Raw genomic sequence first — 109082 nt, 5'->3', positions numbered from 1 at the left:
GTCGCGGCCGGACGGAGGCTGTGGAACCGGCCGGCAACGACGAGGTGGAAAACCGCGGCGGTTCCCGGATCGCGAACCGCCCGGGCGTGAGAGCCGAGACTGTGCCCGGACGCCGGGTTCAGGGGAGCAGGACGATCGATCCGGTGGTCTTGCGGCTTTCCAAGTCGCGGTGGGCCTGTGCGGCCTCGGCGAGCGGATAGGTGGCACCGATACGGACGGTGAGCGAACCGTCGGCGACTGCTTCGAAGATATCGTTCGCGCGCCAATCCAGTTCCGCGCGATCTCGCGTGTAGTGGGCGATATTGGGCCGGGTCACGAACACCGAACCGGCCGCATTCAATCGCTGCAGATCGACCGGCGGTACCGGACCGCTGGCCGCGCCGAACAGGGCCAGCATGCCACGGACGCGCAGCGAGGCGAGGCCGGCGTCGAACGTGGCCGCGCCGACGCCGTCGTAGACCGCCGCCACACCCGTGCCGCCGGTCAGGTCGCGGACCCGGTCGGCGAGGTCGTCGCCGTAGCGCAGGACCTCCCAGGCCCCGGCGCCGCGGGACAGGGTCTCTTTCTCGTCCGAGGACACCGTGGTGATCACCCGGATATCGCGGGCCGCCGCCAGTTGGGTGAGCAGCAATCCGACCCCGCCGGCACCCGCATGAACCAGCACGGTCTCGCCCGGTTCCGGCCGGTAGACCGATTCGATCAGGTAGTGCGCGGTCATACCCTGCAACAGTGCCGAGGCGGCCACCGGTGGGTCCACTCCTTCGGGAACCGCCACGGCCACAGCCTCGTCGACGACCGTGCGGGGTGCGTAACTGTTCGGCCCGGCGGCCCAGGCCACCCGGTCACCGACGGCGAAGTTGCCGACCTGTGAACCGATTTCGGCCACCACGCCGGTGCCCTCGGAACCCGGGATATAGGGCACCGGCCGCGGATACGTGCCGGTCCGGAAATAGGTGTCGATGTAGTTCACACCGACGGCGTCGACCTCGACCAGTAGCTGATTCGGCCCGGGCGACGGGTCGGCAACATCGGTGAGGGTCAGTACCTCCGGACCGCCGTGCCGGTCCACCTGGATGGCGCGCATGGTCCAGTTCTACACGTGCGCCCGGGCGTGCAATACGCGGGTCCGGTGGGTGCGGCTGCCACGGCCCCGGATGGGCGGTACTACTCGCCGGTAAACTCCGGGATATGAGTGCAGATACCGCAACCGCCACCGTCCGCGCGCCGAAGGAGATCGTCGGATCGGTGCGTAAGTTCGTCGCCGCGCACGGCGGTTCGGCCGAGGCCGTTCCGCAGCCGGTGGGTCGCCGCGGCGTCCGGATCACGCTGGTCGGCGCCGACGGTGTCCTGGGGGACCGGATGGTCGCCGATGCGGCCACGGCGCAGGCCGTGATCGGCGCCGTCGACGGACTGACGGCCGCCGACGGCTGGGAGCGTGATCTGGTGGCCAAGACGACGCCACGTACCGGGCACTGGGAGAAGATGGCCGGCTGGGTCGCGAAGCAGGCACGATTCCCCAAGGCGCGTAACGAGAACTGAGTTTTTGCGGCGGCGGTCCTGTGTGTACTCACAGGCCGCCGGTCCGGGCAACAGGTAGCTCGGACAGTTTCCCGGCCAAAACCTACTGACGAGTAACCGCTTCACGCTACCGTTAAGGCTTCGTCAGCCCGGGGTAGAAGGAGCCGATATGACGGTCAGTAGTCCGACCCGTTCCCGACTTACGGTGTCCGGCCGTCCGATTTCGAACCATCTACGCGATGTGTCGACTCTCTCGCGTCAGATGGTCGGGCATTTCGTCGAGAATGTGGCGCCCTGCGGCACCTTGCCCGGCGATGCGCTACAGGGCGATGTCACCGCGGTGACCCGCTTATGCCTCGAACTCACCCTCGGCCGCCTCGACGGCCGCGAACTCCCGCACGAGATCGAACTCGTGCGCGATGCCGCCGCCGAGTGGGCGCGCGAGGGGATCCCGGTCGACACCATCAACCACGCCATCCACGAGGGCTTCAAACTCGGTTTCGACCACATCATGTCCACTGCCGGCCCGGCCGATTCGGCAACCCTGGTCGCCACCGCCCGCCGGATGCTGGAAATCCTCGACACGATCACCTCGGAAGTCGCGCTGGCCTATGTGAGCGAATATCGAGGGGTGGTCGCCGAACATCACACCGCGGTGCACACGCTGATCTCCGCACTGCTCGGCGGGCACAGCACCGCGACCATGGCGCGGGAATGCGGGATCGAGATCGCGCAGTCGTATCAGGTGCTGGCTCTGGGATTGCCGCCCCATCCGGACGAATCCGCGCCGCGGGTGGACGGCCGTATCGTCGCGCGCCGGAAATTGCGCCGGGTACAGGCCGAACTCGCCCGCAGTTGCGGTGAACGCGCACTGTCGTTGCTCAGTATCGACGGCGGAACGGTACTGCTGCCGGCGCATATGTTCCCCGATGAAGCACTCGACGAACTGATCGCCGGGCTGTCGCAGGCCGCTCAGGTACCGGTCACCGCCACCATCGTCACCGCGGAGACCGCCGATATCCCCGATGCGGCCGATCGCGCCCACGAACTTCTCGATATCGTCTCGCGGATCACCGCCGGTGGTGGGCTGCACCGGTTCTCGGATCTGGCACTGGAATTCCAGATCACCCGGCCCGGCCCGGCCCGGGAGCATCTCAGCGCCATCCTGGACCCGCTGGACGAGCATCCCGAGCTATTGGAAACGCTGCGCCGGCACATCGCCAACAATTTCAACCGCCAGCGCACCGCCCGGCTCATGCATATGCACACCAACACCCTCGATTACCGTCTCAAACGGGTCCGGCTGCTCACCGGTTACGACCCGGCGATTCCCAACGGCTTGTGGTACCTGACCTCGGCGCTGGTCGCGCGCAGCTATCAGAAGCGCCCCAGCGAATGACCAGACGACCCCCGTTGTCCGGCAGTTGAGTGCGCTGGAAAGCAGGCGGGTGCACCGTGCGCCGGCCGTTACGCGTCGGCCGACGGGCGATCGCCGGTCACCGGTGCGACCGGAACCGCCCGGCTAACAGCGCCGCGGTGTAAATGAGCTCCCGGCTCGGGACCGGTCCGCACTGGGGCGGTATCCGACCGGTCTGATGCTTCCTCGATATCCAGCCATGTGCTTACCGGTTGCGGGGCTGACCGAAGTCGTTGATCCGCACCGCTACAGCAGGGCATCGTGTGCCTCGCCGTAGGTTCAGGCGGGTTGAGTGTCGGGTTCGGGTGCGCCGACGGGGAGGCGCTCACGGGTGTGCAGTGAGGCCCACAGGGCTGCGGTGGCCGCGGTGCACAGCGCCGCGCCGCCCACGTGGATCGCCACGAGGGCCGCGGGAACGTCGGTGAAGTACTGCACGACCCCGACCAGCGATTGCGCCAGGACCAACCCGATCAGTACGAAGAAGCGATTGCGGACCGGTGTGGTGATACCGGTGGCGTACAGACCGAAGCCGAGGCCGATCAGCAGGGCGAGATAGCCGATGAGCAGTTGCGAGTGCAGATGTACCAAGGTGGTGATCTCGATTTCGAGCCTGGCCACCGGGCGTTCGATGCTCTTGTCGCCGGCATGCGGTCCGGCGGCAGTGACCAGGGTGCCCGCGAGGAGCACTCCGGCCAGGGTGATCCCACTGAGCACTGTGAGCCAGCGCAGCGGCGCCGGCGCCCGGACCGTATCGACCCCGTCGTCGGGAGCGGCGACCTTGGCGTACATCACGGCGGCCACCCACACCATGAGCATCGAGGCGAGCAGATGCAGGGCGACCGTCCACCACAGCAACCCGGACAGCACGGTGATACCGCCGATGATCGCCTGCAGTACCGTGCCGGCGGGCATCAGCCACGCATAGATCAGGACCTCCCGGCGCCGCCGGGCCCGGGTGACCGCCAGCACGATGAGCGCGGCGCACAGCGTCACGACGAAGGTGAGCAGCCGGTTGCCGAACTCCACCGCCTGATGGAGCACGGGCACCTCGGAAACCCCGACCGGGGTGAAACTGCCGGGGAAGCATTGCGGCCAGGTGGGGCAGCCGAGCCCCGAGGCGGTGACCCGCACGATCGCGCCGGTCACCGCGATCCCGGCCTGGGTACCGAGTACCGAGAGGGCGATCAGCAGCTGGGCGCGCCGGGAGGGCAGTGGGAGCCGGTCCACGACTCGCAGGAATGCGCGATAGAGCACGTCACGATGGTAGCGGGCGTGGCTGCGACCTCCGCAGCCGGACTACTACAAGTTGTCGTGGTCACTCTATTCGAAGCGGAACCAACGTGCGGCCAGCAGCCCGGCGACGGTTCCCCAGACGAGCAGCACCACCACGCCGAACCAGTCGATACCGCCGCTGAGCGCGTGTTCCAGGGCGACTGCCAGCGCCCCCGACGGCACCAGCCGGACCAGGGTGTGCACGATTTCGGGCAGCTCTTCGGAGGCGAAGACCACGCTGGCGATACCCAGCATGACGAACCAGAGGATATTGGCCAGTGCGAGCACGATCTCGGCTTTGAGCGTGCCGCCGAGCAGCAGCCCCATGGCCGCGAAGGTCGCGGTTCCCAGGGCGATCAGCACCGCGCCGAGTGCCAGCCCCGCGAGGCCCGGCCGCCAACCCAGGGCGACCCCGATCGACCCGAGCAGGACGGCCTGCAGGATCACCACCAGCAGGACGGCGCCGCTCTTACCGGCGACGATGCCCCAGCGCGGCAGGGGAGTGGCGCCGAGCCGTTTGAGCGCCCCGTAGCGCCGGTCGAATCCGACGGCGATGGCCTGGCCGGTGAAGGCGGTCGACATCACGGCCACCATCATCACCGCAGGCACGATCTTGTCGATCTTGTCCGGGCCCATATCGCCGAACGGCAGCAGCGCGAGCCCCACCAGCAGCGTGATCGGGATGAACATGGTGAGCAGCAGTTGCTCGCCGTTGCGCAGCAACAGCACCAGGTCGAGACGGGTCTGCGCGAACAACATGGCCACCCGTGGCGCCGGCTGGGGCGCGGGGGCGAAAATACCCGGTTCGAACCGGTTGGCCGAGAGATCCGGTTTGGTCACCAGGCCTCCTTTGACGGTTGTACATGTGGTTCGCGGAGGCCGAAGCTGAGGCGGAGGTATCGCATCACCATGCCTCCTCCGAAGCTGCCCGATGCGGTCGACGGAGATGGAGATTCAACCGCATCATGCGCGCAGATCCCGTCCGGTGAGTTCCAGGAAAACATCCTCCAGCCGGCGCTGGTCGATGCGGATATCGGTGGCGAGGACGTTCACCCGGGCGCACCAGGCGGTCACCGTCGCCAGCACCTGTGGGTTGATCTCGCCCTCCACCAGATAGGAGCCGGGACTGGTTTCGGTGGGCGCGAAACCCTCCGGCAGCGCACGCTGCAACAGTTCCAGGTCCAGCCGGGGCGGGGCGGCGAATCGCAACTGCCCGGCCGCGCCGTGCGCGGTGACCTCCGCGGGCGTGCCGGAGGCGACGATCCGCCCGTGGTCGATGATCACCAGATGGTCGGCCAATTCTTCGGCCTCATCCATCAGGTGGGTGGTGAGCAGCACGCTGACCCCGTCGCGGCGGAGTGCGTCGATCAACTCCCACACCATGATCCGGGCCTGGGCGTCCATACCCGCGGTCGGCTCGTCCAGGAAGACGATCTCGGGCCGGCCCACGAGCGCACAGGCGAGTGAGAGCCGCTGCTGCTGACCGCCGGACAGCCTCCGGTAGGGGGTACGCCGGCTGTCGGACAGCCCCAGCACACCCAGCAGCCAATCGGGATCCAGCGGATTCGCCGAATACGAGGCGACCAGGTCCAGCATCTCGCCGGCGCGGGCCCCCGGATACGCGCCGCCGCCCTGCAACATCACCCCGATCCGCGGTCGCAGCCGTTCGGAGTCGGTACGCGGGTCGAGCCCCAATACGCGGACTGTGCCCGCATCCGGGCGTACGAATCCCTCGCACATCTCCACCGTGGTGGTCTTACCGGCCCCGTTCGGCCCGAGCAGGGCGAATACCTGCGCCGGTTCGACGGTGAAACCGATACCGTCCACCGCGACGGTTTCGCCGTAGTGTTTGGCGACGTGGTCCACCTGGACGGCGGGTACCCGGGAAGCGGTCGTCACGAGGTCACACCGTATGCCCCGGCCGGCTGTGACGGGGCCGACACCCCCTGCTGAGCGCGCCACGGCAGGGCGTTACGCGTGACCACGATGAACAGCACGGACACGATCACCGTCGCGACCGCGGACCCGACGATCTGGAAAACCTCGAGGTCGGCGCCGCGTGGCATGAGAATCACGCTGACCAGCGCGGAGATCCCGATGGCCGGGACCCGGAACACCGGCCGGGTGGCCCAGGCCGCCAGGGGCACGATCGCCCACAGCAGATACCACGGATGCACCACCGGGAACAGGAGAACGATCGCGCCCAGCGATACTCCCAGTGCACCGACCGGGTGGATGCGGCCGGTCCAGGTCGCGAAAAGCATACGCACGGTGATGAAGCCCGCCACGACCCCGGCGATGGGCCGGGTGATACTCAGCAGTGCCGTCGTGTGGTCGCCCAATCCGAGCAGAACACCGCCGAAACCGGTGGCGATGCCCAGTGCCGTCGGCAACGACATCCAGCTGCGCACCGCGTTGGCCCCGCTGACCGTATCGAGCCAGCCGAACCCCAGACCGCTGGCCGTGCTGATCACCAGGGTCGTCAGTGCGGCGACGAGACCGAGCAGTGCCGCGGCTTTGACGACCGAACGTACGCCGGGGCCCCAGCGCCGCGCCAAGGCCATGCCCGCGAAACCGAGCACGATGATCGAAGTGATTTTGACCGACGAGGACAAGCTGACGGCGACAGCGCCGCCGATCAGCAACGCCCAGCCGCGGGTATCCAGCGGCGGCTTCCCCGTGTCCCCCGGCAGGCCGTGGATGGCGCGCAGCATGAGTTCCAGCCCCGCCAGCATCAGGCCGAGCATGAGCGCATCGTTGTGCACACCACCGATGAGATGGAAGAGCACCAGCGGATTGGCCACTCCCAGCCAGAGGGCGCTCACCGGCGCCACTCCGCAGCGCGCCGACAGACGTGGTAGTGCCCAGACGATCAGCGCCACTCCCGCCAGCGCCAGCAGCCGGTGAACCCAGACACCGGCGAGGATGTTGTCACCGGTGATCTCGGCGATTCCCTCGCCTATCCACAGGAACAGTGGTCCGTACGGTGCCGGGGTCTCGCGCCAGATGGTCGGAACATTGTTGGTGAGGACATTATCGATGCCGAGAGCTGCGACCGGCCCTTCCGCATAAGGATCGATCCCGCGTGCCGTGATCTCGCTCTGCGCGAGATACGAGTACACATCGTTGCTGAACATCGGCGGTGCGACGCAGAGCGGGATGATCCATACGAGCAGCGTGCGGTCCAGTTGACGGCGGGTGATCCGGCGCAGCGGTGAGCCGCCGAGGCCGCCGATGGCGAACCGGCCCAGCAGCAGCCAGGCCAGTACGACCGTGACCGTGCCGACCATGCACATCGCCAGCGACCCGGTGTGCGCCCGCGCGAAGATACCCAGTACCCGCATCCCGGACGTGGGGTTCTGGTGCACCGGTTGTGCGCCGATACCGAGGGCGCTGATCGCCATCAGTACGGTGCCGGTGGTGCCCATCAACCGGATCCGGTCCAGTTGCCGCATTTCCCGGCGATCGAGCCCGGGTGCTTCGGAAGATTCGTCGCTGTGCAGGACGGCGATGGTGTGATCCGAAGCTTTGACATCCAGTCCGAGGGCGCGTCGCATCAGGTGCAGCCCGCGCTGCCGGAGCGGTGCCGATGCGCCCGGGGCGCCTGCCTGTCCTGCCACGGCCATCGAGACTAGTTCGCCGGCGTCTCCGGTGGACCCCGGGCCGCGGCACACGGTGTGCCGAATCGAGGGGGTCGCATCGCCGGGGCGGCCGCGGGCGCATTCGGTGCTGCTTCCGGACACCGCTCAGTTATCGGCCGCGGGGCGCCGGCCGCTGCGGGTGATGCCGCGATCGGCACCCGGGGTGGGACACCGAGTCGTACCGGTGCACGAACACGGGGGCTCCGGCTTTTCGTGGCCGAGTGCACGCCGTGTGCAGCCCGGCAGCAAACTATCTCGCGACGATCCGGTATCCGGCCGCGCTGTCACCGAAGTGAAGCAGATCACTCCAGGTATTCGTGTCGGCCGAGGTGGACCGGACTTTCTCGGTGGAACAGGGGTTTCCGGTTTCCGGCCGGGACGGGTGGCGCTATGACACCCCTCCTGGTCAGGGCACCCTTATTAGATTTCGGGAACGAATTCCGCCACACTGATGTTGTGAAAACTGTGGGTTTGCCGAATGTGGACGAAAGGGCTGGTCACCGGGCCGGTACCGGGTCCGTCGGCGCGCCCGTGATCGGTGGCGAGGGCCAGACCCGGGCGGCGATCATCCAACTGCTGCTCGAGGACGGCCCGATCACCGCGACCGCGGTCGGTGCCGCGCTGGGGCTGGCTCCGGCCGGTGTGCGGCGCCATCTGGACGCGCTTATCGAATCCGGTCATGCGCGGGCGGGCCGATCCGCGCCGTGGCAGCAGAAGGGGCGTGGACGTCCGGCCAAGCAGTACCAGCTCACCGCCGCCGGACGCAGCATGCTCGGGCACGCGTACGACGATCTCGCCGGCGCGGCCATCCGGCAGCTGCGTGAGATCGGCGGCGAGGATGCCGTAACGGCCTTCGCCCGGAAACGGGCACGCACCCTGGTCGACGGCATCGACCCGTTGCCCGCCCAGACGAAGGGGCAGGCGGCTGATCCGGGCGCGACCGGGGACGATACCGTTCGGTCCGAAACGGTGGCCAAGGCCGACGAGATCGCTACGGCGCTGTCGGATGCCGGGTTCGCCGCGAGTACCCGGCGAGTGGGTGCGGGTGTGCAGATCTGCCAGCACCACTGCCCGGTCTCGCATGTGGCCGAGGAATTCCCCGAGCTCTGCGAGGCCGAGCTCGAGGCCTTCCGGGAAGTGCTCGGCACGCATGTGCAGCGGCTGGCGACCATCGCCAACGGCGACTGCGCCTGCACAACGCATGTCCCGCTCACCGTCCTGCCGGACCGGGCGGGCGGCCACCAACCGAACAACGCTTCACCATCAACCGTTGCACAGCCCGCAGCGGACGTAACGAACGACTCCGGAAGGAGTGCCGAATGACGACCACCACCGACCAGGTGCCGCAGCTGACCCAGGAGGAGGCCATCGCCTCACTGGGTAACTACGGATACGGCTGGGCCGATTCGGACGTGGCGGGCGCCAGTGCGCAGCGTGGTCTGTCCGAAGAGGTCGTACGCGATATCTCGGACAAGAAGAGCGAGTCCTCCTGGATGCTGGAGAACCGGCTCAAGGCGCTGCGTATCTTCGATCGCAAGCCGATGCCGCACTGGGGGTCCAACCTCGACGGTATCGACTTCGACAACATCAAGTACTTCGTGCGCTCGACCGAAAAACAGGCCGAGAACTGGGAAGATCTTCCCGAGGACATCAAGAACACCTACGACAAGCTGGGCATCCCGGAAGCGGAGAAGCAGCGGCTGGTCTCGGGTGTCGCCGCGCAGTACGAGAGCGAAGTCGTCTACCACCAGATCCGCGAGGACCTGGAACAGCAGGGCGTTATCTTCCTCGACACCGATACGGCTCTGAAGGAGCACCCGGAGATCTTCCGCGAGTACTTCGGCACCGTCATTCCGGCCGGTGACAACAAGTTCTCCGCGTTGAACACCGCGGTGTGGTCGGGTGGTTCGTTCATCTACGTCCCGCCGGGCGTGCATGTCGATATCCCGCTGCAGGCCTACTTCCGGATCAACACCGAGAACATGGGCCAGTTCGAGCGCACCTTGATCATCGTCGACGAAGGCGCCTATGTGCACTACGTCGAGGGCTGCACCGCGCCGATCTACAAGTCGGATTCGCTGCATTCGGCGGTGGTCGAGATCATCGTGAAAAAGGGCGGCCGCTGCCGTTACACGACCATCCAGAACTGGTCGAACAACGTCTACAACCTGGTCACCAAGCGGGCCAAGGCCGAGGCGGGCGCGACCATGGAGTGGGTCGACGGCAATATCGGTTCCAAGGTCACCATGAAGTACCCGGCCGTGTGGATGACCGGCGAGCACGCCAAGGGCGAGGTGCTCTCGGTCGCGTTCGCCGGTCCGGGCCAGCACCAGGACACCGGTTCCAAGATGGTGCACTTGGCCCCGAACACCTCCTCGAACATCATCTCCAAGTCGGTAGCTCGTGGCGGTGGCCGAGCCTCCTACCGTGGTCTGGTCCAGGTCAACAAGGGTGCGTACGGGTCCAAGTCGACGGTGAAATGTGATGCGCTGCTCGTGGACACCATCAGCCGGTCCGATACCTATCCCTACGTCGATATCCGCGAGGACGACGTGACCATGGGTCACGAGGCGACCGTGTCGAAGGTGTCCGAGGATCAGCTGTTCTACCTGATGAGCCGCGGTATGACCGAGGACGAGGCGATGGCGATGGTGGTGCGCGGATTCGTCGAGCCGATCGCCAAGGAACTCCCGATGGAGTACGCACTCGAACTCAACCGCCTGATCGAACTGCAGATGGAAGGAGCCGTCGGCTGATGGCAGTGGAGAATATTGCCGAGGCCGCTGAGGCTCGTAAGCCGGCGATCAACAAGGGCGAGGTTTTCACCTCGTTCGATGTGAACGCCTTCGAGGTTCCCTCCAGCAAGGACGAGGCCTGGCGGTTCACGCCGCTGCGCCGGTTGCGCGGCCTGCACAACGGCACGGCCATCCGGGACGGGAAGGCCGAGGTCGAGGTGACCGAGGTCGCGGGAGTCACCGTGGAGACGGTGGGCCGCGATGATGCCCGGCTGGGCACCGGCGGTATCCCGTCGGATCGGGTCGCCGCCCAAGCGTATTCCGGATTCGAGCAGGCGACGATCGTTTCGGTGGGCAAGGAGACCGAGGTCGCCGAACCTGTCGTCGTGCGCGTGACCGGTCCGGGTGAGGGAAAGACCGCCTACGGCCATCTCCAGGTGCGGCTGGCCGAATTCGCCGTCGTGACCGTCGTCATCGACCAGCGGGGCAGCGGCACATACGCCGAGAACATCGAATTCGTGCTCGGGGACAGTTCCCGGCTGACCGTCGTCGCCGTCCAGGACTGGGCCGACGACGCGGTTCATGCCACCGCGCACCACGCCATCCTGGGCCGTGACGCCGTCCTGCGGCATACCGCGGTCACCCTGGGCGGGGATCTGGTACGGCTCACCGGCAACGTCCGCTACGCCGGCCCCGGCGGCGATGCCGAACTCCTCGGCCTCTACTTCGCCGACGCCGGACAGCATTTCGAACAGCGGCTGCTGGTCGATCACGCCGTCCCGCATTGCAAGTCGAATGTGCTGTACAAGGGCGCGCTGCAGGGCGATCCCGATTCGCGCAAGGGCGATGCCCGCACGGTGTGGGTCGGCGATGTGTTGATCCGCGCCGCCGCCGAGGGAACCGATACCTTCGAGATCAACCGCAATCTCGTGCTCACCGACGGCGCCCGCGCCGATTCTGTGCCCAACCTGGAGATCGAGACCGGTGAGATCGTCGGCGCCGGCCATGCGTCGGCCACCGGCCGGTTCGATGACGAGCAGCTGTTCTATCTGCGGGCCCGCGGTATTCCGGAGGATGTCGCGCGCCGTCTCGTGGTGCGCGGTTTCTTCCACGAGATCATCCAGAAGATCGGGGTCCCGGAGGTCGCCGAACGGCTGGCGGCGGCCATCGAGGCCGAACTCGCCGCCGTCGGCGTCTGACCACCCAGCCACAGCCCACCGAAGGAATTCAGCAACCCATGACCACTCTGGAAATCAAGGACCTGCACGCCGAGGTCAACACGCCGGACGGAGATACCGTCAAGATCCTCAATGGTGTGAACCTCACCGTGAAATCCGGTGAAACGCACGCCATCATGGGTCCGAACGGCTCCGGTAAGTCGACATTGTCCTACGCCATCGTCGGCCATCCCAAATACACCGTCACGTCCGGCTCGATCACGCTCGACGGCGAGGACGTGCTGGAGATGTCGGTGGACGAGCGGGCGCGCGCGGGTCTTTTCCTGGCCATGCAGTACCCCGTCGAGGTTCCCGGCGTGTCCACGTCCAACTTCCTGCGTACCGCGGCGACGGCCGTGCGCGGTGAGGCCCCGAAGCTGCGGCACTGGGTCAAGGAGGTGAAGGAGTCGATGAACGAGCTCGAGATCGACGCCGCCTTCGCCGATCGCAGTGTGAACGAGGGCTTCTCCGGTGGCGAGAAGAAGCGGCACGAGATTCTGCAGCTGGGCCTGCTCGCACCCAAGATCGCCATCTTGGACGAAACCGACTCCGGGCTGGACGTGGATGCCCTGCGCATCGTCTCCGAGGGTGTCAACCGCTACCGGGAGCGGGAGAACGGCGGCGTTCTGCTGATCACCCACTACACCCGCATCCTGCGCTATATCCAGCCGGAGTTCGTGCACGTCTTCGTGGGCGGCCGCATCGTCGCCGAGGGCGGCGCGGAACTTGCCGAAGAACTGGACGCCAACGGCTACGTGAAATTCCAGACCGCCACTGCCGGAGCGTGATATGACAGCGACCCTCCCCGCCTTCGATGTCGCCCGGATCCGGGCCGACTTCCCGATCCTGAACCGTACGGTCCGGGACGGGAAGCCGCTGGTGTACCTGGATTCCGGTGCTACCTCGCAGCGGCCGCTGGCGGTGCTGGACGCCGAGCGCGATTTCCTGCTCGAAAGCAATTCGGCGGTGCACCGGGGCGCACATCAGCTGTCCGAAGAGGCCACCGACGCCTACGAGGCGGCCCGCGCCGAGATCGCCGGTTTCGTCGGCGCCGAGGCCGACGAGATCGTGTTCACCAAGAACGCCACCGAATCGCTGAATCTGGTGACGTACTCCTTCGCCGACGCGCGGTTCCCGTACCACGTGGGCCCCGGCGACGAGATCGTGATCACCGAACTCGAACACCACGCGAACCTGGTGCCGTGGCAGGAGCTGGCGCGGCGGACCGGCGCGACCCTGCGCTGGTACGGCGTGACCGAGGACGGCCGGATCGATCTGTCCTCGCTGGAGCTCTCGCCGGCCACCAAGGTCGTAGCCTTCACCCACCAGTCGAATGTCACCGGGGCGGTGGCGCCGGTCGCCGAACTCGTGCGCCGGGCCCGTGCCGTCGGTGCGCTGGTGGTGCTGGACGCCTGCCAGTCGGTACCGCACGCGCCGGTCGACTTCCGCGCCCTGGATGTGGATTTCGCCGCGTTCTCGGGCCACAAGATGCTCGGACCGTCGGGTGTGGGTGTGCTGTACGGCAAACGGGACCTGCTCACCGAGACCCCGCCGTTCATCACCGGCGGCTCCATGATCGAAACGGTCACCATGGAGGAGACCACCTACGCGCCGCCGCCGCAACGGTTCGAGGCCGGGGTGCCGATGACCTCGCAGGTGGTCGGGCTCGGTGCCGCGGTGCGCTACCTGCGGGTCATCGGTATGGACGCGGTGGCCGCACACGAGCACACCCTGGTCGATGCGGCACTGGAAGGCCTGAGCGGCGTGCCGGGTATCCGGATCGTCGGGCCGGCCGAGAACGTCGATCGCGGTGGGGCGGTGGCCTTCGTCGCCGACGGTATCCACGCCCACGATCTGGGCCAGATCCTGGACGACGAGGGTGTGGCCATCCGGGTCGGCCATCACTGTGCCTGGCCGCTGCACCGGCGCTTCGGTATCGCGGCGACAGCCCGTGCCTCGTTCGCGCTGTACAACACCGTGGACGAGGTGGAGAAACTGGTCGCCGCGGTGCGGAAGGCCCAGAGCTTCTTCGGGGTTGCCTAGAACATGCGTATGGAACAGATGTACCAGGAAGTGATCCTGGATCACTACAAGCACCCGCACAATCGCGGGTTGCGGGAGCCGTACGGCGCCGAGGTGCACCATGTGAACCCGACCTGCGGCGACGAAGTGACCCTGCGGGTGCATCTCGGCGACGCCGGGGATGTCGCCGATGTGTCCTACGACGGGCAGGGCTGTTCGATCAGCCAGGCGTCGATCTCGGTGCTCACCGATCAGGTGATCGGGTTGCCGGTGGGTGAGGCGCTGGGTGTCGTCGACTCGTTCAACGAGATGATCGGCAGCCGGGGTACCGTCGAGGGCGACGAGGACATCATCGGTGACGGCATTGCCTTCGCCGGTGTCGCCAAGTATCCGGCCCGCGTGAAATGTGCTCTTCTGGGCTGGATGGCGTTCAAGGATGCGGTGCTCCGGATCGACGGTGCCGCCGATGCCGTCGCCTCGGCCGCCGTGACGCCGGAGACCGACCGAGTACGGAACGGGGAAACATCATGACCGAAACAGCCGCCACCGAATCCACCGCGGATTCCGCACCCGCCGAGGCCGAACTGTCGGCCGAGGATCTCGCGCAGCTCGCCGATCTCGAGGAGGCGATGCGCGATGTGGTCGATCCCGAACTCGGTATCAATGTCGTGGATCTGGGCCTGGTGTACGGCCTGCGGGTCGAGGAGAGCACCGCGGTACTCGATATGACCCTGACCTCCGCGGCCTGCCCGCTCACCGATGTCATCGAGGATCAGTCGCGTAATGCGCTGGTGCGCAGCGGACTGGTCGACGATCTGAAGATCAACTGGGTGTGGATGCCGCCGTGGGGTCCCGACAAGATCACCGAGGACGGCCGGGAACAATTGCGGGCGCTGGGTTTCACCGTCTAGGTGGGCTCGGCGACAACTTCAGCGACGTCGAATTCGGGCGGCGGCCGAGCGGCCGCCGCCCGAATTGGTCTATACCAGAATCGGTCCGGACTGGCAGCCGGAAGCCGTCCACTGGTATGGGCCGCTGCGGAGTTGATCGGAAACGGTCGTATTTCCTCGCGTTAATGCCGGTGTGGTAGCGGTTCCCGGGCATATTGGCGGCGGCCGAGTTCTGTGAACGGGCGGGATTGTGTAGCGCGGCATTATTGTTTTCTGTGCGGACGGTCTCCGGTGTCGGCTGTACGGCCGGGGATTCGGTCGAGACCCTGATATCAATTTTCGGCGCGTGTTGCCAATCGCCGACCGGCCGGTCCGGTTTCCGCTCCGTCGCTGGTGATAGGGGACAGTCGTGCGATGTGGGCTGTGGCACGCGTGAGATCACGGGGGTCTCGGGGGAGGAATCGAGTTCGTGATCTTCACCCGCGCAATGCCTTTCCGCATTCTACGAGGTCCCGGCACTATCACGGATCGGTGACAATCGATTATCGACCGTTATTGAGAGAGTTCACGTCAATGCTGCTACTGTGAGCGAGTCGTCGGGTTCCGGGCCATCGAGGATGTGCTCCGATGGTCAGCGAACGGCCGAATGACTTGTCCCTTAGTTACTTTCGAGTAGCCGAAAGTGTCTAAGGGATATGTCACCGACCGGACCGCTGGTGCCCGGCGCGGACCTCATCCGGCCAGGGGCGAACATGGTCGGCGTCGCGAGGAAGGCGAGACGAAGCGCCGTGGCATCCACGGCACCGCGTGGCGCACCTCGAGCCCCGTCAACGACGAGAAAGCTGATGAATCTGAATACCGCCGTGCTGCTTCCCTGGATCCTCGCCACCTTACTGGTGCTCGGCGTGGCGTGGTACGCCGTTCGGGCCGTGCGCGAACAACAGAAGCGTCTCTCCGTACTCGAGCGGGAGCTGGCCGTTCGCGAAGATGCCCTCGAACATCTCGCCGCGAGCACACTGCCCGCGCTATCGGAATCCGTACGCCGGTTCGAACAGACCGCCGTCGGTCCCGAAGTCCCGCCGGGACTCGAGAACTCGCGCTTCGCGCAGTGCCTGCGCTGGATCCTCGATCGGGTTTCCGAAGATCTGCGCACCGTCCAGAGCGAAACCCGTGAAACCGTCACCCGCGAAACCGAAGAACAAACCCGCGCCGCGGTCGCCGCGGCCGAGCAGAGCGTGCGCACCGAGGCCGACAGCGGCCGCGAACGCTCCGAATCGCTTGCCCGCGAAGCGACCAGCGCGGCGGTGCGTTCCTTCGGGACTTCGGTGGTGAGCCTCGGCGCCGACGTCAGTCAGGTGGTGAGCGCCGCGCTGCGTGAACACCGTGACGACCGCGTGTACGAGACCCTCATCCGTATCGACCACACCGTGCAGCAGATGATCCGCCAGGCCCAGTCCTATGTGATCGTCTGTGGTGGCCTGCCCGGCCGCCGGTGGCCCGCCCAGTCGCTCACCGATGTGGTGGGCGGCGCGACCGGTCGTGTGCGCGACTACCTGCGCGTACGGCCCGCCCAGCTCGACCGCGTCGTTATCAGCCGCGCGGTGGAACCGCTGGTGCACACCCTGGCCTCGCTCATCGACAACGCCCTGCGTTATTCGCCGCCCACTTCGTTCGTCGACGTCACCTTCCAGGAAGGCCATCACGGTGTGACCGTGATCGTCGACGACGCCGGCGTGCGGATGAACGCCGAGCAGATGGAGGAGTCGCGCCAGGTTCTGGCCAACGAACGCACGGTCGATATCCACCAGCTGGGCCCGGCCCCCAAGGTCGGTTTCCCCGGCATCGCCGCCCTCGCTCGCCGCTACGGGTTCACCGTCTACATCGACGGCCCGAACGCCTACGGCGGTATGCGCGCCATGGTCTACATTCCGGAGGCACTGCTGGTCGCTCCAAAGGCCGATAACGACAACGACGCTCTCTCCAACGGCGGCCCGGCCCCCCGGGAACTCGCTGCGGTACCCGGTGGCCAGGCCTCCGCGGTATCGAGTGGTAACGGTAATGCCCTGGCCGGCAACACGATGTCGGCTCGGGGTGGTGCGCATGCCGCCACCGAGACCGGCGCCCATGCCGCGGTACCCGCCGCGGCCGAAGCGCCGGCGCCCGGCGAATGGTCCTCGGCGGAATCCGCCGAGGACACCGGCACCGAACAGCGGACAACCGTGCACGACATCACCAGCGGTGGTCTGCCCAGGCGGCGCCGCCGTGCCGCGGCCGTACCCGCGGATATCAACGATCGTCTGTCCGGGCAATCCAGGACCGAACAGGGGCAGGCTCGCCCCGATATCGCCGCCGCCTGGCAGAGCGGCTCCAAGAGCGGCCGAGCCGCCGCATCCGAAAACACCGAAGGGATGACATCCTGATGGGTTCACCGAGGACAGTGGTATCAGACAGCACCAATAAACTGGGCTGGTTACTGGACGATCTCGAGGTTCCCGGCGTCCGATTCGCCGTTCTGCTCTCCGAGGACGGGCTGCGTATCGCGCATTCTGCCGGTATCGCCAAAGACGATGCCGAACGGTTCGCGGCCGCGGCCTCGGGTCTGCGCTCGCTGGGCAAGGCGCTCGGAGAGTTCTGTGGCAGCACCGGAAACGATGTACGGCAGAACATGACCGAATACGACCAGGGCATGATCATGATCACCGCCGCCGGCGAGGGCGCGCTGCTCGGCGTGGCGACCATGACCGATATCGATGTGGGTCTCATCGCACATCGCATGAACGAGCTGGCCGGCCGGGTGGGCCACGAGCTCGGTAGTGAGCCCCGCAGAGGCGCACACGGCGGCGATCTGCAATGAGCCGGTCGCGGCGTGACCCAGACCTGGTCCGTGCCTACGTGCGGACCGGCGGGCGCTCGCGTCCGACCCGCGAGCTGGGTCTGGTGACGCTTGTCGTCGCCGTATCGGACCCGGCGCCGGGCGCCACTCCGGACGCGCGCCGAGTGGTCGATGTATGCGCTCGTGGTGCCCTGTCGATCGCGGAGGTCGCCGCGTATCTCGACCTGCCGCCGTCGGTGGTGACGATCGTCGTCTCCGATCTGCTGGACAGCGGACACCTGAATATCCCGACCCCGGCGGAGATCATGCCGGAGATCGCCCTGCTCGAGGAGGTACTCAATGGGCTCCGTGCTCTCCCGGCCTGATCGGTCCGCGGATTACGGCCGCGCGGTCGACTACGTTGCGGAGACGGTGACCCGGTCGGTGAAATTGCTGGTCGCCGGTAATTTCGGCGTCGGTAAAACCACCTTCGTGAGCAGTGTTTCGGAGATCAAACCGCTGCGTACCGAGGAAACCATCACCGAGGCCAGCGTCGGGATCGACGATCTGGGCGGACTGGGATCGAAGACAACGACGACGGTCGCGATGGACTTCGGGCGCATCACACTCAATCCCGAGTTGGCGCTGTATCTCTTCGGCACGCCGGGGCAGCAGCGGTTCATCCCGCTGTGGGAGGAACTGGCCAAGGGCGCCCTGGGCGCCCTGGTGCTGGTCGATACCCGGCGGATCGAGAAGGCCGACGAGGTGCTCGCTACGCTGGAGGAGCGTGGGGTGCCCTACGCGGTCGGGGTCAACGAGTTCGAGGGATCGAATCGCTATCCGCTGTCGGAGATTCGTGAAGCGCTCGACCTGACCGAGGACACTCCGCTCGTCGCGCTCGACGCCCGGGATCGGCGTACCTGCTTGCAGGGGCTGATCACGCTCGTCGAATATCTGTTCCATCGATTGGAGTCTCGTCTTTGACCACGCAGCATTCTCCGGTTCCGCAGCAACAACCTCCGTTCGCCGGTAGTCCGGTGGTCCACGGAGAACCCACCGGAGGCGTTGGCCCACGATTCAGTCTCTACACCGAGGAATTCGCCGGCGACCCGCATCGCGCCTATGCCGCGATGCGTAGCCGGTACGGGTCGCTGGTTCCCATCGACCTGGCTCCGGGTGTTCCGGCCACCTTGGTGATCGGGTATGAGGCGGCGGTCCGGATTCTCAACGATCCCGACCGTTTCCCGGCCGATCCGCGGACCTGGCAGGGCAGTATCCCGCCCGATTCGCCGATCCGGCCGATGATGGAGTGGTATCCGAACGCGCTGCGCAACAGCGGTGATCTGCATCTGCGCTATCGCCAGGCGTATGTGCACGCGATCGACGGGATCGATCTGCACGAGTTGCACCGGACGGTGGAGCGGATCGCCGTTCCGCTGATCAACTCGTTCTGCGAAACCGGGAAAGCCGATCTCGTCACGCAGTACGCCTTCCCGCTGGTTTTCGAGGTGCTCAACCGGATGGTCGGGTGCACGCCGGAACTGGGGGAACGGGTCGCCAACGGGATGGCCGCGCTGTTCGATACGGTCAACGCCGAATGGGGGATGAACCATCTGAGCGAAGCGTTGATGGAGCTGATCTTCCAGAAGCGTTCCGATCCCGGGAGCGATGTCACCTCGCGGCTGGTCCATCATCCGGCGAAACTGGATGACGAAGAGCTGCTGTCGAATCTGATCAGCTTCTACGGCGCCGGGGTGGAACCGCAGCAGAACCTGATCAACAACACCTTGCTGCTGATGATGACCGATGAGCGGTTCGGCGGAAGTATGCTCGGCGGCAGTCTGTCCACCCGGGACGCGCTCGACGAGGTGTTGTTCAACGACCCGCCGATGGCGAATTTCTGCACCACCTATCCGCGTCAGCCGATTCTCGTGGAGAACACCTGGCTACCGGCTCACCAGCCGGTACTGATCAGCCTGGCCGCGTGTAACAACGATCCGGCCGTCCGGGGCGGCGACCATATCGGTAACCGGTCACATCTGGCCTGGAGTATCGGACCACATACCTGCCCGGCGCAGTCCCCGGCGCTCGTGGTGGTCCAGGGGGCGATCGACCTGCTGCTCGACGCGCTCCCGGAGCTGGAACTGGCGGTGCCGTCCGAGGAACTCGGCTGGCGCCCAGGGCCTTTCCACCGGGCCCTGGCGTCGTTGCCGGTCGTCTTCCCGCCGTCGCCGCCCCTGAATACCGTTTAAGGAGAACGTTCGTTGGAACGCGAAACCATCGTCCTGGATATGGCCGGTGCCGATGTCGTCGGTGAATCCGCCCGGTTGCGTGCCCAGGGCCCGGCGGCGCTGGTGGAACTGCCCGGCGAGGTTCCGGCCTGGGCGGTTACCGACGCCGCGGTACTGAAGAGTTTGCTGGCGGATCCCCGGGTGTCGAAGGATCCGCGGCAGCACTGGACGGCGTTCGCCAACGGTGAGATCACCGCGGACTGGCCGTTGCTGCCGTGGATCGCGGTGGAGAATATGTTCACCGCCTACGGTGCCGACCATCGGCGGCTGCGCAAACTGGTATCGCCCGCGTTCACCCATCGCCGGACCGTGGGCCTGCGGCCCCGGGTCGAGGCATTGGTTGCCGAACTTCTCGGCAACCTGGCCGCTGTCCCGGCCGGTGAGGTTGTCGATCTGCGGGAGTACTACGCCTATCCGGTGCCGATCCAGGTGATCACCGAATTGCTCGGGGTTCCGGATACGCTGGGCCCCGGCCTGCGGGTCTGTGTCGACCGGTATTTCGATACCACCATCGGGCAGGAAGAGGCCCAGGCCAACTATGTCGAGATGTACGGTCTGGTCACCGAACTCGTCGCCTACCGGCGGGCGAATCCCGGTGACGACATCACCAGCGTGATGATCACGAACCGGGACGAGGACGGTTCGCAGCTCGCCGAGAATCAGATCATCGATACGCTGATGCTGGTCATCAACGCGGGGCACGAGACGACGGTCAACCTGCTGGATCAGGCCATCGTCGCGCTGCTCACCCATCCGCAGCAGCGTGCTGCCGCGCTGGCCGGCGAGATCGGCTGGGCGGATGTGGTGGAGGAGACACTGCGCTACCAGGCCCCCGTCGCGCATCTGCCGCTGCGCTTCGCGGTCGAGGATATCGAGATCGAGGGCCTGCGTATCGGTAAGGGTGAAGCCATCCTCGCGTCGTACGCGGCCGCCAGTCGTGACCCGAAAGTGCACGGCGCCACCACCGATACCTTCGATGCGGCGCGTGCGGTCAAAGACCATATCGCCTTCGGGCACGGCGCCCACCATTGCATCGGCGCGCCGCTGGCCCGGATGGAAGGCGAACTGGCGCTGCCGGCGCTGTTCCGCCGCTTCCCGAACATGCGGTTGGCGGTGGAACCGGGCGAGCTGAAACCGGTGGTGAGTTTCGTTTCCAACGGACATCAGGAATTGCCTGTGTACTTGTCCTGATACCGGTACCGTGCTCAGGGCGGATTCCTACAACTTCATGCCGATGGCTCGTCGCGCAGGGTCGCCGAACGAGGTGTAGGGTCGGCGGATTTGTCTGCGAAACAGCTGTTCGCTCAGCGCGTTCGGGGAACTTGCCCAGCAGGGCCCGGATCGTGCGGTGAACGGCTGTTCCCTCGATTGGAGTCCTGTCCTTGCCCGTGCACTACGCCCCGGTGTCGTTACCGCAACCGACAGCGAATGCCCGATGATCCACGGCGAACCCACCGGAGGGGTGGTCCCGCGGTACAGCATCTATTCGGCGGAATTCGCTGACGATCCGCATCGGGCCTATGCCGCGATGCGGGATCGTCACGGTGCGCTGGTTCCCATCGAGCTCGCCCCGGGAGTGCCCGCCACCCTGGTGATCGGATATGAAACGGCGCTGCGGATTCTCAACGATCCCGAGCGGTTTCCCGCGGATCCACGCGCCTGGCAGAACAGCATCCCGGCGGACTCACCGGTCCGGCCGATGATGGAATGGAACCCGACCGTGCTGCGCAGCAGCGGTGAGCTGCACAGGCGCTATCGACAGGCCCATGTCCATGCGCTCGACGGTATCGACCTGCACGAGTTGCACCAGGACGTGGAACGGATCGCGGTCCCGCTGATCAACTCGTTCTGTGAATCGGGGAAAGCCGAACTCGTCACCCAGTACGCCTTTCCATTGGTCTTCGAGGTGCTCAACCGGCTGGTCGGTTGTACACCGGAGCTGGGGCAGCGGGTGTCGGCGGGGGTGGCGGCGCTGTTCGAGGGCGTCGAGGCGGAATGGGGGATGAAACATCTCGCCGAGGCGCTGATGGAACTCATCATCGAGAAACGAGCGGCTCCGGGCGACGATGTCTCCTCACGGTTGATCCACCATCCGGCGAAACTCGACGACGAGGAAGCGCTGTACAACCTGAGCACCATCTACGGTTCGGGTGTCGAACCGCAGCGCAATCTCATCGTCAACACCTTGCTGTTGATGATGACCGACGAGCGTTTCGGCGGAAGTATGCTCGGCGGCAGTCTGTCCACGCGCGATGCCCTGGACGAGGTGCTGTTCAACGATCCGCCGCTGGCCAACTTCTGCACCACCTATCCGCGGCAGCCGGTCCTCGTGGACGATACGTGGTTACCCGCGAATCAGCCGGTGCTCATCGGTCTGGCCGCGTGCAACAACGATCCGGCCATCCGTGGCGGTGATTTCGCCGGCAACCGATCCCATCTGGCCTGGAGTATCGGACCGCACGCCTGTCCGGCGCGGTCGCCCGCGTACGTGGTGGTAGAAGCGGCGATCGACCAATTGCTCGATGCGCTTCCGGAACTCGAGCTGGCGGTACCGGCCGACAGACTCACCTGGCGTCAGGGGCCGTTCCACCGCGCCCTGGCGGCCTTGCCTGTTGTGTTTCCACCGTCGCCGCCACTGAACCCGGTGTAGGGAGCCGATAGCGCGGCGAACTTCTTCGATGAGCACCGGCAATCGCCTGTGCTGCAGCGTTTCGGCCGGTAGCGTACGACGCACAACTTCATTGCTGATGGCTCGTCGCGGACGTCGCTGAACGGGAGGTTTGAGTCGGCGGATAGGTCTGCGAACCCGCACTGTTCACCGATTCGCCCGAACCTCGGAGTGTGATGTCTTGACCACAGCGAAAACTGATCGGTACGACGCGGTCGACAGCGTCCCGTTGACCCACGGATCTCCCGTGGATACCGCCGGCCCGCGAATCCCCCTGTACACCGAGGAATTTGCGGCCGATCCGCACAAGGTCTACCGGGAGATGCGCGAACGCTTCGGCTCGCTCGCTCCGGTGGAACTGGCGCCGGGCGTTCCGGCCACCCTGGTGATCGGCTACCACACCGCGGTGCGGATCATGCACGATCCCGAGCATTTCCCCGCCGACCCGCGCGTCTGGCAGCGGGGTGTACGCGCGGACTGTCCGGTGCTGCCGATGATGGAGTACCGCCCGAACCCGCTGCGCACCGTGGGACACGACCGGGCGCGCTATCGATCGGCCGCGGTCGCGGCGATCGACGGTGTCGATATGCACGAACTACGCGCGACCATCGAGGAGATCTCGATTTCGCTGATCAATTCGTTCTGCGCGGACGGACATTGCGATGTGGTCGGCCAATACGCTTCCCCGCTCATCTTCGCCACCCTCAACGCGATACTCGGCTGCCCGCCCGAACTCGGGCATCGGGCGGCACAGGGACTGGCGGCCATGTTCGACACCGTGGACGCCGAAGCGGGGAATGCGACGCAGGCCGATGCGCTGCTCGAGCTGGCCCGGCTCAAGCGCATGCGGCCCGGCGACGATATCACCAGCCGCCTGGTGCAGCATCCGGTTCACCTCAGCGACGAGGAGACCCGCCAGCAGCTGGCTGTGATGTACGGCGCCGGTACCGAACCGCCGCAGAGCCTCATCTCGAACACCTTGCTACTGATGCTCACCGACGAGCGTTTCGCCGCCACGGTTCTCGACGGCAGCCTGTCCACCCGCGATGCCCTCGACGAGGTGCTGTTCAACGATCCGCCGCTGGCGAACTACTGCATCAGTTATCCGCGTCAGCCCATCCTGATCGACGGTATCTGGCTACCGGCGCATCAACCGGTGCTGATCGGTATGAGCGCCTGTAACAACGACCCCGCGATCAATACCGGCGGGCTCGCCCACAACCGGTCGCATCTGGCGTTCAGTATCGGCCCGCACAGCTGTCCCGCCCAATCGGTGGCGCTGATGATCGTGCGCGATGCCATCGACCAGCTCTTGGACGCGATCCCGGAAATGCAGCTCGCCGTACCGCGGACGGAACTGCGCTGGCGGCCGGGCCCGTTCCATCGAGCCCTGGTCTCGCTACCGGTCACCTTCCCCGCGAGCCCGCCGATACTCACCGGCGGTCACTGAAGTCCCCGGACCGGGGCCCGCCCTTCGGTGGGCCGCACGCCGGGCAACCCGGCCGCCGCCCAGGACACCGTCGGCGCGGCTGCCGGGACTGCCACCGGCGACTCACCGCCCATATCGAGGGACCCAACGCGGAGCACGTGTAGGTGAGCTGTCGCCGCTGCCGAATTCGACCGGTCGCGGGCGGTCGAGGCGGACCTCGTCTTCAGTGGGTTTCGAGGTCGCGGCGGCGGAAGCCGAACACGCCTGCCGCGCAAAGAATCAGGGCCACCGCCAGGGTGATCAGAACCGGGGCGAGGTCGAACGGCTGGGCCGGGACCAGTGGGATGTTGTCGAACGGTGACAGGCTCATCAGCCGGCCGGGGAATTTCAAAGTCGCGCCGAACATCAGCACGACCACGCAGAAGGCCATCGCCAGCCAGGCGGCGGCCGTGGCCTGCGGTGCGAAACCGAACAGGAACAGGGTGATCCCGCCGAGCACCCACACCGCCGGGAGGTAGGTCAGCGCGGCGCCGGTCAGCGTGATCGCCTGCGACAGATCACCGGCCAGGATGCCGTAGGTGAGGCCCATCCCGAACCCGGTGAGCGCGAGGACGATCGCCGATCCTGCCAGCATGATCACCGCATGCCCGGCCAGCCAGCGCAGCCGGGAAAGCTGCGTGGAGAGCAACGGTTCGACATGTCCGGCTGTCTCCTCGCCGCGGGGGCGCAAACCGGCGGAGATCGTGTACGCCGAACCGATGATCGTCAGGATCGCCACTGCCATCGCATAGAAGGCGTCGACCATGCTGCCCATGTTCTGGCCGAGTACCTGATTCAGGTCGATTTCGCCCAGCAGATCCTCGACATCGTCGCCGATCGTGCCGAAGGCCAGGCCGCCGAAGAACATACCCAGCGACCAGCCGATCAGGCCGCCGCGCTGCAGCCGCCAGGCCAGACCGAATGTGCCGTGCAGGGTTTCGGGCGCCCGCGCCGGTCCAGGCCGGGGCGGCAGCAATCCGGCGCCGAAATCCCGCCGGTCCAGCACCCGTGCCGCCGCCACCCCGATTCCGGTCGCGACCACCACCGACAGCAGTGCCGGCCACCAGATCTCATTGTCGTAGGGTCGCATCGCCTGACCCCAGCCCAGCGGCGAGAACCAGGACAGGACGCCGTTGCCGACATCGCCCACCGCCCGCAGCAGATAGGAGATGCCCAGGACAGCGCCGGTGATCGCGTAGGCGGTGCGGGTACTCGCGCTGAGCTGGGCCGCGAGCAGGGCGACCGCGCCGAACACCAGCCCGGCGCAGGTGGCGCCGACCCCCAGCGCGATCGAGCCTGCGACAGGGAGCCCGTAACCGATCAGGCTGAGAGCGATCGCCGCACCCAGCACGATATTCGCGACCACCGTCACCACCGCCGCCGCGCAGGACGGGGCGTAGCGGCCCACCACACCCGACCGGATGAGTTCGTCGCGGCCGGATTCCTCGTTGGATCGGGTATGCCGGCCGATGAGGAACATGCTCATCAGCCCGGCCACCAGCATGCCGAATGCCGCGGACTGGAAGGCGACCTGGCCTTCGACCGTGTTCAGTACCCGGGGTGGTCCCGCCATTGCGATCATCGCGGCGTTACTGCCCAAACTCTCGGCGAGCGCATCGAGTTCGGCCTGCTCCGGGTAGGCAGCGTCCAGCGCGACCGCCTGCGACCAGTAGATCAGGGTGCCGCCCACGATCCAGGCCACCAGCGGCAGGCGTTCCCGGCGCAGCGCAAACCGGGTGAGGACACCGGTACCGGTGAATGTGCCCGCATACCGGGCCGAATCCCGAACGGTCACGATTCCGGCACCCCCGCCGCCGCCAGTTCGTCGCCGTAGTGGCGGAGGAACAGTTCTTCGAGAGTCGGGGGTTGACTGGTCAGTGTGCGGATCCCGAAGGGCGTCAGATGTTCCATGACCGCGCCCAGGTCGGCAGTGTCCACCTGGAAGCGGACCCGGGTGCCGTCGGCGATCAGATCGTGGACGCCGGGTAGTTCGTCCAGTCCGGTCGCCGGACGCTGGGTTTCGGCGTCGATGGAGGTCCGGGTGAGGTGACGCAGCTGGGTCAGCGTCCCGGATTCCACTGCCCGGCCGTGCCGGATGATGGTCACCCGGTCGCACAGCGCCTCGACCTGCGCCAGGATATGGCTGGACAGCAGTACTGTCCGGCCCGCCCGACGCACCTCCTCCACACATTCCTGGAATACGGCCTCCATCAAGGGATCGAGGCCTGCCGTGGGTTCGTCGAGCAGTAGTAGTTCCACATCGGAGGCGAGCGCCGCGACCAAAGCGACTTTCTGCCGGTTCCCCTTGGAGTAGGTGCGGCCTTTCTTGGTCGGGTCCAGGTCGAAACGTTCCAGCAGATCCTTGCGTCTGCTCTCGTCCAGGCCGCCGCGGAGCCGCCCGAGCAGATCGATCACCTCGCCGCCGGTGAGGCCGGGCCACAGGTTCACATCGCCCGGAACGTAGGCGAGCCGGCGATGCAGTTCGGCGGCCTGCGACCACGGATCGCCACCGAGTAACCGCGCCGATCCGCCGTCGCCGCGCAGCAGGCCGAGCAGTACGCGGATGGTGGTGGATTTACCGGCCCCGTTGGGACCGAGGAATCCGTGAACCTCACCAGCGGAGACCTGCAGGTCCAGGCCGTCCAGGGCGCGAGTGCGGCCGAATTTCTTCACCAGACCGGAGATATCGATCGCGGCTGTCATGGATGCACCCTATTCCGGTGCCGCCGGGATTCGCGGGTTTTCCGCGCCGGGACATCGAAGGGTCCCGAAGGGGGGACGGTGCTCGGGTCAGCGTGTCACCAGTTCCGGTCGCGGAGCACGATCGCCGGTGGACTTCCTGGCCCGGAGTGCTTCGTCGATGGATTCTGTCCGCCAGTGCCGCAGCAGTTCGTGGAAGGCGTAGGCGCCGTGCGGATAAGCGCCCGCTCCGTTGGTACGCCCACGTCCCTCCTGGTTGTAGTAACCGGGGGTGCACTCGGCGTGGAACCACTCGTGGTCCGGCGCGTCCTGCGCGAGGGTTTCGAGCCAGGCGCCCTCGGCGGCGCGGGACGGTTCGACGAGGGCGTGCGCCGTCTCCGCAGCCGCGATGAGGGCGGCGGCATGGCAGGCCTGTTCATCCAGGATATGAGTGAAATTGACGCTACTGGCGTTCTGCTGGGGACCCATATGGATCAGGTTCGGGAACCCGTTGCTGGTGAATCCGTGCAGTGTCCGGGTGCCGTGCTGCTTCCACTCGTCCATCAGCAGGGTGCCGCGCCGGCCCCGCACCGGGAGCTTGCCGGAGCGGATACCGGAGATACCGACGGAGAATCCGGTGGCGAAGACCAGGCAGTCGAGTTCGTATTCGATACCGTCGACGACGACGCCGTTCTCGGTGACCCGCTCGATCCCGTGCGAATCCGCCGTATCGACCAGGGTGACGTTGCTGCGGTTGAACGCCGGATAGTAGTTGTCGGAGAACGTGGGGCGTTTACAGGCGTACCGATACCAGGGCGCGAGTATTTCCGCCGTCGCCGGATCCGTGACCGTCTGCCGGACGCGCTCGCGGACAGCGTTCATCTTGACGGCGTCGGCCACTTCGTAGGCGGCTTCGAAAGTTTCGCGGTCGCCGCGCCGCCGGAAGCTCGGCAACAGCTTCTCCAGCAGTTCTGCCGATGCCGTCCACCCGTCGGCCACGAGATCCTCCTCGGCCGTTTCACCGGAGACGATGCGCAGGAAGTTGTCCCGGCGTTCCCGGGCCCATCCTGCGCGGTCCGCGCCGACGTCGGCGGCCGTCGTCCGGCGGTTGGCGCGGACGTCGACGGTGGTGGGGGTGCGTTGAAAGACGTAGAGGTGTGCGGTATCCGCGGCCAGCATGGGAACGACCTGTACCCCGGTCGCGCCGGTGCCCACGATGCCCACGCGTTTATCCCGGAGTCCGGTCATCCCACCGTCCGGAGTGCCACCGGTGTAGCTGTAATCCCAGCGGGAGGTGTGGAAGGTATGGCCCCGGAAATCCTGGATACCGGGGATGCCCGGCAGTTTCGGTTCGGTCAGGGTGCCGGTGGCGGTGATGACGTACCGGGCCGAGAAGACGTCCCCGCGGTCGGTTGTCACGAGCCAGTGCTCGGTGTCGTCGTCCCAGGTCAGATCGGTGACGGTGGTGGAGAGCAGGGCGTCCGCGTACAGGTCGTACTTCTCCGCGATCCGGATGGCGTGGCGCCGAATCTCCTCGCCGGGGGAGTACTTCCATTCCGGCACGTACCCGGTCTCGTCGAGCATGGGCAGGTAGACATGCGATTCGATATCGCAGTGGATGCCCGGGTAGCGGTTCCAGTACCAGGTGCCGCCGAAATCGCCCGCCGTATCGATGATCCGGATTCGTTCCACGCCATGATCGCGTAGGTGCGCGCCCGCCAGTATGCCGCCGAATCCGCCGCCGACGACGGCAACGTCCACGGTGTCGTGGAACGGCGCACGCTCCGCCGTCTCACCCACGTAGGGGTCGGCGGCGTAGTAGCCGAATTCGGCATCGGTGGTGAGGTATTGGCCGGCGCCGTCGGGCCGTACGCGTCGTTCCCGTTCGTGCTGATAGCGGCGCCGTAGTGCGGCGAGGTCATCCGGGGACGGTGCCGGCGCGGACGGTGTCATGGGCGGGGGGCTCGATTCTTTCGGCTGTCGGGGGTCCGGCCGTATCTCCGGCTTCCGGCGAACTGCTCTCGGCGGGAGCGGCCTCGGCCTACGGTAACAAGTACCGGACAACAGTGTCCGGATAGGGTTGGCGTGACGACAGCCCACGGAAGAAAAGGTGATTCCTCCATGCGACGACCTCGACCCCGATTACTGATGGCTTCGGCCACCCTCACAACGCTGGTCCTGACCGGATGCGGTACCGCCGGCTCCGTCGGCGAACCGGCCCGCAACAGTGCGGGCCGGACCCTCGCCGCCGAGGAGTTCATGCGCCTGAAAACGGCACCGGCAAAGAACGGAATGACCCTGCTGGAGGGCCCGACATTCGACCAGAACGGTGAATTGATCGTCGTCGACGTCCCCGCACCCGGCGGCGAACCGAAGGTGATGCGGGTCGATATCGAACAGAAGACCTCACATTCGCTGTTCACCGACGACCGTGGCGCCTATACATCGGCCCAGTTCAGCCCGCACGACGGCCGGCTCTACCTGACCGATTTCGCGCACGGCGAGATCGTCTCGCTGGCTCCCGGCGGCACCGATCGCCGGACATTCTTCACCGGTCCCGTCGACGGTGCCCGGATGCAGCCCGACGATATCGCCTTCGACCGCGACGGCACCCTCTACATCAGCGACTCCCGCGGCCTCTCCGACGGCGCCGCGATCGGGCGGGTGGTGCGGATCGACCGAACCGGCAAGAACGCCACCGTCCTGGCCGACGACCTGGCCGCGCCGAACGGGATCTCGTTCGACCTGGACTATCGCGGGCTGTGGGTCAGCGAGCTGATCGAGAACCGGATCTCCTACCTGCACCTCGGCGAGAAGGGCGGAACCGGCCCCCGGCACACCGCCATCCGCGTCGACGGAGGTATCGCCCAGACCGACTCGATCGCCGTGGACGCGGCGGGCAATATCTACCAGGCCCTGCACGGCCGGGCCGCAATGGCGGTGTACAGCCCGAACGGCGAACGGCTCGCGACAGTCGAGCTACCGGATGGCACCGAAGGCCTGGAATCGGCAACCAATGTGGCGATCACACCGGGCGCGACCACGGCGTACCTGACCGTCAGCGGCCCCGCCGGCGGCTACCTGTACACGTTCGAGGCACTCGCGGAGGGGATCCGCCAGTCGAACGGCGGGTGACACCGGACGCTTCACTCGTCCTCGAACGGGCGCACCGGTCCCACCGTGATGCCGAGCAGACGCCAGGCCGCCACCGCGCGGCGCTCACGTTCCTGCGGAGTGGGGCCGGTGGCGGCGCCGGAAACCATGGCAATGGCCAGCATGAGATCGTCCGCACTCAGCCGATGATCCGCCGGCAGGCAGTTGCGCAGGGCGATCTCGACCCGCTCGGACAGTTTCCGGGACCACGCACGGGTATCGGCGCGGTCGTTCATCCCGTTGGCGTGCAACAGGCCGATGAACGCGGCCGACTGCGTCTGGTGCCAGGTCACCACCCCGAGCACCGCGGCGAGAGAGGTGCCGTCGACCGCTGCCGCACCCTCGATCTCACGCACGTTCTTCTCCAGGACCGCGGCCGCGATGGCCTCCCGGTCGGGAAAGTGCCGATACAGCACGCCCTGCCCGACCCCCGCCCGGCGGGCGATCGCCGAGAGTGGGGCGTCCAAGCCCTGTACCGCGAAGATTTCCCGGGCCGCGGTGATCAGGGCCGCCCGGTTGTGAGCGGCAGCCTTCGGTCCGCGGTTCGCGGGCCGCCGCTCCTCCGGAGCGGGCTGCTGGGTCGTCATCACGACAGAGTAACGGGTGGCCGGGCGAGACAATCGGGCTTCGCGGCCCGATGTTCCCGCGCCGTGGAACGGTCGGACAGCGCGTCAGCCGAACCGGTGCAGATCCAGGAAATCGCCGACCGGCCGGCGTGGTGTCGGCGGCTGCGCGGCCGTGGTGGGTGCCGTACCGACCCGGACGACCACCTGCGGTTCCACCCGTCCGGGGACCAGGTTGGCGATGGCGCGGCGGCTCGTCGGGACCTCGGTGATATGGGTCAGCGGACAGGTGGCCAGCCCCGCGGCCGTACATTCGAGCAGCACCGCGGACAGGGCCTCGCCGGCCCGCAACCACTGGGCGGGTGTATCCGCGGCCGATCCGAGTACCAGCAGTTGCGACGCATCGGTGAGTTCGCCGCGCCGCAGCGACGGCGGTGCGGCCGGGAAGGCCCGGCCGACTCCCACCTGGGCGAGTTCCGCGGCCGAGACCAGTGCCGAGATCGGGACACCGTCGGCGGGGGAGTCGTTACCGGCCCACCAGTGCAGTTCGTTCAGGTACTGCGGATCGTAGGCCCGCAGGGCCGCCGACTGCGCGGACGCGGCGGCCAGTCGGAGCCGGGCCGACGCCTCCAGCACGGTCACGGTGACCTCGTAGGCTGCGGCCACTGCCCGTAACGCGGGCTCCACCCGCTCCCAATCGCGCGGTGGCAGCATCGGCAGCCGGTCGGTATAGCGGCGATCGATGGCCGCCGCGCGCGCCCGGACGGTATCGGAGACATCCTGGGCGGGGTCGAAGTCGATCTCGGCGAGATGGTCCGCGGCGGTATCGGGCAGCCGGGTCACGCGCGTGGACCAGCCCGCCGCCCCGAACGCGGTGCGGATATGGTCCAGCAGGGCGCCGCAACTGATGATCAACTGCCGGCCCTGTGGATCGGCCGAGGACAACCGCCGGTAGGTATCGCCGTACAACTGCAGCCGGTGGCCGTCGAAGACCAGCCGCCAGGGTTGGGTGTTGTGGACCGAGGGGGCGCGGCGAGCGAGGGAGAGAGCGGCCTGCACCGTCGGATGGTCGGGGACCCGAGCCGTACCGATAGCGTCCATCTTCCGAGTCTGCCCGGCTGCGAGGCCGCCGACCACCACCTGCGGAGATCCGGACCGAATCGTGCCGGTCAGGGCATGGGGCCGATACCGGTGATCAAGGTTCGGTCACCGATTCGCATCGTCGTCACCAGTTGCGGGTTGTATCCCAGCGGCGCGGATCCGGGCCGGTGTTCGGTGACGACAACGGTGTACTGGCCGACGAACGCCCCCGGTGTGATCTGGATACAGTGCGTCGTACCGGCCGGGATCGTATCGATACCGTGCTGGATATCGGCGGCAACCGGAACCGCCGCGTCCGGAGCCACCACGGCTCGCGCCTGCTCACCGGATCGGGTCACGTAATAGGCGTGCTGGAAACCGAAAATGGCGTCGGTTCCGGAACCGGTGCCGCCGGGACCGTTGCCCTGCACCGTGTTGCCGATGCGCTCGGCCGGGCAGTTCGGGTCCGCTGCCGGTGGGATGTCCTGTGCCGGGGCTGCGGGTGGATTCGCGGCGGTGGGCGCCGCGGTCGGTTCTCCGGCTCCCACCACCGCGAATTGCACATAGGCGGCCGCCCCGAGCGCCGCGACCCCCGCTACACCCAGCAGCACCGGGAGGAGCCGTTTCCGGCCCGGAGCGCCGGCGGTGCGGGCGGATACCGGTACCGGCGCGGGCACCTCGCGGGGTGCCAGCCGGGCCCGGAGCCGTTCCCGCGCGGTGGTCGGCGCGGTACCGGCATCCGAATCCGGTGTGTCCGCCACGGACACCTCCGGGGTTTTCGCCGGTACGTCATCGACCGGTGGTTCGTCGTCCCACGAAGCCGATCCGGTGCCGGGGGCGACCGGTTGCGTGTCCTCGACACCGGGTCGTGGTGGATAGCCGTCCGAAGACGTCATCCAGTCCGCCCAACTGCCCTCGTATCCGGCGTAGGCGGGCTGCTCGGCGGAGTGGGACGAGAAACGACCGGGTGCGCCGGAATCCGGCGGTGGCGTCGAGTAACCGGCCGGGTCCGGTGGTCGATACTGCGGTTCGGTCACGGCCGGTGGCAGGAGTTCGGGGTCCGTCACGCTCCCGGGGGGCTCGACGGGAGGTGCCGGGTGGCCACTGCCCACGTCCGGTAGCCGCGGGATGGGCACTGTGGGCATGGGGTCGGCCTGGTCGATGGGCGTGGACCCGGGGGCCGGGCCTGGAGAGGCGGGGGACACGGGGCCGAATGCGGCACGGGGTTCCGGCCGTTGATCGCCGTAGTCGGGGAACGGGTCTTCCGGGGGCCGCGTCCGGTCCGGGTCGCCGGCGTAGTGGCCCGGCCGGATGGGCGGGTTCTCTCCGCCGGTGCCGGGAGTGCCGGGACCCGGCGGTGGTCGGTCCATCACGCGGGCCCCCTTCATCGACTCATTGCACGCGCTCGCTGCCCATTGTTCTAGTGGATCCGCGGGCGCGGCGCAGCACAGGGGCCGCGGCGGGCTCACCAGTGGATGTTCACCGGATCGCCGATACCGACATTCTCGTAGTACCAGGCCGCGTCACCGGGCGCCAGATTGATACACCCGTGGCTGACATTGGAATTCCCCTGTTGACCCACCGACCACGGTGCGGAATGGACGAAGACACCGCCCCAGGTGAGCCGTACCGCCCATTCGCCGTCGATCAGGTAGCCCTCCGGCGAATCCAGCGGGATCCCGATGGTGCGGGAATCGAAGATGAGGTTGCGGAACTTCTCCAGTACCGGGTAGGTGCCGGTCGGGGTTTCGAACCCGGGCTTACCCATGGACGCCGGCATGGTCCGCACCACATGGCCGCCGATGGAGACGGTGAAGGTATGGGTGGACATGTTCGCGTCGGCGACTACTCCGCCGTTGGTCTGGAACTGGGTGCGCTGATCACCGAAATTCACGGTGAATGTGGTGTTCGCCGGGAGGAATCCGCTGGGTGTCCAGGTCAGTTCCCGGTCGCCGTGCCAGGAGTAGGTACCGGGCAGCGGCCGGTCGGCGGTCACCGACAGCGTTTTCTCGGCGCGGGCCCGGTCGGTGACCGGATCGGAAAACCGGACGGTAACCGGGTGGGCGATTCCGACGACTGCGCCGTCGGCCGGAGCCACCGAGGTGACCGCGGCGGAGCCGGCAACGCCGGCGGTCGCGGCGTTCGCCCCAGCCGGGACGACGATCAGTGACAGTGCGACAGCGAGAGCCAGAAACAGGTGCCGGGCAACAATATTCATGGTTCCACCCCTTACGGAGGACTGGTGGACAGACGTCCATCCTAAGGGGCCATGATCAACTAAACCAGCAAGGATATCGTCCCGGCACCTGTTTGCGATGTAGACACACCGAGCGATTGCTATTCGGTGACAAGTTTCCAGTCATCGGGTAGCCCGTGCACATGCATGGTCGAGCCTTCGGCGTGAATGCTCACCGTGGCCGGACCCAAGCGCAGGTCGGTCAGTCCGACCTTGCCCCATTCCCGTGGAAGTTGCGGGGTCACCCGCAGGGTGCGTGTCGGCGCGCACGGGGACAGCCCGAGGAAAGAGCGCACCAGCAGCAGCGGGGCGGCGCTCGCCCAGGCCTGCGGAGAGCAGGAGGTGGGGTAGGGGACCGGTGAACGGAAATCGGTGCGGGCGAATCCGCAGAACAATTCGGGTAGCCGCCCGCCGAACTCGCCGGCCGCGTCGAGCAGGCCGGTGGTGAGCCGTTCGGCCAGTTCGCTCGCACCCGGAATATGCCGATACCGCAACAGTCCGGCCACGGCGATGGCGGTGTCGTGCGGCCACACCGAGCCGTTGTGATAGCTCATCGGATTGAAGGCGCCCATCGAGGAGGCCAGGGTGCGCAGCCCGAAGCCGCTGTCCATGGCCGCATCGGCGAGCCGTTCGATCAGCTCGGCGGCGCGTTCGTCGGAGACGATACCCGTCCACAGGCATTGCGCGGCGTTACTGGTCAGGGCGTCGACCTGGTTCTTCTGGCCGTCCAGGGCGACCGCGTACCAGCCGTTCTTGGCGACCCAGAAGGCCTCGTCGAACTGTGCCTTGAGCGTTTCGGCCTGTTCGCGCAGGCGTTCGGCGGTGCCCGTATCGCCGAAATATTCGGCGAGCTGGGCGCGGGCGCGGCGCGCCGCGTACACATAGCCCTGGACCTCGCACAGCGCGATGGACGGTTCGGCCAGATGTCCGGTTGCGTCGTTGATCGCGTCGAAGCTGTCCTTCCAGCCCTGATTGCTCAGTCCGCGATCGGTTTTGCGACGGTATTCGACGAACCCGTCGCCGTCGCTGTCACCGTATTCGTCGATCCAGGCCAGCGCCGCGTCCGCTGCCGGGAGCAGTTCGCGGACCACCGCGTCTCCGGCGCCCCAGCGCCAGCATTCGGCCAGCAGCATGACGAACAGCGGTGTGGCATCGACCGACCCGTAGTACACGGTGCCGCCGAGGACCTGGCCGCTGGCAGGGCCGTGCCGCATCTCGTGCATGATGCGTCCCGGCTCTTCCTCGGTGATCGGATTGACTTTCGTGCCCTGTAGATCCGCCAGTCGGCGCAGGGTGCCGACCGCGAGTGCCGAATCCAGGGGGAGCGCCATCCAGGAGGTGAGCAGACTGTCCCGGCCGAACAGCGCCATGAACCAGGGTGCGCCCGCGGCCACGTAAGCCGGGGCGCCGTCGGTACTGCCGTCGATACGCAGGGCGCCCAGATCGCTCTCGGTGCGTTGCAGGACGTCGGACAGCGACGGATCGGTGGCGGTCAGATCGGTGGCGGTGGCCCGCCACGCCTTCAACCGGCTGATCGGGCTGTCCTCGTCGTCACCGAAAGCCATCTGCACCCTGCGGTGCGAGACCACGGGCTGAGCCAGGATTTCGGTATCCCAGCGCCCCCGCGCCGGCACCACCACCTGCCAGGTGATGGTGCCGGGCAGCATGACCGCCCCGCCGGTGGCGGTGACGGTCAGGCCGCGGCCCGGTTCGTTGTGGTCGGTCAGATGCAGATCGCCGTCGACGGCGTTGTGTTCGGCACCGCCGCCGTGGTTACGACCCTCCTTCACCGCGAACAGGTCGGCGAAATCGGAGTCGACGAACAGGGTGATGGTCATCGCCGTGTCCTCGTGCCCGAGGTTGTGCACGGAGATGGCCTCTTTGAGCCCGTTGCCGATGAGCCGGCGGCGGACCACCAGCACGGTGCTGTCGGCGACCCCGGCCCGCGGGGGTTTACGCAGGATGAACCGGCCTTTGAACGCCTCCGGCGTGAGTACCGTCAGATGTTCGGCGGGCTGGCCGTCCAGGCGTAGTTCCCAGCGCGAGATCACCCGCGCATCGCGATAGAACAGTCCTTGCGAAGTGCCGGAATGGATATCGCCGAGTGGGTCGGAAAGGCAGAACGTGCTTGCCTCGACCAGGGTGACCGTCCCCCCGCCGCCATTGATGGCGGCGGGCTGGCCGGAGTTGAGAATACTCGGCGTTGCATTCATGCCCTACTCCATACCGGTGTCGTGCCGGCGTCGGCGCGGATCGCGGGTACCGCGGTGCGGCGCATACCGACGGCGGACAGTGCCTGGCCCCTGCTGTGGGCCTCGTCCCATGCATCGAGTATGCGGTAGTAGGCGGCCTCGTAGCCCGCACCGAGCTGATCCACGCCGAAATAATCTTCGACGCGGCGGCGGCAGGCATGCGGGTCGAGTTCACTCGCTTTCGCGATGGCGGCGGGCAATTCGTCCGGATGATCGCAGATGATGCCGGTGACACCGTCTTCGATCACCTCCTCCACCGCACCGCCACGCAACGCCACCACCGGGGTACCGCAGGCCATCGCCTCGATCATCACGATGCCGAAGGGCTCTTCCCAGCGGATCGGGAACAGCAGGCAGCGCGCACCGGCCAGTAGTTCGCGTTTGGCGACCGCATCGGCTTCCCCGAAGATGTGGTCGGTATCGGTGAGCAGCGGTTCGATCTCCTTGGCGAAGAACGCCTTCTCCGGCGGCTCGTTGCATTTACCGGCCAGGATGAGTTTGATCCCGGCCTCGTGCGCGGCCCGCAGGGCCAGCTGCGGTCCCTTGTACGGGGCGTAACGGCCGAGGAACAGTGCATAGTCCTGCTTCTCGGTGCGGAAGGGCCATTCGCTCGGGCGCAATGCGTTGTGCACCCGGCCGATCCAGTTGAAACTCGGCGCGAGCTCCCGCTGCCGGTCACTGATCGCGACCAGGCGGGTGTGCTCGTCGAGAGATCCGTAGTACTCCCACATATCGTTGTCGACCGGCCCGTGCACGGTGACCGCGGTGGGGATGCCCAGGTTCTCGTAGGCCGGGGCGTTCAGCGGGCCGGCGAACGTGTGGTCGTGAATGATGTCGATATGGCGGGAGCGGGCCAGTTTCTCCACCATGCGCCGCACCTTCAGGGCATTGACGACCTCGGGGAACGGGTCGCCCAGCCGATCGGCCTGAGTGGTCTCCCAGACCGGCACGAATTCCGCTTCCGTACCGGGCTTTCCGGCGCCCAGCAGCGTCACCCGGTGCCCGCGCGCGACCAGCGTGTCGGCGAGTTCGGCCACCACGGCCTCGACGCCGCCGTAACCGGCCGGGGGCACATCGAAATACGGGGGCGCGACCAGCACGATGTTCAGCGGGTGGTTACGCCCGGCTCCGCCGAAGCGGGCGCGCCGGGGTTTTCGCGCCGGAGTATCCGGTTCGGATTCCGCATTCGTGAATATGGTGCTCAACTTTCCTCCTCGTTTTGTGGCCGCACGACAGTTGTCGAGCGCCGCCCGGCCAATGGGTGGAGCTGATCACGAACCATTCGTTGGGAGCGCGTGGAGCTATCGAAAGCACGCCGGAATATTCCGGCGGGCAGAATGAAGCGCGGCGTGCGGGGCTGTTCGCCTCCGCCGCGCGGGAATATCAATCGCCGTAACGGGCCGAACGGCCGGGCGAAATACCGAAAGCAGGCCGGTCCGGTGGTGCGGCGATGGCCAGGGTGAGGCCTGCGCGTCTACGGACCAGACATTCGGGAGAACAGAGTCTGTGGATATCGTGGGCGCGCCGGGCCTGGCCCGGTGTCAAAGTGCCCGGATCTGCCGAGCAGTCGGCGATATTGGATACGACTCCGTGTTCGGTGATGACATCGATTCCCGGCTCAGAGACTTCCGCCGCTTCCGGCGTCGATGTGTACCCGATCCTCACCGTTACCTCCTGCACTCGTCGAGCTGGAGCAAACAGTTCCCGGCCACCGGAACTCCGCCGGCCGGTCTAGCCGATGGTGCCTGGGTCGAGCGGTGGAGCACTGTGAATATCTCCGAACGCCGCCCATTCTACCCGTGCCGTCTTCTTACTGATATCCCGAATAATCCCAGTTCGGCATATACCTGGTTAATTCGCGCGTGCAGATATGTGCACGCGTTTCAGGTACGGACCGCATGGAGCACTTCCTGGTGTAGCGAATCCGCGCGTGCGGTGATTTCCGAAATCCGGCCGAGGACCTCGGTGAATGCCGCGGCGCGCGCATCCGGAAGTGACCCCAGATTGATCTCGATATTCAGTTGTGAGGTCACCGCGGCGGCCCGTGCGGCTGCGCCGGCAGCGCCGATATCGGTGACTACATTCGTGTTTCCGATCGGCAGCAATTCGGCTGCGAGGGCCAGCACGCCGTCGGCCGCGTCGACCACGGCCGCCGGAACCCGGGCGGCCTCGAGCAGTGCTGCCTCGATTGCGGCGCCCCGCTCGGCCTTCTCGCTCTCGGATTCCTTGGGCAGCTTGTAGGCCGCTCCTACCGCGGTGAAGGCAGCGGCGTCGGCGTCGGCGAGGGCGAGCGCGCGCTCACGCGCCGCGTCGGCCGCCTCGATGATCCGGTCGACGACCGGTCGGTGCTCGGCGTCCTTGGCCCGGGTGGTGTACCGCGCGACCATGGCGACCAGTGCCGCCCCCTGGGCCGCATGCAGTGCGGCGACCGCGCCGCCGCCCGGTGCGGGCACCTTCGCCGCGAGTTCGCCCAGGTAGTCGCCGATCGGCGACCCGCCGAAACCGGCTTCGGTGGGTTGGGGCGATTGGGTGGGCTGCGACACGATCAGGCCTTTCTCGACACGGTAGCTCGAAGTTAGCTGCACTGCGCACGGGGTTACTGCCCTCAACCTACCGCGTCTCCCGGCGTGGCCGGTGCCGGGCCACCCCGTAGCCGGGTTTATGTTGAGGGCATGCGGATCGGATTGAGCATCAATTATTCGGGCGGTTTCACGGAAGCCGCGGCTGAAGTGGCCGATTTGGAACGGGCCGGCCTGGATATCGTGTTCGTCCCCGAGGCGTACTCGTTCGACGCGGTGAGCGCCCTGGGCTACCTGGCGGCCAAAACCTCCCGGCTGCAACTGGCCTCGGGAATCATGCAGCTCTACACCCGCACACCCACGCTGACCGCGATGACCGCGGCCGGGCTCGATTTCGTCTCCGACGGTCGTTTCGTGCTCGGCCTGGGCGCTTCCGGACCGCAGGTCATCGAGGGCTTCCACGGCGTTCCCTACGATGCGCCGATCGGGCGTACCCGCGAGCTCATCGAGATCTGCCGCAAGGTGTGGCGCCGGGAACGGCTCACCTACCAGGGCAAGTACTATCAGATCCCGCTTCCCGAAGGTGCCGGTACCGGGCTCGGCAAGCCGTTGAAGCTGATCAATCACCCTGTCCGCGAACGTATCCCGGTGCTACTGGCCGCACTCGGCCCGAAGAACGTCGCCCTGGCCGCGGAAGTCGCCGAAGGCTGGCAGCCGATTTTCTTCTTGCCCGAACGCGCCGACGCCGTCTTCGGTGACGCCCTGCGTGCGGGCGCACAGAAGCGTGCCCCCGAACTCGGCCCGCTCGACGTCTACGCCGGGCCGGCGCTGGCAATCGGTGAGAACGTCGAGCCGCTCCTGGACTTCGTCAAACCCATGCTCGCGCTCTACATCGGCGGTATGGGCGCCAAGGGCAAGAACTTCTACCACACCCTCGCCACCAAGTACGGCTACGGCGCCGAGGCCGACCGCATCCAGGAGCTGTACCTCGCGGGGAAGAAGGACGAGGCGACCCAGGTCGTCCCCGACCAGCTGGTCCGGGATGTCTCGCTCATCGGCCCGGCGGGATACGTCAAGGAACGGATCGCCGCCTTCGCCGAAGCCGGCGTCACCGTCCTCAATGTCGCGCCACTGGCGGCCACCCCGGCCGAACGGGTCGCGCTGATCGAACAACTCCGCACCCTCTGCGACTGACCTGAGCCCCAGCCGGGTGCGCGAGGCAAGCGACGGCCTCCCGTGCCCGGCTGGAATGCCCGGCCTCGAACTCCAGGAATCCTGCCGTATCGCCGGTTGACGCGACGATAAACCTCATCGGCCGCAGATCGGCATCATGGTCGGGGTCCATTCGACCTCGCCGGGCCGATCCAAGGCACCATGGCCGACTGGGGCCGCAGATGTGAACTGAGCCGGTACCGCGGTCCCGGAATGGGCGGTCAACGGCAGACCGACGAGCCCATGAGTTCCGCCGTATCGCCGACTTCGGCCGCCGGGAGAGTCCCCGGGGCCGCCGCCCGCTCGATTCGGGGTTGGGCGGACTCCGCCTCTGCGAACGACCGGCCGACCCGGTCGGATTGCCGGCGAGCAGGGCGGTCCGGCGTGCCGGGCGTGGCCGCGAAGCCGTGGGCAGAAAAGGGCAAGTTCGGAGGGACTGTTCGCGGGCAGGGCCTCCGTAGCCGTGGCTGTGCAGGTTTCGCCCGAATGCCGTCCAGGTTTTCGCCCGAATTCGGAATGCTGTGGCCCGCGTATCCCGGGATGCGCGGGCCCTGTCCTCTCGTGGGCAGTGTGCGAAGCCCGACGAGATTCGAATCGCCGGTTACGGGAATCGTGCGGTGCCGCAGTCCCCGGCGACCGCCGGTCGAGCCGGGCGGATCGCCGGGGCAGCGGTGAGGTCAGGCGCCCCGGGCGCTCGCCAGTGCACCGTCGAGAGTGGAATGCAGGTCGAAGACCTGGTCCAGTGCCGTCATCTTCAACTGACGGCTGGTGGCCGGCCCCTCGGCGACCAGGGCGATGGTGGTTTTGTCCCCGGCGCGCTGATGTGCGGCGACCAATGCAGCCATCCCGGCCGAGGCCAGGAAGCTCACGGCCGCGAGGTCGATGACCAAATGGCCAGTGCCGGCGTCGAGCGCCGTGTCGATCGCGGTCTCCAGGGCGGGTGCCGTGGCGAGATCGACCTCGCCGGTCACCGTGAGCACGGTGACGCCGTCGTGGTCGGCGACCGAAGTCGTCATCGTATCCGTCAGTGGGTTCGCGTCCGGGGAAGAGTTCGTCACATCATCACAATCTGCCATGGGCCTCTCGATCTCGCTGCATCGTACCCCCGCGGGAGCGGTTGTTCGTTCCGCGCAGGGCGCTGGCCACCGGGAACGTGATCGCCGGCAGAGTCACCGACATCCGCACGCGGGTGCCGGCGCCCGGATGGTCGATCGCGAGTTCCTCGGTGAGTGCCCGCATCATATCGATTCCCCGGCCCCGCGGACCGGGATCCGCCGGGCGGGGCCGCCATGTCCCGGTATCGGTGGTTTCGATGACCACCCGGTCGCCATCGCATTCGGCCGTGATCACCACCCGTTCGGTATCCGCGGCGCCGTCTTGGTAGGCGTGTTCGATGCTGTTGCTGCACGCCTCGTTGGTCGCGGCGACCAGATCGGCGGTCAGGTTGTGCGGAACCCCCGCCGCGGACAGCCAGGCCGTAAGGGTGCGGCGCAGCATGGTCAGCCGGTCGGGCCGGGCGGGTAGGTCCAGTTTCAGCGGTTCCGGGGGCTGGCGGTAGACCACCATGGCGATATCGTCGTCGTATCCGCCGTCCGGCCGCAGCGCCGAAAGTACCGAATCGGCCACCTCGCGCGGCAGTTTCTCGGCGGTACCGGCCAGAGTTTCGGCGATCTTCGTGAAACCCTCGTCGATATCCTCGCCGCGGCGTTCCACCAGCCCGTCGGTGAACAACACCAGGGTCGATCCCGGTGGCAGGGGAGTGGTGGCCTCGGGGCGGCGCAGCGTTTCGAAGGTCGCCAGCGGAACGGATCGGCCGCCTTCGAGCAGCCGGCCGGTTTTGTCCACATCGGCCAGGATGGGCGGCATATGCCCGGCATTGCTGTAGCGGACCAGCCCGCGCACCGGGTCGAGGACCGCCGCGCAGACGGTAGTGCACAGGGCGCCGGGGATACGCGCGGCCACCGGATCCAGTTCGGTGAGCAGCTGCGCCGGTCCGGCGCCGCGTAGGAGCAGCGCGCGGGCGGCGGTGCGTAGCTGCCCCATCACCACGGCCGCGGACAATCCACGACCCACACAGTCACCGACCACGACCCCGATGGTCCCGTCCGGTAGCGGCACCACGTCGTACCAGTCGCCGCCGATCTCGAGCGGCGGCAGCGCGGGCTCGTAATGCACCGAGAAGCGGGGTGGGAGTTCGATCGGGCCGAGCATGGCCCGCTGCAGGGTCAGCGAGGTCGAGCGGGCCTGGTCGAAGTTGCGTGCCCGCTGCACGGCGAGACTGAGGTGCCCGATGAGCAGCGAGAACAGTGTCCAATCGGCGGCGTCGACCACCCGCGGTACGGCGAACCGCAGCCAGAGGGCGGCATCCCCTGTTTCGCCGAGCGGTGCCACGATCCCCTCCGCGCTGCCCGCGCCCTCGGGGACGGCGATGAGGGTGCGGCCCGGGCGCAGTCGCGCGCGTTTGAGAATGGCCTCGGTGGCGGGTTCGAGGCCGGTGGCGCTCGTCTCCGTGGACCCGGTGGGCGGTGTCCCGGAGACGTACACCTCCGGCGCCTGATGTGCGGCCCAGACTGCCACCACCGCGGTTTCCGCGCCGACCGTACGCCGCAGTTCGTCGAGCCCCACCTCGAGCACCTCGGCCACCGTGGTCGCCGCGGCGAGAGCGGTGGCGAGGCGGTTGGCGGCCTGATCGCGGGCCTGGGCGTCGTGCTCGGCGGTGACATCGCGGACGGTGCCGACGAAAATGTGTTCCTCGCCGTCCGGTTTCACCAGTGCGCTGGTACTCACTCCGATCCAACGGCGCCGGCCGTCCCGATGCTGGATCGGCACCACGAACCGGGATGCCTCGGTTCCCAGGTCGGGGTAGCGCGGTCCCTCCGGTATCGACCACGGATGCGGTATCGGATAGGGGACGCCCCACGCGCCGTATCCGGTGAGCTCACCGAACGCCTTGTTGACCTCGATGATCGTGCCGCGGGCGTCGGCGACGAAGAAACCGTCCTGCAGCGATTCCACCAGGGCCGTACGGAATTCGTCACGTCCGGCGAGATCGTCGGCGCGGGAACGCTGCTGTTCGTAGCGGCGGGTGCCGTCGAGGTAGCCGCGGGTGGCCACATCGAGGGTGATCAAGGTCTGCAACAGGAATTCGAGGGCGTTCTCGGCGAGCGGGCTGTCGGCGCGGGCGGCCCCGGTGGCAGCGGTTTCCTGCGCGTCCGCTTCGAGCTGCACCTGTTTCGCCACCCGGAAGTGGTGCTCGGTGAGGTCGAGCAGGCTGATCCCCTCCACGAGCGCGCGCCGGCCGAGTTCGTGGGCCTCGGCCAGCCCGTCGCGTTCGGGCGCGGCGAGATGACGCCGCAGGGCGTCGGCATAGGTGTCGAGGAACGCCGTCAGGATCTCGCTCATATCCTGCCCCGGCGGGTCATGACGCTTCGTGTCCGGGCGCGGGGTCGTGGGCGACACCGCGGGCCCGGGCGGCGAGCACCAGGGCGTCGTCGGTGTCCTTGGCATGCCGGTCCACGAGCTCGCGGGCGATATCCGCCGTCGATGCAGCCAGGTCGATACCCGCGGCCGGTTCGACCACCACCCCATCGGTGGACATGAGCAGGAGATCGCCCGGGCGTACCGGAACCGTATGCGGCTGCAGGTTCGACGGCAGCCGGTAGCCCACGATCCCGCCGCTCTGCAAAACGGTGGCGCTGACCTGCGGCCCGGTGGGTCCGACGGTCACCACCTGGGAATCCACATTTCCGACACCGAGCCACTGCGCTTCCTGCGCGCTGAACAACGCCAGCGTCACTGCCGCGCCGCGGGTATCCGACATCGCCCGATGGCACAGCGCCATCAGGACATCCAAGGGTTCGGCACGGTGCTCGCCGAGGACCCGGGCGGCGCGGTCGACCGCGGCCGCCGCCGCGCTGCCGTGGCCGAGGCCGTCGAGTACCGCGAAAAGTACGGAGCCGGTACCGGTGTCCAGGACCACGCAGCGGTCCCCGGAAACATCCTGTCCGGGGAGAGCGCGGCCGGCCACGGCCCATTCGATCCGGCCGATGAAACCGTCCTCATGCACCCTGGGGTACCCACTTCCACATCTCCACCAACGTGCCCTGATTGGGTGCGGATTCGATGGACATCCCGTCCATCAGTCGTTTGGCGCCCGGCAGGCCCAAACCGAGGCCCCGGCCCGTGGAGTACCCGTCTTCCATGGCGCGCGGGATATCGATGATGCCCGGCCCCTGGTCCTTGGCCTGAACCACAAGAGCGCGACGTCCGTCGCGCTCGGCCACCTGCAGCCGGATCTCACCGCTGCCGGCGTAACTGGTGATATTCCGGGCGACCTCGGAGATCGCCGTGGAGATCATGGTCCGGTCGGTGAGCGTGAAGCCGAGTTCCTCGGCCAGCTCACGCCCGGCCTGACGTGCGGTCACGATGTCGTTCGACATCTTCACCGCGATTACCACCCGATCAGCGGCCACTGTCACGACCATCTCGATGCTGGTGCCGGGCCGAGGATTTCCGGTTCAGCCAAGCCAAGCCCTCCTCGAGGTCCAGCGCAGTGTGCATATCCTCGAAGGTGAGGCCGAGTTGCACCATGGCGAAGGCGACCTCGGGCTGGAGACCGACGATCACGGTCTCGGCGCCGCGTAACTGCGTCATATGCGCGATGGTGCGCAGTGATCGGGCGGCGAAGGAATCCATCACGTCGATCGCGGTGACGTCGACGATGATGCCCTGCGCGCGGTACTTGCTGACCTGCTTCATCAGGTCGTCCTGTAGTCGCTCGGTATCGGCATCGGTCAGCGCGGACTGGACGGATGCGATCAGATATGTGCCCTGTTTGAGGATAGGTACCGGCATATCGATTCCGTCAGCGCGAATCGCGTTCGCTGCGTTCGGTCACTCTCGACACTTCGTAGCCCAGTAACCGTTCCGCTTCTTCGATACCGCCCTGCAGATCGCCGACCGCGTTCATCTTCGACAGATCCAATCCGATGGTCACCAGGGTCAGCGCGATCTCCGACGACAGGCCGGTCATGATGACGCTGGCGCCCATGAGCCCGGAGGCGTCCACGGTCTGCACCAGGTGGTTGGCCACCGTGGAGTCGATATCGGGCACACCGGTGATATCGATGACGACCACCTTGGCTCGGTTGTCCCGGATCGCCCGCAGCAGCTGTTCGGTGAGCTGGCGGGCGCGCTGACTGTCGAGCACGCCGATTATCGGCAGGATCAGCAGCTGTTCGCGAACCTGCAACACCGGGGTGGACAGCTCGCGGATGGCCTCCTGCTGCTGCCGGATAACACGCTCGCGTTCCTGGACGAACGAGATGGCCACGGTGTTCGCGATGCGATTCGCGGCCGGTTCGTAGGCGTCGAGGACGGCGTTGAGCAGGTCGAAGTTCGATTGGTACTTTTCGAACAGGGAGCGCGCGAGGACATCGCGCAGCAGCAGCACCATACCGAGGACTTCGTCGGTTTCGACTCCTCTGGGGATGATGCGTTCGGACAGATCACGCGCGTAGGCCTGCAACGCTTCGACACTGCCGGTTTCCAGCACCTCGACATAGTTGTCGTACACCGACGTCGCCTCGGAGAAAACCTCGTCGGGCGTCATGGCGGTGAGCAACCGTGCCTCGGTGATACGCCGCGCCCATTCCTCGCGTAGTGCGGTGCGGTTCTGGCGCAGATGTTCGACCAACTGCGGCAGCAGTTTGTCGACGGAAACCTCGGCCAATGAGTCCGCCGAAAGGCCCATGGACACCTCGGACATGTAACTTGTGCCCCTTTCGACGGCGGTCCGGTACATCGTAATGACTTCGGCGGTCTTGCCGATACCGAGCCTAGTCATACCCGTGCTCCTATGCCGGTGAAACCTGCCGGTCCGGTTTACTCGCCGGTTGTGACCGGGAACGCGTCCGCTACGGCGAAACCTTTCTCCAAGGCCACCAGTGCGCGATCGAGATAAACGGTCAGGTCGGCATCGGCGCCGGCGACCCACGCGTCGAAGGCAGCGCGGGCCGCGGCGAGGGTGGTGCGGCCGACCGCCATGGGAATCAGGGAATCCGCCGGTTCGCCCAGCCGGGACGCCGCGAACTCGCCCACCGCGCGTTCCCATGCGTCGTAGTGAGCGCCGGCCGTGGCGGCCAGGGCGGGGACCTCGGCCACCAGTTTCATCCGGGTCCGCAGTTCCGCGACATCCTCGGCGCGGTAGCGGTTGGCGTTCACCACCACCCGCCGGACCGCCGCCATCATCGGCTCGTCCGGTGTGACGGTGGCGAAGGCGGCGCGTAACCCGGCGACCTCGTCGTCGAACGAGTACCACAGCACTTCGGCCTTGCCCGGGAAGTAGCGGAAGAAGGTGCGCCCACTGATTCCTGCGGCCGCCGCGATCTGCTCGACCGTCGTCTCGTCGAATCCCTGTTCGCTGAACAGTCGCATGGCGATCAGTTCGAGTTCGCGTTTGGTGGTACCCCGGGGGCGCCCCCGCGGATGCTGTGCCGTCACAGGAAGATTCTGAACGATGGACCGCGGTCGCCGGGGCACCATGCACCCGAAATGCGGCCCTATTGATTTTGTCAGTGGCTGACGTTAATGTCGGCGGCATGTTGGTGGCGGACCTCACATGGCCGGAGGCGGGTGACCTCGGCAACAGCCGGGCGCTGCTGGTGGTGCCCGTGGGATCCACCGAGCAGCACGGCCCGCACCTGCCCCTGTCCACCGATACCGACCTGGCCGGCGCGCTGTGCACGGGACTGGCCGGCCGCCGCCGTGATGTGGTGATCGCCCCGGCCGTCGCGTACGGCGCCAGCGGCGAGCACAGCGGTTTTCCGGGCACGCTCTCCATCGGGCAGGCCGCGCTGGAACTGCTGATCGTCGAACTGTGCCGGTCGGCCACCGATACCTTCGAGCGGATCGTGCTGGTCAACGGGCACGGCGGAAATGTGGAACCGCTGCGCCGGGCGGTAACGCTGTTGCGCAGCGAATCCCGCGATATCCGGCTGTTCCTGCCCCGCTACTCCGGTGACGCCCACGCCGGCCGCACCGAGACCTCACTGCAGCTCGCTCTTTCACCGGACCGTGTCCGCGCCGATCGCGCCCGGCCCGGTGACACCCGCCCCCTGTCGGAGGTGCTGCCACAGTTGCGCGCCGGTGGGGTGCGTGCCGTCAGCGCCAACGGGGTCCTCGGTGATCCCGCCGGCGCCGGCGCCGCCGAGGGCGAGCGGTTGCTCACCCAGCTCGTCAACCAGTTGTTCGATCAGGTCCGGCAATGGTGGCCGGAACCAGTGGAAAGGATCCGACCATGAACCCGTGGTTCGAAACCGTCGCCGAGGCCCATCGCCGGGCCAAGAAACGGCTGCCGAAATCCGTGTACGGCGCCCTTGTTGCCGGTTCGGAGCGCGGCCAGACCATCGACGACAACCAGGCCGCATTCACCGAGCTCGGTTTCGCCCCGCATGTCGCCGGCCCGATCGGCGAACGCGACCAGTCCACGACCGTGATGGGCCAGCAGGTCTCGATGCCGGTCATGATCTCGCCGACCGGCGTGCAGGCCGTCCACCCCGACGGTGAGGTCGCTGTGGCGCGGGCCGCGGCCGCCCGGGGTACCGCCATGGGGCTGTCGTCCTTCGCCAGCAAACCCGTGGAGGAGGTCGTCGCCGCGAACCCGATGACCTTTTTCCAGCTCTACTGGTGCGGTAGCAAGGACGATATCGCCGCGCGGATGGCGCGGGCCAAGGCCGCAGGCGCGGTCGGACTGATCCTCACTCTCGACTGGTCGTTCTCGATGGGCCGCGACTGGGGCTCGCCGGTCATCCCGGAGAAACTGGACTTGCGCACCATGGCGAGTTTCGCGCCGCAGGTGATCGTCAAACCACGCTGGCTGACCACCTACCTGCGTTCAGGCGCCCTGCCCGACCTCACCGCCCCCAATATGGCGCTCGGCGATGCCCCCGCCCCCGGTTTCTTCGGTGCCTACGGCGAATGGATGGGCACCACCGCCCCGGACTGGTCCGATGTGGCCTGGGTCTGCGAACAGTGGGACGGGCCGGTGATGCTCAAGGGCGTGATGCGGGTGGACGACGCCCGGCGCGCCGTCGATGCCGGTGTCGCGGCCATCTCGGTGTCCAATCACGGCGGTAACAACCTGGACGGCACCCCGGCGTCCATTCGTGCGCTGCCGGTGGTGGCCGATGCAGTGGGCCATGAGATCGAGGTCCTGCTCGACGGCGGTATCCGGCGCGGTAGCGATGTCGTCAAGGCCGTTGCGCTCGGTGCCCGGGCGGTCATGATCGGCCGCGCCTACCTGTGGGGCCTGGCGGCCAACGGGCAGGCCGGCGTCGAGAACGTACTGGACCTGCTGCGCGGCGGTATCGATTCCGCGCTGCTGGGGCTGCGCAAGACCAACGTCACCGAGCTGGACCGGTCGGACATCGTGATCCCGGAGGGGTTCGAACGCCGGCTGGGCGTCGATACGCCGGCGCAGTTGCGGGTTCCGGACTCGGCTGCAGAAGCCGTATAACCGGCAGCCGGGAGGTCGTGGCACGACACTGGACGCGTGAGCATCAGAACCGTGACGTCCAGGGTCGTGTACGAGAATCCGTGGTTGACGCTGCGCGAGGACCGGATCGAGCGCGGGGACGGGTCACCCGGCCTGTACTCGGTCATCGAGAAACCGGACTTCGCGCTCGTCATCCCCATGGACGACGAAGGCTTCCATCTCGTGGAGCAATATCGGTACCCGGTACGCGCCCGGACCTGGGAGTTCCCGTCGGGCGCGTTTCCGGCCGGGGTTACGGGGACTCCGGAGGAACTGGCCGCGGCCGAACTCGCCGAGGAAACCGGTTTCACTGCAGGCAGGTTGGAGTGGCTCGGCCGGGTTCAGGTCGCGAATGCCATGACCGCCGAGGGCTGCCATGTCTTCCTTGCCACCGAGTTGTCGCCTGGTGAGCCGAATCGGGAACACACCGAGCAGGACATGCGGCAGAAATGGTTTTCGAGGTCCGATGTGGAGGGCATGCTGCGCGACGGGGTGATCGCCGACGGTCCGTCGCTGGCCGCTTACCTGTTGCTGAAACTTCATCGGCAGTAGCGGCCGCGGACTCGCTCCCGAGGTTACAATTTAGGATTGCCTTACTTCGGGCTGGGTGGGGGTCGGTCGCTAAGCTCGCTGTGCTCGACCCCCGGTACAGCGGCGTCCACCGTGGCTGTGCCCTGTTCCACCCGCAGCCCACTTCCGAAGGAGTGCGATCGGTGACCGCTCCCGAGTTCCGCTATTCAGACCTGCTCCCGATCGGCGCCGACGACACCCCGTACCGGCTGCTCACCACCGAAGGTGTCCGCACCTTCGAATCCGGCGGCCGGACCTTCCTGCAGGTCGATCCGGACGTGCTGCGCATGCTCACCGCCGAGGCGATGCACGACATCAGCCACTATCTGCGGCCCGCGCATCTGGCGCAGCTGCGCCGGATCATCGACGACCCCGAGGCCAGCGGTAACGACCGGTTCGTCGCACTCGACCTGCTCAAGAACGTCAATATCTCCGCCGGCGGCATCCTGCCCATGTGCCAGGACACCGGCACCGCCATCGTGATGGGTAAGAAGTCCGAGGGTGTGCTCACCGGCGTGGACGACGCCGAATGGATCAGTCGCGGCGTTTTCGACGCCTATACGAAACTGAACCTGCGGTATTCCCAGCTGGCGCCGGTGACCATGTGGGACGAGAAGAACACCGGCTCGAATCTGCCCGCGCAGGTCGAGCTGTACTCCGCGCCCGGCGATCCCGCGCAGCCGTCCTACAAATTCCTGTACATGGCCAAGGGCGGCGGTTCGGCGAACAAATCCTTCCTCTACCAGGAAACCAAGGCCATCCTGAACCCCACCCGGATGCTGGAATTCCTGGACGAGAAGATCCGTTCGCTGGGCACCGCGGCCTGCCCGCCGTACCACCTCGCCGTGGTCATCGGCGGTACCAGCGCCGAATTCGCGCTGAAAACCGCCAAATACGCCTCCGCGCACTATCTGGACAACCTGCCCACCGAAGGGTCGATGACCGGGCACGCCTTCCGGGATCTCGAACTCGAGCAGGAAGTATTCAAACTGACCCAGTCGTTCGGTATCGGCGCCCAGTTCGGTGGTAAGTACTTCTGCCACGATGTGCGTGTGGTGCGGTTGCCCCGGCACGGCGCGAGCTGCCCGGTCGCACTGGCGGTCTCCTGTTCCGCCGACCGGCAGGCGCTCGCCAAGATCACGCCCGAAGGTGTGTTCCTGGAACAGCTCGAACGCGAACCCGCGCAGTACCTGCCGGAGCAGACCGACGAGATCCTCGGCGGCGATGTGGTGAAGGTCGACCTGAACCGGCCGATGGACGAAATCCGCGCGGAACTGTCGAAATACCCGGTCAAGACCCGGCTCTCGCTGTCCGGCCCGCTGGTGGTCGCGCGCGATATCGCGCACGCCAAAATCAAGGAGCGACTGGACGCGGGCGAGGAGATGCCGCAGTACCTGCGGGATATGGCCGTCTACTACGCCGGCCCCGCGAAAACCCCCGACGGTTACGCCTCCGGTTCCTTCGGCCCCACCACTGCGGGCCGCATGGACTCCTACGTCGACCAATTCCAGGCGGCCGGCGGTTCCTTCGTGATGCTCGCCAAGGGCAACCGCTCCGCACAGGTCACCAAGGCATGCAAGGAACACGGCGGTTTCTACCTCGGCTCCATCGGCGGCCCCGCCGCCCGCCTCGCCCTGGACTGCATCAAATCGGTGGAGGTCCTCGAATACCCCGAACTGGGTATGGAAGCGGTCTGGAAAATCGAGGTCGAGGATTTCCCGGCGTTCATCGTGGTCGACGACAAGGGCAACGATTTCTTCGCCGAAACCCAGAAGCCGATCGCGCTGCGTGTGCGCACCCGGTCGAAAGAACGCGTCTGAACCCTCCGCTCGCGCCGGGTATGCAGTATCGGTGACATGACCCGGGCGGACCGGGCCGCAACCGCAACATCAGCACAGAAAACGAGTCGCCGTCGGCGTCTGCTGCCCGCACGTCTTATCGTGTGCGAGCGTTGGTCGCTCATGCAAGCGGTTCTCCGGCAGCCGGCTACGGGTGCCGGAGGAATCCGGGAACGAGGAGAGCCTTGGTGGAAACAGTGTCGGATACGGCCGGTCTGGTGGGGTACCGCTACCGCGTGCCCGACTACTACGAGGTGGGGCGGGAGAAGATCCGCGAATACGCGCGGGCTGTCCAGGATTTCCATCCGGCACATTGGAGCGAGGACGCGGCGTGGGCGCTCGGGCACAGTGAACTGGTCGCGCCGACCACGTTCGTCTCGATCGCCGCGATGCTCGCCAACCGCAGGCTCTTCCAGGAGATCATCACCGGCTACGACGTATTCGTACAGACCGATCAGGTCTTCGAACTGTACAAACCGTTGCTCACCGGCGACCGGTTGGTCGGCGATGTCGAACTCTCCTCGGTGCGCACCATCGCGGGCAAAGATCTGCTCACCGTCACCAACACCTTCACCGATCAATCCGGCGACGTGGTGCACATCATGCATACGACGGTGGTCGGCGTCACCGGTGAAGAAGTCGACGCAGGTGTCGGTGACGCGATCGATCGCGTACTCATGCACGGTCTCGAGATGTCACCGTCCGCATCGGCAACGTCCGAGGGTGTGGACGGTTCACCGGCGGTGGCTGCGGAGCCGGAGGACGGCCCGCAACTCTCCATGGTCTCCCGGACACGTCCGCTGCGCACCACCTTCCGATTCGAGGATGTCGCGGCCGGTGCCGAACTCCCGCCGCGAACCGTGCGGCTGACGCGGGGAGACCTGGTGAATTACGCCGGAGTGTCGGGTGATGCGAACCCGATTCATTGGCACGCCGATGTCGCCGCGCTCGCGGGCCTGCCGGATGTGATCGCCCACGGCATGCTCACGATGGGGCTGGGGGCCGGGTTCGTCTCCGAGTGGCTCGGCGACCCGGGCGCCATCACCAGGTACAAGGTGCGGCTGTCGAATTACACGGTCGTCGAATCCGGTTCTGCGGGCCTCGAGCTCACCGGCCGAATCAAATCGGTCGACCCCGCGACCAGGAGCGCCGTGGTCGTCGTCACCGCGAAATCCGCGGGCCGCAAGGTCTTCGGCCTCGCCACCGTGGACGTCCGCTTCGCGTAGTCTGCCGGTCTGCCGACCCGAACCCGGGGCGGACCGTGGGTGGATCGGCCGCTGGAAGCGCTGCTGCGCGACCGGTGGTTGCGGTAACCTCGTTCCAGTTAGCGCAGGCTAACCTTGTATCGGGCTGGATGAGGTCGAGCTGTGGAATTGAACAGGCGTCATATCTTCAAGGCCGGCCTGGGGCTGGGTGCGGTATTGCTGATTGCCGGTTGCGGTGACGGTTCCTCATCATCCGAAAGTTCGGACGGCCCCCCGCAGCCCGGTGGAACCCTTCGGGTCGGCGCGCTCGGGAAATCGTCGAAGATCGAGCGTGACCCGCATCAGACATTGAGCAACGAGAGTGATTTCCTCATCGCCTCGCTCGTCTACGACGCCCTCACCGTTCCCGGCGCGGATCCGAATGTTGCTCCGCGGCTGGCCTCGGCATGGGAAGCCGATGCGCAGCAGCAGAAATGGACCTTCACGATCGCGGAGGGGGCACGGTTCCACGACGGCCGTCCGGTGACCTCCGACGATGTCGTCTGGTCGCTGCGCCGGCTACGCGAGATCGCGGGTGAAACCAAGGTCCCCGTCCCGTCCACCGGCGATATCCGGCCGGCCGGGCCGAACGCGGTGGTGCTGACCTGCGCGGCACCGAACAGCCAGCTACCGTTGCTCCTGCGGATGATGACGTTCGTGGTGCCCGCGGGCACCACCGATTTCACCGCGGCGGTCGGTACCGGGCCGTTCCGGCTGGAGTCCTACGACAACGGCAACGCTCGCCTGGTGCGCAACGAGAACTGGTACCGGGAAGCCCCGCTGCTGGACGCCATCGAGGTCACGCTGTTCGAAAGTCCCGAATCGATGGCCAACGCGATCATGGCCGGCCAGATCGATCTCGCGTCGAGCGTGGGCGCGGTGGCCGGACGGACAGCGGAAACCCGGGACGAACTGGAGGTCATCCGCCGTCCCGACGACGTCTCGGTGGCGATCGCCATGCGCACCTCCGACGGGCCGTTCGCCGACCCCCGGGTGCGGGAGGCAATGCGGCTCGCTGTGGACCGCGAAGCGATGGTGGCGCAGGTGCTGTCGGGGTACGGCACCGTCGCCAACGATATTCTCGGCACCGCCGACCCGGAATACGATACGACGATCCCGCAACGCGGACGCGACCTCGACCGCGCCCGGCAACTGCTCAACGCCGCGCAATTCGATACCGGGAAGACCTATCGCCTGCTGACGAAACAAGAGGCCGTGGGTGAGGTCGAATCGGCGAAGGTTTTCGCGAGCCAGGCCGCCGAGATCGGACTGAAGATCGAGGTCGTCGTGCAGGAATCGAACGCCTTCTACGACGAGACCTGGCTGTCGGCGCCGTTGTACACCGTGAACTGGGGCACCAACGATTCGGTGGTCTTCTTCGCCAGCAAGGTCATGTATTCGCGCACGAAATGGAACGAAACCGGCTTCCGTGACGCCGCGTTCGACAAGGCCTACACCGAGGCCCTCGCCGCACCGCCCGGCGCGGAATACAGCGCGGCCTGCCAGGAGATCCAGCGGATCCAGCACGATCACGGCGGATACATCGTGTGGGGGATGGCCGACGGTATCGATATCGCCTCCCGGTCCGTGCACGGCCTGCCGACACTGGGCGGATACGGTCGTGTGCAACTCGAGCGGGCGTGGTTATCGCGTTGATCGGATTCGCCGCGACGGTGGCGCGTCGCATCGGACTGCTGATCGCACTGCTCGCAGTGGTGTTCGTGGTCGTCGACCTGCTGCCCGGGAACGCGGCCCGGGCCGTGCTGGGCCGGGATGCGAGCGCGGAACGGATCGCGGCCAAGGAACACGAACTCGGTTTGGACCGGCCGCTGCCCGCCCGTTTCTGGGAGTGGTTCAGCGGTGCGGTCACGGGTGATTTCGGGACCACCGCGCGCGGGCAGTCGGTGAACGAGCTGCTGGCGGACAAGTTCCCGCAGACACTGCTGCTGGCTTCCAGCGCCCTGCTCGTCACGGTGACGGCCGCATTGCTGCTGGGATTGTGGTGGGCGGCCCGGCCCGCCGGTCGCGCCGCACGCGTATTCCAGCCCGGTTCGGCCTTCGTGATCGCGGTCCCCGAATTCGTCGTGGCGACCTTGCTGGTTCTCGTCTTCTCCCTCTGGCTGGGCTGGTTGCCCGCAGTGACCTTCACCGACCGGTCCGGATACCCGGCCGGTGCAGATATGCTGATCCTGCCGGTGCTGGCCCTGGCGATACCGCAGGTGGGCTGGAACGTCCGGGTCGTCCGGGGTGCGGTGACCGATGCCGCGACCGCGCCGCATGTGGAAAGCGCGGTCCTCAACGGTCTTCCGGAGCGGACGGTGCTGCTGCGCCATATCCTGCCGTTCGCGTGGCCGACCATCGCGATGTCGTTCGCCACCTCCGTCGGGACCCTGTTCGGCGGGGCACTGGTCGTGGAGACGATCTTCAACTATCCAGGTATGGGTGCCATGGTCGCCGGTTCCGTATCGGATCGCGATACGGCTTTGGTCGCGGCCGTTGTCGCCGTCACCGGGACGACGATCATGGGCATTCTGCTGGTGGCCGATGCCGTCCGGGCCTGGTCGAACCGAGGCCGGCCATGACCCTGCCGATCACCACGCGCCGGCTCCGGCCCGCCACCGCCTCGCTCCGGCTCTGGCTGCCCGCGCTGACCGCCGTCGTGGTGGTGGTTATCGCGATAGCCGGGCCGATGTTCGCTCCCCGCGCCGTCGACCATCCCGTCGGCATAACCTTTGCGGAACCGAGCGGGGAGGCCTGGCTGGGCGGTGATCGGCTCGGCCACGACGTGTTCAGCCAGTTACTGCACGGTGGATGGGGACTGTTGCTGGTCGCGGTGATCATCGCGGTGCTGGTGACCGGATGCGCGGCGGTGCTCGGTTCCGTCGCCGCGCTGTATCCGCGGGTGGGCGGGTGGATCGAACGAGCCGCCGACCTGGGCATGCTGTTGCCTCCGGTACTCGCGATGCTGCTGTTCATGCTCTCGTGGCCGGAATCCGGCGCAGTAGGGCTCGTGATCATCTGCGTTGTCGCCGGGACGCCGTACACAGCGCGTGTTTTCGCCGCCGCGGCCGCAGGCGTGGCGGCCTCCGGTTTCATCGAGGCGGCCCGGGGGCGCGGGGAGGGCGCGGCGTATCTCGTGGCCCGGGAGTTGCTGCCGAACCTGCGGGAAACACTGCTCACCCAGCTGGGCCTGCGTTTCGTGGAGGCGATGTATCTGGTGAGCACTGCCGCGTTCCTGCAGTTGCCGACCACGCTCGGCGATGCGAACTGGGCGGTCATGGTCCGCGAGAACGCCTCCGGAATCCTGCTCAATCCGGCCGCCGTATTGGCCCCGAGTCTGGCCATCGGATTGCTCGCGGTGAGTGTGAACAGTGCCGTAGCGGCTTTCGGACGAGGGAGGCGCAGCGTATGACCACGGGGGTTGTGGTCGAAGAACTCTCGATCCGGGCACGTACCGGCGCCGAACTGCTGGCGTCCACATCGTTGCGGGTGCCGCCGGGCACGATCACGGCGATCACCGGACCGTCCGGCGCGGGCAAGACGACCCTGATGCGGGCGGTACTCGGTCATCTGGCCGCGGGCACCACACGTGTGAGCGGTTCGGTTCAGATCCGTGGACAAGACATCTTTGTCCTCGATCGTGCGGCATTGCAGACTTTCCGTCGCGAGCATCTGGCCTATGTCGGCCAGGATCCGGGCGCCGCGCTGAATCCGGCCGTGCGGATCCGTTCAGTCCTCGCCGAGGCGGCGCCGCGGTCCGCTCCCGCCGAACACATTTCGGCGCTCCAGCGGGTCGGGCTGGCGGGACATATGCTGCGCAGCCGGCCCGGCGAATTGTCCGGTGGCGAACAGCGCCGTGTGGCACTCGCAGCGGCGCTGGTCCGCAGAGCCGGTGTGCTCGTCGTCGACGAACCGCTCGCCGGACTGCACGGACAACTGCGCAGCGAGATCGCGGATCTGCTGCGCTCGCTGGCCGCCGAGGAGAAGGTCGCCGTGCTGGTGTCCGGCCACGACACCGCAACCCTGCATCGACTGGCCGACGAGGTGGTCTGTCTGGGTGAGCCCCGGGCTGAGTTGCTCGGCCGGTTGTCCTCACCCGCCCACCCGGTCGTGAACGAGGTCGCGCTGCGCGCGGAGGCGATATCCGCGCGCGCGGGCAGCCGTATCCTGCTGGAATCGGTCGACCTCACCGTCGGTGCAGGTGAATCGGTCGCGCTGGTCGGGCCATCCGGAGCCGGGAAGACCACGGCGGCGCGGGTACTCGCGGGCCTTCATGGCCAGGCGTCGGGGCACCTCGAGGTGAACGGCCGCCGCCTGGGGGTCGGCGACGCGCGCCGTTCCCGCCGCGACCGCCGGCGAATCCAGCTCATTCCCCAGAACCCGCTGTCCACTCTCAACCCGAAACACACTGTTTTACAGACTCTTTGCCGTCCATTGCGGCTGAGCGGAACCCGGTCGCGTGAAGTGACCGGGCGCGCCGCGGACCTGGTGCGGCAGGTCGAACTCGACGCCGCCATGCTGCACCGCTACCCGGACGAACTATCGGGCGGCCAGCGACAGCGGGTGGCAATCGCCCGGGCACTGGCCGCCGCGCCGGAGGTACTGATCTGCGACGAGATCACCTCCGCCCTCGACGCCGAAACAGCCGCCGCGATCATGGGGGTGATCGACCGTACCCGCACAGAACGCGGAATCAGCGTTCTCGTGATCAGCCACGATATGTCGGTGGTGGCCGGGTACTGCCACCGGATACTCGTCCTCGCCGATGGCCGGGTGGTGGAGGCGGGGAACACCGCCGCTGTTCTCGCCGAGCCCAACGCCCCACAGACGAGAGCCCTGCTCGCTTGAGCCCGCCATACCGGAAACGAAGGCTCGGAGCCTGTTTCATGTCATCGCGTTCCTCGGCGGTCTACGCGTTCCGGCCGGGATCGTGCCTGCTCAGCGTGCTCCGGAGCCAGGAATACCCTCGGTGCCGGGAAAGCGTACGAACGCCACCGGGTTCGGTGCGTCCTGCCCTGTACCGGCTACGGCCGGTGGCCGGGTGGCTTCGGTGAAGAACTCCAGACCCCGGTAGAGTTCCGGCCCCACCCGGGCCCGGCGGTCCTCGATATAGTCCCGGCAGATCAGGAAACACCGGGACATGGTGCCGCCGCGCAGATTACGGACCAGCGGCACGTCGATCATGCCCTGCTCGGCCAGTACCGCGAGGAACTCGTAGTAGTCGAGCATCGCGATGACCCGGGGCTCGTCGGCGAGGCAGACATCCGCCGTGACCGGCAGATCGTTGGCTATCTGGTTGGCCATCCACGTATCGGCCGCAGCCAGATGGTCTGTCGTCTGGAATGCGGCGATGAGCTCCACGGTGTACTGCCGGCGTTGCGCCTGCCGGTGCTGGAGCACGGTGGCACTCCCGAAAACCACCGCTACCAGTAGAGAAGCAGCCGTCGCGTCGATAGCGTCGGTGGTCTGCAGGATGGCAAAGATCGCGAACCCGGCGGCGGTGACCGCCGCGGTCTGGATCGCCAGCCGCACCGGCAGACCGAGGAGACGCCACCGGACGCGGATACGGCGCAGGCGGCTTTCGTGCGAAACGGTCATGGCGGTGCCCCATAACGTAGCTCGAGCAGACGGCCCAGTTCCGTCAGTGGAAAGTCGTGGTCATCCACCCGGAGATCGATCTCGATATCCGTGCCCAGGATATAGTCCGAACCGCGCCGGGCGACCAGGATTGCGGCGGACTGCCTCCCGCGCCGATCCCCGCCGGCCGCCTCTCCCGCCTGTAAGGACTCGCAGAGGCGTTGCGCCAGTGGTTTTTCCGGGTCCCCGTCGGTCCACGCATCCGACATGGCGGTGATGACTTCCGGGCCGGCCAACAGGTTACCCATAACCACATAGCCCTCTCCTCGGATGCCGCCCGCATAGGGACTGCAGTCACCACCGGTCCATAGGGCCGATCCGCCACGGTTGTCGACAATGCCCACCTGCCGTGCAGCGCGACCGGAATCCTGGGACAGCAGAACGTCGAGCGTTTCGCCGGCGCTGCGCCCGCCGCGTAAAGACGACAGCCCCAGCGGCCGGAACGATGCGTTGGTGTAGGCCTGCGTGGCGAGGGCGCCGGCGTCCGCCTGGGCGGCCGGCACCATCGATCCGACAGCGAGGTATTTCGAGGCCACTCCCACACCCCAGGCGCCGGTTTCCGGATCGCCGGCGACGATGGAGAATGTCATCGCGCTACGCGAGGCGGTCGAGTAGCGAGGCCAGTTCGCGTGCGCGCAGGACCACACCGCCGTGGCCGGCATCCAAGGTGTGCACATCGAACGGGTTGCCGGGAGTGAGACGGTCGGCGTCGGTGATCATCTTCGTGACCAGGGCGGGGGAGAGGACATTGTCCCGGGTCAGCCGGATGTAGCTGCGGGGTACGCGGCCCCAGGTCTCGGGCTGGACGCGGGTATCGGCGAACTGGGTGCGGGCGCCGTCCTCGTGCTGCATACCGAAATTCAAGACGGCCAGTGTCTGTTCCAAGGTGGCCTCGGGCATGTTGAGCATCCGGAAATCTTCGAGGGCTTCGATATCGGCGGAACGCATGTTGAACCGGATGATGCCCGGGGGAACCGCCTCCAACCCGAGGAACAGCGAATGGTCCGGGTTCGCGGCCGGGATGTCCTGGGCTGCTTCGGGAGTCTGTGCCAAAGCCATGGCACTGGGGGCCTCGGGTGTGGAAGGGCAGAACGCGGAGAGGTAGACCAGCCGGTGGATCGCCTCGGGGATCTTGTTGGCGACCATGCCGATGGTGACCCCGCCGAGGCTGTGCCCGATCAGGACGACCGGGCCGTGCTGTTGTACCCGCTGCACCGTATCGACGACGTGGGCGACGTTGTCCTCCACTGTTATTTCGGCCAGTGGCGAGTCTGCGGCGGTGAATGCGGCGAGGTCCTGCGGTGCTTGATACGACAGCGGAAACGGTGCGTCCAAGCCGTGGCCGGGTAGATCGATCGCCAGACTCCGGTGGCCGAGCAGGGCCAGTTCGCGGACCACGGGTGTCCAGTAGAAGCTGTTGCAGGTCAGGCCGTGCACGAACACGAATGTCGGTGCGCCGGTGCTGATTGTCGAAGACTGTGCGGTCTCGGGCACGTATCCCCCTGGGTGCGGAAGCGTTGAACAACGGGTTTTTACCCGTCCAGAACCTCTGTCAACCTTCACCGTTTCGGGACCATCGCGAGTATGCGCCGCAAGGGTGCGGACTGGGATACCTGCCGATCACACGTGCACTGGGCTGTTGCTGTCCTGTTCGGCGTCTGCCGTCCGGCGGTCACAACGTGCGGATCTATTCACAGGTATAGCGTCCACATACTTCTAAATGTAGTATGTATGCTACGAACAGCAATAGTGGTTCGTAGGTTGAGAGGGGATAACCATGCCGAAGATCGGGCGATTCACCAACGACGAGGCGAAGGCCGAATACCTGCGCGTCTACGACGCATGGGCGCAGCGGTGGCCGGTGCCCTCGACGGTCCTCGACGTCGAAACGTCGTTCGGGACGACGCGTGTGCGCAAATCCGGAGCCGGCGAGGGCGAACCGGTATTTCTGCTTCCCGGCATCATGGGCAACGGTTTGGTCTGGCACCGGTTCATCGGAGATTTCGCCCGGGACCGCGTGGTGTACACCCCGGATGTCATCGGCTGGCCGGGGCGGTGTGTGCAGACCGCGCCTGTGCGAGACGGTGCCGACGTGGCGAAGTGGGTGGTAGAAACTCTCGACGGGCTCGGCGAGGACCGAATCCACCTGGCCGGGAATTCTCTCGGCGCGTGGCTTGCAGCCATGGTCGGCATCCACTACTCCGACCGCTTGTCGAGCCTCACCATGTTCGAGCCGGGCGGCGCCACCTTCGCCAAGCCGAAGTGGAGTTTGTTGTTCAAGTTCCTGATCGCCGGTATGCGTCCCACTCCCGAACGTATGCGCAAGCTCAATGCCTGGTTGACACCCCGTGTGGAGCACACCGACGAGGAGTTCGCGATGGTGATGGCGAGCTTGAAGTTCAAGACCGGAATGCCCTGGGACCGGTTGCTCACCGACGAGGAACTGGCGGCAATCACCGTCCCGGTGCTGGTGCTGTTCGGCGCCGAAACGGTGGTCAACGACCCCGAAATCGGAGCGGCCCGCGCCCGGAAACATATTCCGTCGGTCGATGTGCAGACCTATCCGCATATCGGGCACGACCTGCTGTGGGCGAACCAGGAAGTGGTGATCCCTCGCTTCCTGGACTTCGCCGACGAGCACGACCGAATCCGGAAGTGACAGTCACCTGATTCGCGGCCCGGGCCTCCGGTGGGTGGAATTCGCCCGGCAGGCTGTGGTCCGAGGCGGCAGGCCGCGGCCGGGCGACACATCCGAGCCCCGGGCTGCGATATAGGAGATGGGTCGGGAAAAACGCACGAGATCGATCCGCTGGAAGGAGGTGGGAGCGATGGGTTCCTTCGGCCTCGATGTCGGTGTGGGTATCGACCTGTTCCTCAGGTGGCTCGCCGTGATGTTCGGGCTCGATATCGGCATCAGCTGACATCCGAGTTCCGTGTCACACCGGCCGCGGCTGTCCTTTTCCGGATAGTTGCCTCTGCGAGAGCGCAACCGCGGTGACCGCCGGGTCGCCACCGCTCGTCCGCTCTCAGTCCTTGTTCCATGAAGACGGTGCTCTCGCGCCGGGCACCTGGTTGCTCGGGCGGGCGCATCGTGCATGCCGGCCACACCGCGGAATATCGGTGTGGATGTGGGGTCTTTGCAGCCCGGTTTGCGGTGACGCCGCATCGTCCTGTGATCCCGATGGTTCCTGTACTTGACCTTCTCACTGTGACAAGGTCTTGACTGGCTGTCGGAGGTGGTACCCATCAATACGACACACAGGAACTCTGGACATACGCGACTGCTCGGCGCATTGGCCGCGGCGGATTCGTCGACGCGGCTGCAGGCGGCGCTGGCCGCGGGTACGCATCCCGCGCCGGAACTCGTCGACGCGCTGGTGCAGCGGTGCGCGGTGGAACCCGACTTCTTCGTGCGTGACATGCTCACCTGGGCCCTGACCCGGCTTCCGGCGCAGGTCACGCTTCCGAAACTCCGCGCGGAACTGGATTCGGAACGTGCGCAGGCGCGCAGTCAGGCGCTGCATACGTTGTCGAAGATCGGTGACCGCACCGCCTGGCCCGCGATCACGCGATCATTACTGCGTGACCCCGACGACGAGGTCGCGCGCAGCGCCTGGCGTGCCGCCGTCGTGCTGGTGCCGGACGCGGAGGCGGCGGCGCTGGCCGCGGAACTGGCCACCCAATTGGGCCGGGGTGACCGAGAAGTGCAGCTCAGTCTCAGCCGGGCGTTCGTGGCGCTCGGTGAGCCGGCCGAGGCGGTACTCGACGCAGCGGCGGCCGGTCCGAACCCGGCGGTGCGGGCACATGCGAACGCCACACAGCGTCTCCTGCGTGACCCGGACGCCGGTTTCGACCTCGCCGTCGACGCGGCCCGGCGGGTGGTGGCGCTCGGACCGGACGGCGAGGAGGCCGCATGCTGATCGGTGAGGTCGCGCGACGCTCGGGGGTGAGCACCCGGATGCTTCGTCACTACGACTCCCTCGGGCTCGTGCGACCGACCGGCCGCACCGTGGGCGGCTACCGGGAATACTCGCCCGAGGACATCCGGCGGATCTTCCACGTGGAGGGTTTGCGATCGCTGGGATTATCGCTGCGAGAGATCGGGCGGGCCCTCGACGATCCCGGATTCACCCCGTCCGCACTGGTCGGCGACCTCATCCGGAAGACCGGCGAACGACTGAACCGGGAACAGGAGCTCCTCGACCGGCTGCGCAGTGTCGATGCCGCCGGTCCCACCGGCTGGCAGGACGTCCTGCATATCGTCGAGCTCTTGCACGGGCTCGGTTCGCCGTATGCCGCCCGGCGCCAGCAGGCGATCCTGGCCCCGGCCGAGGATGTGCCGCCGCCCGCAGAACTGCTGGCGGCTGCGGTTCTGGCCGAATCCGATCCGAATGTCGCCGGTTCGTTGCGCTGGGCCCTCTCCCGGGCCGAGGGAGATGCGGTGGACGGACTCGCGTCGGGTCTGCGTTCGGACGATGGCGATATCCGCCGCCGCGCGATCCGCGCGCTGGCCGAATTACCCGAGGCCACCGAGGTACTGGCCGGGGCGCTCACGGATCCGGATGCGGCGGTTCGCCGGTACGCGGCGCTCGCGCTGGGGGCGCGCGGTGTGACCACGGCCGTGCCGGAGCTCATCCGCACAGTCGTCGAGGGCCCGAACGATGTCGAGGCGGCCGAACTCCTGGGCGGTGTGGCCGAGGACGCGATATGGGCCGACCGGATCATGACCGCGCTAACCACCGAATTCGCCGCGCACCCGGACGATTCCGCGGTACGGACCCGATTGACCCAGGCACTCGCCGAGATGCCGGGAACTCTCGCTCTGGACCTCCTCCGGGAACTGTCCCACGACGACGAACGGGCTGTCGCTCTGCTCGCTTCGGCACTCGTGCAGGCGGTCGAGGAACGGTCTGCCGCGGATACGTGACGCGGCCGAGCGTTGTTATCTTCACGAAGAGCTGTCGGCCCCGAAAACGTTGTCGCGCAGGAATACACCGGTCAACCGCATCGCTTCGCGGCTTTCGGGCAGTAATGCGTCGAGAACCGGAAAGGCGTGTACCTGGCCGCGCCAGATATGTGTTTCGACGGTACGTCCGGTCTCGGCGAGGAGCCGGGTGAAATCCAGGATATCGGCTTCGAACATCTCCCGTCGTGCCGCGGTGAGGAAGGCCGGGGGAAACACTGCGGGGTCGGCCTCCAGCATCGAGCGTGCACCGCGCGGGGCCACCGGGCCGCGGGCCCACTTCCGTTTCGCGCGCCGATAGGCGGAGACTGGCATGAGGGCGTCGTGGCCGATGATTTCGTGGTCCCGGCGATCGGCGTCGAGGTCTATGTGCGGCGAGTATCCGATCATGGCGGCGGGCGCGGGCAGCCCGTCGGCCGCGGCGAGTTCGCAGGTCTTGGCGGCGAGGAAACCGCCCGACGAATCACCCGCGAGGACGACTTTGCCGGGGTTCGGGCAGCGATCGAGCAGGGCGCGATAGGCGGTGTAGGCATCGTGTACCGCGGACCCGACCCCGCCGTGGGGTAGCTGCCGGTAGAGCACGGAGTACACCGGTATGCCCAGGGTTTGCGCCATTCTGCTCGCCACGCGGCGGTGCGTGCCGGCGCCGCAGAAGGTGAAACCACCGCCGTGCAGGTACAGCACGGTCGCGCCGGTCAAACCGTCCTGTGCGGGTATTGCGGGCCGGTATTCCTCGACGGGCACCGCGCCGAGTTCGGTGATCGAACAGGTGACCCCGGGCAGCCGCGGTAGTCGGCCGATCGCGGTATCGAGCAGTGCGAGTGCGCGGATACCGGGATCGTTCAGCGGCCAGATCCGATAGCCCTGCTTGGCGATCAGGCGTGCCAGCACATAGGTCACCCGCGTGCCGAGGCCGGCTTGGTCGTGCAGGTTCACCGCGGGCTCCGATATCTGCGGTGGGGGAGCGGCGGGTGTGGTTTCACTGGTCACGACGTGTCCCTCGGGTCGACGGCCTTATCTGACATGTACACTTGTCAGATACTGTCGGCCAGTATTGCACGACAACACCGCGAATCGGAAGGAGCGACGATGGCCGCCGCGCGAGACCGGGGTGCCGGCCGCCGCTATTCCGGTATGGACGCCGCCGAGCGCACCCGGACCCGGCGGGTCGCGATAATCGGTGCGGCGCTGGAACTTTTCGGTACGGCCGGGTTTGCCGCGACCTCGGTCAAACAGATCTGCGGTACGGCCGGTCTGACCGAACGATATTTCTACGAATCCTTCCGTGACCGTCATGCCGCCCTGGCCGGTGTGTACGGCGAACTCGTCGCCGAGCTCCGTGTCTCCACGCAGGCCGCCATCGACGCGGCGGACGGCGATATCGGCACCGCCGCGCACGACGGGCTGGCCGCATTCGTCGGATACCTCACCGCGGACCCGCGTCGTGCCCGGATCGTGCTGATCGAGGTCGTGGGCGTATCGCCCGAGATCGAGGAATTACGCCACGGGGTGCTCCGTGCCTTCGCCGATCTGATCGCCTCCGTATGGTCGGCGGATCAGGGTATCGATTCGGCCGACGAACGGTCGCGGCTGACCGCGATCGCGCTTTCGGGGGCGGTCAACAACCTGCTGGTGGACTGGATGATGACGGGTACGCGCCAATCGCCCGAAATGCTCGTCGAGGTTTGTACAACACTTTTCCTCGCCGCACTGGAGGGTCTGAAGCGCTAGCTCGGATATTCCGGCTCGGCGAGAGATTTCCTTGCTTCACCGCCGTGCCGTACTGCACACTTCATCTGACACGATTACATGTCAAAATTACCGGAAGGAGCTGCTCGTGCGCTCGACGAAAGAGCTGAGAGGCCGAGTGATCGCGGTGACCGGCGCCGCCCGGGGGATCGGCCTGGCCATCGCCGCCGAGCTCGCCGCGGCGGGCGCGCGCGTAGCGATCGGCGATCTGGACGGACAGGGCGCCGCGACCGCTGCCGGCCGCATCTCCGGCCAAGCCGCCGGGTTCGCGGTGGACGTCGGCAACGAAGCGTCCTTCACCCAATTCCTCGACGCGGTCGAACAGCGCTGGCAGCGGATAGACGTGCTGGTCAACAACGCGGGCGTGATGTGGGCCGGCCGGTTCGACGAGGAACCCGAACGCGCGACCCAGCGACAGCTCGAGGTCAACCTCCACGGCGTGATCCGCGGTGTCCGCCTGGCCGCGCCCCGGATGCGCGCCCGCGGCCACGGGCATATCGTCACCGTCGCTTCCGCGGCCTCCAAACTCGCCCCCGCCGGAGAAGCGACCTACGCGGCGACCAAACACGGTGTGTACGGCTATCTGAGCGCGGTCCGCACCGAACTCCGCGGCAGCGGCGTCGAACTGTCGGTGGTGATGCCGACCGTGGTCGATACCGAGCTGGCGGCCGGTACCTCGCCGGGGCCGGTCGCGATGCTCACCCCGCACGATGTCGCCCGCGCGGTCGCCGGTGTCATCGCCCGCCCCCGCTTCGAGGTGACCGTCCCGCGGTATGTAGGCCCGCTGGTCCGCGCCGTGGCGATTCTGCCCGACGTGTTGCGGGCGGCGGTGTTCCGGCGGATGGTCCCGAACCAGGTGGCGGCGCTGGGCGCGGACCGTTCCTCGCGTGCGAAATACGAGCGCGGCGCACTCACTCCCACCGAAACCCCAGGAGCAGAACAATGACCACCGGAACCGGCAACCGCGGGATCGATCGGGTGCGCCCGATTCCCGAATTCGACGGCGTGCACGATACCTGGCCCCGCGGCGAACGCCTCGCCGCGATCCGGGAGGCCGCCACCTGCTACCGCGACCGCTTCCTCGGCCAAGGACAGGTGCGTGCGGTGAAAAGCATCGATATCGCCGCGGCACCGTATCCGGCACGGTTCGCCTTCCAGGGCTATTCGCTGAATCTGAACCCGATGATCTCGATCGTGAACCGCATGTTCGTGATCCAGTTCGAAGGTTTCGACGGCGCCCTGAAAACCCTCGTCTGGGAGCCCACGGTGGCGGCCGGTTCGGCGGAGGCGCCGTTCTACGCCAAGTTGCAGCGCTTCTCCCAGCGTTTCGGCGCCGACAAATTCTTCGTCAAGTACTACAACGACCCCGATACGGTGCTGCCCCGGCTCGGCCTGCGCAACGACGACGTCGACTACCTCAGCTTCGACCACCTCCACGTCCAGGATCTCCGCATGATCATGGGCAGCACCGAGGTGATCGAGGGCGAAACCGCGCCGCGGCAACCGCTGTTCCCGAATGCCGAACTGCTCGTGCACCGCAAAGAGCTCGGCACCTTCGAATCCATGCATCCGATGCAATGGGCCTGGTACGTCGACGGCGGGATGAACGGTGTTCCCCGCGACCGGCTGCTCACCTTCGACGGCGATATCGAACTCGGCGTCGGAGTGAGCCTGCTGTGGACGCCGGGGCACACCGACGGCAACCACTCACTGGTCCTCAACACCCCCGACGGCGTCTGGGTCTCCTCGGAAAACGGGATGGCCGCAGACAGTTGGCAGCCCGAACTGTCCGCCATCCCCGGTGTGAAACGGCAAGCGGCGTTCTACGGCCGCGAAGTCGTCCTCAACGGCAACACCCTGGAAGATTCGCTCGACCAGTACGATTCGATGGTCAAGGAGAAAACCTTGGCCTCACCCTCGCCGCGCGACCCACGCTGGCTGCAGATCATCCCGTCCTCGGAATGCGCGCCGTGGAAACGCCAATGGCCCGTCGTGCCCACCTACAGTCACGGTGGGCTCGACTACGGGACCATCGTCACCCCGGACAGGATGTCCGCGTAAACCCGGATTCAGTCCGCGCGCAGGGAGTCGATAGCAGCACGGAGTTTCGTCGCCGCCTCGGCGGCGACGGGATTCAGTGCGGGTTCACCGGTGACCTCGACCATGATGTCGGGATTCATCGCCTCGACGATGACGGTCTCGGCGGCGGTGGGGTCGCGGCGGACCACCACATTGCACGGCAACAGCAGCCCGATTTGCCGGTTCACGCCCACGGCTCGATGCGCCAGCGGCGGGTTGCAGGCGCCGAGGATCAGGTACTCCTCCATATCCTCGCCGAGTTTGGCCTTCAATGTGGCCTGCATATCGATCTCGGTGAGCACCCCGAAGCCCTGTTCGGACAGTGCGGTGCGGGTCCTTTCGACGGCCTCGTCGAAGCCGGTGTGCAAGGTGGTCGACAGTGCGATGTCCACGGTATGTCCTTTCTGTTCGTTTTCCGGGCGAGGGGGTGTTCCGGCGGCGCACCGTTCAGGCGAGGGCGAGAAAGAGCTTCTCCAATTCGGCCTCGGTCATCGGCTCGGAACCGTTCTCGGAATCCTCGGTCATACATTCGCGCAGGCCGGTAGCGATGATCTTGAACCCGGCGCGGTCCAGCGCCCGCGAGACGGCCGCGAGTTGCGTGACGACGTCCTTGCAGTCGCGACCCTGTTCGATCATGGAGATCACCCCGGTGAGCTGCCCGTTTGCCCGGCGCAACCGGTTGAGCACCTGGGCGATCGTCTCTTCGTTGCCGACCATCGCATTGTCCTTTCGTAGAGCTCACCACCGATGATACCCCCGGGGGTATTACACCGGGGTGAGCTGTGGCGTATCACCGGTGGGCGAAGCTGATCTCCGGTAATGCCCTACGCAGCCATTCCGGTGACCACCAGGCCGCGTGCCCGGTCAGTCGGAGCAGCGCCGGTAGGAGTACCAGGCGCACCACCACCGCGTCGAGCAGGACCGCGACGCCGAGAATGATGCCCATCTCCTTGGGCGGTAGCGGTTCGGCCAGTGCAAAGGTGAAGAACACCGCCACCATCACCGCGGCCGCGGCGAAGATCACCCGGCCCGAATGCGCCAGCCCGTCGATCTGGGCCGTCGCCGGGTCGCCGGACCGCTCGTAGTGCTCCTTCGCGGTCGCCAGCAGGAATACGGTGTAGTCCATTGCGATGGCGAAGATCATGGCGAAGAAGAACACCGGCCCCCAGCCGTCGAGAAATCCCTGCGGGGTGAAACCGAGCAGACCGGCGCCGTGTCCGTCCTGGAAGATCAGTTTCGCCACCCCGAACGCCGCGGCGGTCGACAACAGGCTGACCAGGGTGCCGAGGGCGGCGATCAGCGGCGCCCGCAGCGCGACCAGCAGCAGGACGAAGCCGAGTACCAGGATCGCCCCGACGATGACCGGGAAATAATCGTTCAACGCCTGCTGCAGATCCAGATTCTCCGCGGGCGCACCACCGACCAGCGCCTCGCCGGGCAGGGCGCTGCGCAGATCGGCCAGGATCGCGCCCATGCGCGGATCGGAAGGATCGACCTCCGGTACGGCCTGCATGAGCATCGACCCGCTGCCGTCTCCGGCGGCCTGCGGTGGAGTGATCATGGCGACCCCGTCGACACCCGCCGCGATCCGGGCCACCTGCTCGGCATCCCCGGCCGGGGTGACGATCTGCAGCATGCCCGGCGCGCCCTCGCCCATCTGGGCCTGGACCAGCTCATACCCTTGCCGGACCGGTGCGTCGGAGGGAACGACTTCGATCGACGGCATGGCGACCTTCAGTCCGAACACCGGAACCGACAGCGCCACGAGTACCGCGGCCGCCCCGATCGCGAACGGCCACGGGCGGGCGTGCAGTATCCGCCCCCAGGCGGCGAATCGCGGTGAGCGATGCTGCTGACGTGCGGCATAGGGCAGCGCACCGGCGTTGACCCGGCCGCCCAGGGCACCCAGCGCTGCCGGGAGCAGTGTCATCGTGGCCGCGAGAACGAAGACCACGGCGAACATGATGCCGACCGCCATGGTCCGCACCGCCGGTGCCGGCACGATCAGCACCGCCGACAGGCTGACCAGAACGGTGATCCCGGACAGCAGTACTGCTTTGCCCGCGGTGTCCATGGTCTCGGCGACCGCCGCCTTCGCGTCGCCCGCCCCGCGGAGTGCATCACGGAAGCGTGCGACCAGGAACAAGGCGTAGTCGATGCCCAGGGCCAGGGCGAACATCATCGCGAAGTTCATCGCCCACACCGAGATGGGCGTGACCTCGTTGAGCAGCACCAGTCCGCCGGCCGAAGCCACCAGGCCGACCATGGTGAGCAGCAGCGGCAGTCCCGCGGCGACCAGCGACCCGAACGCCAGCACCATGATCGCCAAAGTAACCGGCCACGAGAACATTTCGGCCTTGATCATCGCCGTGTGATTGGCCTCGTTGAAATCGCTCCACAATGCCGAAGCGCCCGTCGGGTACACCTGCACACCGTCGCCCGACAGGGCGGTCAGCGCGTCCTTGTGGTCGTCGACGGCCCGGACCATCTCGTCGGTGGAAGCGTTCGCGCCCGCGATGAGGATGCCGGTATGCCCGTCCGGGCTGATCGACCGACCTGGTTGTGGCGGCACCACCGTCCCGAATCGGTCGTCACCCGCGAAGACCGCGGTGATCTCGCCGAGCACCGCCTGGACCGGCGGGCTTTCCACCGGCCCATCCTCGGAATGGACTACGACCTGCACCGCAGCCGAGGAGTTTCCACCGAAATGCTCCTGGGCCAGCTCGCGCACCTGCACCGACTCCGAGCCGTCGGCCTGCCAGCCTGCTCCGGCCAATGCGGTGAACACGCTCGGAGCGGCGGCGCCCAGCACTACCGCCACAACCAGCCATACGCCGAACACGATGCGCACATGTCCCGCCATCAGTGCTCCGAACCTGCCGAGCACGCCCCCGTGTGTGCCCGTGTGCGTGGCGTCCGTCTCCGGTGGACGCACGGCTGAACTGGCCATCTTCTCCTCCTCTATATACCCCCAGGGGTATTGGACTCGAAGCCCGACAATACCCCTGGGGGTATGGTCCGAAAAGGTGTCTCCGAGCACATCGGCCGATGCCGCGGCACTGGACTCGGATTTCCTGAGGCCGGTGGCGGTGCAGATTTCTGTGGCCGGAGGGCGCGGACGCATTGCACTGAGTCCGCTGTCGCCGGGGTGAAAGCCGTGTCAGCGGACCCGTGCGGTGGCGTCGATGCGGATGCCGTGGAACGGGAAGGTCACGCCGCATGAGGCGCGCCGCGTGCCGCAATCGCACGGTTGTGGTCAATTCAGGACAGAAACTGGCCTGAATATGCGGCACACTTGAACCATGAGCGAAACCGAAGCGACTGTGGGACAGCCGGATCAGGCCGAAATCACCGACTACAACGATCCGAACGCGCCGTGGAACCAGTCCTGGGACGAAGAGGGCAGCATCGCCAACTGGAACGACGATGTGATCAAGGAGTTCCGGGAGAACTCGGGCAAGGTGGGCGGTGCGTACGCGGGCGGCGACCTCATCCTGCTCACCACCACGGGAGCCAAGAGCGGCAAGCGGCACACAACTCCCCTCGGGCCGCTGTACCGGGGCGACACCATGTACGTGAGCTCGTTCATCGAAGACAAGTACCCGGCCTGGTGGTACAACATCAAGGCGAATCCGCAGGTCACCGTCGAGCTCCGGGACAAGACCTACCAGGCGACCGGGAAGGTGCTCGAAGGCGCGGACTACGACGAGTTCGCGGCCTGGGTCCTGGCCGACAACGCCCTGCTCGCGGACTTCCAGTCCAAGATCGACCGGCCCATGCCCCTGGTCGTGCTGACCCTCGACGGGGAAAACTGAGCGCTCCCAGGAGCCTCCCGGTCCGGTGCGTCGGAGAGTACGCACCGGACCGGGAGGCAGGACCGTGACGTTGCCGGTGGTCGCATTCGGTCGTGCATTGCGCACGTCCCGCATTTCGTTACCTCGGTCTCGAGGCACCGAACCGGACGGTCCCGCCGGCAGGCCTGACAGGGATATCGCGCAATTCTGTCTCGATACCGGTGTGCTGTGCCGGGTATCGGGGGATACTTACCCTGATATACAGCTGGGCCGAGAAGGCAAGGCCCGCAATGGAACACGGGGACGGGGTCATATGGCGGAGGCGTACGAACCGGAGGGAATTGCCACCACACGGGCCGGACAGCCTTGGCTGGCAGCGGAGTGCCGCCGCCTGGTGGAACAGGTGCGCGTGGGAAAATCCGTAACGGAGCTGGCGGCTGAATTCGGCCGCACCGACGGCGCGATCCGAGCCCGGTGTCACATGCTGTTGCCGCCCGACCGTCGGGCCGAAGCCAACAGCAAGCGGTTGGCGGTGCAACTCCTGGGCATCGAGCTACACAACGACCCCGACTACGACTGGGAAGAGCACCTGCGCGCTCACGCCGCTGCCGCGCACAGGTTGTACTGGAGTGAGGCCATGGATTCCGCGCTGCTGGAAGGATGGCAGCAGCGGGCGAGCTGGGAGGAGCTGACCGCCGCCACCGGCGCGGAAGACCGCGAAGTGGCGCAGCGGCTGAAACGACGCGGCGTCGTCGCGAGCCAACAGGAGATTTTCGACCGTATCGGCCCCATGGGATACAACCGCCCCCGCACCGAACCGGCCGATCTCGAGCCGAGTCCGCTGTGGGTGCTCGTGATCTCGGGCCTGCGCGGCCGGCCACGTCACGTATCGCTACACACTCGCCGAGCCGGCGCGGACACAACTCTGGCCGATGTGACCACCCAGCATCTGGCCGAGGGCGGCCGAGCCGAAGAACTGAACATCAGCATCGTCAGCCGAGCTCCGAATACAGCATGAGTGGAACTGCGGATCGAAAAGGGGAGCTGGATTCCGGCCGTCCCCCGCCGGCTCCGGCCCAGCCGCTTTCGGCCCAGGACGGCTGAGTAGTCACCCTGGCACCCACGATGTCTAGGCTCCGCTCATGACCGTGCTGCGTTCCATCCTGGTGTTCGTCCTGGCTGCCGTCGCGGAAATCGGCGGGGCGTGGCTGGTTTGGCAGGGCGTGCGCGAACATCGCGGCTGGGCCTGGATCGGGGCCGGTGTCATCGCGCTCGGCCTCTACGGTTTCGTCGCCACGCTCCAGCCCGACGCCCACTTCGGGCGCATCCTCGCCGCCTACGGTGGAGTATTCGTCGCCGGATCGCTGCTGTGGGGTATGGCTCTCGACGGTTTCCGTCCCGACCGCTGGGATGTCGCCGGGGCCACCATCTGCCTCATCGGGGTCGCCGTGATCATGTACGCACCCCGGCCGGCCTGAGCGGGATCACTCCCGGTGTGGGGCGCGCCGCCGCACCCTGGACCCGACCACGAATCCGCACATGGTTACCAGGTCAGCCTCCACGTCCGTACCCCGAAGGCCGGTGAAGGAATCAGTCCACCGGTGTTCCGGCGCCGAGTTTCGTGGCGCGTTCGCGTGGGTCGTACTCGGGGCCGACGCCCTCGATCAGCAGGAGGTCGCCATCGATGTGATCGGCACGCAGGGACAGGATCTCCTGATATGCGGCCGAGTGGTACCAGTCACGTGCGTGGTTCATATCCGGGAACTCGATCAACACCATGCTTCCCGGCCAGTCGCCTTCCAGGATTTCGGCCGGGGGGCCGTGGATGACGAATCGGCCACCGAACGGGTCCAGCGTCGCCTGGATGCGCTCCAGATATTCGATTATGTCGGGGTGGGGTCTGCGGTTACGCAGATGGGCAAAGCCGTAGGCGGACATGGTGTGACGGTAGGTTCGGGCTGTGCCGGGCGGCAATTACCGCCGAGGTAAAGGCGTGGTCGGCCGGTCAATGCGTATCGGTGGTGGAGCCGGAGAGACGTGAGCGGGCCAGTTCGGTGGCGCCGTGTTCCAGGGTCATCCACAGTGCGGTGATGTCGGCTACGAGGCGGTCGCGGGTGAGTGTGAGATCCCCGTTTGCCCAGGACAGGATCGCTTGGGCGGTGCCGCCGATGACGAAGGCGGGGGCGGTGGCGGCCAGGGAGTCCTGTTCGAGGGACACATCGTGGGTCGTACGAGCGTGGGCGATCAACGCGGCGGTGAGTCCGGTGATGACAGCGGTGCGTTTTTCGTGCGCGACCGGGGTGGTGGGGACGCCGCCGAGAAGTACGAGGGCTTTGCGTGGATCGTCGCCGAGGACGTCGACGACAGCGGTGATCGCACCGCGGGCCTGTTCCTCCACGGGCTGGTCGAGGAGGGGAAGGTAGCCGGCGACGGCCGCCTCGGCCACTTCGGTGGCAATCGTTTCGATCACCGCGTCGGCAAGGTCGTCCAGGCCGCCGAAGCTTTCGTAGAAGTAGCGCTTGTTGAGTTTGGCCGAACGGCACAGCGCCTCGACTGTCGCCGTGCGCCAGCGGTTTCCGGCCATTTCGGTGAGCGCGACACCGATCAACGCCGCGCGCCGCCGGAGAAGCCGCGTGCGGGCGGTATCTCCGGCGTACTTGCGTTCGGTGGTCGGCACCCGATCATCCTCGCATCTCCCACGCCGGGGGATTGACACGCGTTTCGGATATCTGGCACAGTTCCGTACCAAATAAACTGGTACGAGAACGTACCAGAATGGAGAAGGTGATGACGGTACATCTGGAACCACAGAAGTCGGCACCGCGCGCGATGTGCGCGGAGCTGCGGGACCGGGCAGCGACACATCCGGTGTCGGCTCGTGCGCAGACGTGGGATTACCTCACCGGTCTGGGTGAGCGGGACGATCACACCGCCCTGGCCGAACTGTTTGCCGCCGGTGTTGCACCCGAAGGGCCGGACGGGAAGCTGGAGGGCCTGATCGTCGGCAAACTCTTCGGGATCCCCGAAGCCCGGCTGGCGAATCCGCTGATGCGAATCGACCCGACCTGGCGCGGCAAGACATTCGACCTGCCAGGCGGGGTCGGCTGGAACAGGCTGTCGCCCATCGCCGGTGTGGTGATGCCGATCATCACCGCGGGTTACTTCGGCCTGCGCCGTGCCGGGCGGGAAATGGAAGGTTTCGACTTCGCACACGCACTCGCGCCGAGCTGGCTCGAATCCGCCAAGACCGTGCGCGCCCTCGACTATTCGGTGCCCGAGTACCGCAATCCGACCGTCCGGACCTTCCCCATCGGACGGACCCGCGACGAAATCGTGGAGGTGATCCCCGGCGTCTACCTCGGCCGGGCACTGCTGCGGATGAATGACGGTGCGATCAGGCTTATCGCCTACTTCGCATTGCGCGAGCCGATCGGTAGCCCGCTGTGATCGAGGTGCGGGGCGCCCGGGTGTGCATCACCGGCGGGGCGCGCGGGATCGGGCGGGCCACTGCCGAGGAATTCGTCGCCCGCGGTGCCCGGGTATGGATCGGCGACCGCGATCTACCGGCCGCCGAACAGGCCGCTGCCGAAATCGGCGCCAACGCCCATGCTCTCGACGTCACCGACGAGGACAGCTTCCGCGCCTTCGTGGCCGCTGCGGAAGCCGACGGCCCGATAGATGTCCTCGTCAACAATGCCGGTGTCCAGTTCATGGGCGGTTTTGCCGATCAGGATCTCGCGGCGATGCAGCGCGAACTCGCCGTGAATCTCGGCGCGGTACTCACCGGCGTGCATCTGGTACTGCCCGGGATGCGCCTGCGGCGGCGCGGTCATATTGTCAACGTCGCTTCCATGGCAGGCAAGATCACCACACCCGGGATCGCAACCTACTGCGCGTCGAAGTTCGGTGTCGTGGCGTTCTCTCGCGCTCTCCGTGCTGAACTGGCGGGCTCGGGCGTCACCGTGACGGCCGTGCTGCCCGCCGCAACCCACACCGACCTCACCTCCGGTGTGCGATTACGGCTGCAACCCACGCTGACACCGCAGCAGGTCGCGACCGCGATCGCCGACAGTGCGAGCCACGGCCGCGGTGAGGTGACCGTGCCCCGCTGGCTCGCGCCGATAGGTGTGGTCGAAGAACTGGTCCCGGCGCCGATTCTGTGGTGGCTCAAACGTTTCGTCGGTGGTGCCGAGTACGGCGGATACGACGTGACGCAGCGGAAGGACTATTTGGATCGCATCCAGCAACGGTGAACCCGCAACGGCGCAAGCGGGGCACTCAGGGCTCGGTCGAAGAAGGAGCGCTTCGCAGGTTCTGACCGGCGGCGTGGAGTGCAGCCAGATAGCCGAAGACGATGGCCGGGCCGATGGTGGCTCCGGGGCCGGCATAGGTGTGACCCATGACGGGTGCGCTGGTGTTTCCGGCGGCGTAGAGGCCGGGGATGACAGTGCCGTCGTCCCGTTGAACACGGGCGTCGATATCGGTGACCAGACCACCTTTGGTGCCCAGGTCGCCGGGGACGAGTCGCGCGGCGTAGAAGGGGCCGGTTTCCAAGGCGCCCAGGTTCGGGTTCGGGCGTTGGCGTGGGTCTCCGTAGTAGCGGTCGTAGGCACTGGTGCCGCGGCCGAAATCCTCATCGGCACCGGTGCGGGCGAAGGTATTGAACCGGGCGACCGTGGCGGCGAGCTGGTCCGCCGGCACCGAGATCTTCTCCGCGAGTTCGCTGACCGTGTCTGCGCGGGAGAGTACGCCGGTGTCGAACCATCGCCGCGGTAACGGTTGCCGGGGTGGCAGGCCGGCGAAGAGGTAACGGTTGCGGTAGCGCTGGTCGAAGATCAGCCAGGCCGGGATGTTGGTACCGGGGCCGTCGCCCTGCCCGTATTCCCCGCCGTACATGCGGTGGGTGGCCTCGACATAGGGCAGTGATTCGTTCATGAACCGCATACCACGGTCGTTCACGATGAGACTGCCGGGCAGGTTTCGTTCGGCAAGGCAGAACCATGGCATGCGGGGGAGTGGGATCGAGGGGCCCCACCAGGCGTCGTCCATGAATGCGGTGGCCGCACCGATGGCCCGGCCCGCGCGGATACCGTCGCCGGTGTTGGCCGCCGCCCCGACGGTCCACTCGGTGCCGATCGGTTCGCGCTGATACCGCTTGCGCATGGCGTCGTTTTTCTCGAAACCGCCGCAGGCCAGGATCACGCCCCGTCGTGCGGTAATTGCGTGGTCGGTGTCCCCGTTGCGGATCACGACCCCGGTGACCCGTTCGCCGGTCGTCCGGAGTTCCACCAGCGCGCTGTCCAGCAGCAGCGGAACATCGGAATCGCGCATGCCGACGCGCAGCATGGCGCTCAAGGCCTGACCGCGCGCGAGCAGATGCCGCCCACGTAGGCGGCCTGCGGCCCAGCGTGCCCCGATCCGGACCGCGCGGAACGGTGCCCGTGGATTGCGCAGCCCTAGATGGATCTGCCGGAAATCGGCCTGGGTCAGCACGAAATTACGTGGGGCCTTCGAGTAGTCGGGTTCCATGGTGGCGAGTTCGGCGCCGAGTGTGCGGGCGTCGAAGGGTTCCGGTTCGACCGATCGGCCGTGCGCCCGACCGCCCGGAGCTTCGGGGTAGTAGTCGCTGTATCCGGGCACCCAGCGCATTGCCAGCGGTGTGTGCCGGGCGAGGAACTCGAATGCCTCGGCACCGCGGTCGATATAGGTGTCGATCATCTCCGGTGCGACCCTGTCGCCGATGATGGCGGTGAGGTAGGCGCGGGCGGCGTCGATATCGTCGGCGGGCGCCTCGCGACGGAGTACCGGATTACCGGGAATCCAGACGCCGCCGCCGGAGCGGGCGGTGGAACCACCCCATCGGCTCGCTTTCTCCACCACTACCGCGGACAGGCCGTGCCGTGCCGCGGTGATCGCCGCGGTCATACCCGCCGCTCCCGACCCGACGATCACGACGTCGACAGAATCCGGAATCACGCTGTTCTGCTTCATGGGAGCCTTCTCTGCTTCGAATCGTGGGCGATGGACGTCAGCGACGTTTCCGCCACCGGTCGTCGAGGACCGCGGCGACCGCCGCCTCGACACAGACCGGTAGCGATGCCGATTGATTTCGGGCGCTGCGCAACCACTGCAGGTACCCGAACTCGGCGGCCGCGAGCATGAGGTGCACCAGCAGGCCGGAACTGCTGTCGGTCACCGGATCGGTGCCCATCCGCCGGGCTGCCAACTCCACCAGTCGCTTTCGATGGTCTGCCGGGACCAGGGCGACTCGGTCGAGCAGGTGTGGTGCGGTGGCGAAGGCTGCCCGCCACTGTTCGACTTCGGCTGTTTCGAGGGCGCTGGAACGGGCCAGGATGGATTGTGCGAGTGCGATATCGGCGGGCTCGTCCTCCGGCCGGCCTTCGAGCAGGCCCGCGATTCCCGCGCCGCCTTCCCGCACGGGGTCGAGGAGGAGGTCCTCTTTGCTGCGCACATGCCGGAAGTACGTGCTGGGGGATACCCCTGCCGCCGCGGCGATCTGTTCTGTGGTCACCGCATCGAATCCGGAGCGCGCGAACAACGTGAATGCCGCGCTCTGGATCTCCGCACGGACCTGCCGCCGCTGCCGCTCCCGCAAGGACACCGCGCACCTCCTGTTGATCAGTCCGCCGGTGGAACTGCCTGACGGAAGTCTCTACCGTTATGACAGCAACTGTCAAGAAGGGAGATTCTTTCTACGGAGTGCGCGACGCCGGAGCCACCACGCCGCTGCGCCGATTCCCAGGCACAGGGCCAGCACGAAGATGTTCGACACCTGCCCGCCGAGTTCGGCCACCCCCGTCTCGATCCGGTACTGGTCGGCGATGGAGAGGATGCCGCCGGCTTCCGGGTCGCGGGCCACGAACAGCAGGAGAACGCCGAGGGCAGTGGACAGTAGGCCGGAGATGATTGCGTGCCAGCTGTTCGTCCAGCGGCCGACGGTGAGTTCCCGTGGGGTCAGCGCGGCGCGGATTCCGGTCGACCATCGTTTCCACACGAGGGCGAGCACCAGCAGCGGTAGAGCCATTCCGGCCGCGTAGACCGCGAGCAGGATCGCCCCGTAAGCGGGGCTCGCGCCGACCGCGGCGATCATCAGCACGGACCCGAGGATCGGGCCGGTGCAGACTCCCGCGACCCCGTATGCCGTGCCGAGAACGTAGACGGTCCAGGCACGCCCGGCGTCGCCGCCCGGCCGGGAAGTCCGGGACAAACCCGGAATCGGGATCCCCGCCAGCTGGATGACACCGAACAGGATCACCACGCAGGCGACGAGGGTGAGCAACAGACTGCGGTTCTCGTTGAGGAAGGCCCCGACGGTGCCGGCGAAGACGCCCAGCGGTACGAGGGTGGTGATCAGTCCGAGGTAGAAGACCCCGGTGCGGGCGACCAGCGTGGCGGGGTCGGCGAACGCATAGGCGAAGAATGCGGGCAGCAGCATGACCGAACACGGCGAGAGGAGGCTGAGTATGCCGCCGAGGAAGGCGCCGGCGTAGCCGATATCCATCAGCCCACTTCCTCGAGCTGCGCGTCGATGACCTGCCGGAAAGCGTCGACGGGCTGCGCGCCTTGGAGTATCTGGTCGCCCACGACGAAGGTGGGCGTCCCCGAAACCCCGAGGTTGCGGGAGTCGTCGGCCTCCTGGTCCACGGCTGCCGCCAGTGCGGGATCGTCCAATGCGGCGGTGAACGCCGCGGTATCGAGACCCTCGACCTTGCCTGCGATGCCGATCAGGGTTTCGCGCTGATAGTCCTTGGATCCGGAATAGGTGTGCGCGAACATCTCTCGTGAGAATTCCCAGAACAGGTCCTGTTCCGCCGCTGCTCGTCCGGCGATCGCCGTTTCGACCGAGTAGTCGGTGAGGATGGGGGTATCGCGCCATTCGATACGAACGTGACCGGCCTCGACGTACTCCTCGAGGAGCGTCGGGAGGGTGTTGACCGCGAAGGCGCTGCAGTACGGGCACGTGAAATCGGCGTATTCGATGACGACGATCGGGGCGTCGACGGCGCCGATGGCGAACGGGTCGTTGTCGTCGCGGCGCGCCAGGTCCAGCAGGGCGCTGTTTCCTTCGGTTGCCGGCGACGCGGCCGGGGATCGATCGTTGCCGGTGCTCATGCTGATCGCGGCGCCGATGGACAGTAGGGCGACGGCTATCGCGCCGAGCGCAATGGCCTTCCACGGAAGCGAGCGAGTGGGAGTGTCCTGTGAGGAAATCGTCGTGCTCCTTACTGGTCGGGAGGGTGCTGTCGCCCGGCGCGCTCCACCGGCATCGGGTGCCGGGCGGTGGGGGCGACTATCTCGGATAGTCGACTATGCAAGATAGTCGACTATCCGGCATAGTAAAACCGTGAGTCGGATCGAACAGTGGATGAGTCGCCGGAAAACGTCGCTGGGTCTCGCGGCGCAGGCGTTGTATGCGTGGAGTCCTCGGCAGCTGGGCCTGGCCGCGACGGCGGCCGTGCTGGTCGGTGTGGTGGTCGGTCTCGTCACCGTCCTGATTCCGAACCCGATCTTCGGGCGGGAGATACCGCCCGAGCCGTGGAACTACCCGGTGTGGATCGTCACGTCCGTACTCACCGGCATCTTGTTCGCCACCTATGTGCGCCCGGGCGCCGCAGAGACTCCCCGATCCGACGAACCGGCGGGAGCCGGCGACGGTTCGGACCGGCGCAGTGCCCGGCTCGGCGGATTCGCCGCGGTGCTGGCCTGGTTCGCGGTCGGCTGCCCGGTCTGCAACAAGATCGCGCTACTCGCTCTCGGCTACACCGGGGCCCTGACCTGGTTCGCGCCCGCCCAGCCGGTTCTGGCCGCGACCGCGCTCGTGCTGTCCGCGGTCGCCGTCGTGCGGCGACTCCAGGGCCAGGTCGTATGCCCGGTGCCTGCAGTACGGTAGGGAGGTCATGGTGTCCGGGAAGAAGCGCGATCAGCAGTCCGAGCCGGTGCGGCTGGGTGCCCTCGAACAACAGGTGATGGACGTGCTGTGGGATCACGGGGCCGCCACGATCCGGCAGGTGATCACCCGGCTCGGCGGTGACCTCGCCTACACCACCATCGCCACCGTGTTCACCAACCTCGAACGCAAACAACTCGTCACCCCCGAACGGGAGGGCCGGTCCGTGCGCTACGCGCCGCGCCACACCCGGGAGAAGCACGCCGCCCAGCTCATGAAACAGGCGCTGTCCACCAGCAACGACCCGATGGCGTCGATCCTGCATTTCATCGACGATATCGATCAGCGTGACCTGCAGCTGCTCCGCGACTACCTCGGCAAGAGCGGGCGCAGCGGATGAGCGCACTGGTCGTCCCGGCCGTTCTGGCGCTCGTACTGGCCGCGTCCTCGGTGGGCGGGCCCGGGCTTGTCCGTGCCGCCGCACCGGCGCTGACGCGGGTACCCCGGACGGCGGTACTCGTCCTCACCGGCAGCCTGCTGCTGTGGGTCCTCGCCGTCGCGTCACTGAGCCTGATGGCGGCGTGGATGGTCACCGGTCCGAGTGTGCTTCCTGCGCCGTTCGCCGAAGCCTGCCGGCAGTGCCTAAATGCCGCCAGCCCGTTCGCCCCGACCACCGTGGACACGGCGATTCCCGTCGTGATGCTTCTGCTGCTACCGGCGTTCGCGTTGGTCGCCCTGCTGGGGATGGGGATACCGCGGTGGCTGTGCCGCCACCGCGCCACCCGGTCGGCCGCGCAGGTGCTTGCGGACCGAGCCCGCACGGCGCGCATCGGCGGGCATCGCGTCCTGGTGATCGATGATCCACGACCGGTGGCGTTCTCCCTGCCGCGCCGGTACGGCGGGATCGTCGTCTCCGACGGACTGTATGCCTCGCTGGAGCCCGATGAGCTCGCGGCGGTCCTCGAGCACGAAAGCGCTCACCTGCGCCAGCACCACCATGTGATCCTGACGCTGCTCGGTGCGTCGACCTGGCCGCTGCGCTGGGTGCCGTTGGTATCGGCGATCGCCGATGCGATCCCGCACTATCTCGAGATCGCGGCGGACAACGCGGCCCGCGATCACGCAGGCACACCGGCATTGGCGAGCGCGCTGCTCAAACTCGGTACGCCCGGAAGCCACCTCACCGCAGCTCCGGGTACACCTCTTACGGGCCTACTGCTCCATGCCGCGGGGCCCGACCGGATCGGCCATCTGGTATCGCCCACCCGAGCCCGTTCGGCAGTGCTCCCGGCGTCGACACTGGGCATACAGCTGCTCGCTTTCGCCACGGTGGTGGTGGCCGTCCATGGGCCCTACCTGTATGTCGTGCTGTCCGGGTGTGCCACGGGGATTTGAGAATGGCAGGCATGACCGACACCACCCACGCCGACGGTCTGACCGTCGGTCAGGCCGCGACGCGTCTGGGTGTGACGGTCCGCGCGCTGCACCACTGGGATGGGATCGGCCTGGCGCGGCCCTCGCTGCGTACGGCCGCCGGATACCGGCTGTACACCGCGCGCGACCTCGAACGCCTGCACCGCATCGTCGTGTACCGCGAACTCGGTCTCGGTTTGGACCGGATCCAGCGCATCATGGACGACCCGGACGCCGACGTGGCCGAAGCTCTGCGCGCCCAGCGTGCCCAGGTCGCCGAACGCATCGACCGCCTCGAACAGCTCGGCGCCGGCCTGGACCGGATGATAGAAGCCCACGAGCGCGGCCCACTCCTCACCGCCGGCCAGCAGGCCGAGGTCTTCGGGCCCCGATGGAACCCGGACTGGCCGGCCCGAGCCCGGGAACGCTACGGCGATACCGCGCAATGGCAGCAGTACGCCGAACGCTCGGCGGCCCGGAATCCGCAACAATGGCAGGCCGTCGCCGACAGCGTCACCGCCGTCGACCGCGCGCTCGCCGACGCGATGGACGCCGGTGTCGACCCCGGCAGTACGGAAGCGAATCAGCTCGTAGAGCGGCACCGCGAAGTGTTCAGTTCCGCGTACTTTCCCCTCAGCAGGCAGATGCAGGTCTGCCTGGGCCGCATGTACGAAGACGATCCGGGCTTTGCCGCCCACTACGACAGGATCCGCGCCGGCCTCGCCACCTGGTTCCGCCGCATCGTCGACGCCGCCGCCCGGACCCACGGCATCGACCCCGATTCCGCGACCTGGCAGTAGCCCGGACCCCCGGCAGCGCATCTGGAGATTCTCCTCCGCTCCGGTGGTTTCGATGGAATGCTCACGTAGTCGAGGGGACAACCAGAGGGTCGATAGCCGATTACCGGCTGAGCAGGGAGGCGCATGGTGCAGGTTCGGAATCCGTTCGCGGTCGACGGGAGGTTCCCCGATATCGTCGTCACAGCGGTGGCGGCCTCGACCTCTCTCGCCGGAGATATCGACGCGACCTGGACCGGCCTACTGGAGGGTGCGTCCGGCATCGTCCGCCTGGAGGAGAGCTGGGTCCGGGAACACGACCTCCCGGTGCGGATCGGCGGGCCGTTGAAGGTCCGGCCGGATACACATCTGACCCGGGTGGAGTTGCGGCGTCTGGCCTATGTGGAACGCCTGGCCACGGTGCTCGGGCGGGAGCTCTGGCGGAATGCGGGCAGCCCGGACGTCGACCGTGACCGGCTCGCGGTGGCCATCGGCACCGGTCAGGGTGGCGGTGATGCGGTCGTGGAATCCCGTGACACCCTCGAAAGCAGTGGCTACCGGCGGGTTTCGCCGCTGGCGGTCCAGATGATGATGCCCAACGGCCCGGCAGCCGTGGTCGGGCTCGAACTCCGGGCCCGCGCCGGTGTGGTGACCCCGGTATCGGCGTGTTCGTCCGGTTCCGAGGCCATCGCGCGCGCCTGGCAGATGATCGCGATGGGCGACGCCGATATGGTGGTCGCCGGCGGTGTCGAAGGCTATATCGATCCCGTGCCGATCGCGGCGTTCTCGATGATGCGGGCGATGAGTACCCGCAACGACGACCCGGAAGGCGCGTCGCGTCCCTTCGACGCCGACCGCGACGGTTTCGTCTTCGGCGAAGCGGGCGCCCTGCTGATCCTCGAAACCGAGGAGCACGCCCGAGCCCGCGGCGCCACCGTCCTCGCCCGGTTGCTCGGGGCCGGAATCACGTCCGACGGTTTCCATCTCGTCGCACCCGACCCCCAGGGCACCGGCGCGGCGCGCGCGATCACCCGCGCCGTGCAGACCGCGGGCCTGACCGGACAAGACATCACCCATGTCAACGCGCACGCCACCGCGACACCGATCGGCGATACCGCCGAAGCATCCGCGATCACCCAGGCCATCGGCACCCATCCCGCCGTATACGCGCCGAAATCGGCGCTGGGCCATTCGATCGGAGCCGCCGGCGCACTGGAATCGGTACTGACCGTTCTCAGCATCCGCGACGAAATCATCCCGCCGACCCTGAACCTGGACCACCAGGACCCCGCGATCGACCTCGATATCGTCACCGGCGCACCCCGCCGCGGCCGAATCGACTACGCGATCAACAATTCCTTCGGATTCGGCGGACACAACGTCGCACTCGCCTTCGGGCGGCGATAAAGGTCCGATATGGTTCTCCGATGCCCCTCTCGCCGTGATTACCTCGTTTCGCGGTTCGATCGCGCCGCCGACGCAGAAGGCGACCGCTGTGGCGGCAGAACGACTTCGGTGCGGGGAAAAGCTCGAGCAGCATTGGCCGACCACTCAACTGAGCGCGACGCCCGGAGTCGCGGCTTGCAGTGACTCGGCGTGTCCGAGCGACCTAGGTCCCTCGCCGGATATGCGGTGCGGAAGACTGGAGTGGTGGCGCACGGGACGGTCGACGAGTTCGAGCGGCAACGCCGGCGGTTGTTCGGCTTGGCGTATCGGATGCTTGGGTCTGCCATGGACGCGGAAGATATCGTGCAGGATGCCTTCCTGCGTTGGCAGCGCATCGAGCCGGGCTCGGTCGGGAAGCCGGATGCATGGCTCGTGAAAGTCACGACGAATCTGTGCCTGAACCTGCTGGGTTCGGCCCGGTACCGGCGGGAGCACTACATCGGGCCCTGGCTGCCGGAACCGGTGCTGACCGGTGACGGTGTGCTCGATCCGCTGGAGACTGCCGAGCAGCGCGACACGATATCGCTGGGGTTTCTCCTGCTCGCCGAGCGGCTCACTCCGGCCGAGCGCGCGGTGTTCGTGCTTCGCGAAGCGTTCGGATACAGCCATAGCGAGGTGGCTGCGGTGCTCGACCTGTCCGACTCGAACTGCCGGCAGTTGCATCATCGTGCGCGCAACCGGCTCGCCGGCACCGGGCAACGCCCAGATACCGGCGACAGGCGCGGACACCAGGAGCTGGTGGAGCGGTTTCTCGACGCGGCGCAGGGCGGTGACCTGGCTGCCCTGGAGCTGATGCTGGCCGAGGATGCGACATCCGTCGCCGACGGTGGCGGCGCCCCGGGAGTGGCGCGGCGTCCGGTTCGCGGTGCGGCGAAGGTCGCGCGATACCTGGCATCCATTACCGGTCGCTTCGATGCCGGTCTGACCGTGTCCATTCATGAGGTGAACGGTGCACCGGCCGGTATCGCCCGGTATTCCGCCTCACTGATCGGGGTATTCGTGCCGGAGATCGTGGATGGCCGGCTCACCACCCTCCGGATCATTGCTAATCCGGACAAGATCCGGTTCGCCGGCCGGCAGCTGGACGGCTTGTCACATTCCGAAGGGCTGTCCGGTTCCTAGTGGTGTACGTCGAGAAGAAAATCTCGCCGACCACGGAGGAGTTATGGCGGAATCGAAAACAGTGCTGGTCACCGGGGGTACTGGGCGGCTGGGGCGCGCGCTGGTACCACGGCTGAACGAGGCGGGGCACCGGGTGCGGGTGCTCACCCGTAAGAGCCGGGCACCGGCCACACAGGAGTGGGTGGTCGGTGATCTGCGCACGCGCGGCGGACCGGCCGGTGCGGTTGCCGGTGTCGATGCGATAGTGCATTTGGCGACGACCAACGGGAAAGGTGACGTGGCCGCGACCGGCAATCTGATCGAGGCCGCGCGGGCCGCCGGCGTCCCGCACCTGGTGTATGTCTCCATCGTCGGCATCGAGAACGTCGAGTTCGGCTACTACCGGGCCAAGCTGGCGTGCGAACACCTGGTCGAGGAATCGGGCCTGCCGTGGACGATCCTGCGCACAACGCAGTTCCACGACCTTGTCACGGCGATCTGCGATGCGCAGCGCGTATCGCCGGTCACGATCGTGCCGGCCGGGATGTGCGTTCAGCCGATCGACGTGACCGAGGTGGCGGACCGGCTCGTTTCGATCGTCGCCGGCCCGGCCCTGCACCGGGTACCCGACCTGGGCGGACCGCAGGTGCGTGACCTGGCCGACCTGGCCCGCACCTACCACCGGACGATCGGGCGGCGGCGCCTGATACTGCCGATCCGGCTGCCGGGCAAGGTATTCCGCGACTACCGTGCGGGCAACCATCTCACCCCGGACCGCGCGGTCGGGCGCATCACATTCGACGAATTTCTCGGCAGTCGCCGGACCCATGAAGGAGGCCGGTGATGTGGTCCGGGATCCGTGCAGGCATCGGATTCCTTGCCGCCGTCCAGATCGTCGTCGGTATCTGGGCGTTGTTCTTTCCCGCCCGGTTCTTCGCATTCGCCGTGGTCGGCATGGGTATGGCCTACAACGAGCATCTGATGCGCGATTACGGTGCGATGACGCTGGCCAGCGCGGTGGTTCTCGGCGCGGCCGTGGTCCACGGCGGCCGGTGGGCGGTTCGAACTGCCCTGGTCATGTATTTGACCTGGTCCGTTCCCCATTTCCTGGTGCACTGGACCATGCTCGACCACCTCACTCCGGCAACGGGTGCGCTACTCATGGTCGCGCTCGCCGGCGCTATCGCATTACCGGCTGCGTTACTCCTGCTCAGCGCCCGAACGCACCGCACCGGGTAGCTGCCGGTCGGGTTTCGAGTGTCTCGGTCAAGCCAGGGCCATTCGAACGCCGGTGCCGGGCTCGAGGTGGTGGATCGACGAGGGAAGTGGACCACGTTTATGCGACGAACTCGCCATCTACGAGCACGGGGACCGTAGTGGTGGCGTCCATTTCCGTGGCCACCGCGACATCATTACCGAAGCCCATATCGACAAGCTGACGGGCTGATGCGCATTCGGAGATCAGTCTCGGCACCTCCCTGATCCCCTCGTACAGTGTCCTGGCCGCCACTGCTTCCGCCGAGAGCGGCCCCGCTCCTGTCCGGGCGAGAGCGGAAACGACCGCGCCGGCGCCGATCCAGTCTTCGATGGCCGGCCGGACTGTGTCCTGGCCGGGCCACTGTTCCCCGGCGGGGATGATCGCAATCGGCTGGTCGGCCGTGCCCCATCCTTGCCTGGCCAGCCACGCGGCGACGGCGGTGGAGTTACGCAGGCACGCAGCGACAATCGGCGTCCCCGAAACAGCCGCCGCGATAGCCGATCCATTCGGTGATGGCAAAACCAATCGGTGCGGTGCAGGTGCGTTCCTCAGTGCGGTCGGCGACAGCGACCAGGGGCGCTGCGGGGATATCGCACGTCGCCCAACCGCCAGGGCAGCATCGTTTCGTGCCGCGAATTCCTCCGCGCCGTCGTCCCGCCACGGGTAGGGAAGCACCGCCGTTCCGGCGTCGACGGCTACCGATACCGTGGTGGTGAAGGACAACACATCGACTATCACCAGCGCCGCGCTGTGTGGACCCAAGGCCCGAGCGCCGGCCTGGCCCCACTCGACTCGGATTCCGGCGCCGGACTGCACAATCCAATCCACGGTATTCACCATATGACTGAAGCGGTCAGTGTGAGAGTCGCTGCCGGTCGGCTCACTCCGCTGCACCTGGTGGGACTGTGAGGCAGAAGGGGTGTCCCGAAGGATCGATCAGAACCCGCCAGCGGTCGGGTGCAGGCTGATAGCCGGCCTTGACCGCGCCACGCTCGATCGCAGCTCTCTCCGCGGTATCGAGATCGTCGACGAAGAGGTCGAGATGCATTTGCTTGGGCACCTGGTCGCCGGGCCAGTCCGGCGGCTGGTGGTTTTCCACGAGTTCGATCGTCAGCATCACTCCGTCGCCCCGAAGAACGACCAGCTCGTCGGATTCGTACCGGACCTCGAAATCCAGCAGCGCTCGATAGAACTGCCCTAGATGGTGCGGATCCCGGCTATCGAGAGAAACTGCACCGAATCTGGCTATCGCGGTCATAACCCCCCGTATTCAGGGCCCCGGCCGTGCGCCGGGGCACGCACCTGTCATCGTTACCACAGTCAGAGTCGACTGCCGGCCAAGGCAGGGCGGCCGGTCGGTGCTGAGTGTGGACTATCACGAACAGTGGCGGATTCCGCAGGGGCGGGCGCCGAGATCTCGCCGAGTACCCGCACGGTGTTGTGCTTTCCGGCGATGGCTCGACTAACCGCGGCGTCACCTGCCCACCTGTCAGGACGGTCGAAGATAGGTGACCCAGCTGTACCCGTCGCGGTGTATGCGTTCGGTTTCCTGCCAGCGCCCGGGGTCGATCGGCGGGAAGTGGACGTCGCCGTCGAGGCCGGTTTCGATTTCTGTGATTTCCAGGCGGTCGGCCTCGTTGATGAGCTGCGCGTATATCTCGCCGCCGCCGAAACAGATGATCTCCTCGCTGTCGGCCGCAGTGATTGCTTCATCGATGGACCCGGCGACCGTGACGCCGTCCCGAGACCAGGCATGTCGGCGCGTCACCACGATCGTTGTCCGCCCGGGCAGGGGCCGGCCGATGGATTCGAATGTGCGCCGCCCCATGATCAGTGTCTTCCCCATCGTGAGTCGCTTGACCCGCTGCAGGTCCTCCCGGTCACGCCAGGCAAGGTCCCCGTCGCGGCCGATCACTCCGTTGCGGGCCACTGCGGCAATGAGGGTCATAACCACTGGTTCATCATGCCTCACCCAGCAGCGGTGGCTCGCCGGGGCCGATCGGTGTCGCCCCTCGGGTTGTGTAATGGTTGAGCGCTTCGACGCTGTCGGGTACGAACCGGCGCCGCCGGATCAGATCGGGCAGCTGCGCGTCCGGAACCCATTCGTGGCAGGCGATCTCGGTAGGGTCCGGGGTGATTTCGCTGCTGATGACGACTTCGTGCAGACCCAGCCAATAGGGCGCGACCGCTCCCCGGCACAGGAATTTGAACAGGAACCGCGGCCGGCCGGCGATGGTGAGTTCCTCGGCGAGTTCGCGGGCTGCGGCTTGCTCGTAGGACTCGCCGACTGCCACGGCGCCGCCGATCAGCCAGTTGTAGTGGCCCGGAAACGGCGCGTCGGTCTCCGGCCTGCGGTGTAGCAGAATCCTGTTCGCCTTATCGCGGCACACAGTCGTAGCGACGCGATGCAGCCAGTGCGCTCGGATAGCTGCGGTCCGTTCCACCACACCCAGCACTTGATCGCGCTCATCGACTCGCTCGACCAGTTCACCCACGACACACCCGCTTCTATCTTCTTCCGGGGCCTTCGCCGGCGCTCTACCAGCTGCCCTACTGGGCGCTCCCTTCGGCTCGGCGGTATTGCAGAGGCGGAAGAATGCCTTGCCGGTCAGTGGTGTCCGCAGATTGTCGCCGCGCGGCTAATCAGCGAGGACCTCGTCGATATCGGCGGCAGTGATGGCACGGTCGAACCAGCGGTCGAGAAGGTCGAGGTCGGCACAGGTCTGCATATGTTCCCGGGCCGATTCGGGAACATCGATCCCGCGGGCCTCCAACAGCCGCAAGGTTTTGCCGATCACTTCCTCTACACGGCCCTCGACCCTGCCTTCGACGCGTCCTTCGAATCGGCCTTCGGCGCGCCCCTCGGCCCGGCCCTCGGCACGTCCTTCGGCGCGCAGGCGCTGGGATGTACGCGAACGGTAGAACGACAGATCCACGCTCATCAGTTTGCTCCAGGTTTTCGCGGCTCGGGTCGCGCCGAGGCCGAGTTCGGTGAGTTCGGCGAAGACGTGGAGATCTTCCTCGTCTTCGAGTCCGTGCAGGGCATCGGCGAGTGTTTTCAGTATCGCATCAATACTGCGGTCCTTGGCGTGAGTGATCGCCGACAGCACAGCCAGGGGGATGTCGGCGGCCGCAATCGCGGGATCGGTCACGACGGGGACGTTGTGCGGGCCGAGAACGAGTGGGCGCACGATGATACTGGCCCACTGCGGCAGGCCGATGGTGATCGGTTGGATGGCCCAATCGGCTGTCCTGGTTTCGCGGCAGACGACGAGCAGCACAACGGGCAGCCGGTACTTCTCGTGCAGATAGGCCAGGTAGTAGGCCCAGGCGCTCGGTTTGTCCGGATCCGGTTTGTTCTGGGCTTCGACCAACAGCAAGAACGGTCCCTCCCGCACGGTGGTGATGCGCAGCAGGGTGTCGACCCTGCGCTCCAGCGGGCGGATCTCGGTGAGGTCGTTGGTGAGGACTGCGACTTCGGCGGGATCGTCGAAGGGAAGTCCGAGGACTCGGAAAGCTCGGGCGAATACCCCGGGGTTGTCTTGGAAGAGGCGGTGCATCGCCTCATGTGCGGAGCCGACCATGCCGGCAAGCTATCGGAGATACCGCGAGTAACAGTAGAAAGTGTGTTCGAAAACCGGCGTGTTCGTTCCTTCGGCGCGTCGTTCGGCCCCGGCCCGTCCGTCTCTCGACTCTCGGTTGTACGAGTTGCGGGCCCGGACTGGGCGTGCCGTCCGGGGCCACCCATCACTGCCCGGTCGGTGACCTCATCGCTTCGAGCATCACTATGGAAATCGCTTCGCGATGGCCGTTGTGACCGAATCCGGCGCGTCCTCCTGGACGAAGTGGCGTGCGTGTGGCAGCTCGACGATATCGAGATCGGTGAAGGCGGCCCGGATCCGCGGGAGACAGGTGTTCGGCCGGAACACCGGATCTCGCATGCCCCATACCGCCAGGGCCGGCTTATCGCCCAGTGTGCCGGGGACATCCCACGCGAGCCGGTCCAGTAGTGGACGGGCGGAACGGATTTCTTTGGGCATTACGGCGAGGGCCTGCCGGGACGCCGCGGTGGGCTGTACCGCGCGGTAGTGGTCGGCCTCGGCGGTGGTGAGCGTGTGTCCCAATTCCCGCAGCAAGACGCGTTCGATGAGGAAATTCTGTTCGAGTATCCGGCGCTGTATCGGCCGGCTGCCCATAATCACGCTGAATGCCCGATTCGCTCTCGCTTGGATCGGCCAGAACACGGTGTTGCCCAAAACGACCCCGCGCACTCGATCGGCACGTGACGTGGCCGCGCCCAGGCTGATGGGCCCGCCCCAGTCCTGGCCCATCAGGACGAAACCGTCGAGTTGCAGGTGATCGATCAGTTCGCCGAGGACTACGGTCTGTTCGGCGATGGTGTAGCCGAAACCCGTGCGCCGTTCCGACAATCCGAAGCCCGGAAGGTCGACGGCGATGCACCGATATCGGTCGCGAAGGTCCTTCACGATGTGCCGGTACAGGAAACTCCACGTCGGGGAACCGTGGCAGAACAGAATAGGGGTTCCCGAACCCTCGTCGATGTAGTGGACTCGACCGGCGGACGAATCGAACCAACGCGACCCGAAGGGGTACAGATTCTCGTCGGGGACGAAGTCGATCAGCATATGTTCCCTCCCTCCAGGGTCAGGCTAACTCCTGTGTGCCCGGACCGGCTACGGGAAGAGGGTGGTCCTTAAATAATTACGGTCCGTACCGTACTGTAATGATGTGACCATCAACGATTGGCCCGATTACCTCGATGTAGTGCAGATCAGATTCGCCCGCCCGACCGATCGCCTCGAGGAGGTGACCCGGTTCTATGTGGACGGGCTCGGCCTGAACGAGCTGTACCGGTTCGAGAACCACGCGGGATACGACGGTGTGATGCTGGGGCTTCCGGGCACGGATTATCACCTCGAATTCACCACCCACGCCGACGGCAGTCCGGGGGACGCGCCGAGCAAGGAGAACCTGCTCGTGCTGTACTTCTCGTCGGAAGCTCGCATGTACGAAACGGTGGAGCGGCTGGGGGAGTTCGGGGTGGAACCGGTCGCGCCCGAGAATCCGTATTGGGCGGCGAACGGGGCGATCGCGTTCCCGGACCCGGACGGCTGGCAGGTGGTTCTCGTGCCGCGGCCGGTGTTCTGATGGCGGGCCGTACCCGGGACGACCGAATCGATACAGCCGTGCTGGCAGCGGCGCGTGCCGTTCTCGACGCCGAGGGGTATGCGGGGATGACCATCGGCCGGGTCGCTACCGAATCGGGCATCCACCGCCCGGCGATCTATCGGCGATGGCCGTCCAAACGTCATCTGGTGGTCGATATCGTCGCCGACCTGCTCGGGCTCGAACCGACGGCGGATACCGGTGATCTTCGTGCGGATCTCGTGGCGTCCATGCGGGAACTGGTTGTGGCAGTACGTGATACCTCTCTGGGCCGGGTCCTGCCGGCGCTGGTGGCCGACCTCGCTGCCGACCCGGAACTCCGTGAGCAGTTGTGGTCCAGGGTGTTCGGTCCACGCCGGGACACGACGGCCCGGGCGCTGCAATCGGCGATCGATCGTGGCGAGGTCGAGCCGGATATCGATATCGGTTTCGTGCTGGATGCGGTGGCCGCGCCGATCTATTTCCGCGCCCTGTTCCGGCATCTGCCGCTGCCGGATGCGCTGGCCGAGCAGTCGGTGGACGCGGTAATGGCGGCTATTCGGCGTCATCCATGATTCTGAGGTGGGTCCGGCTCTGTCGGACAGCCGGACTCCTACCGGTTAGATTGCGGGTGTGGTGGACGCGGGCGGGCCGGGGGTTTTCGCGACCGGGCCGTAAACGAGTCGGCGCAACAGGTTTTCGGCCGGTCCCGGGCTTTCTCGCCGTTCGAGCCAGAGAGCGTAGGCGATCGTGACGATCCAGACGCCGATAGCGAACGCGGCCATACTCGCACTGCCGAGTTCGGCACCGAGGCCGAGGCCCCAGGCCGCGAGCAGGGGCGCGCACAGCACCGATTGGGCCAGGTAGCAGGTCATCGAACGTTTGCCCACTGCGGTGACCGCGTGCGCGATGGGTCCGAGCCGGCGGCCGGCCAGGCGCCCGCCGATCAGTCCGAATACTGCGACATAGCCGAGGCCGCACGCCAGTCCCGTGGCCATCTGCGGTGCCGCCAATGCCGCCATGGCCGGCTCCACGCCGCTGATCACCCCGGCGTGGGCGAGCGCGTGCACGATCCCGAAGCTCCAGCCGATCGTGATACCGCCGATCGCGGTCACCCACAGCAGCCGCCGGTGTTCCTGCGGCCGCTCCAACACCCGGTGGCGTGCGGCCCAGAATCCGAGCAGGATCGATACGGGGACAACCAGACCGAACACACCCTGGACGAAGGTGATCTGGACCGGCCACATCGTCATCCGTGCGACGACCGAGTCCCAGAAAGTGTCCGCCGAAATGCTGGCATACGCCGCGTCCGCGAACCCCGGGTCGAACTGGCTGCCGGTGTCCTCGCCTGCCATGACGGCCACCGCCCCGAGTGTGGACAGGGCTGCCACCAGGATGACGATCGCGCTGCCGATCCCGGCCCAGACCAGCAGTGTGCGATCGGAGCGGCGCAGGAACAGCCACACCAGGACGAGGCCGGTGAGGCCGTAGGCGCCGAGGATGTCGCCGCCCCAGAGCAGTAGCGCGTGCACTGCGCCGAACACGATGAGCCACAGGTTCCGGCGCTGAATCACCGACCGGACCTGTTTATCGGACAGCCCGCGCTGTCCTTGCCGCCGGGCGATCATCACCAGGCCGTAACCGAACAGGAACGCGAACATCGGGTAGACCCGCAGATCGACGGTGGTGATGAGGATGCCCTGCACCACGGTGTCGAGTGCCGAGCCGTCCACCGGATGTGCCCCGGACGCCGACCGCGGGCCGCCGTACAGATAGTAGGCCGTATTGGCCAGCACGATCAGTAGCAGCATGAATCCACGGGCGAGATCAGGTCCCGGGATTCGTTCGGTCCCGCCCAGCGGTGCAGGACCTCGTGCTGTCACCTGGTCGGTTGTCATGGCTGCACCTCGGATGTGGTCGGGCTCGCGGTGATTGCGTGCGTGATGAGATCTGCCAGTTCGTCGGCATGGGCCGCGAGATCGTGCTCGGGGTAGGAATGCCAGTAGGCGATCATCGCGTCGATCCCGGCCTGCACCGTGACGGCCATGACGCGGGTATCGAACGGGCGTAGTTCCCCGGATGCCTGGCCGGTCCGGAACTCGGCTTCCAAACCCTGATAGATGGATTCGTTGAATTGGTCGCCATATACCGGGCGTCCGTGCTCGTCGAGGAGGTTGTGGAGCACTTCGGTCAAGGCGCGTAGTTCGGCGGGGTTGGTGCGCACATAGTCGGCGACGGCTCGGATGCGTTCGCCGATCCGGCGCAGCACCGTTTCTTCCGCGGTGACGCGGGGCACCACGAATTCGGTGATCTCCGCGTAGACATGCTCGACGAGCCGCTCCATCAGTTCGTCCTTGCCGGCGAAGTGGTAGGAGATGACGCCCTTGCTGATACCGGCCCGTTCGGCGATCCGGGCGAGTGAGGCTTTCGCGTACCCGACTTCGGCGAACACGGTGACGGCGCTTTCGAGAATCTGTCGCCGCCGGACCTCTTCGATGAGCGAGGGGCGGCGAGCCTGGCCGGTCGTACTATTTTCTGGCCGCATGGTCAGATTTTAGACGGGCGGCCAGCGCACGGCAATAGCCCGTGTCTGTGGCTGTTTACAGCGTCGATTCAGGTGCGGGCACGCGGTGCGTCAGTGTCCGACGGAGCGTTCGATCATCTCGACCGCGGCGGTTTTGGCGAGTCGCAGTTCCTCTTCGCCGATCCCTGCCTTGTGCAGGAATTCGATCCCTTGCATGACGGTGAACAACGTCCGCGCGGTTGCCTCCGGATCGATGCTTACGTCGATCTCGCCGGCTTCCTGGGCTTGTACGACTTGGTGGGTGAACAGTGCGAGCGTATGAGAGTAGGCCTGGCACGAGCGGTCTCGGACCTGTTCGTCCTGAGCGCTCAGGGCTGCCGCGCTGTTGGCCATCAGGCAGCCCTGGGGTGGTAGGTCCAAGCGTCCGCCGTCTTCGAAGGTGACGGCCGCCAATAGTCCGTGCCACGGGCTGGGGTCGGCGGTGATCGCGGCCTCCAGTCCGGCGGCCTGCCGGGCGCCGTATTCGTCCAGGATCCGCAGGAACAGCTCGTGCTTGTTGCCGAATGCCCCGTACAGGCTCTGCGTCCCCAGTCCTGTTGCCTCCGTGAGGTCCTGGATCGAAGTAGCCGCGTAGCCGTCGCTCCAGAAGCGGGCTCTCGCAGCGGTGAGCACGGCCTGCTCATCGAACTTGCGTGGCCTGGGCATACTCCGACTCTACTGATTATTGAGTGATCCCTCAAATTTGACATTCGAGTCCGGTGGCCGAATTATTGAGTAGTCACTCCATAACTTGATCGAAGGACGAGCACATGACCGCAGGACCGCTCGAAGGCAAGACCGCGCTGGTGACGGGAAGATCCAGGGGTGTCGGCGCCGGCATCGTGGCCCGATTGGCGGCCGACGGTGCGAACGTGGCGTTCACCTACGCCAATTCCGGTGAGCAAGCGGAAGCTGTGGCAGCCGCCGCCGTCGCCGCGGGCGGCACCGCGCACCCGATCCACGCCGACAGCCTGCACGAACAAGATATCGAGGCCGCCGTCGCGCAGACTGTCGACCGGTTCGGCGGCCTGGACATCCTCGTCAACAACGCCGGTATCGGCGCTTTCGGCCCGATCACCGATCTGAAGATGGACGAGATCGACGCGATGCTGACGATCAATGTCCGCTCGGCGATCGTTGCCGTCCGTGAATCGCTGGTCCATATGGGCGACGGCGGGCGAATCATCAACATCGGCAGTATCAACGCCGACCGCACACCGTTCCCCGGCCAGTCGATCTACGCCGCCACCAAGGGAGCGCTGGCGAGTCTCACTCGCGGGCTCGCGCGCGAACTGGCGCCGCGCGGAATCACCATCAACAACGTCCAGCCCGGCCCGGTGGACACCGACGCCAACCCCGCCGACGGACCCAATGCGGTGAACCTGCTCGGAGTCATGGCCACGGACCGGTTCGGCACCTCGGCCGAAGTCGGCGCCTTCGTCTCGTATCTCGCCGGACCCGACGCCGCCTATATCACGGGTGCGAGCCTGGATATCGACGGCGGATTCGGTGCCTGAACCCGGCAAGTGAGACGCCGCAACCGGCGTTGCGAGTTGCCTGTCAGTGTTTGTGAGCCGAAAGCGTTCCTACCCAGGGATGGTCCGGGTGCACCCGGGTAAGCCAGCCGGCCAACCGAGATCGCCGTGATCGGTCCATTGCCGGAAGGGCCCGCAGGAAATCCGTCTCGTCTTTGGCTCGGCGGGCTTTCGCCTTGAACACGAGGACGGCTTCGGGGATCACATACGGGATGCCGTCGGTGGTGTGAAGTATCAGCTCGTCATAGGGCAGGGTGATCGAGGTATCCCGGCGGCACACCCACCGGTCGCCACGGTGCGGCTCGCGGAACACATCGAGGTGATACCGCCCGGTCGCCGGATCGCGCAGCCAGGTCTGGTGCTGATTATCGGCTTCCTCGGGATACGGCCACACCTGCCCGTCGCCGACCACGTCCCATTCGTAGCCGGGCAGCGCATTCGCGATATCGGCGAATCGTTCGCTGGGCACACCGATTTCGAGGTCTGAATGCTCACGTCCCAGACCGCCGACGAACAGATCCAGCGCCCACCCGCCTGTGACATACCAGCACGGTGGGGCGCTCGACAGCCGTGTGGCGGTTTCGGTGGGCGTCCAGGCTCGCCAGAGCCGGTCGCACTCTTCGGCGGACAACGGGCGTCCGGTCATCTCCTAACGGCCTCCTTCATAAGGAAACCCCTCCCGAAGGAGGGGTTTCCTTATCAGTGGGGGATCAGGCCCGGTCGAAGTCGCCGGACTTGGCGCCGGAGAGGAAGGCATCCCATTCGCCGGGAGCGAACACCAGGGCCGGGCCCGTAGGATTCTTGGAATCCCGGACGCCGACCCGTCCGCCGGTTAGGTGCGCGGCCTCCACGCAGTCCTTACCGCCATGGCTGCGGGTGCTCTTGAACCAGTTCGCGGCCGTCTGATCATTCACGTTTGCCACTCCTCCGTTGCTTTGAGCAATGTGAGGCCCTCGAATCCGGCCCCAGTCACCCTCCGGATCATCTCCGCCTCGTGGAAGTTCCGCCATCCTTCGCGAACGCCACAAACGCATCCCATTCATCGGCGCTGAAGACCAGGGCCGGACCGGATGGATTCTTGGAGTCACGCACGCCGACGAAACCTTTTTCCAGGTGCGCGGCCTCGACGCATTCCTTGGTGCCGGAACTTCGGCTGCTCTTGAACCACCGGGCTCCGGGTAGGTCAGCGCTGTTCATGGTGCTCCTTCGCTATCTTCTTCACCAGGTCTCGGGTTCGGTCTTCGTCGAGCGCGACGCGCCTGATGCCGTCGGCTGCCATCTGGTATCTGTCGATTTCCTCTGGCCGCTCGAGGTACTGGTCGCTGGTGTAGCCCTGAACGTACACAATCGGCGGTTCTGACAGCCATGTTGTCCGATGCGGCGGGAACTCCAGCAGGACGAACAGCCCCGCATCCAGGCCGACATGAGTGGCGGTGAAGGGGACGGCCCTGATCGAAACCTGGGATAGTTCGCTCAGCTCGGCGAGGTAGTCGAGCTGTTCGGCCATCACTGCGCGGCCTCCGATGCGGTGTCGCAACGCAGCCTCACTGACAAGGATTTCCACTTCCAGGCTGGGGTCGTCGTGTAACCGCGACTGCCGACGGCTCGCGATCTCGATGTGCTGCTCTACTTCTACTGTGCGCATCCCCGGATTCGATATCCAGATCATTGCGCGCCGGTACGGCTGTGTCTGGACAAGCCCAGGAAGCAGCGTCGGTGCGTAGGTCAAAAAACGACTGGCCGCCACCTCCAAACCCAGATACAGGTCGAAGTCCTTCGGTACGGCCTCGCGGTAGGCATGCCACCAAGACTTGTACGACAATCCGCTCAGAAGATCCAGGAGAACGTCCGTAACCTCCTGTGGTGCCTTGTAGATGCGGCACAGTTCCCGCACCTGCAGTGCCGAGATCCGGGTGGACTGTCCGGTCTCCAGACGCCATAGAGTCTGATGCCCGACCCCAATTGCCTGCCGGGCCGTTTGCACACTGACACCTGACGTCTCGCGCAGATGTCGTAGCTGCCTCCCCAACATCCGTCGCGCGAAGGTGCTGTCGGTCTCCCTGTCCATGGTCTCTCTCCCCTTTGCACGGGCCTCCACATCCCGCACTGGAACGCAGTGTGACTCGTACTGGAATGTGCGGGGGGCGAAATCTGGAATGTTGCAAATTTTCTTAGGAATTGACGCGTCGGAAGCTTCCAATAGGACCTGTAGCGCTTGTCTACTGAGGGCGCACCCGGCGCAGACCACCTCCCAGAACCGCTGGGAGACACCAGTTCAACGCCAGGAGCGCCGCGAACTGGCGGTCCAGCATTCACAGTTTGGTCGCTGATGCCGTGCTGGGCCCTGCGCCGGGTGCTTGCCAACACTATTCCAGGAGCAGGGGTCAACTCATGTCTGTCAACGGGTTTCAGGGTCATGGTCGGACACTCGGGACGGTCCCGGTACAGCTACCGAAGCGGGTCAGCGGATCTTCCGGGATCCCCGACGGGCCCGTAGCGGTGCTGCCGCCGGTCGAGCGATTGGAATGCATCGCAGCGGCCGTGCGTCGCTGGTGCGCGGACCCGGAGGATGCACGTGACCCTCGATAAGCGTCCGAAGGCGGTTGCGCTGGTCCGGCGTGACGTCCCGACTCCCGCGGCCGACCTGCACACACTGGCGGAACGGCACGGCTACCGCCTCGTATTCACCGTATTCACGGACACAGGGCCACACATCGCCGCGCTGGCCCTGGCCCGGCATGCGGGGGAGCACGGCGCGTCCGCCGTAGTCGTGCCGGGCTTCGAGCACGTCGATGGGATCCGCCATCTGGTCACCGAGAATGCCGCGCTCATCACCCCGCTGCGCTTCTACCCGCGCGGCCACCGCTGGGCCGGTGACCCAGACGAACACGAGCAGCAGGTGAATGGCTGACGTGGCACTGGCGCAGCTCGTGCTCGGTCTACTCGGTCTCACCATCGCCCTGTGGTGGCCCGACCGATGACGCTGGAACTCGATGCACCTACCAACCGAGAGGCGTATCGGCTGGTCGGTAACTCGGTGCGGTAACTGTGGCTTCACCGATGTGGCAGCCCGGAGGACCGGATGAGCTCCCAGCTGTTGCCGATCACGAGTAAATGCGGCGCGCGGGTCGGCCGGGAGTGCCCTGCCGCACCATGGAGACTGCTCCCGCTACACCGTGTTCCAATGATCGCGGATCGGAATCTCCGTCGATGCGGGCGGTAGGGCAGTGAGCAACTGGTGGCCGTCCGCCGTGATGCTGAAGCCCGGCAGGTGTGGAACTCTGGCAGCAAGTTCCTCACCGGCCGGGGAGTCCGACGGGTCGGCCGGGAACAGTTCGACGTGGCCACCGAATCCCGCCTCGAGAGCCAACGGTATCGGTGACCACTTCCCGACCGTGATGACGAGGTGCACCCCGTACGAGGGGCCATATTCCGCCAGTTCGGCGAGGGCGGCCACAGCTCGGGTCTTGCCCATGCGATCTCGAAGCCGTCGATCACCAGGCACACGTCGCTGAACGGATCCTGGCCGGCGGCCGTCACAAGGGATAACGCCATGATCAGCGTCCGCAGCACGGTCGACTTTCCCGGCCCCGGTGCACCGACGACCGCGAGATTGCCCCGAGTGCCGGACAAGTCGACATACAGCGGGTCTCGGCGCTGATCGAATGGCCGGTCGACAATCCCGATCGGGATATTCAACGTCGCGACCGGGTGAGGCCCCGCTGTCGCGATCGGATACGCCACGAGCTCATCGAAGTGTCGGCGGGGTATCCAACGGTGGCAACAAGACCTCGAATACCGGTGGTCCGTGCCAATGCATCTGGGAGACGAGTACATCGAGCAGCGGGCGCTGCACCACCGCCCCGGATGCAGTTCTCGTCGGAATCAGCCGGGAAAGGCGGGTTGCTTCGAACCGAATCGGATCGGCGCCCGCGTGGAGGTATCCGTGGGGGCGGTGCCTCGGTTGCGTGTGGGCGTTTTCGGTAGCGGATGCCGTATGTGATCGGTAGGCGGGGTTGTTGTCCAGCACGATGTGGTAGCCGGTCGCGGACTGGGAGGCCGTCCTTGCCGTCTGCGCCGGTACACCCAGCAGCAGATGAGTCCTGATCACCTTCCCGAGACGGGCGAAAGTTGCGCAGAACTGGCGGGTCTCCCGTCGTTCCGGGGCTATGCCGGCGAAGTCGTCGATGACAACCACCAGCGCGGGCACCGGGTCCAGATCTGCCCCCGCGGCTCGCGCCCGCGCCCAGTCTTCCATATCGCTGGAGTGGCCCAACAGTGGCAGCATGTTCAAGCGGCGATCGGACTCCCCCGACAGAGCTGCGAAGAGACGATCCAGCAGGCACCGGTCACGCGCGACTCCGGAAACAAGCGCGGACAGATGTGGCAGCTTCTCCAATCCGTCGAAGGTTCCACGGCCGTAGACATCGACGAGGACGAAACTGACTTCTTCTGGCGATTGCCGTAGTGCCATTCCGAGGACGATGGCCCTGAGGAGTTCGGCTCTGCCCGAATCTTCGTCCCCGACCACCAGCCCTTGTCCGTACCATCCCGTCCTGCTTCTCTCGACCGCACGGATGACCAGCTCGACCGGTGTTCCGGTCTCGGTGACACCGATCGGAATTCCGGCGGATCGGCGATCACGCGGACAATGCCAGAGCTTCTCGATATCGATGTGGTCCGGTTGTTCGAGGCCGAACAGGGCCGCGAAGTCGGTATCGTCCGATCCGGGTCGCTGCTGGTCGCCCTCTCCGTTTGCATCCCGTAGCCGAACACCGTGGGCAAGAACCGGATCTTTCACGGCAGGCCCCCTCCTTGTCGATCTATCCAACACGCGTAGCCGATGCGACGGCCGGGATCGCAACGACCGCCACCGACAACCTTTACCACGACACGGAGCAGGCGCGGTCGGATGTCACCGACGTCCGAAAGCTGCCGGTGACAACACGGGATGCGACGCGACTCACGCGTCATCGAGCCTGGGCGGCGGCATCGGAGTACCTGTGGGGCCCTCCGGCAGGGTCACATCTGTGCAGCTCATAGATAACGCGGCTGGGCGGTGGCAATGCGGTCGATAAGATTATCCGCATGCCCCTCCGCCTGCGAGTATCAACCGGTCGCGCCGTTGCGGTGGCGGTATCGGCGGTAGCTGCCGGTGCCCTCGCCTTCGGTGGCGCCGAGGCCGCCGCCTACCCGTTCCCGGTCCCGCCGCTGACGGAGACCGCGGCGGCGGGGACCGAGGGGCTCGACCCGTTGCTGGCGCTCGCGTACACCATGGCCGAGCGGGAAGCGCATGCCGCGGGTGTGCCGATGTGGATCAATTCCGGTTATCGCAGCCCGGCCGAACAGCAGGCGATGTGGGAGGACGGGCTGCGTACCTACGGCACGCCGGAGGAGGCGCGCCGCTGGGTGCTGCCGCCGGAGGAGTCCACGCATGTCACCGGCCGGGCTGTCGATATCGCACCGCGCGACGGTGCCGCGTGGCTGGAGGCAAACGGCAACCGGTGGGGGCTGTGCCGCACGTTCGACAACGAATGGTGGCATTTCGAGCTGGTCACCATCCCCGGGACGGCCTGTCCGCCCCGGGTGCCCGACGCCGCCCACCGCTGAGGTGTGAATCCGCGCCGGGCGTACGTTCAGGTACCGGATACCGCGCGGAGTTCGTCCAGGTACTCCTGAGTCCGTGGATCGTCGGGGAAATGGGCCATCAGTTCCCGTCCGACCTCGCCGCCGATACACAACAGTGAGGGCAGTGACCGGCGTTTGGATTCGAAGGCCTGCAGCCCCTCCGAGACCGCCAGTTCGAGATCGCGCCCGCGGGCGGCGACCATCGCCAGGGTGAGGTGGGCTTCGGCGACCCGCATCGGGTTGCGGACCGTGCCGTCCAGGGTGGTGGAGTCGGCCAGGACGGCTCGGGCGAAACGTTCGGCCCGCGCATCGTCGCCGACCACCCGGCAGCAGTCCATGGCATAGAAATCGAACTTCTGCGGGTCGACGACGAAATGGTTCTCCAGGTCCTCGGGGTGGCCGAGCCGGTCCAGCAGCATCCGGCCCTGCGCCAGTGCCGCGTCCACCGCGCTGCGGTCGCCGAGGCGGGCCCAGGCTTTGGCACGCTGGGCGGCGAGCTGGACGCCGACGCCGCTGTCGGCGCATTCCGGCGGTACCGAATCGACGGCCTGGATGACCCCGCGGTTGTTGCCCTGGGTCAGCGCGAACCAGGCCGCCAGTTCCGAACTCCATCCGATGATTTCGGTGTTCCCGGATTCCAGGCCGAGGGATCGGGCGGCCCGGCGGGTGGCCTCGGCGCCGCCGCGGCGGCCGAGATCGTATTCGAGACAGCCCAGGAGCAGCGCGACCCAGCCCGCGAGTTCCAGCACTTCTTTGTGCTGGGCCAGGGTCAGCCGGCTGTCGAGCAGGGCCGCGATCCGCCGCAGCCACCCCGATGCTTCACGGTGCAGTTGGTGGGCATCGGTGGAGGCGTAGTCGCGGCAGAGTCGTTCGGCGGTGATCCGGACGGCATCGAGGGTGGCGGTCGAAACATCGGACATCCGTAGCCGGCCCATGAATTCGAGCGTGTCCATACCGGTGGCGGTGAGCAATTCGTCGTCGCGGCTCGGGCGGGCCTTGGGGAAGAACGCCGCGGCGACGGTATCGAAGGCGGCGGCGATGAGGGGAGCGTAGAAATCGTCGGGGCGGGATTCGCCCGATTCCCAACGCCGCCAATTACGTAGCAGAGTGCTGTCGGTGGGTAGGTTCTGGGACGATTTGGCGCGAAGCGCGCGTACCGCCTCGGCCTGTGACCACCCACGCGCATCGCGTTCCGAGCGCATCCGGATGGCCCACAGCGGACGATCTTCAGCAGCAGTCACGCCGCCAGTATTGCACCAGCAAACTTTTCGTGGACCCCATAGGGCATGAAGATGTCCCCCGCATGACCTCTTCTGCATGCGTTCCCTGTCGGTCATGCTCGAATCGGACCGGCTGCGTGCCGGTTCAAGCAACACCCCCGCGAACGCGGGTGGAGATCCCGGAGCAGGAAATGGTTCCCCGTCTCGTGCGGGGAAGGATTCAGGAGGTTCGGGTGGAAGCGTTGGTATATGGGTATTTACGCGATGATCTGGCCGCGGGCGACGGCGACGATATGGAGGCCGCGCTACGCGAGCTGGCCGATGCCCACGGATTATGCTTCGCCGCGACATTCCACGAATCACATGCGGGTGACGGAACGGCATTCGCCGAACTGACCCGGGAACTCCAACGGGCGGATGCACACCACGTGGTGGTGCCTTCGCTCGATCACCTCACCGGCCAGACCATTCCACGCGAACTGCTGATCGCGAAACTGGCCAACGACGCCGCCGCCCGCATCTGGTCGGTGGCGAGCTGAACCGGGGGCCCGGCGGCTCGGCGTTCCCCCTCAGCGTCCGAAGCCGCCGGGTCCCCGCCGGCGCAGATACTTCTCGAATTCGGCCGCGATGGCATCGCCGTCGATCTTGGCCATGACCTCGTTCACGTCGATCGCTGCGTCGCCGCGTTCCTCGAGCGAATGCACGTACTCGGCGATCTCCTCGTCGGCGACGGTCATCTCGTTCACCGTCGACTCCCACTCCTCGGCCTGTTGCGGCAGCTCCCGCATCGGCACTTCGATATCGAGGACATCCTCCACCCGGTGCAGCAGCGCGATCGTGGCCTTCGGGTTCGGCGGCTGGGAGACGTAATGCGGAACCGCCGCCCAGAACGACACCGCCGGAATCCCGGCCTTCACGCACTGGTCCTGCAGCACGCCGGTGATCCCGGTCGGCCCCTCGTAGCGGGTCTGTTCCAGGCCGAACCGTTCGGCCGCCTCTTTGCTGTAGGCCGAACCCGTCACCGGCACGGGCCGGGTATGCGGGGTATCTGCCAGCAGCGCCCCCAGGATGACCACCGTCTCCACACCGAGCTGATCGATGAGCTCCAGGAGATCCGAGCAGAACCGGCGCCACCGCATATTGGGTTCGATACCGCGCAGCAGGACCACATCGCGTTCGCTACCGGGCGGGGAGCACACCGATAACACCGTCGCCGGCCAGACGATCTCGCGGGTGACACCCTCCACCTGCCGGACCATCGGCCGGTTCACCTGATAGTCGTAGTAGTCCTCGGAATCGAGTTCGGCCAGCGGCCGCGCATCCCAGATCAACTCCAGGTGCTCGACGGCGCCGCTGGCCGCGTCACCAGCGTCGTTCCAGCCTTCGAAGGCGGCAACGAGCACCGGGTCACGCAACGCGGGCAGTTCCCGATCCACCGGAGATTCACTCGAGCTCACCCCAGTCAGCCTACGGTGCGGGTCGTGACCGGCGCGCAGTATCGGTCCCCCCGCGCCTGTCGCGGCCGGTCGCCGGGCCTGCACGGGGGTGACGGGAGGTGCTCGTCACCCCCGGTACGCGGGGGCTCCGGTCGCGTACGAACCCTGCCCCGGTGGGGTGGTGGGTGGCCCGGCCGCGTGCGTCCCAGCTGTGGCCGCCCCCACAGGTGTGAACTAGGCGAACACCGCTGCGGGGGCGCCCACTACTCTGGAATCCATGTCTGCCTCCCGCCCCGCCGAGTTCGATACCACCTTGCTCGACACGCTCAGCCGCCGTGTCGTGATCGGTGACGGGGCGATGGGCACGATGTTGCAGGCCGTGGATCTCACACTCGACGATTTCCGCGGCCTCGAGGGATGTAACGAAATCCTCAACGACACCCGCCCCGAGGTGCTGCGCGATATCCACCGCGCCTATTTCGAGGCCGGTGCCGACGCCGTGGAAACCAATACTTTCGGCTGCAACCTACCCAACCTCGCCGACTACGATATCGCCGACCGGATCCGGGATCTGTCCGAGAAGGGCACCCGGCTGGCCCGTGAGGTCGCCGACGAGATGGGTCCCGGCGCCGACGGGACGCCCCGTTACGTCCTCGGCTCGATGGGCCCGGGCACCAAACTGCCGACCCTGGGGCACGCTCCCTACGCGAGCCTGCGCGACGCCTACACCGAGGCCGCGCTCGGCATGCTCGACGGTGGCGCCGACGCGGTACTCATCGAGACCTGCCAGGACCTGCTGCAGGTCAAGGCGGCGATCAACGGTACCCGCCGGGCCATGACACAGGCCGGACGCCGCATCCCCATCATCACCCACGTCACCGTCGAAACCACCGGCACCATGCTGGTCGGCAGTGAGATCGGGGCGGCGCTCACCGCGCTGGAGCCGCTGGGTATCGACCTGATCGGGCTCAACTGCGCGACCGGCCCGGACGAGATGAGTGAGCATCTGCGCTACCTGTCGCAGCACGCCCGGATTCCCGTCTCCGTGATGCCCAATGCCGGCCTGCCGGTGCTCGGGGCCAACGGCGCCGAGTACCCGCTGACCCCCGAGGAGCTGGCCGCGGCGTTGCGCGGTTTCGTCGCCGACTACGGCCTGGCCCTGGTCGGCGGCTGCTGCGGCACCACCCCGGAGCACATCCGGCAGGTCGCCGAAGCCGTCCGTGAGGTGGAAACCACGCTGCCGCCGATCGGGCAGCGCCGCACCCCGCAGCCGGAACCGAGCATTTCCAGCATGTACACCGCGGTGCCGTTCGAACAGGACGCCAGCGTGCTGATGATCGGCGAGCGCACCAACGCCAACGGTTCGAAAGCGTTCCGGGAGGCCATGCTGGTCCAGGACTGGGGCAAATGCCTCGATATCGCCAAGGACCAGACCCGCGACGGCGCCCATCTGCTCGACCTGTGCATCGACTACGTCGGCCGCGACGGTAGCGCCGATATGTCGGAACTGGCCTCCCGGCTGGCCACCGCCTCCACGCTGCCGATCATGCTCGACTCCACCGAACCGCCCGTACTGCAGGCCGGGCTCGAGCGCCTCGGCGGCCGCTGCGCGGTGAACTCGGTGAACTACGAGGACGGCGACGGGCCGGACTCCCGGTTCCATCAGATCATGAGCCTGGTCGCTGAACACGGCGCCGCGGTGGTGGCGCTGACCATCGACGAGGAAGGTCAGGCGCGGACCGCCGAGCACAAGGTCGCCATCGCCGAACGGCTGATCGCCGATATCACCGGCAACTGGGGCCTGCACGTGGGCGATATCATCATCGACACTCTGACCTTCACCCTCGGTACCGGCCAGGAGGAATCGCGGCGCGACGGCCTGGAAACCATCGAGGCCATCCGCGAACTCAAACGCCGCCACCCCGGCGTGCAGACCACGCTGGGCCTGTCGAATATCTCCTTCGGCCTGAACCCCGCCGCGCGCCAGGTGCTGAACTCGGTGTTCATGCACGAATGCGTGCAGGCCGGCCTGGACAGCGCCATCGTGCACGCCTCCAAGATCCTGCCCATGAGCCGGATCCCCGACGAACAGCGCGAAACCGCCCTCGACCTGGTCTACGACCGGCGCCGCGACGGTTACGACCCGCTGCAGACGCTCATGCAACTGTTCGAAGGTGTGTCGACGGCCGATTCGCGGGCCTCGCGCGCCGACGAACTGGCCGCGCTGCCGCTGTTCGAACGTCTCGAACGGCGCATCGTCGACGGTGAACGTGCCGGGATGGACGCCGACCTCGACGAGGCGATGCGCGAGGTGCCGCCGCTGAAGATCATCAACGAAACCCTGCTGTCGGGGATGAAAACCGTCGGCGAACTGTTCGGCTCGGGACAGATGCAGCTGCCGTTCGTGCTGCAGTCGGCCGAGGTGATGAAAGCGGCCGTGGCGCATCTGGAGCCGCATATGGAGGCCACCGACGACAGCGGTAAGGGTCGCGTGGTGCTGGCCACGGTCAAGGGCGATGTGCACGATATCGGCAAGAACCTGGTCGACATCATCCTGTCCAACAACGGCTACGAGGTGGTGAACCTCGGGATCAAACAGCCCATCGCCAGCATTCTCGACGCCGCGGTGGACAAGAAGGCCGATGTGATCGGTATGTCGGGCCTGCTGGTGAAATCCACCGTGGTGATGAAAGAGAACCTGCAGGAACTCAACACCAGGGGAGTGGCCGAACAGTTCCCGGTACTGCTCGGTGGCGCCGCGCTCACCCGCTCCTATGTGGAGAACGATCTCACCGATGTCTACGAGGGCGATGTGCACTACGCACGCGACGCCTTCGAAGGACTGCGGCTGATGGACGAGATCATGGCCGTCAAACGCGGGGCCGGACCCGACCCGGACAGCCCGGAAGCGGCGGAGCGGCGGCGTAAGGCCGCCGAACGGAAAGCCCGCCACGAACGTTCGCGCCGGATCGCCGAACAGCGGCGGGCCGAAGAAACCCCGATCGTGGTGCCGGAACGGTCCGATGTGGCCGCCGATGTCCCCGTGCCGGTGCCGCCGTTCTGGGGCACTCGCGTGGTGAAAGGCCTGCCGGTCCAGGAATATTCGGGTCTGCTGGACGAGCGGGCCCTGTTCCTCGGCCAGTGGGGGCTGCGGGGGCAACGTGGCGGTGAAGGACCCAGCTACGAGGAACTCGTGGAATCCGACGGCCGGCCGCGGCTACGGGCCTGGCTGGACCGGCTCAGCACCGAAAATGTTCTGCAGCATGCGGCGGTGGTGTACGGGTACTTCCCGGCTGTTTCCGAGGGCGACGACGTGGTCGTGCTCACCGAACCGGAACCCGATGCGCCGCAACGGTACCGCTTCACCTTCCCGCGTCAGCAGCGCGACCGGTTCCTGTGCGTGGCCGATTTCATCCGCTCCCGCGAGCACGCCCGCGCGACCGGACAGGTCGATGTGCTGCCGTTCCAGCTCGTCACCATGGGGCAGCCGATCGCCGATTTCGCGAACGAACTGTTCGCCGCCGACAACTACCGGGACTACCTGGAGGTGCACGGAATCGGTGTCCAGCTCACCGAGGCGCTCGCCGAATACTGGCATCGCCGGATCCGCGAGGAACTCACCCTCGACGGGCACGCCATCGCCGAATCCGATCCGGCGGATGTGACCGAGTACTTCAACCTGGGGTACCGCGGCGCCCGCTACTCGTTCGGTTACGGTGCCTGCCCGGAGCTGGAGGACCGCGCCAAACTGGTGGACCTGCTCGACGCCGGGCGGCTCGGCGTCACGTTGTCGGAGGAGCTGCAGCTGCATCCCGAACAATCCACCGATGCGTTCGTCCTGTTGCATCCGGAGGCGAAATACTTCAATGCCTGAGCCGGACTAAACACCCAGCTGGTGTGATTGTGGTCACTTTTATCTGTCACTACTGCGCCGATTGCCGGGGTCACCCACGGAAACCGCAGGTGACCGGCGCGTGATCAGGTCCGAAATCCCGTACTGCCCGCAGGGGTTCGGGGTGCCGGAGCGTACGATTTCCGGGAATTTCCGCCGAGGTTCCCGCGGAACCAGAAATCCGGACAAAGCCGTTCGGGTGCGTTGCACGCGCCGGGTCGACGCGGAACCGTAGGCAACCGCCTGTGACGCGCGGAGTGCTGGACGACTCGGCGGCAAGCAGAAGGGGCCACGACTTCAGATGAGCAAGGATCGGCTGATAGCCGGACGTTATCGGCTCACCGATCCCATCGGCACCGGTGCCATGGGAGTGGTGTGGCGGGCGCTCGATATCCGGCTGCAGCGCACCGTCGCGGTCAAACAGGTGCTGCTCGGCCCGAACCTGACCGACCAGCAGACCGCGGAGGCGCGTAAACGCGCACTGCGCGAAGGCCGGATCGCCGCGCGCCTGCACCACCCCAACGCCATTTCGGTATTCGACGTCGCCGACGAGGACGGGCAGCCGTGGCTGGTCATGGAATACATGAACGCGCCCAGCCTGGCCAACCGGCTCAACCTCGACGGCACACTCGCGCCGCTGAAGGTCGCCGAACTCGGGGCGCAGGCCGCGGCCGCGCTCGCCGCCGCGCACGACGCCGGAATCGTGCACCGGGATGTGAAACCGGCGAACCTGCTGGTGGGCGACGACGGTACGGTGAAGATCACCGATTTCGGAATCTCCCGCGCCACCGGCGATGTCACCGTCACCGCCACCGGATTCCTGGCGGGGACCCCGGCCTACCTCGCCCCCGAGGTCGCCCGTGGTGAACAGCCGATACCGTCCTCGGACGTTTTCGCGCTGGGATCCACGCTCTACCACGCGATCACCGGACGCCCGCCATTCGGCGACGGTGACAACCCCTTGGCCGTGCTGCACGCGGTCGCCGGCGGGCAGGTCGAACCGCCCGAAGGAGCGGGCGCGCTGGGCCCGGTGGTGATGCGGTTGCTGGCGACCGAGGTCGCCAACCGGCCCACCATGGACGAGGCGCGGGTCATGCTCGAGGAAGTGGCCGCCGGCCGGGCACCGGAACCGGTTGCCACCGCGCCGTCCGCCACGACCAAGGTCCTCCCGCCCACGCTCGCCGCCACGGCCACACTCGACCGGCCCGATCCGGAGCCGGGGCCCGCCGGCAACCGCCCGCCCGTCGCAGCGCCGGCGTTCCGGGATGCCGGGGCGCCACCGGCTGCGGGATCGACGCCCTCGCCCGCCCCACCCGTACCCACCGGCCCTGCCGCCGAACGTGGTTCCGGCACGCGATCCCGTACGGCCGTGCTGGCGGGCGCCGCGGCACTGCTCCTGGTGGTCGTGGTGGGTTTGGTTCTCGCCGACGTCACCGGCGGGGACGACAACACCGCCGCCGGACCCGAGAGCAGCCAGGTGGACGCGCCGGAGCAGACCGGGGAACCGCAGGCGGAACCCAGTGATCCCTCCACCACCGCTGCTTCGACGACCACGACGGCCACCACGGAAACCGGCCCGCCCTCGGCCGCCCGCGTGGAACAGTTCGTCCGCGGCTATTACGGGCTGCTGCCCGGCAACACCGCCGCCGCATGGGCGCAGCTCGCGCCCGAATATCAGGCCGTCGCCGGTGGTTACGCCGACTACCAGGGTTTCTGGTCGACCATCAGCGCGGTGAGTATCGGTTCGGTCAGCCGATCCGGTGACGGCAGCGCGGTCGCCACCGTCACCTACACGATGCGCGACGGTTCGGTGCAGTCGGAGAGCCGGTCGTTCCGGGTGGCGCCCAACGGCGGACAGCTGGTCATCACCGACTCGCAGGTCTTGTAACCCTGACCGCCCGGGTTTGCTGCCGCTCGCCCCGCCGGGCTACGGTCGGCCCAGGTGACCGATCGTGCCCCGCGGCTCGGTGCCGACCCGATACACCATGACGAAAGGTCCGAACGTTATGGCCCAGCCGGCCGGTGTCCTGTGGGATATGGACGGCACACTGCTCGAATCGGAGAAGCTGTGGGATATCGGCGTCCGTGAGCTGGCGCGCGAGCTCGGCCGGGAGATGACACAGGAGATCCGGCACGCGCTGATCGGGGCTTCGGGGGCGAATGCGCTGCGGATCATATTCACCGAACTGGGGGTCGACCCACACCCCGAGGCCGTCGAGGCGGCGGGCCGGTTCTTGGAGGAGCGGGTCACCGAACTCATGACCGGTCCGATCCCGTGGCGGCCGGGCGCGGCGGAAGCGCTGGACATGGTGCGGGACGCCGGCCTGCCCTGTGCGCTGGTGACCAACACCAAACGGTCGCTCACCGAACTGGCCCTGGAAACACTGGGCCGGCACCGGTTCGATATCTCGGTCTGCGGGGACGAGGTGCCACACGGCAAACCCGACCCGGCCGTCTACCTCCGCGCGGCGCAGCTGCTCGGGCTGGACGCCCGCGACTGTGTGGCCGTCGAGGATTCGGCCACCGGGGTGGCGGCCGCCACGGCGGCGGGTTGCGGAGTGCTGGTGGTGCCCTGCGAGATCCCGATACCGCTCGATCCGGCCCGGATGCATCGTGACACCCTCATCGGGTTGACCCGTGACGATCTGGAGCTGTGCTTGCGGACCCGTCTCCGCCACGCCGAATCTC

The 109082-nt window shown here is 66.8% G+C and carries 109 protein-coding genes and 1 pseudogene (1 of these 110 only partly in view); 56 read left to right on the top strand and 54 right to left on the bottom strand.

Going from position 1 to position 109082, the window contains the following annotated elements; all coding sequences use genetic code 11:
* Positions 1 to 118: 118 nt before the first annotated feature.
* Positions 119 to 1084 (bottom strand): quinone oxidoreductase family protein, encoded by a 966-nt coding sequence (locus ON22_RS14720; protein WP_033241663.1) that lies wholly within the window; start codon positions 1082 to 1084, stop codon positions 119 to 121.
* Positions 1085 to 1188: 104 nt separating this feature from the next.
* On the opposite strand from ON22_RS14720, the gene ON22_RS14715 reads away from it, so the two are divergent.
* Positions 1189 to 1539, top strand: coding sequence for a hypothetical protein (locus ON22_RS14715; protein ID WP_033241664.1), 351 nt, complete (start codon positions 1189 to 1191; stop codon positions 1537 to 1539).
* A gap of 148 nt (positions 1540 to 1687) precedes the next feature.
* Entirely contained in the window at positions 1688 to 2917 is a 1230-nt protein-coding gene (locus ON22_RS14710) for a PucR family transcriptional regulator (RefSeq protein WP_033241665.1), read from the top strand.
* Between the two features lie 297 nt (positions 2918 to 3214).
* On the opposite strand, the gene ON22_RS14705 is transcribed toward ON22_RS14710, so the two are convergent.
* The 4 genes from ON22_RS14705 to mptB form a co-directional block, all read right to left on the bottom strand.
* A complete protein-coding gene (locus ON22_RS14705; protein WP_033241666.1) occupies positions 3215 to 4189 on the bottom strand; it encodes a COX15/CtaA family protein in 975 nt (324 codons plus the stop codon).
* Positions 4190 to 4255: 66 nt separating this feature from the next.
* Positions 4256 to 5047, bottom strand: a complete 792-nt coding sequence (locus ON22_RS14700; RefSeq protein ID WP_373280862.1) for an ABC transporter permease — start codon at positions 5045 to 5047, stop codon at positions 4256 to 4258.
* A 123-nt stretch (positions 5048 to 5170) separates the two neighbouring features.
* Positions 5171 to 6106, bottom strand: a complete 936-nt coding sequence (locus ON22_RS14695; RefSeq protein ID WP_033241668.1) for an ABC transporter ATP-binding protein — start codon at positions 6104 to 6106, stop codon at positions 5171 to 5173.
* Positions 6103 to 7764 (bottom strand): polyprenol phosphomannose-dependent alpha 1,6 mannosyltransferase MptB, encoded by a 1662-nt coding sequence (mptB, locus tag ON22_RS14690; protein WP_086007739.1) that lies wholly within the window; start codon positions 7762 to 7764, stop codon positions 6103 to 6105. Before mptB ends, ON22_RS14695 begins: the two co-directional genes overlap by 4 nt.
* Before the next feature lie 474 nt (positions 7765 to 8238).
* Between mptB and ON22_RS14685 the strand changes: the two genes are divergently transcribed.
* The 15 genes from ON22_RS14685 (at position 8239) to ON22_RS14615 (ending at position 23933) form a co-directional block, all read left to right on the top strand.
* Positions 8239 to 9171 (top strand): helix-turn-helix transcriptional regulator, encoded by a 933-nt coding sequence (locus ON22_RS14685; RefSeq protein ID WP_081595570.1) that lies wholly within the window; start codon positions 8239 to 8241, stop codon positions 9169 to 9171.
* Entirely contained in the window at positions 9168 to 10604 is a 1437-nt protein-coding gene (gene sufB / locus ON22_RS14680) for a Fe-S cluster assembly protein SufB (RefSeq protein ID WP_033241669.1), read from the top strand. Before ON22_RS14685 ends, sufB begins: the two co-directional genes overlap by 4 nt.
* Positions 10604 to 11782 carry a Fe-S cluster assembly protein SufD gene (gene sufD / locus ON22_RS14675; RefSeq protein ID WP_033241670.1) on the top strand — a complete coding sequence of 393 codons (1179 nt, stop codon included), beginning with the start codon at positions 10604 to 10606 and terminating at the stop codon, positions 11780 to 11782. The genes sufB and sufD overlap by 1 nt, the downstream gene beginning before the upstream one ends.
* Positions 11783 to 11820: 38 nt before the next feature.
* Positions 11821 to 12588: a Fe-S cluster assembly ATPase SufC gene (gene sufC / locus ON22_RS14670; RefSeq protein WP_033241671.1), complete on the top strand. Its 768-nt coding sequence runs from the start codon at positions 11821 to 11823 to the stop codon at positions 12586 to 12588.
* A gap of 1 nt (position 12589) precedes the next feature.
* Positions 12590 to 13843 (top strand): cysteine desulfurase, encoded by a 1254-nt coding sequence (locus ON22_RS14665; RefSeq protein ID WP_033241672.1) that lies wholly within the window; start codon positions 12590 to 12592, stop codon positions 13841 to 13843.
* A gap of 3 nt (positions 13844 to 13846) precedes the next feature.
* Positions 13847 to 14353: a Fe-S cluster assembly sulfur transfer protein SufU gene (sufU, locus tag ON22_RS14660; protein WP_033241673.1), complete on the top strand. Its 507-nt coding sequence runs from the start codon at positions 13847 to 13849 to the stop codon at positions 14351 to 14353.
* On the top strand, positions 14350 to 14733 hold the full coding sequence (locus ON22_RS14655) for a metal-sulfur cluster assembly factor (protein ID WP_033241674.1): 384 nt from the start codon (positions 14350 to 14352) through the stop codon (positions 14731 to 14733). Before sufU ends, ON22_RS14655 begins: the two co-directional genes overlap by 4 nt.
* An 824-nt stretch (positions 14734 to 15557) precedes the next feature.
* Positions 15558 to 17132 (top strand): ATP-binding protein, encoded by a 1575-nt coding sequence (locus ON22_RS14650; RefSeq protein WP_033241675.1) that lies wholly within the window; start codon positions 15558 to 15560, stop codon positions 17130 to 17132.
* Entirely contained in the window at positions 17132 to 17566 is a 435-nt protein-coding gene (locus ON22_RS14645; protein ID WP_051157625.1) for a roadblock/LC7 domain-containing protein, read from the top strand. The genes ON22_RS14650 and ON22_RS14645 overlap by 1 nt, the downstream gene beginning before the upstream one ends.
* The gene (locus ON22_RS14640) at positions 17563 to 17910 is read left to right on the top strand and encodes a DUF742 domain-containing protein (RefSeq protein WP_033241677.1); all 348 of its coding nucleotides are present in this window, start codon (positions 17563 to 17565) and stop codon (positions 17908 to 17910) included. Before ON22_RS14645 ends, ON22_RS14640 begins: the two co-directional genes overlap by 4 nt.
* Complete coding sequence (locus tag ON22_RS14635) at positions 17885 to 18508, top strand: GTP-binding protein (protein ID WP_051157624.1); 624 nt, start codon at positions 17885 to 17887, stop codon at positions 18506 to 18508. Before ON22_RS14640 ends, ON22_RS14635 begins: the two co-directional genes overlap by 26 nt.
* On the top strand, positions 18505 to 19776 hold the full coding sequence (locus tag ON22_RS14630) for a cytochrome P450 (protein WP_033241678.1): 1272 nt from the start codon (positions 18505 to 18507) through the stop codon (positions 19774 to 19776). Before ON22_RS14635 ends, ON22_RS14630 begins: the two co-directional genes overlap by 4 nt.
* Positions 19777 to 19788: 12 nt before the next feature.
* On the top strand, positions 19789 to 21006 hold the full coding sequence (locus tag ON22_RS14625; RefSeq protein WP_033241679.1) for a cytochrome P450 family protein: 1218 nt from the start codon (positions 19789 to 19791) through the stop codon (positions 21004 to 21006).
* Positions 21007 to 21250: 244 nt separating this feature from the next.
* Positions 21251 to 22465, top strand: coding sequence for a cytochrome P450 (locus tag ON22_RS14620; protein WP_033241680.1), 1215 nt, complete (start codon positions 21251 to 21253; stop codon positions 22463 to 22465).
* 199 nt (positions 22466 to 22664) lie between these two features.
* Positions 22665 to 23933, top strand: a complete 1269-nt coding sequence (locus ON22_RS14615) for a cytochrome P450 family protein (protein ID WP_033241681.1) — start codon at positions 22665 to 22667, stop codon at positions 23931 to 23933.
* 202 nt (positions 23934 to 24135) lie between these two features.
* Here the strand turns inward: ON22_RS14615 and ON22_RS14610 are convergent, their stop codons facing one another.
* The 3 genes from ON22_RS14610 to ON22_RS14600 all read right to left on the bottom strand — a co-directional run bounded on the left by ON22_RS14610 (position 24136) and on the right by ON22_RS14600 (position 28583).
* Entirely contained in the window at positions 24136 to 25746 is a 1611-nt protein-coding gene (locus ON22_RS14610; RefSeq protein ID WP_051157623.1) for an ABC transporter permease, read from the bottom strand.
* Positions 25743 to 26654 (bottom strand): ABC transporter ATP-binding protein, encoded by a 912-nt coding sequence (locus tag ON22_RS14605; protein ID WP_033241682.1) that lies wholly within the window; start codon positions 26652 to 26654, stop codon positions 25743 to 25745. The genes ON22_RS14610 and ON22_RS14605 overlap by 4 nt, the downstream gene beginning before the upstream one ends.
* An 87-nt stretch (positions 26655 to 26741) precedes the next feature.
* Positions 26742 to 28583, bottom strand: a complete 1842-nt coding sequence (locus ON22_RS14600) for a flavin-containing monooxygenase (protein WP_033241683.1) — start codon at positions 28581 to 28583, stop codon at positions 26742 to 26744.
* Positions 28584 to 28751: 168 nt separating this feature from the next.
* On the opposite strand from ON22_RS14600, the gene ON22_RS14595 reads away from it, so the two are divergent.
* The gene (locus tag ON22_RS14595; RefSeq protein WP_033241684.1) at positions 28752 to 29765 is read left to right on the top strand and encodes an SMP-30/gluconolactonase/LRE family protein; all 1014 of its coding nucleotides are present in this window, start codon (positions 28752 to 28754) and stop codon (positions 29763 to 29765) included.
* A gap of 11 nt (positions 29766 to 29776) precedes the next feature.
* Here the strand turns inward: ON22_RS14595 and ON22_RS14590 are convergent, their stop codons facing one another.
* The 8 genes from ON22_RS14590 to ON22_RS14555 all read right to left on the bottom strand — a co-directional run bounded on the left by ON22_RS14590 (position 29777) and on the right by ON22_RS14555 (position 38457).
* Positions 29777 to 30370, bottom strand: coding sequence for a TetR/AcrR family transcriptional regulator (locus tag ON22_RS14590; RefSeq protein WP_033241685.1), 594 nt, complete (start codon positions 30368 to 30370; stop codon positions 29777 to 29779).
* A gap of 84 nt (positions 30371 to 30454) precedes the next feature.
* A complete protein-coding gene (locus tag ON22_RS14585; RefSeq protein WP_033242335.1) occupies positions 30455 to 31447 on the bottom strand; it encodes an Acg family FMN-binding oxidoreductase in 993 nt (330 codons plus the stop codon).
* Between the two features lie 68 nt (positions 31448 to 31515).
* On the bottom strand, positions 31516 to 32814 hold the full coding sequence (locus tag ON22_RS34655) for a DUF8176 domain-containing protein (RefSeq protein WP_156052194.1): 1299 nt from the start codon (positions 32812 to 32814) through the stop codon (positions 31516 to 31518).
* A gap of 77 nt (positions 32815 to 32891) precedes the next feature.
* Entirely contained in the window at positions 32892 to 33644 is a 753-nt protein-coding gene (locus tag ON22_RS14575; protein WP_033241686.1) for a L,D-transpeptidase, read from the bottom strand.
* A 119-nt stretch (positions 33645 to 33763) separates the two neighbouring features.
* On the bottom strand, positions 33764 to 35875 hold the full coding sequence (locus tag ON22_RS14570) for an amylo-alpha-1,6-glucosidase (protein ID WP_033241687.1): 2112 nt from the start codon (positions 35873 to 35875) through the stop codon (positions 33764 to 33766).
* Entirely contained in the window at positions 35872 to 37023 is a 1152-nt protein-coding gene (locus tag ON22_RS14565; protein WP_231508166.1) for a glycosyltransferase family 4 protein, read from the bottom strand. Before ON22_RS14565 ends, ON22_RS14570 begins: the two co-directional genes overlap by 4 nt.
* 274 nt (positions 37024 to 37297) lie before the next feature.
* Positions 37298 to 37579: a hypothetical protein gene (locus ON22_RS14560; protein ID WP_156052195.1), complete on the bottom strand. Its 282-nt coding sequence runs from the start codon at positions 37577 to 37579 to the stop codon at positions 37298 to 37300.
* 218 nt (positions 37580 to 37797) lie between these two features.
* The gene (locus ON22_RS14555; RefSeq protein ID WP_051157638.1) at positions 37798 to 38457 is read right to left on the bottom strand and encodes a cyclodeaminase/cyclohydrolase family protein; all 660 of its coding nucleotides are present in this window, start codon (positions 38455 to 38457) and stop codon (positions 37798 to 37800) included.
* 129 nt (positions 38458 to 38586) lie between these two features.
* On the opposite strand from ON22_RS14555, the gene ON22_RS14550 reads away from it, so the two are divergent.
* Positions 38587 to 39627 (top strand): LLM class F420-dependent oxidoreductase, encoded by a 1041-nt coding sequence (locus ON22_RS14550; RefSeq protein ID WP_033241690.1) that lies wholly within the window; start codon positions 38587 to 38589, stop codon positions 39625 to 39627.
* A gap of 695 nt (positions 39628 to 40322) precedes the next feature.
* On the opposite strand, the gene ON22_RS14545 is transcribed toward ON22_RS14550, so the two are convergent.
* The 7 genes from ON22_RS14545 to mftR form a co-directional block, all read right to left on the bottom strand.
* Positions 40323 to 40703 (bottom strand): STAS domain-containing protein, encoded by a 381-nt coding sequence (locus tag ON22_RS14545; RefSeq protein ID WP_373280861.1) that lies wholly within the window; start codon positions 40701 to 40703, stop codon positions 40323 to 40325.
* A 4-nt stretch (positions 40704 to 40707) separates the two neighbouring features.
* Complete coding sequence (locus ON22_RS14540; RefSeq protein ID WP_051157621.1) at positions 40708 to 43047, bottom strand: SpoIIE family protein phosphatase; 2340 nt, start codon at positions 43045 to 43047, stop codon at positions 40708 to 40710.
* Between the two features lie 16 nt (positions 43048 to 43063).
* On the bottom strand, positions 43064 to 43711 hold the full coding sequence (locus ON22_RS14535) for a SpoIIE family protein phosphatase (RefSeq protein WP_033241692.1): 648 nt from the start codon (positions 43709 to 43711) through the stop codon (positions 43064 to 43066).
* The gene (locus tag ON22_RS14530; RefSeq protein ID WP_033241693.1) at positions 43704 to 44117 is read right to left on the bottom strand and encodes an anti-sigma regulatory factor; all 414 of its coding nucleotides are present in this window, start codon (positions 44115 to 44117) and stop codon (positions 43704 to 43706) included. The genes ON22_RS14535 and ON22_RS14530 overlap by 8 nt, the downstream gene beginning before the upstream one ends.
* Positions 44107 to 44499, bottom strand: coding sequence for an STAS domain-containing protein (locus tag ON22_RS14525; protein ID WP_033241694.1), 393 nt, complete (start codon positions 44497 to 44499; stop codon positions 44107 to 44109). The genes ON22_RS14530 and ON22_RS14525 overlap by 11 nt, the downstream gene beginning before the upstream one ends.
* 10 nt (positions 44500 to 44509) lie before the next feature.
* A complete protein-coding gene (locus tag ON22_RS14520) occupies positions 44510 to 45412 on the bottom strand; it encodes an STAS domain-containing protein (RefSeq protein ID WP_033241695.1) in 903 nt (300 codons plus the stop codon).
* A gap of 116 nt (positions 45413 to 45528) precedes the next feature.
* On the bottom strand, positions 45529 to 46146 hold the full coding sequence (mftR, locus tag ON22_RS14515) for a mycofactocin system transcriptional regulator MftR (protein ID WP_051157620.1): 618 nt from the start codon (positions 46144 to 46146) through the stop codon (positions 45529 to 45531).
* A gap of 98 nt (positions 46147 to 46244) precedes the next feature.
* Between mftR and mftE the strand changes: the two genes are divergently transcribed.
* From mftE to ON22_RS14470, 9 genes are all read left to right on the top strand, one after another.
* Positions 46245 to 46946 carry a mycofactocin biosynthesis peptidyl-dipeptidase MftE gene (gene mftE / locus ON22_RS14510; RefSeq protein WP_033241696.1) on the top strand — a complete coding sequence of 234 codons (702 nt, stop codon included), beginning with the start codon at positions 46245 to 46247 and terminating at the stop codon, positions 46944 to 46946.
* Positions 46943 to 48160, top strand: a complete 1218-nt coding sequence (gene mftD, locus ON22_RS14505) for a pre-mycofactocin synthase MftD (protein ID WP_033242340.1) — start codon at positions 46943 to 46945, stop codon at positions 48158 to 48160. The genes mftE and mftD overlap by 4 nt, the downstream gene beginning before the upstream one ends.
* A gap of 36 nt (positions 48161 to 48196) precedes the next feature.
* Entirely contained in the window at positions 48197 to 48730 is a 534-nt protein-coding gene (locus ON22_RS14500; protein WP_231507937.1) for an NUDIX domain-containing protein, read from the top strand.
* A 161-nt stretch (positions 48731 to 48891) separates the two neighbouring features.
* Complete coding sequence (locus tag ON22_RS14495; protein WP_051157619.1) at positions 48892 to 50568, top strand: fumarate hydratase; 1677 nt, start codon at positions 48892 to 48894, stop codon at positions 50566 to 50568.
* 206 nt (positions 50569 to 50774) lie between these two features.
* Positions 50775 to 51812 (top strand): fused (3R)-hydroxyacyl-ACP dehydratase subunits HadA/HadB, encoded by a 1038-nt coding sequence (locus ON22_RS14490; RefSeq protein ID WP_033241698.1) that lies wholly within the window; start codon positions 50775 to 50777, stop codon positions 51810 to 51812.
* Between the two features lie 141 nt (positions 51813 to 51953).
* Positions 51954 to 53486 carry an ABC transporter substrate-binding protein gene (locus tag ON22_RS14485; protein WP_033241699.1) on the top strand — a complete coding sequence of 511 codons (1533 nt, stop codon included), beginning with the start codon at positions 51954 to 51956 and terminating at the stop codon, positions 53484 to 53486.
* Positions 53471 to 54412 (top strand): ABC transporter permease, encoded by a 942-nt coding sequence (locus ON22_RS14480; protein WP_231507938.1) that lies wholly within the window; start codon positions 53471 to 53473, stop codon positions 54410 to 54412. Before ON22_RS14485 ends, ON22_RS14480 begins: the two co-directional genes overlap by 16 nt.
* Positions 54409 to 55242, top strand: a complete 834-nt coding sequence (locus tag ON22_RS14475) for an ABC transporter permease subunit (protein ID WP_051157618.1) — start codon at positions 54409 to 54411, stop codon at positions 55240 to 55242. The genes ON22_RS14480 and ON22_RS14475 overlap by 4 nt, the downstream gene beginning before the upstream one ends.
* Positions 55239 to 56678 (top strand): ABC transporter ATP-binding protein, encoded by a 1440-nt coding sequence (locus ON22_RS14470; RefSeq protein WP_051157617.1) that lies wholly within the window; start codon positions 55239 to 55241, stop codon positions 56676 to 56678. Before ON22_RS14475 ends, ON22_RS14470 begins: the two co-directional genes overlap by 4 nt.
* 90 nt (positions 56679 to 56768) lie before the next feature.
* On the opposite strand, the gene ON22_RS14465 is transcribed toward ON22_RS14470, so the two are convergent.
* Genes ON22_RS14465 through ON22_RS14455 form a run of 3 tightly spaced genes read right to left on the bottom strand, consistent with a single transcriptional unit; the run spans position 56769 to position 58961 of the window.
* Complete coding sequence (locus tag ON22_RS14465; RefSeq protein WP_033241700.1) at positions 56769 to 57428, bottom strand: DUF4760 domain-containing protein; 660 nt, start codon at positions 57426 to 57428, stop codon at positions 56769 to 56771.
* Positions 57425 to 58057 carry a DUF1028 domain-containing protein gene (locus ON22_RS14460; RefSeq protein WP_051157616.1) on the bottom strand — a complete coding sequence of 211 codons (633 nt, stop codon included), beginning with the start codon at positions 58055 to 58057 and terminating at the stop codon, positions 57425 to 57427. Before ON22_RS14460 ends, ON22_RS14465 begins: the two co-directional genes overlap by 4 nt.
* Before the next feature lie 4 nt (positions 58058 to 58061).
* Positions 58062 to 58961, bottom strand: coding sequence for an alpha/beta hydrolase (locus ON22_RS14455; protein ID WP_174375582.1), 900 nt, complete (start codon positions 58959 to 58961; stop codon positions 58062 to 58064).
* A 283-nt stretch (positions 58962 to 59244) separates the two neighbouring features.
* On the opposite strand from ON22_RS14455, the gene ON22_RS14450 reads away from it, so the two are divergent.
* The 3 genes from ON22_RS14450 (at position 59245) to ON22_RS14440 (ending at position 62394) form a co-directional block, all read left to right on the top strand.
* Positions 59245 to 60126 (top strand): alpha/beta fold hydrolase, encoded by an 882-nt coding sequence (locus ON22_RS14450; protein WP_033241701.1) that lies wholly within the window; start codon positions 59245 to 59247, stop codon positions 60124 to 60126.
* 577 nt (positions 60127 to 60703) lie between these two features.
* Positions 60704 to 61387, top strand: a complete 684-nt coding sequence (locus ON22_RS14445) for a HEAT repeat domain-containing protein (RefSeq protein ID WP_197039608.1) — start codon at positions 60704 to 60706, stop codon at positions 61385 to 61387.
* On the top strand, positions 61381 to 62394 hold the full coding sequence (locus tag ON22_RS14440; protein WP_033241703.1) for a MerR family transcriptional regulator: 1014 nt from the start codon (positions 61381 to 61383) through the stop codon (positions 62392 to 62394). The genes ON22_RS14445 and ON22_RS14440 overlap by 7 nt, the downstream gene beginning before the upstream one ends.
* A 21-nt stretch (positions 62395 to 62415) precedes the next feature.
* Here ON22_RS14440 and ON22_RS14435 read toward each other — a convergent pair whose 3' ends face one another.
* The gene (locus ON22_RS14435) at positions 62416 to 63420 is read right to left on the bottom strand and encodes an alpha/beta hydrolase (RefSeq protein WP_051743099.1); all 1005 of its coding nucleotides are present in this window, start codon (positions 63418 to 63420) and stop codon (positions 62416 to 62418) included.
* Positions 63421 to 63519: 99 nt separating this feature from the next.
* On the opposite strand from ON22_RS14435, the gene ON22_RS14430 reads away from it, so the two are divergent.
* The 3 genes from ON22_RS14430 (at position 63520) to ON22_RS14420 (ending at position 66240) form a co-directional block, all read left to right on the top strand.
* The gene (locus tag ON22_RS14430) at positions 63520 to 64161 is read left to right on the top strand and encodes a TetR/AcrR family transcriptional regulator (protein ID WP_033241704.1); all 642 of its coding nucleotides are present in this window, start codon (positions 63520 to 63522) and stop codon (positions 64159 to 64161) included.
* A 106-nt stretch (positions 64162 to 64267) separates the two neighbouring features.
* Entirely contained in the window at positions 64268 to 65125 is an 858-nt protein-coding gene (locus tag ON22_RS14425; protein WP_231507939.1) for an SDR family oxidoreductase, read from the top strand.
* On the top strand, positions 65122 to 66240 hold the full coding sequence (locus tag ON22_RS14420; RefSeq protein WP_051157614.1) for an MBL fold metallo-hydrolase: 1119 nt from the start codon (positions 65122 to 65124) through the stop codon (positions 66238 to 66240). The genes ON22_RS14425 and ON22_RS14420 overlap by 4 nt, the downstream gene beginning before the upstream one ends.
* A gap of 8 nt (positions 66241 to 66248) precedes the next feature.
* Here ON22_RS14420 and ON22_RS14415 read toward each other — a convergent pair whose 3' ends face one another.
* From ON22_RS14415 to ON22_RS14405, 3 genes are all read right to left on the bottom strand, one after another.
* Entirely contained in the window at positions 66249 to 66650 is a 402-nt protein-coding gene (locus ON22_RS14415; RefSeq protein ID WP_033241705.1) for a DUF302 domain-containing protein, read from the bottom strand.
* Positions 66651 to 66705: 55 nt separating this feature from the next.
* On the bottom strand, positions 66706 to 66975 hold the full coding sequence (locus tag ON22_RS14410; protein ID WP_033241706.1) for a metal-sensitive transcriptional regulator: 270 nt from the start codon (positions 66973 to 66975) through the stop codon (positions 66706 to 66708).
* A 73-nt stretch (positions 66976 to 67048) separates the two neighbouring features.
* Positions 67049 to 69208, bottom strand: a complete 2160-nt coding sequence (locus ON22_RS14405) for an MMPL family transporter (RefSeq protein WP_081595567.1) — start codon at positions 69206 to 69208, stop codon at positions 67049 to 67051.
* A gap of 352 nt (positions 69209 to 69560) precedes the next feature.
* Between ON22_RS14405 and ON22_RS14400 the strand changes: the two genes are divergently transcribed.
* From ON22_RS14400 to ON22_RS14390, 3 genes are all read left to right on the top strand, one after another.
* A complete protein-coding gene (locus tag ON22_RS14400; protein ID WP_033241708.1) occupies positions 69561 to 70073 on the top strand; it encodes a nitroreductase/quinone reductase family protein in 513 nt (170 codons plus the stop codon).
* Positions 70074 to 70365: 292 nt separating this feature from the next.
* Complete coding sequence (locus ON22_RS14395; protein WP_033241709.1) at positions 70366 to 71070, top strand: hypothetical protein; 705 nt, start codon at positions 70366 to 70368, stop codon at positions 71068 to 71070.
* A gap of 124 nt (positions 71071 to 71194) precedes the next feature.
* Positions 71195 to 71530 carry a YnfA family protein gene (locus ON22_RS14390; RefSeq protein WP_033241710.1) on the top strand — a complete coding sequence of 112 codons (336 nt, stop codon included), beginning with the start codon at positions 71195 to 71197 and terminating at the stop codon, positions 71528 to 71530.
* 112 nt (positions 71531 to 71642) lie between these two features.
* On the opposite strand, the gene ON22_RS14385 is transcribed toward ON22_RS14390, so the two are convergent.
* Both ON22_RS14385 and ON22_RS14380 read right to left on the bottom strand, forming a co-directional pair.
* Positions 71643 to 71990: a DUF1330 domain-containing protein gene (locus ON22_RS14385; RefSeq protein ID WP_033241711.1), complete on the bottom strand. Its 348-nt coding sequence runs from the start codon at positions 71988 to 71990 to the stop codon at positions 71643 to 71645.
* 67 nt (positions 71991 to 72057) lie between these two features.
* Positions 72058 to 72729, bottom strand: a complete 672-nt coding sequence (locus ON22_RS14380; RefSeq protein ID WP_033241712.1) for a TetR/AcrR family transcriptional regulator — start codon at positions 72727 to 72729, stop codon at positions 72058 to 72060.
* Between the two features lie 110 nt (positions 72730 to 72839).
* On the opposite strand from ON22_RS14380, the gene ON22_RS14375 reads away from it, so the two are divergent.
* On the top strand, positions 72840 to 73499 hold the full coding sequence (locus ON22_RS14375; protein WP_033242350.1) for a hypothetical protein: 660 nt from the start codon (positions 72840 to 72842) through the stop codon (positions 73497 to 73499).
* Positions 73496 to 74305: an SDR family oxidoreductase gene (locus ON22_RS14370; RefSeq protein ID WP_033241713.1), complete on the top strand. Its 810-nt coding sequence runs from the start codon at positions 73496 to 73498 to the stop codon at positions 74303 to 74305. Before ON22_RS14375 ends, ON22_RS14370 begins: the two co-directional genes overlap by 4 nt.
* Before the next feature lie 25 nt (positions 74306 to 74330).
* Here ON22_RS14370 and kstD read toward each other — a convergent pair whose 3' ends face one another.
* The 4 genes from kstD to ON22_RS14350 all read right to left on the bottom strand — a co-directional run bounded on the left by kstD (position 74331) and on the right by ON22_RS14350 (position 78185).
* Positions 74331 to 76043, bottom strand: coding sequence for a 3-oxosteroid 1-dehydrogenase (gene kstD, locus ON22_RS14365; RefSeq protein WP_033241714.1), 1713 nt, complete (start codon positions 76041 to 76043; stop codon positions 74331 to 74333).
* Positions 76044 to 76080: 37 nt separating this feature from the next.
* Positions 76081 to 76674 (bottom strand): TetR/AcrR family transcriptional regulator, encoded by a 594-nt coding sequence (locus tag ON22_RS14360; RefSeq protein WP_033241715.1) that lies wholly within the window; start codon positions 76672 to 76674, stop codon positions 76081 to 76083.
* 72 nt (positions 76675 to 76746) lie between these two features.
* Positions 76747 to 77574 carry a cytochrome c biogenesis CcdA family protein gene (locus tag ON22_RS14355; protein ID WP_033241716.1) on the bottom strand — a complete coding sequence of 276 codons (828 nt, stop codon included), beginning with the start codon at positions 77572 to 77574 and terminating at the stop codon, positions 76747 to 76749.
* Positions 77574 to 78185, bottom strand: coding sequence for a DsbA family protein (locus tag ON22_RS14350; RefSeq protein ID WP_051157613.1), 612 nt, complete (start codon positions 78183 to 78185; stop codon positions 77574 to 77576). Before ON22_RS14350 ends, ON22_RS14355 begins: the two co-directional genes overlap by 1 nt.
* A gap of 232 nt (positions 78186 to 78417) precedes the next feature.
* Between ON22_RS14350 and ON22_RS14345 the strand changes: the two genes are divergently transcribed.
* The 8 genes from ON22_RS14345 to ON22_RS14310 all read left to right on the top strand — a co-directional run bounded on the left by ON22_RS14345 (position 78418) and on the right by ON22_RS14310 (position 84935).
* Positions 78418 to 78963, top strand: coding sequence for a hypothetical protein (locus ON22_RS14345; RefSeq protein WP_231507940.1), 546 nt, complete (start codon positions 78418 to 78420; stop codon positions 78961 to 78963).
* 10 nt (positions 78964 to 78973) lie between these two features.
* A complete protein-coding gene (locus ON22_RS14340; RefSeq protein ID WP_231507941.1) occupies positions 78974 to 79360 on the top strand; it encodes a BlaI/MecI/CopY family transcriptional regulator in 387 nt (128 codons plus the stop codon).
* Entirely contained in the window at positions 79357 to 80355 is a 999-nt protein-coding gene (locus tag ON22_RS14335) for a M56 family metallopeptidase (RefSeq protein ID WP_033241718.1), read from the top strand. Before ON22_RS14340 ends, ON22_RS14335 begins: the two co-directional genes overlap by 4 nt.
* Positions 80356 to 80366: 11 nt before the next feature.
* Entirely contained in the window at positions 80367 to 81173 is an 807-nt protein-coding gene (locus ON22_RS14330; RefSeq protein WP_086007736.1) for a MerR family transcriptional regulator, read from the top strand.
* 123 nt (positions 81174 to 81296) lie between these two features.
* Positions 81297 to 82556, top strand: a complete 1260-nt coding sequence (locus ON22_RS14325) for a KasA/KasB family beta-ketoacyl-ACP synthase (RefSeq protein WP_033241720.1) — start codon at positions 81297 to 81299, stop codon at positions 82554 to 82556.
* 225 nt (positions 82557 to 82781) lie between these two features.
* Entirely contained in the window at positions 82782 to 83717 is a 936-nt protein-coding gene (gene sigJ / locus ON22_RS14320) for an RNA polymerase sigma factor SigJ (protein WP_231507958.1), read from the top strand.
* Positions 83718 to 83760: 43 nt separating this feature from the next.
* Positions 83761 to 84540: an SDR family oxidoreductase gene (locus ON22_RS14315; RefSeq protein WP_033241721.1), complete on the top strand. Its 780-nt coding sequence runs from the start codon at positions 83761 to 83763 to the stop codon at positions 84538 to 84540.
* A complete protein-coding gene (locus ON22_RS14310) occupies positions 84540 to 84935 on the top strand; it encodes a hypothetical protein (protein ID WP_033241722.1) in 396 nt (131 codons plus the stop codon). The genes ON22_RS14315 and ON22_RS14310 overlap by 1 nt, the downstream gene beginning before the upstream one ends.
* A gap of 97 nt (positions 84936 to 85032) precedes the next feature.
* Here ON22_RS14310 and ON22_RS14305 read toward each other — a convergent pair whose 3' ends face one another.
* From ON22_RS14305 to ON22_RS14280, 6 genes are all read right to left on the bottom strand, one after another.
* On the bottom strand, positions 85033 to 85782 hold the full coding sequence (locus tag ON22_RS14305) for a 2-phosphosulfolactate phosphatase (RefSeq protein WP_231507966.1): 750 nt from the start codon (positions 85780 to 85782) through the stop codon (positions 85033 to 85035).
* A gap of 52 nt (positions 85783 to 85834) precedes the next feature.
* Positions 85835 to 86212 (bottom strand): VOC family protein, encoded by a 378-nt coding sequence (locus ON22_RS14300; protein ID WP_033241724.1) that lies wholly within the window; start codon positions 86210 to 86212, stop codon positions 85835 to 85837.
* A gap of 231 nt (positions 86213 to 86443) precedes the next feature.
* The gene (locus tag ON22_RS14295) at positions 86444 to 86902 is read right to left on the bottom strand and encodes a dihydrofolate reductase (protein WP_033241725.1); all 459 of its coding nucleotides are present in this window, start codon (positions 86900 to 86902) and stop codon (positions 86444 to 86446) included.
* A 13-nt stretch (positions 86903 to 86915) separates the two neighbouring features.
* Positions 86916 to 87449, bottom strand: coding sequence for an NUDIX hydrolase (locus ON22_RS14290; protein WP_033241726.1), 534 nt, complete (start codon positions 87447 to 87449; stop codon positions 86916 to 86918).
* 144 nt (positions 87450 to 87593) lie between these two features.
* Positions 87594 to 88538 carry an RpnC/YadD family protein gene (locus ON22_RS14285; RefSeq protein WP_033241727.1) on the bottom strand — a complete coding sequence of 315 codons (945 nt, stop codon included), beginning with the start codon at positions 88536 to 88538 and terminating at the stop codon, positions 87594 to 87596.
* 201 nt (positions 88539 to 88739) lie between these two features.
* On the bottom strand, positions 88740 to 89600 hold the full coding sequence (locus tag ON22_RS14280; protein WP_033241728.1) for a haloalkane dehalogenase: 861 nt from the start codon (positions 89598 to 89600) through the stop codon (positions 88740 to 88742).
* Positions 89601 to 89703: 103 nt separating this feature from the next.
* Here ON22_RS14280 and ON22_RS14275 point away from each other — a divergent pair, with 103 nt between their 5' ends.
* Complete coding sequence (locus ON22_RS14275) at positions 89704 to 90123, top strand: VOC family protein (RefSeq protein WP_033241729.1); 420 nt, start codon at positions 89704 to 89706, stop codon at positions 90121 to 90123.
* Complete coding sequence (locus ON22_RS14270) at positions 90123 to 90695, top strand: TetR/AcrR family transcriptional regulator (protein ID WP_033241730.1); 573 nt, start codon at positions 90123 to 90125, stop codon at positions 90693 to 90695. Before ON22_RS14275 ends, ON22_RS14270 begins: the two co-directional genes overlap by 1 nt.
* 45 nt (positions 90696 to 90740) lie before the next feature.
* On the opposite strand, the gene ON22_RS14265 is transcribed toward ON22_RS14270, so the two are convergent.
* The 3 genes from ON22_RS14265 to ON22_RS14255 form a co-directional block, all read right to left on the bottom strand.
* Positions 90741 to 92018, bottom strand: coding sequence for a DUF418 domain-containing protein (locus ON22_RS14265; RefSeq protein WP_033241731.1), 1278 nt, complete (start codon positions 92016 to 92018; stop codon positions 90741 to 90743).
* The gene (locus tag ON22_RS14260; RefSeq protein ID WP_033241732.1) at positions 92015 to 92665 is read right to left on the bottom strand and encodes a TetR/AcrR family transcriptional regulator; all 651 of its coding nucleotides are present in this window, start codon (positions 92663 to 92665) and stop codon (positions 92015 to 92017) included. Before ON22_RS14260 ends, ON22_RS14265 begins: the two co-directional genes overlap by 4 nt.
* A gap of 90 nt (positions 92666 to 92755) precedes the next feature.
* Complete coding sequence (locus ON22_RS14255; RefSeq protein WP_033241733.1) at positions 92756 to 93349, bottom strand: TetR/AcrR family transcriptional regulator; 594 nt, start codon at positions 93347 to 93349, stop codon at positions 92756 to 92758.
* 104 nt (positions 93350 to 93453) lie between these two features.
* Between ON22_RS14255 and ON22_RS14250 the strand changes: the two genes are divergently transcribed.
* Positions 93454 to 94200 (top strand): SDR family oxidoreductase, encoded by a 747-nt coding sequence (locus tag ON22_RS14250; RefSeq protein ID WP_033241734.1) that lies wholly within the window; start codon positions 93454 to 93456, stop codon positions 94198 to 94200.
* A 43-nt stretch (positions 94201 to 94243) separates the two neighbouring features.
* On the opposite strand, the gene ON22_RS14245 is transcribed toward ON22_RS14250, so the two are convergent.
* The 4 genes from ON22_RS14245 to ON22_RS14235 all read right to left on the bottom strand — a co-directional run bounded on the left by ON22_RS14245 (position 94244) and on the right by ON22_RS14235 (position 96286).
* The gene (locus ON22_RS14245; RefSeq protein ID WP_033241735.1) at positions 94244 to 94864 is read right to left on the bottom strand and encodes a nucleotidyltransferase domain-containing protein; all 621 of its coding nucleotides are present in this window, start codon (positions 94862 to 94864) and stop codon (positions 94244 to 94246) included.
* Positions 94865 to 94928: 64 nt separating this feature from the next.
* Positions 94929 to 95132 carry a DUF397 domain-containing protein gene (locus tag ON22_RS14240; protein WP_033241736.1) on the bottom strand — a complete coding sequence of 68 codons (204 nt, stop codon included), beginning with the start codon at positions 95130 to 95132 and terminating at the stop codon, positions 94929 to 94931.
* 67 nt (positions 95133 to 95199) lie between these two features.
* Complete coding sequence (locus tag ON22_RS35690; RefSeq protein ID WP_081595565.1) at positions 95200 to 95415, bottom strand: DUF397 domain-containing protein; 216 nt, start codon at positions 95413 to 95415, stop codon at positions 95200 to 95202.
* Positions 95402 to 96286 (bottom strand): helix-turn-helix domain-containing protein, encoded by an 885-nt coding sequence (locus ON22_RS14235; RefSeq protein WP_033242354.1) that lies wholly within the window; start codon positions 96284 to 96286, stop codon positions 95402 to 95404. Before ON22_RS14235 ends, ON22_RS35690 begins: the two co-directional genes overlap by 14 nt.
* 507 nt (positions 96287 to 96793) lie before the next feature.
* On the opposite strand from ON22_RS14235, the gene ON22_RS14230 reads away from it, so the two are divergent.
* Positions 96794 to 97129, top strand: coding sequence for a hypothetical protein (locus ON22_RS14230; protein ID WP_231507973.1), 336 nt, complete (start codon positions 96794 to 96796; stop codon positions 97127 to 97129).
* Positions 97130 to 97387: 258 nt separating this feature from the next.
* Here the strand turns inward: ON22_RS14230 and ON22_RS36700 are convergent, their stop codons facing one another.
* The 3 genes and pseudogenes from ON22_RS36700 to ON22_RS14220 form a co-directional block, all read right to left on the bottom strand.
* Complete coding sequence (locus tag ON22_RS36700; RefSeq protein WP_033241738.1) at positions 97388 to 97693, bottom strand: FtsK/SpoIIIE domain-containing protein; 306 nt, start codon at positions 97691 to 97693, stop codon at positions 97388 to 97390.
* 71 nt (positions 97694 to 97764) lie between these two features.
* Positions 97765 to 98055, bottom strand: a pseudogene (locus ON22_RS38535) (FtsK/SpoIIIE domain-containing protein); the annotation flags it as partial.
* Positions 97967 to 98887: an FtsK/SpoIIIE domain-containing protein gene (locus ON22_RS14220; RefSeq protein ID WP_255218535.1), complete on the bottom strand. Its 921-nt coding sequence runs from the start codon at positions 98885 to 98887 to the stop codon at positions 97967 to 97969. The pseudogene ON22_RS38535 and the gene ON22_RS14220, both read right to left, overlap by 89 nt.
* Positions 98888 to 99306: 419 nt before the next feature.
* Here ON22_RS14220 and ON22_RS14215 point away from each other — a divergent pair, with 419 nt between their 5' ends.
* Complete coding sequence (locus ON22_RS14215) at positions 99307 to 99828, top strand: M15 family metallopeptidase (RefSeq protein ID WP_051157609.1); 522 nt, start codon at positions 99307 to 99309, stop codon at positions 99826 to 99828.
* Between the two features lie 26 nt (positions 99829 to 99854).
* Here ON22_RS14215 and ON22_RS14210 read toward each other — a convergent pair whose 3' ends face one another.
* A complete protein-coding gene (locus ON22_RS14210; RefSeq protein WP_306306595.1) occupies positions 99855 to 101087 on the bottom strand; it encodes an XRE family transcriptional regulator in 1233 nt (410 codons plus the stop codon).
* Positions 101088 to 101299: 212 nt separating this feature from the next.
* On the opposite strand from ON22_RS14210, the gene ON22_RS14205 reads away from it, so the two are divergent.
* Positions 101300 to 101605, top strand: a complete 306-nt coding sequence (locus tag ON22_RS14205) for a hypothetical protein (RefSeq protein WP_033242355.1) — start codon at positions 101300 to 101302, stop codon at positions 101603 to 101605.
* 30 nt (positions 101606 to 101635) lie between these two features.
* Here the strand turns inward: ON22_RS14205 and ON22_RS14200 are convergent, their stop codons facing one another.
* Positions 101636 to 102523, bottom strand: a complete 888-nt coding sequence (locus ON22_RS14200; RefSeq protein WP_033241742.1) for a PAC2 family protein — start codon at positions 102521 to 102523, stop codon at positions 101636 to 101638.
* A 256-nt stretch (positions 102524 to 102779) separates the two neighbouring features.
* Between ON22_RS14200 and metH the strand changes: the two genes are divergently transcribed.
* From metH to ON22_RS14185, 3 genes are all read left to right on the top strand, one after another.
* A complete protein-coding gene (gene metH, locus ON22_RS14195) occupies positions 102780 to 106376 on the top strand; it encodes a methionine synthase (protein WP_033241743.1) in 3597 nt (1198 codons plus the stop codon).
* 319 nt (positions 106377 to 106695) lie between these two features.
* On the top strand, positions 106696 to 108282 hold the full coding sequence (locus tag ON22_RS14190) for a serine/threonine-protein kinase (protein WP_033241744.1): 1587 nt from the start codon (positions 106696 to 106698) through the stop codon (positions 108280 to 108282).
* 118 nt (positions 108283 to 108400) lie between these two features.
* Positions 108401 to 109082: the 5' portion of an HAD family hydrolase gene (locus tag ON22_RS14185; protein ID WP_033241745.1), read on the top strand. 11 nt of this gene lie beyond the right edge of the window; the window shows 682 of its 693 coding nt (coding positions 1-682); it begins with the start codon at positions 108401 to 108403; its stop codon lies beyond the right edge, outside the window.

This window comes from Nocardia carnea NBRC 14403, assembly GCF_000308515.1.
Taxonomy (GTDB): Bacteria; Actinomycetota; Actinomycetes; order Mycobacteriales; family Mycobacteriaceae; genus Nocardia; species Nocardia carnea.
Note: the sequence above shows the minus strand (reverse complement) of the source record. Positions and strands in the feature narration are given on the sequence as shown.

Excerpts from the sequence above, each read along its gene's own strand:
- ON22_RS14190 (WP_033241744.1), top strand. The coding sequence starts at position 106,696 with ATGAGCAAGGATCGGCTGATAGCCGGACGTTATCGGCTCACCGATCCC.
- mptB (WP_086007739.1), bottom strand. The coding sequence starts at position 7,764 with ATGCGACGCGCCCTCGGACTGGATGTCAAAGCTTCGGATCACACCATC.
- ON22_RS34655 (WP_156052194.1), bottom strand. The coding sequence starts at position 32,814 with ATGAAGGGGGCCCGCGTGATGGACCGACCACCGCCGGGTCCCGGCACT.
- ON22_RS14450 (WP_033241701.1), top strand. The coding sequence starts at position 59,245 with ATGCCGAAGATCGGGCGATTCACCAACGACGAGGCGAAGGCCGAATAC.
- ON22_RS14475 (WP_051157618.1), top strand. The coding sequence starts at position 54,409 with ATGACCCTGCCGATCACCACGCGCCGGCTCCGGCCCGCCACCGCCTCG.
- ON22_RS14330 (WP_086007736.1), top strand. The coding sequence starts at position 80,367 with ATGACCGACACCACCCACGCCGACGGTCTGACCGTCGGTCAGGCCGCG.
- ON22_RS14650 (WP_033241675.1), top strand. The coding sequence starts at position 15,558 with ATGAATCTGAATACCGCCGTGCTGCTTCCCTGGATCCTCGCCACCTTA.
- ON22_RS14295 (WP_033241725.1), bottom strand. The coding sequence starts at position 86,902 with ATGACCCTCATTGCCGCAGTGGCCCGCAACGGAGTGATCGGCCGCGAC.
- ON22_RS14325 (WP_033241720.1), top strand. The coding sequence starts at position 81,297 with ATGGTGCAGGTTCGGAATCCGTTCGCGGTCGACGGGAGGTTCCCCGAT.
- ON22_RS14605 (WP_033241682.1), bottom strand. The coding sequence starts at position 26,654 with ATGACAGCCGCGATCGATATCTCCGGTCTGGTGAAGAAATTCGGCCGC.
- mftE (WP_033241696.1), top strand. The coding sequence starts at position 46,245 with ATGTTGGTGGCGGACCTCACATGGCCGGAGGCGGGTGACCTCGGCAAC.
- ON22_RS14270 (WP_033241730.1), top strand. The coding sequence starts at position 90,123 with ATGGCGGGCCGTACCCGGGACGACCGAATCGATACAGCCGTGCTGGCA.
- ON22_RS14405 (WP_081595567.1), bottom strand. The coding sequence starts at position 69,208 with ATGGCCAGTTCAGCCGTGCGTCCACCGGAGACGGACGCCACGCACACG.
- ON22_RS14665 (WP_033241672.1), top strand. The coding sequence starts at position 12,590 with ATGACAGCGACCCTCCCCGCCTTCGATGTCGCCCGGATCCGGGCCGAC.
- ON22_RS14315 (WP_033241721.1), top strand. The coding sequence starts at position 83,761 with ATGGCGGAATCGAAAACAGTGCTGGTCACCGGGGGTACTGGGCGGCTG.
- sufC (WP_033241671.1), top strand. The coding sequence starts at position 11,821 with ATGACCACTCTGGAAATCAAGGACCTGCACGCCGAGGTCAACACGCCG.
- ON22_RS14420 (WP_051157614.1), top strand. The coding sequence starts at position 65,122 with ATGACCACCGGAACCGGCAACCGCGGGATCGATCGGGTGCGCCCGATT.
- ON22_RS14465 (WP_033241700.1), bottom strand. The coding sequence starts at position 57,428 with ATGACCGTTTCGCACGAAAGCCGCCTGCGCCGTATCCGCGTCCGGTGG.
- ON22_RS14540 (WP_051157621.1), bottom strand. The coding sequence starts at position 43,047 with ATGAGCGAGATCCTGACGGCGTTCCTCGACACCTATGCCGACGCCCTG.
- ON22_RS14710 (WP_033241665.1), top strand. The coding sequence starts at position 1,688 with ATGACGGTCAGTAGTCCGACCCGTTCCCGACTTACGGTGTCCGGCCGT.
- ON22_RS14440 (WP_033241703.1), top strand. The coding sequence starts at position 61,381 with ATGCTGATCGGTGAGGTCGCGCGACGCTCGGGGGTGAGCACCCGGATG.
- ON22_RS14335 (WP_033241718.1), top strand. The coding sequence starts at position 79,357 with ATGAGCGCACTGGTCGTCCCGGCCGTTCTGGCGCTCGTACTGGCCGCG.
- ON22_RS14310 (WP_033241722.1), top strand. The coding sequence starts at position 84,540 with ATGTGGTCCGGGATCCGTGCAGGCATCGGATTCCTTGCCGCCGTCCAG.
- ON22_RS14300 (WP_033241724.1), bottom strand. The coding sequence starts at position 86,212 with ATGACCGCGATAGCCAGATTCGGTGCAGTTTCTCTCGATAGCCGGGAT.
- ON22_RS14685 (WP_081595570.1), top strand. The coding sequence starts at position 8,239 with ATGACACCCCTCCTGGTCAGGGCACCCTTATTAGATTTCGGGAACGAA.
- ON22_RS14550 (WP_033241690.1), top strand. The coding sequence starts at position 38,587 with ATGCGGATCGGATTGAGCATCAATTATTCGGGCGGTTTCACGGAAGCC.
- ON22_RS14460 (WP_051157616.1), bottom strand. The coding sequence starts at position 58,057 with ATGACATTCTCCATCGTCGCCGGCGATCCGGAAACCGGCGCCTGGGGT.
- ON22_RS14620 (WP_033241680.1), top strand. The coding sequence starts at position 21,251 with ATGATCCACGGCGAACCCACCGGAGGGGTGGTCCCGCGGTACAGCATC.
- ON22_RS14285 (WP_033241727.1), bottom strand. The coding sequence starts at position 88,538 with ATGGTCGGCTCCGCACATGAGGCGATGCACCGCCTCTTCCAAGACAAC.
- sufD (WP_033241670.1), top strand. The coding sequence starts at position 10,604 with ATGGCAGTGGAGAATATTGCCGAGGCCGCTGAGGCTCGTAAGCCGGCG.
- ON22_RS14250 (WP_033241734.1), top strand. The coding sequence starts at position 93,454 with ATGACCGCAGGACCGCTCGAAGGCAAGACCGCGCTGGTGACGGGAAGA.
- ON22_RS35690 (WP_081595565.1), bottom strand. The coding sequence starts at position 95,415 with ATGAACAGCGCTGACCTACCCGGAGCCCGGTGGTTCAAGAGCAGCCGA.
- ON22_RS14595 (WP_033241684.1), top strand. The coding sequence starts at position 28,752 with ATGCGACGACCTCGACCCCGATTACTGATGGCTTCGGCCACCCTCACA.
- ON22_RS14390 (WP_033241710.1), top strand. The coding sequence starts at position 71,195 with ATGACCGTGCTGCGTTCCATCCTGGTGTTCGTCCTGGCTGCCGTCGCG.
- sufU (WP_033241673.1), top strand. The coding sequence starts at position 13,847 with ATGCGTATGGAACAGATGTACCAGGAAGTGATCCTGGATCACTACAAG.
- ON22_RS14355 (WP_033241716.1), bottom strand. The coding sequence starts at position 77,574 with ATGGATATCGGCTACGCCGGCGCCTTCCTCGGCGGCATACTCAGCCTC.
- ON22_RS14600 (WP_033241683.1), bottom strand. The coding sequence starts at position 28,583 with ATGACACCGTCCGCGCCGGCACCGTCCCCGGATGACCTCGCCGCACTA.
- ON22_RS14585 (WP_033242335.1), bottom strand. The coding sequence starts at position 31,447 with ATGGACGCTATCGGTACGGCTCGGGTCCCCGACCATCCGACGGTGCAG.
- ON22_RS14430 (WP_033241704.1), top strand. The coding sequence starts at position 63,520 with ATGGCCGCCGCGCGAGACCGGGGTGCCGGCCGCCGCTATTCCGGTATG.
- ON22_RS14720 (WP_033241663.1), bottom strand. The coding sequence starts at position 1,084 with ATGCGCGCCATCCAGGTGGACCGGCACGGCGGTCCGGAGGTACTGACC.
- ON22_RS14235 (WP_033242354.1), bottom strand. The coding sequence starts at position 96,286 with ATGGACAGGGAGACCGACAGCACCTTCGCGCGACGGATGTTGGGGAGG.
- ON22_RS14395 (WP_033241709.1), top strand. The coding sequence starts at position 70,366 with ATGGCGGAGGCGTACGAACCGGAGGGAATTGCCACCACACGGGCCGGA.
- kstD (WP_033241714.1), bottom strand. The coding sequence starts at position 76,043 with ATGAAGCAGAACAGCGTGATTCCGGATTCTGTCGACGTCGTGATCGTC.
- ON22_RS14375 (WP_033242350.1), top strand. The coding sequence starts at position 72,840 with ATGACGGTACATCTGGAACCACAGAAGTCGGCACCGCGCGCGATGTGC.
- ON22_RS14255 (WP_033241733.1), bottom strand. The coding sequence starts at position 93,349 with ATGCCCAGGCCACGCAAGTTCGATGAGCAGGCCGTGCTCACCGCTGCG.
- ON22_RS14470 (WP_051157617.1), top strand. The coding sequence starts at position 55,239 with ATGACCACGGGGGTTGTGGTCGAAGAACTCTCGATCCGGGCACGTACC.
- ON22_RS14575 (WP_033241686.1), bottom strand. The coding sequence starts at position 33,644 with ATGAATATTGTTGCCCGGCACCTGTTTCTGGCTCTCGCTGTCGCACTG.
- ON22_RS14260 (WP_033241732.1), bottom strand. The coding sequence starts at position 92,665 with ATGCGGCCAGAAAATAGTACGACCGGCCAGGCTCGCCGCCCCTCGCTC.
- ON22_RS14520 (WP_033241695.1), bottom strand. The coding sequence starts at position 45,412 with ATGTCCGAGGTGTCCATGGGCCTTTCGGCGGACTCATTGGCCGAGGTT.
- ON22_RS14280 (WP_033241728.1), bottom strand. The coding sequence starts at position 89,600 with ATGCTGATCGACTTCGTCCCCGACGAGAATCTGTACCCCTTCGGGTCG.
- mftD (WP_033242340.1), top strand. The coding sequence starts at position 46,943 with ATGAACCCGTGGTTCGAAACCGTCGCCGAGGCCCATCGCCGGGCCAAG.
- ON22_RS14350 (WP_051157613.1), bottom strand. The coding sequence starts at position 78,185 with ATGAGCACCGGCAACGATCGATCCCCGGCCGCGTCGCCGGCAACCGAA.
- ON22_RS14645 (WP_051157625.1), top strand. The coding sequence starts at position 17,132 with ATGGGTTCACCGAGGACAGTGGTATCAGACAGCACCAATAAACTGGGC.
- ON22_RS14385 (WP_033241711.1), bottom strand. The coding sequence starts at position 71,990 with ATGTCCGCCTACGGCTTTGCCCATCTGCGTAACCGCAGACCCCACCCC.
- ON22_RS14635 (WP_051157624.1), top strand. The coding sequence starts at position 17,885 with ATGGGCTCCGTGCTCTCCCGGCCTGATCGGTCCGCGGATTACGGCCGC.
- sufB (WP_033241669.1), top strand. The coding sequence starts at position 9,168 with ATGACGACCACCACCGACCAGGTGCCGCAGCTGACCCAGGAGGAGGCC.
- ON22_RS14245 (WP_033241735.1), bottom strand. The coding sequence starts at position 94,864 with ATGACCGGACGCCCGTTGTCCGCCGAAGAGTGCGACCGGCTCTGGCGA.
- ON22_RS14265 (WP_033241731.1), bottom strand. The coding sequence starts at position 92,018 with ATGACAACCGACCAGGTGACAGCACGAGGTCCTGCACCGCTGGGCGGG.
- ON22_RS36700 (WP_033241738.1), bottom strand. The coding sequence starts at position 97,693 with ATGGGCAAGACCCGAGCTGTGGCCGCCCTCGCCGAACTGGCGGAATAT.
- ON22_RS14215 (WP_051157609.1), top strand. The coding sequence starts at position 99,307 with ATGCCCCTCCGCCTGCGAGTATCAACCGGTCGCGCCGTTGCGGTGGCG.
- ON22_RS14655 (WP_033241674.1), top strand. The coding sequence starts at position 14,350 with ATGACCGAAACAGCCGCCACCGAATCCACCGCGGATTCCGCACCCGCC.
- ON22_RS14640 (WP_033241677.1), top strand. The coding sequence starts at position 17,563 with ATGAGCCGGTCGCGGCGTGACCCAGACCTGGTCCGTGCCTACGTGCGG.
- metH (WP_033241743.1), top strand. The coding sequence starts at position 102,780 with ATGTCTGCCTCCCGCCCCGCCGAGTTCGATACCACCTTGCTCGACACG.
- ON22_RS14570 (WP_033241687.1), bottom strand. The coding sequence starts at position 35,875 with ATGAATGCAACGCCGAGTATTCTCAACTCCGGCCAGCCCGCCGCCATC.
- ON22_RS14590 (WP_033241685.1), bottom strand. The coding sequence starts at position 30,370 with ATGACGACCCAGCAGCCCGCTCCGGAGGAGCGGCGGCCCGCGAACCGC.
- ON22_RS14715 (WP_033241664.1), top strand. The coding sequence starts at position 1,189 with ATGAGTGCAGATACCGCAACCGCCACCGTCCGCGCGCCGAAGGAGATC.
- ON22_RS14525 (WP_033241694.1), bottom strand. The coding sequence starts at position 44,499 with ATGCCGGTACCTATCCTCAAACAGGGCACATATCTGATCGCATCCGTC.
- ON22_RS14400 (WP_033241708.1), top strand. The coding sequence starts at position 69,561 with ATGAGCGAAACCGAAGCGACTGTGGGACAGCCGGATCAGGCCGAAATC.
- ON22_RS14410 (WP_033241706.1), bottom strand. The coding sequence starts at position 66,975 with ATGGTCGGCAACGAAGAGACGATCGCCCAGGTGCTCAACCGGTTGCGC.